Genomic DNA, 115,343 nt, shown 5'->3' with positions numbered 1-115,343 from the left:
ACTGCCATGTCCGCGATCCGGAAACGGGGGCCGCCAGCCGCCGCAACGATCTCTACAGGGAAGTCACCGAGCGCATCCGCTCGGCCGATATCGACGTTGTCCTCAATCTCACGGCCGGCATGGGCGGGGACCTGATCTTCGGGGATGTCGAAAGCCCCCTACCCCTCAATCAGAAAGGCACTGACATGGCGGGCGCCAGCGAGCGGGTCAGCCATGTCGCCGAATGCCTGCCGGAGATCTGCACGCTCGACTGCGGTACGATGAACTTCAACCTCGGCGACTATGTGATGACCAACACGCCAGCCATGCTGCGGGCGATGGCGAAGAAGATGACGGATCTCGGCGTGCGGCCTGAGATCGAGGCTTTCGACACCGGCCATCTCTGGTTCGCCAAGCAGCTTGCCGAGGAAGGCCTGATCGAAGACCCGGTGCTGATCCAGCTCTGCATGGGCATTCCATGGGGCGCGCCCGACGATCTCAACACCTTCATGGCGATGGTCAATAACGTGCCTCCGAGCTGGACCTTCTCGGCCTTTTCGATCGGCCGCAATGCCATGGCCTACCCGGCGGCAGCGGTTCTTGCCGGCGGCAACGTTCGCGTCGGCCTCGAAGACAATCTCTTCGTCGGCAAGGGCCAGCTCGCCACCAATGCGCAGCTCGTCGAAAAGGCGGTGCAGGTGATCGAAGGCATGGGCGCGCGGATCATCGGACCGGAAGATGTGCGCAAGAAGTTGAAGCTGACGAAGCGCTGAGGATATCATGACCAAGATCAGCAAAGCGGCCTGTATCGGCGGCGGCGTTATCGGCGGCGGCTGGATCGCCCGCTTTCTGCTCGCCGGCATCGACGTCGACGTGTTCGACCCGCATCCGGAGGCGAGCCGTATCGTTGGCGAAGTGATCGCAAATGCCGAAAAAGCCTATGCCATGCTGACTGGTGCGCCACTGCCGCCGCGCGGCAGGCTCCGCTTCTGCCAGACGCTGGTGGAAGCCGTCACTGACGCCGACTGGATCCAGGAAAGCGTGCCCGAAAGGCTTGACCTCAAGCGTGGCGTGTTGACCGAGATCGATGCGGCTGCGCGCCCGGACGCCCTGATCGGTTCTTCCACTTCGGGCCTGCTGCCGACCGATCTGCAGCGCGACATGAGGCATCCCGAACGCCTCTTTGTCGCTCACCCCTATAATCCGGTCTATCTGCTGCCGCTCGTCGAAATCGTCGGCGGCGAGAAGACCTCGGCAGCGACCATCCGGGCGACGATGGAAAGACTGCCGCCGATCGGCATGAAGGGCGTCCACATCGCCAAGGAGATCGAGGCCTTCGTCGGTGACCGGCTGCTCGAAGCGCTCTGGCGCGAGGCGCTCTGGCTTATCCACGACGATATCTGCACCGTCGAGACGCTCGACGACGTCATCCGCTATTCCTTCGGCTTGCGCTGGGCGCAGATGGGCCTGTTCCAGACCTACCGCATCGCCGGCGGCGAGGCCGGCATGCGTCACTTCCTCGCCCAGTTCGGCCCCTGCCTCGCCTGGCCCTGGACCAAGCTCACCGATGTCGTCGATCTCGACGAAGCGCTGATCGAAAAGATCGGCCGGCAATCCGACGAGCAGGCGGCGGGCCTTTCGATCCGCGAACTCGAACGCATCCGCGACGAAAATCTCGTCGGCATTCTGCAGGCGCTTAAGGGCGGCGACGGCGGCAAGGGCTGGGGCGCCGGCAAGCTGCTCAAGGACTTCGAGCGGACGCTCTGGGCAGAAGGCGGAGGCGAGGCCATGCCAGCCGATCCTTCGAGGCCGCTGCGGCTTGTCGAAACCAAGGTGAGCCCCGCCTGGGTCGACTATAACGGCCATATGACCGAGCACCGCTATCTTCAGGTCTTCGGCGATACGTCCGATGCGCTGCTGCGTCTCGTTGGCGTCGACCTTGCCTATGTCGAGGCGGGGCACAGCTATTATACGGTGGAAAGCCACATCCGCCATCTCGGCGAGGCGAAGCTCGGGCAGGCGATCCATTCGGCCTGCCAGATCCTGAGCGCCGACGAGAAACGGCTGCATGTCTTCCACACCCTGCACGACACGGCGACGGGCGAGCTCATCGCAACTGCCGAGCAGATGCTGCTGCATGTCGACAGCAAGGCGGGCAAGGCGGTAGCGGCGCCGGCCGCGGTGCTCGACAGGGTGAAGGCGATTGCCGCGTCCCATGCGGAGCTGGCGCTGCCCGAGGGCGCCGGCCGTCACGTCGGCCAGAGGCGGTAGGAGGACGATATGGATTTTGCTCTCAGCCAGGAACAGGAGATGATCGTCGAGACGGTCCGCGCCTTCGTCGAGACCGAAATCTATCCGCATGAGAACGAGATCGAGCGGACCGGGATGGTCCCGCCGGAGCTTGGCCGCGAGATCCAGCGCAAATGCATCGAGCTCGGCTTTTACGCCTGCAATTTTCCCGAGGAGGTCGGCGGTGCCGGCCTCGATCACGTCACCTTCACGCTGGTCGAGCGGGAGCTCGGGCGCGGCTCGCTGGGCCTGACGGTCTTCTTCGGACGGCCTTCCGGCATCCTGATGGCCTGCGAGGGCGAGCAGCGCGAGCGCTATTTACTACCGGCGGTGCGCGGCGAGAAGATCGATGCGCTTGCCATCACCGAGCCGGATGCCGGTTCCGATATGCGCGGCATGAAGTGCACTGCTCGCCGCGACGGCGGTGATTTCGTGCTTAACGGCACGAAACATTTCATCTCGCATGCCGATGTCGCCGATTTCGTCATCGTCTTTGCCGCCACCGGCGAGGAGGAAACGCCGAAAGGCATCAAGAAGAAAATCACCGCCTTCCTCGTCGATCGTGGCACGCCAGGGTTCGAAATCCGCAAGGGCTACGATTCCGTTTCGCATCGCGGCTACCACAACTGCACGCTCAGCTTCGAAGATTGCCGCATACCTCAGGCTCAGGTGCTCGGCGAGGCTCACCGTGGCTTCGATATCGCCAATCAGTGGCTTTACGGCACGCGACTGACGGTTGCTGCCACCTGCGTCGGCCGAGCCCGGCGCGTCTTCGAGATGGCTCTGCCCTATGCCGCCGAACGTAAGCAGTTCGGCCGTCCGATCGGGGCTAATCAAGGGGTGTCGTTCAAGCTCGCCGACATGATCACCGAGATCGACGCGGCCGACTGGCTGACGCTTGCGGCCGCCTGGCGGCTCGACGCCGGTCTTGCCGCTGACCGCCAGATCGCTTCAGCCAAGCTCTACGGCTCCGAGATGCTCGGCCGCGTGACGGACGAGGCTATCCAGATCTTTGGCGGCATGGGCCTGATGGATGACCTACCGATTGCCCGCTTCTGGCGCGATGCCCGCGTCGAGCGCATCTGGGACGGCACCTCCGAGATCCAGCGGCATATCATCAGCCGCGACCTGCTTCGGCCCCTGGGAGCGTGAGCCGATGACATCCAGCCCGCTCGACCGCCTGCTCAGACCGCAAACGATCGCCGTCTTCGGCGGCCGCGAGGCGCGCAGGGTGATCGAGCAATGCGACCGAATGGGCTTCTCAGGCGCAATCTGGCCCGTCCATCCCAACCTCGATGAGGTGCTCGGACGGCCGTGTTATCGCTCCGTCTCGGATCTGCCTTCGGCCCCGGACGCCGCCTTCGTCGGCGTCAACAGGACGCTCACCGTCGAGATCGTGCGTCGCCTTTCTGCGGCGGGCGCGGGCGGCGCGATCTGCTATGCATCCGGATTCCGCGAGGCGACGGCGGAACTTGCCAACGGCGCCGAACTGCAGCAGGCTCTTGTGGAGGCTGCCGGCGACATGCCGATCCTGGGGCCGAACTGCTACGGGCTGATCAATGGCCTCGACGGCGCCTTGTTATGGCCCGACCAGCACGGCATGCAGCGGATCGAACGGGGTGTCGCGATCCTGACGCAGTCCTCCAACATCGCCATCAATCTCACGATGCAGACCCGCGGGCTGCCGATCGCCTATATGATTACCGCAGGCAATCAGGCGCAGACGTCGCTCGCCGATGTCGCCTGCGCGCTGATGGAGGATCCGCGTGTGACGGCAGTCGGCCTTCACGTTGAGGGCTTTGGCGATCTTGCTGCACTTGAACGTCTGGCCGCCATTGCCCGCCGGTCGAGGAAGCCCGTTGTCGTTCTCAAGGTCGGCAGGTCCGAGCAGGCAAAACATGCGGCCGTCTCGCATACGGCTTCGCTCGCGGGCAGCGATGCGGTAGCCGATGCCGTGCTGGCCCGCCTCGGCCTCGGCCGCGTCCAGACCTTGCCGGCTTTGCTGGAATCCCTGAAGCTGCTGCATGTCGCAGGTCCGCTCGCCAGCCATTCGATCTCGTCCATGAGTTGCTCGGGCGGCGAGGCTTCTCTGATGGCGGACGCCGCCGTTGGCCGCAATGTTGAATTCCCTGCGCTGCAGCCACAACAGCTGCCGCGTCTGCGGCGAGTTCTCGGCGAGATGGTGACGCTTTCCAATCCGCTCGACTATCACACCTTTGTATGGGGCGATTTTGTCCGGCAGACCGAAGCCTTCACTGCCATGTTCGAAGGCGGCTTTGCCATCAATCTCGTCGTCCTCGATTTCCCTCGCGGCGACCGCTGCGATGCGTCCGAATGGGCAACGACAGCGGATGCCGTCATTGCCGCGGCCTCTGCGACCGGCGCGCTCGCCGGCCTGCTCGCGACGCTCCCCGAGAACATGCCGGAGCCGGTCGCCAACCGGCTGATGGCCAATGGCGTCGTCGCTTTCGCCGGTATCGATGAAACTATCACGGCGGCGGAAGTCGCCGCCGGCATTGGTCAAGCTTGGAATAGCCCGCCTCCCCTGCCGCTGCTCGACGTCGCCCCCATAGTCGGTGGAATCGAGACGCTGACGGAGAGCGAGGCGAAGGCCGAGCTTGCCGCCTGCGGCCTCCCTGTTCCCTGGGGGCTGCAGGCTTTTTCTTCCCGCCAAGCTGCAGAGCAGGCCGAACGGCTCGGCTTCCCAGTCGTTCTCAAGGGTCTCGGCATTGCGCACAAGACCGAGGCCGGAGCTGTCGTGCTCAATCTAAAGGATGCGAAGGCAGTATCGGATGCGGCGGCGGCAATGGCCTGCGACGCCGGTTATCTCGTCGAGAAGATGATCGGTCCTCCTGTCGCGGAACTCATCGTCGGCGCCACCCGCGATCCGGTCTTCGGCTTGTCGCTGACATTGGGAGCGGGCGGTATTTTCGTCGAACTGCTCGACGATTCCGTCATCCTGCCGCTTCCCGCGACGAAAACCGAGATCTATGCTGCGATTTCGCGTCTCAAGATTGCTAGATTAATTCACGGCTATCGCGGGCGGCCGAAAGGCGATCTCGAAGCCGTTGTCGACGCTGTCGCAGCTACGGCAGAATATGTCGTAACGAATGCGGTGCGCCTGGAGGAACTGGACCTTAATCCATTGATGGTTCTTCCCGAAGGTCGCGGTGTTGCTGCAGTTGATGCCCTCATACGGCGAAGGAGATAGCACAGGTTTGAGCGAGCATATTCGCACACGACGTGACGACGGCGTATTTGAAGTCGTCATCGACCGGCCGAAGGCGAACGCCATCGACCTTGCGACCAGCCGTGCCATGGGATTGATCTTCCGGGATTTTCGTGACGATCCTGAGTTGCGCGTCGCCATCGTGACGGGGGCCGGCGAAAAGTTCTTCTGCGCCGGATGGGATCTGAAGGCTGCTGCATCAGGCGATGCGGTCGACGGCGATTACGGCGTGGGCGGCTTCGGCGGATTGCAGGAGCTGCGCGACCTCAACAAGCCCGTCATCGCAGCCGTCAACGGCATCTGTTGCGGCGGCGGACTAGAGATCGCGCTTTCGGCGGACCTGATCATCGCTGCCGAGCATGCGAGTTTCGCCCTGCCGGAAATTCGCTCGGGAACGGTTGCCGATGCGGCGTCGATCAAGCTGCCGAAACGCATCCCCTATCACATCGCCATGGACATGCTTTTGACCGGACGCTGGCTCGACGTTCACGAGGCGCATCGCTGGGGTTTCGTCAACGAGGTCCTGCCGGCCGACAGGCTGATGGAGAGAGCCCGGGAGCTTGCCCGCCTGCTCGCAAGCGGGCCGCCGCTCGTCTATGCGGCCATCAAGGAAATCGTGCGCGAAGCGGAGGGGTCGACGTTCCAGACTGCCATGAACAAGATCACCAAGCGGCAGTTTGCGACGGTCGACAGGCTTTATTCGAGCCAAGACCAATTGGAAGGCGCCCGCGCCTTCGCCGAGAAGCGAAACCCTGTTTGGAAAGGACGATGAGGAGGCGGCAGCAACCGCAGTGTTTTCCCGCATGATGCGGGCACCGGAGGCGGAGAGGAAACCGTCTGCGATCCTGCCCGGAAGTTCTGTCAACGCACCATAAAGAAGGAACTGGGGAATGAACGACTATACGAAATATCTCGCAAGCCGCGTCACCGCGGGCGGGCTCAGCCGCCGCGAATTCATGGGGCGCGCCATGGCGGCCGGCATCACACTTGCCGTCGCCGACAAGCTCTTCACTGAAAGCGCCGAAGCCGCCGAACCGAAGCGCGGCGGCCATCTGAAGCTCGGCCTCGAAGGCGGTGCCGCCACCGATTCCAAGGATCCGGCGAAATTCCTGTCGCAGTTCATGTTCTGCGTCGGCCGCTGCTGGGGCGACATGCTGGTTGAATCCGACCCGTTGACGGGTGCCGCCGTGCCCGCACTTGCCGAATCCTGGGAGCCCTCGAAAGACGCGGTGACCTGGACCTTCAAGATCCGTAAGGGCGTCAAGTTCCACGACGGCAAGGAGCTGACGATCGACGACGTCGTTGCGACGCTGAAGCGTCACACCGACAAGAAGTCGGAATCCGGAGCGCTTGGTGTCCTCGGCTCGATCAAGGAGATCAAGGCCGACGGCGGCAACCTCCTGCTGACGCTCAGCGAAGGTAATGCCGACATGCCGCTGCTGCTCTCCGACTACCATCTGGTCATCCAGCCGAATGGCGGCGTCGACGATCCGCTGGCCTCGATCGGCACCGGTCCCTACAAGCTGACGAGCTTCGAACCTGGCGTTCGCGCCACCTTCGAGAAAAATAAAGACGACTGGCGCAGCGACCGTGGTTATGTCGATTCGATCGAGATCATCGGCATGAACGACGCCACCGCACGTATCGCCGCACTATCGTCCGGCCAGGTGCACTACATCAACCGCGTCGATCCGAAGACCGTCAACCTGTTGAAACGCGCGCCCAATGTCGAGATCCTCTCGACCGCCGGCCGCGGCCATTACGTCTTCATCATGCATTGCGACAAGGCGCCGTTCGACAATAACGACCTGCGCCTGGCGCTCAAATACGCGATGGACCGCGAAACCATGGTGCAGAAGATCCTCGGGGGTTACGGCAAAGTCGGCAACGACTTCCCGATCAACGCCACCTATGCGCTGTTTCCCGAAGGCATCGAGCAGCGCGTCTACGATCCTGATAAAGCCGCTTTCCACTACAAGAAATCCGGCCATAGCGGGTCGGTGCTGCTGCGCACTTCCGACGTCGCCTTCCCCGGCGCCGTCGACGCGGCCGTGCTCTATCAGGAAAGCTGCAAGAAGGCCGGGATCGAGATCGAGGTCAAGCGTGAGCCCGGCGATGGCTACTGGACCAATGTCTGGAACGTCCAACCCTTCTCGACTTCCTACTGGGGCGGCCGTCCAACGCAGGATCAGATGTATTCCACCGCCTATCTCTCGACGGCGGACTGGAACGACACCAAGTTCAAGCGTCCCGATTTCGACAAGCTGCTGCTGCAGGCCCGCTCCGAGCTTGATGAAGCCAAGCGCAAGGAGATGTACCGCACCATGGCGATGATGGTGCGCGACGAAGGCGGCGTGATCCTGCCGATGTTCAACGACTTCGTGAACGCCTCCACCAAGCAGGTGAAGGGGTATGTCCACGATATCGGCAACGACATGTCGAACGGTTACGTCGCAACCCGCGTCTGGCTGGACGCCTGATGGCAAGGGGCGCATCGCCCCTCCGACCTCCGACGAAGCTGGGACCGTGGGAAGAAAACCCGCGGTCCTCCCGACGTTTTAGCCAAAGGCATTTGCCATGACCAACCCTGCCCCAAGCAATATCTTGCCGGGTCTGAGGCTCCGGCAGCGTTTTCCGTTGCTTGCCCTCATCCTCGAGCGCTTCGTGCTCAGCATCGTCCTGCTTTTTGCGGTTTCCATCCTGATTTTCGGTGGGCTCGAAGCCCTGCCTGGCGATTTTGCCACCACCTATCTCGGCCAGTCGGCAACGCCGCAGGCTGTTGCCAATATCCGCCAGGACCTCGGGCTGGACCGTCCGGTGATGACACGTTACGTCGAGTGGCTCGGCAATGCCGTCCAGGGCGACTTCGGCACCTCCTGGGCCAGCAAGAATTCGGTGAGCGAACAGATCGGCAAGCGCCTCGGCAATTCGCTTTTTCTGGCAGGTTTCGCGGCGGTGATTTCAGTGCCGCTCGCTGTCGGCCTCGGCATGTTTTCGGTGCATTTCCGCAACCGCATGCCGGATAAAATCATCAACGTGATCTCGCTTGCGGCGATCTCGCTGCCGGAATTCTTCATCGGTTATCTGCTGATCCTCTTCTTCGCCGTGAAGTTCGGCGTGGCCACCTTTCCGGCGACCGTCTATGACAGCATGGGATTCCTCGAACGCCTAAAGGCGATCGCGCTGCCGACGGCGACCTTGGTGCTCGTCGTGCTGGCGCATATGATGCGCATGACCCGGGCCGCCATTCTCTCCGTCATGTCGTCGGCGTATATGGAGACCGCGGAGCTTAAAGGTCTCAGCGCCTTCCGCTCGATCGTCAAGCACGCCGCCCCAAATGCGCTGGCGCCGATCATCAATGTCGTCGCATTGAACCTCGCCTATCTCGTGGTCGGCGTCGTCGTCGTGGAGGTGGTCTTTGTCTATCCCGGCATGGGGCAATATATGGTCGACGCGGTCACCGTGCGCGATATGCCGGTCGTGCAGGCCTGCGGCCTGATCTTCGCGGCCGTCTATATCTTCCTCAACATGATTGCCGATATCCTCGCGATCGTCGCCAATCCAAGGCTGAGGCATCCGCGATGAGAGCAAGAGACATTCCCATCACCGCCTGGATCGGCATGGCGGGCATCGCCATCGCCTTTATCTTCGCGCTCTTCGCGCCCTGGATCGCGCCCTACGGGGAGACCCAGGTCGTTGGCGACGTATGGCAGCTGCCTGACGACAAATATATCTTCGGACTCGATAATCTCGGCCGCGACATCCTCTCGCGGCTGATCTATGGCGCGCGCACGACGCTCTTGGTCGCCTCCGCGGCCACCATCATCTCCTTCTCGCTCGGCGTGATCCTGAGCTTCACCGCCGCAGTCTCGCGCGGCATCGTCGACACGGTTTTTTCGCGCTTCAACGATCTGATGATGTCGATCCCGACGCTGATCTTCGCGCTCGTGGTGCTTGCCGTCCTGCCGCAAAATATGATTGTTCTGATCCTGGTCATGGCGGTCCTTGATTCCACCCGCGTCTACCGCCTCGGCCGCGCCGTGGCGCTCGATGTGGCGGTGATGGAATTCGTCGAGGCGGCCAAGCTGCGCGGCGAAGGCAAGCTCTGGATCATCTTCCGCGAGATCCTGCCGAACACGCTGTCGCCGCTGCTAGCCGAGTTCGGACTGCGCTTCGCCTTCTCGATCCTCTTCCTCTCGACGTTGTCCTTCCTCGGCCTCGGCATTCAACCGCCGGCGGCCGATTGGGGCGGCATGGTCAAGGACAACAAGGACGGCATCATCTTCGGCATCTCGGCAGCACTGGTGCCGGGCACGGCGATTGCGACGCTTGCCATCTGCGTCAACCTTGTCGTCGATTGGCTGCTGAAACGTACATCCAGCCTCAAGGGGGGGCGCGGCGATGCCTGAGCTTCTTTCCGTTCGCAATCTGAAGATCGAAGCAACCAGCTATCCGCCGGGCGAGCCGCCAAAGCGAGTAACGATCGTCGACGGCGTTTCCTTCGACCTCAAGAAGGGCAAGGTTCTCGGCCTGATCGGAGAGTCGGGCGCGGGCAAGTCGACGATCGGCCTCTCGGCGCTCGCCTACGGCCGAGGCGGCGCCGAAATCACCGGCGGGGAGGTGCAGCTCGACGGCACCGATATCCTGACGCTCGGCAAGAACGGCATCCGGAAAATCCGTGGTGCACGGGTCTGCTATGTCGCGCAATCGGCTGCCGCCGCCTTCAATCCGGCGCATAGGCTCGGCGATCAGGTGATCGAAGCATCCGTCAAGCATGGATTGATGAGCAGGGAGGAGGCGCGCAAACGGGCGCTTTATCTGTTCCGCGTGCTCGGCCTGCCCAATCCTGAGACCTTCGGCGAGCGCTTCGCCCACCAGGTCTCCGGCGGTCAGCTGCAGCGCGCGATGACGGCGATGGCGCTCTGCTCGAATCCTGAACTCATCGTCTTCGACGAGCCGACCACGGCCCTCGACGTGACTACGCAGATCGACGTGCTGGCGGCGATCAAGCATGCGATCGAGGAGACCCATACTGCCGCCCTCTACATCACCCATGACCTTGCCGTCGTCGCCCAGATCTCCGACGACATCATGGTTCTGCGCCATGGCAAGCAGGTCGAAAATGGCAGCGTTCAGCAGATCATCGAAGCGCCGCGACAGGACTATACCCGGGCGCTGGTCAATGTCAGGCAAGCCTATCGGGAGGAAGCCGCCGACCAGTCCGCGGCGCTTCTCAAGGTAGAGAATGTCAGCGCCGAATATTCCAACGGATTCAAGGTGCTGCATGATGTCTCGCTGCATGTGCCGAAGGGACAAACGCTCGCCGTCGTCGGCGAATCCGGTTCAGGCAAATCGACCTTGGCGCGCGTCATTACCGGGCTCTTGCCGCCGAGCGGCGGTCGCGTCGTCTTTGGCGGCAAGGCGCTGATGCCGGCTCTCAAGAGCCGGCTAAACGACGATCTCAGGCGCATCCAGCTGATCTATCAGATGGCCGATACGGCGATGAACCCGCGCCAGACGGTGCGTGACATCATCGGCCGGCCGCTGACCTTCTATTACGGCTTGAGGGGTGGGGCGAAAACCGCACGGGTGAAGGAACTGCTCGATCAGATTGAAATGGGTAACGGCTTCATCGATCGTTACCCGGCCGAACTCTCCGGCGGTCAGAAGCAGCGCGTGGCGATCGCCCGAGCCCTTGCCGCCAAGCCCGAGCTTATCCTCTGCGACGAGCCGACTTCTGCGCTCGATCCGCTGGTTGCGGAGGGCATCCTTAAACTGCTGCTGCGCCTGCAGGAGGAAGAGCAGCTCTCCTATGTCTTCATCACCCATGACATCGCGATCGTCCGGGCGATCGCCGACAGCGTGGCGGTGATGCATCGCGGGAAGCTGGTGCGGTTCGGGCCGAAATCGACGGCGCTATCGCCGCCCTTCGACGACTACACCGATCTGCTTCTGAAATCCGTACCGGAAATGGAAATCGGCTGGCTGGAACGCGTGCTTGCGACCAGGCGCATGGAAAGCGCCGGTCATTGAAAGGGAACAGACATGACGTCGCGCGGCTTCACCACCATCGAGAATGAATGGATCACCCTGAAGGACGGAACGCGGCTTGCGGCGCGCATCTGGATGCCCGACGCCGTCGAGCAGGATCCCGTTCCCGCAGTCTTTGAGTTCCTACCCTACCGCAAGCGCGACGGCACCAGCCCACGGGACGAGTCGACCTATCCGGTGTTCGCCGCCGCCGGCATTGCCGGCGTGCGGGTCGATATCCGCGGATCGGGGGAATCCGACGGCGTGATCGACGGCGAATATACCGAACGCGAGCTTGCCGATGCCTGCGAGCTGATCGCCTGGATCGCCGCGCAGCCCTGGTCGAACGGCTCGGTCGGCATGATGGGCATCTCCTGGGGCGGCTTCAATAGCCTGCAGGTCGCGGCATTGCGCGCGCCGGCGCTCAAAGCTGTCATCTCGATCGCCTCGACCGTCGACCGCTACAATGATGACATCCACTATAAGAACGGCTGCCATCTCTCCGCCCAGCTCTCATGGGCGGCGACGATGCTTGGCTACCAGTCGCGCCCGCCGGATCCCGCACTTGTCGGCGAGCGCTGGAAGGAGATGTGGCTCGAGCGCCTGGCAGGCGAACCCTTTCTCATGGAGGAGTGGCTGGCCCATCAGCGGCGCGATGATTTCTGGCGTCACGGCTCGATCTCAGAAGACTTTTCGAGCGTCGAGATCCCGACGCTTGTGATTGCCGGCTGGGCCGACGGCTATCGCAATACACCCCTCATGGCGGTCGAGGGTCTGGGCGAGAAGGCGAAGGCGCTGATCGGCCCCTGGGTGCACAAATATCCGCATTTCGCATGGCCGAAACCGCGCGCCGATTTCCATACCGAAGCGATCGCCTGGTGGAACAAATGGCTGCGTGGCGAAGATAACGGAATCGACAGGCTGCCGCAGGCCCGCGCTTATATTCTTGATGCCGTCCGCCCGGCGTCGCGGCGTGACAGCGATCCTGGTTTCTGGGTGGCTAAGGACAGCTGGTCGCCGCCGAAGATGCAATGCTTCTATGTGGAGCAGTTCGGCAGGCTGACGGAGGGTATGCCGATTCCGCATGCGCCGGAGCATCCCGTCTATCTGAGTTCTCCGCTCGATACCGGCACGGCATCTGGTGAATATTTCACCCTGAAGCCCGATGCCGAAATGGCGATCGATCAACGCTCGGACGACGCCGGCTCGCTGGTCTTTGATACGGTGCCGCTGGCACGGGATCACGACTATCTCGGCCGGCCGGTGCTGACGCTTGCGCTGCGATCCCGGGCAACGAGCGGAAATCTTTGCGCCCGGCTCGTCGATGTTCATCCCGACGGCACGGCGACGCGGGTCGCCTTCGGCGTCCTTAACCTCACCCATCGCGACGGCAACGCTGATCCGAAACCACTGACCGCGGGCGAGACTGTATCGCTCCGGCTTGTGCTCGATGCCTGCGGTTATCGCTTCCGCAAGGGCCATCGCATCCGCCTTTCGCTTTCCACCGCCTATTGGCCGATGATCCTGCCGCCGCCGGAAGACGGGGGGATCGATATCGATATCGCCTCACTTGGTCTTGGGCTGCCGATGCTTGGCGAACACAGGAGCATTGAAATCGAAGAGCCGGCCAATCCCGATCCTTTGCCGAAATATATCGAGCATGCCGCCGCCGCGACCGAACGACAGGTCGTCCGTGACCTCTCGTCGAACCGCACGAAATACCGCATTCATGAGGAAACCGGGCTCTATGAGCATCCTGAGACCGGCCTGTCGACCCGGCAGTTGCGGGAGGAAGTCTGGTCGATGTCGCCCGATGATCCGCTGTCGATGACGGGGATTTCGACCTGGACCTGCGACATGCGGCGCCCCGGTTGGTTCGTCCGCACCGTCGCGACTGCGCGGATTGCCTGCACGGCGACCGATTGGATCATCAGCGCCATCGTCACGGCTTTCGAGGACGACGTGCAGATCTTTGAAAAAGTCTTCGCGGAAAAGAAGATCGCCCGCGACCTGATGTGATCGTCAGGCGGCTGCATAATGCCGGACGGCCTCGCAGACCGCGCGGAAGCCGTCCTTGGCGCCATCGCTCATGTGGCGGGCGCGCAGCCAGGCATGCACCATCTGCGGCTCCTCCCGGAACGAGACCTCGATGCCCTCCGCCGCCAGCCGGGCGGCATATTGGCGGCCATCATCGCGCAGCGGATCGAAATGCGCGACGGTGATGAAGGCCGGCGGCAGCCCGGCAAGCGACGGTGCCTGCAGCGGCTCGGCGACCTCGTTGTTGTCAGGCGCCTGCAGGATCGTGCGATAATAGGTGACATCCGCCGTTGTCAGGCCAGGCGCCGCAGCCATTTCGACATAGGAACCTGCGGCAAGGTCGCCGCCGAGCGCCGGGTAGATCAGCACCTGGCCGACGACGCCTGTTAGCTCCTCATTGCGCGCGCGCAAGGCAAGGCCGGCCGCAAGATTGCCGCCGGCGCTGTCGCCGATCAGCACGACCTTGCTCCCGGCGGAAAGCAGATGTTTCAGCACGGCAAAGCCGTCATCCGCCTGCGCCGGCCAGCGATGTTCGGGCGCGAGCCGATAATCGACCGAGACGAGTTCCGCACCGGCGAAATCGGCGATCTCGGCGCAGATGGCATGATGGCTCTCAAGCGAACCGACGACGAAACCGCCGCCATGAAGATAGAGCAGAATGGTGCGGGTGACGATTTTGCGCGGACGGTAGCGCCTGATCGGGATGCGCTGAACCATGCCGTCCGCAAAGATCATATCCGGGGGGAGCGGGCGGTCGAAACGCGCGCAAAGAGCATCGTACCAATGCCGCTGCTGCTCGATCGACGCCTCAATCGCATCCGGCGGATAAAAAGCATCGCAAATTGCGAGAAATTGCAGGATGCCCTTTTCGGTGGGGACAGGCGTTGGAGCGGACATTGAGGGTCCTTTCGATTTGGAACATTCAAATCCATGTCCCTGGCCGACTCTGCCGTCATCTTGCGCCTTTGCAATGGAACCGATCTGTCCGGTAGCGACCCGAGGATGTCGCGGCGCTCGATTATTTTGAGCCGAATGCAAAATTCGCAAGATTTTTTTGGCGTCGACCCAAGGAAAGCCACGGGAGAAACGTCTCATTTCCGAAATAGCATCTTGCTTGATAGCTTGGGGGTAGGTGCGCATTGGATGCGGAGCTCATAGAACGAGCGCAGGGAGGTGACCGGGAGGCCTTCGGGCAACTGGTCTCGCGTCATTATGATTTCGTCCACGCGACGGCGTGGCGATGGTCAGGCAGTTCCACCGACGCTGACGATATCGCCCAGGAGGTCTGCGTCAAGCTCGGTGCGGCCATCCGCGGCTTTCGCGGCGCCAGCCGCTTCAGGACATGGCTCTACACGCTGACGCTCAACGCCGCCCGAGACCATAGACGCAGACTTGCGCGGGAAGAGCAGACATTCCGCGCGTACGCCGCCGAACCGCAGCAGGATGCGCCGGGCGGAAACGACGACGAGCTGTCGAGCGCATTATGGGCGGCCGTGCGCGCTTTGCCGGAACGCCAATGCGACGCCGTGCTGCTCGTCTATGGCGAAGGCCTCAGCCATTCGGCGGCCGCCGATATCATGGGCTGCTCGGAAACGACCGTGTCCTGGCAGGTCCACGAGGCGCGCAAGAGGCTGAAGGCCATGCTCGGCAAGGAAGAGGTATGATGGACAAGGAACTCGAAAAGCTCTCCCGCCTCACACCGCCGGCAGCCGATCCGGAGGCGCGTGCGCGCGCCCTTGCCGCGGCGATGCAGGCCTTCGACAGCGCAGGAAATAATGCAGCGGCAGCCCAAGGAAATGCGAAAGGCTGGCGTCCAAGCTCCATCATCAACTGGATATGGAGCCCTGCTGTGAATAAGAAATTCCTCGCCGGTTCAGCCCTTGCGACGCTGCTCGTCATTCCCGCCGCCGGCTATCTCACCCGCGAGCTGACCCGCAACCAACCGATCATCGACCAGGAAAACATCGCGGGGACCGTTTCGAAAAAGGAAGTGCCGATACCGACTGGCCGGCCGGCCGCGCCCGCGCTTTCCGAAGCGGTGACCGAAGAGAACCGGCTGCCTAAATCCGCGGCGGCCGACAGCGCTCGAATCGCTCAGGATCAGGAGCAGCAGTCCGCGGCGAAACCCGACGGGACACGGATATCTGATTTCAGCCCTGACGAAATTGCTGGCCTCCTGCCGAGGCGTAGAGAGGCCAACAGCTCTGTTGCGTCAGGTGCCGCTGCCCCCCAGCAGCAGTTGGCCGAGCCGATGGCCGTCGCCCCCTCGCCTGTGGATGGACGTGCCCAAGTCCAGCTCGACCCCAGCCGTGAGCGCTTTGCCAATGCCGCCGCAAATCCGATCAAGAGTGTCGCGACCGATCCGGTCTCGACCTTCTCCGCCGATGTCGACAGCGCCTCCTATTCATTCGTCCGCCGGTCGCTCACCGGCGGGGCAATGCCCGATCCGCAATCGGTTCGCGTCGAGGAGATGATCAATTACTTCCCCTATGATTGGCCGCGTCCCGACAAGGCTGACCAGCCCTTCAAGGCGACAGTGACCGTGATGCCGACGCCGTGGAACCACAACACGGAACTGATGCATGTCGCGATCAAGGGTTATGACATCGCGCCGGCGACCGCGCCGCACGCCAATCTGGTCTTCCTGATCGATGTCTCGGGCTCGATGGACGAACCGGACAAGCTGCCGCTGCTGAAGAGCGCCTTCCGCTTGCTGATCAACAGGCTGAAGGCCGACGATACCGTCTCAATCGTCACCTATGCCGGCAATGCCGGCACGGTACTCGAGCCCACGCGGGTGGCGGAGAAATCGAAGATCCTCTCGGCAATCGACAGGCTGGAGGCTGGAGGCTCGACCGGCGGCGCCGAGGGTATCGAGGCGGCCTACGATCTTGCCAAAAAGGCCTTCGTCAAGGACGGCGTCAATCGGGTGATGCTGGCGACGGACGGCGACTTCAATGTCGGCCCGTCGAGCAACGAGGATCTGAAACACATCATCGTGGAGAAACGCCAGGACGGCATCTTCCTCACCGTTCTCGGATTCGGCCGCGGCAATCTCAACGATTCCCTGATGCAGACGCTGGCCCAGAACGGCAATGGCAGCGCCGCCTATATCGACACGCTGGCGGAGGCGCAGAAAACGCTGGTCGAAGAAGCGGGTTCAACGCTGTTTCCGATCGCGAAGGACGTCAAGTTCCAGGTCGAGTTCAACCCGGAACGCATCGCAGAATACCGGCTGATCGGATACGAGACGCGGGCGCTCAAACGCGAGGATTTCAACAATGACCGCGTCGATGCCGGCGATATCGGCTCCGGCCATAGCGTCACGGCGATCTACGAGATCACGCCCAAGGGAAGCCCCGCGGTCATGACTGACGAGCTGCGTTACGGCGTGCCCGACAAAGTACCGGCCGAGACATCGGGCAGCGCGCATCAGGGCGAGCTTGCCTTCGTCAAGATGCGCTACAAGCGGCCGGGCGAGGACAAGAGCGCCCTCATCACCACGCTAGTCGACGACCGCAATACCGTCGCCACCGTCGACGCCGCTCCGCAGGATGTCCGCTTCTCGGTGGCCGTCGCCGCCTTCGGCCAGAAACTGAGCCGCACCAATGCCCTGGATGCCTATCCCTATCAGGCGATTGTCGATCTCGCTGCAGCATCGCGGGGGACGGATGCCTTCGGCTACAGATCCGATTTCCTCCGGCTCATCCGGTTGGCCGACGGTCTCAGTCAGCAATAGGGAAGAAGCGCCCGTGCGCTGGTAAAAGGCAGGCCGTCTGAAAGGGCGGCCTCAGGCTTGCGGGCAATCCACTGCAAAACCCGCGACGACATCCTCGGCCTTGTGCCGAGGATCTACACCGGCCCAATTAAGTCACTGAAGATAAACGTTTTCCCGTCAAGAAATTATTGTGGTCAGATGCTCGGCACAAGGCCGAGCATGACGGAGGAGAGTTTGTCAACAAACCGAGGCCGCCTGAGAAGCGGCTCAGCGATTATCCCGGTCTTGACCCGTTGGACGTGAGATACACGGCGTAGAGCGAGGTGGTTGCGGTGATGAAGAGGCGGTTCCGTTTCTCGCCGCCGAAAGCGACGTTGGAGACGATCTCGGGAATAAGGATCTTGCCGATCAGGGTGCCATCCGGATCGTAAGCGTGCACACCGTCGCCGGCACTCGTCCAGATCCTTCCCTTCCGGTCGACGCGAAAACCATCGAAAAAGCCCGCAGTGCATTCGGCGAAAATGCCGCGATCGATCAACTCTCCACCATCGGAAACAGCAAGTCTTCTAATATGACGGGGGCCGCCGGGCAGATGGGTCCCGCCGGTATCGGCGATATAAAGCACCGTTTCGTCGGGGGAGAAAGCCAGCCCGTTCGGCTTTATAAAATCGGACGCCACCCGATCGGTTGTACCTGTTGCCGGATCATGCCGGTAGACATGGCATCCGCCGATTTCCTCCTCGCCGTAATCGCCCTCATAATCGTGGAGGATGCCGTAGCTCGGGTCGGTGAACCAGATGGTTCCGTCGGATTTGACGGTGACGTCGTTGGGCGAATTGAGCCGTTTGCCGGCGATGCGATCGGCCAGCACGGTAATCCCGCCGTCGAAATCCGTTCGCGTGACACGGCGCGCCAGATGTTCGCAGGTGATTAGCCGTCCCTGAGTGTCGACCGTGTTGCCGTTGGAATTATTGCTGGGCGAGCGGAAGACTGACGTCTGCCCGCTGGTATCGTCGTAGCGCATCATGCGATCGTTGGGGATATCCGAGAAGACCAGATAACGCCCGGCGGCAAACCAGGCCGGTCCTTCCAGCCAGCGGCCGCCCGTCCAAAGCCGCTCGACGCGGGCATGGCCGACGAAACAGCTTTCAAAGCGTAGGTCCAGCACTTCGAACCCCGTACCCTCGATTTCTCCGAACATGATGTCCTCGCTTCAGATTGTTATCGATATCATCGTGCCTTTGTTTTTCGACCTTCGTACAGAGATCGGCGAACTGTGGAACGCGGCAGTCCTGCAATAATATTGATTGTGCGATGATAGCGATAACTTTATCGTGTTCTGAAGTGCCCAACTAGGAAGCTGTTTGAAAGCGGAGCCGGTGAAAGACGAGGATGAGTCAAAAGGCAGGCGTCTCAAGGGAGTAGACGCCCAAAAGCTGACGATGGCCGAAGTCGCCAAATATGTCGGCGTATCGGCCATGACCGTTTCGCGCGCCTTTCGCCAGGATGCGAGCGTTTCCGAAGAGACCCGGAAGCGCATCATGGAGGCCGTCGATGCGCTCGGCTATGTGCTCGATCTCTCCGCCGGCAGCCTTTCGTCTCGGCGCAGCGGCTTCATCGCGGCGCTGGTGCCCTCCATCAACAATTCGAATTTTTCCGACACCGCACGTGGCATCACCGATGCCTTGGAAAATACCGGCCTTCAGCTTCTTCTCGGCTATACCGATTATTCCGCCGAAAAAGAGGAAAAGCTGATCGAAGCGATGCTGCGCCGGCGCCCCGAAGGCATCATCCTGACAGGTGGTTCGCATACCGACCGGGCGCGGCGCATGCTTGATAAGGCCGGCATTCCGGTGGTCGAAACCTGGGAAATTCCGGAAGAACCGATCAATCATGTCGTCGGCTTTTCCAACAGCGAGGCGATGTCCCTACTGGTGCGGGCGCTTGCCAGCCAGGGCTATCGGCGGTTTGGCTATATCGGCGGTACGACCGCGCGCGATACCCGCGGCAGCCAGCGGCGAAGCGGTTTCCTGAAGACTGTTGAAGAACTGGGCTTGGGACCGGGGCGGGCGATTTCCTTCGGCGTGCCGCCGATCACCATGGAACAGGGCGGCCAGGCGGTGGTGAGCCTCCTGGAACGCTGGCCGGACACGGAAGTGGTTCTCTGCGTCTCCGACCTGTCCGCCTTCGGCGCGATCATGGAATGCAAGCGCAGGGGAATGCGCGTGCCTGAAGATATCGCCATTGCCGGCTTCGGCGACTACGAGATCTCGTCGATCTGTCATCCCAGCATCACCACGATCAATGTCGACTGTTACGGCATTGGCCGCCAGGCCGCGGCCAAGCTCCTGGATGCCATGCAAGCGGGCGGCGAGGCGACCGGTGACGAGATCACATTGACCGGCTACAGGGTCGTCCTGCGCGAAAGCACGGAGCGCGGCGCCCGATAATCGGCGCCTTGTCAGAAGGCGATCTGGACTTTCATCGACTTGCTGCGATCGCTTGCCAATTCAAAGGCGGCGACGGCCTCTTCGATGGCAAAAACCCCTGTTAGCAACGGTTTCAGATCGACGCGCCGCGCGTTGATCAGCTCGACGGCAAGCGCAAATTCCTCGTGAAAACGGAATGTCCCGCGCATCTCGAGTTCCTTGGCGACGATCATGTTCTGCGGGATGGAGACATCGCCGCCGAGGCCGAGCTGCACGAGAACGGCGCGGGGCTTCAGCGCCTCCAGGCCGGCGCGCACCGCGCGCTCATTGCCTGATGCTTCGAACATGACCTCGAAATATCCCTTGTCGGCGCCGTAAGCAGCGAGGTCGGCGGCATGCGTCGCAACATTGATCGTTCGATCCGCGCCGCTGGTGCGGGCGATCGCCAGAACGCTGTCGGTCACATCGGTCGCGACGATTTCGCGGGCGCCGAGAACGCGCGCGGCAATAATCGCCAGCATGCCGATCGGGCCGCAACCGGTGACGAGAACCCGTTTTCCCAGCAGCGATCCGGCGCGGCTGGCAGCATGCAGCGTTACGGCAAAGGGTTCGGCGAAGGCGGCCTCGTGAATGGAGATGCCGTCGGCGACCTTGTGGCATTGCCAGCGCTCCGCCACCAGGCGCTGGCGAAAGCCGCCCTGAATATGCGGCATCGGCATGGCGCTGCCGTAAAACCGCATGTTGAGACAGTGGTTCTGCTGCCCCCTCAGGCAATATTGGCAATGATTGCACGGCCGGCTCGGAGACACCGCAACGCGGTCTCCGATCGCCAGATCGCTCACACCGGCACCCAGCGCCTTGACCGTGCCGGCGATTTCGTGGCCGAGAATCATCGGCTCGCGCAGGCGAACGGTGCCGAAGCCACCATGATTGTAATAATGCAGGTCGGAACCGCAAATGCCGCCGGCTTCGATGGCGATTTCCACCTGCCCCTCTCCCGCAACCTCCGGCTCGCGCTCCTCGATCCTGAGATCCTTGGCGGCATGAATAACGATGGCTTTCATATCGAAACCCTCACACGACGGGAGTTGGAAGTGCTGCGCCGGCAAAATGCGCGGCGAGATTGTCTCTGACCAACTGACCCATGGCTTTGCGGGTCTCGACGGTACCGGAGCCATGATGGGGCTGCAACACCACGTTTTGAAGCGTCAGGAAACGCGCATCGATCTTCGGTTCATTGAGGAAAACGTCGAGGCCTGCGGCCTGGATGGTGCCGTTCTGCAGGGCCGCGATCAGCGCCTCTTCGTCGACCGTCGTCCCGCGCGAGACATTGATCAACATGCCCTTGGGACCGAGGGCTTTCAGCACTTCGGCATTGATGATCTTCATCGTCGCCTGCCCGCCGGGGACGATGACGATCAGGAAATCGGCCCAATCGGCAAGTGCAACCAGGTCCGGCTGGTAGGCATAGCCGACATCCTTGTGCTCATTGCGGGCGAAATAGGCGATGTCGCAGCCAAAAGCGGCTGCCCGCCTGGCGATCGCCTTGCCGATCCGCCCCATGCCGGCAAGCCCTACCTTCTTGCCCGAGACCCGCGTCACCAGCGGCATGGCGATATTGCCCCACTGGCCGGCGCGGACGAAAACGTCGGCCTGTGGAATCTGCCGCGCCGTGGCAAGCAATAGTCCGATGGCGATATCAGCGACATCCTCGGTCAGCACGTCTGGTGTATTGGTGACGCGAATGCTGTTGGTGCGGGCATAGGAGAGGTCGATGGCATCGGTGCCGACGCCGTAGCAGGACACGATCTCCAGCTTCGGCAATTGCTTCATCAGCTCGGCGGACGCGCCGAGTTCACCGCGCGTCGCGACAGCGCGAATATCCCTGCCGACCCTTGCGATCAGTTCCTGCCGGTCTGCCGCTTCCCACAGGCGGTGAACGCGATACTTCGCCTCCAGATCGGCCATATCCCATTCCGGGTAGGCTCCGGTCATCAAGATCTCTACCTCAGACATTCCGTCTCCGTCCCGCATTTGGCAGTTGATAATGTTATCGATAACATATAATCCGGAAAAGCGATGTCAAGTGAGTTTCACCTGAAGTGGCGGTATAAGCCGTCATTCGCAGCGACACCGGAGGAGTTACTTGCATGAAGAACCTGTTTGATCTGACCGGACGGCTTGCCCTCATCACCGGCTCGAGCCAGGGGATCGGTTATGCGCTGGCCGAGGGCCTGGCGCAGCATGGTGCCGAGGTCGTCATCAACGGCCGCACGCCCGAGAGCGTCAAACGGGCCGTCGAGAGCCTCAAGGCTCAAGGCCTGTCGGCCCATGCGGCCATCTTCGATGTGACCAGCAAGGACGCCGCCAAACAAGGCATTGATGCGATCGAGGCCGATATCGGCCCGCTCGACATCCTGATCAACAATGCCGGTATGCAGTTTCGCACGCCGCTGGAAGACTTTCCGGCGGACAAATGGGAACTGCTTCTGACCACCAATATTTCGAGCGTGTTTTACGTCGGCCAGGCAGCCGCCAAGGCCATGATTGCCCGCGGTCAAGGCAAGATCATCAACATCGCGTCCGTCCAGAGCGAACTGGCCCGTCCGGGCATCGCCCCCTATACGGCGACCAAGGGCGCGGTGCGTAACCTGACGCGCGGCATGTGCGCCGACTGGGCCAAGCACGGTCTGCAGATCAATGCGATCGCGCCGGGTTATTTCAAGACGCCGCTCAACCAGGCGCTCGTCGACAATCCCGAATTCTCGTCCTGGCTGGAGAAGCGGACGCCGGCCGGACGCTGGGGCAATGTCGAGGAACTGGTGGGTGCGGCCGTTTTCCTCTCGGGCCGCGGTTCGTCTTTCATCAACGGCCATACGCTGTATGTCGATGGCGGCATCACGACCTGCCTCTGACAGAGACGCGATGATGGAGATCGAGAAAGAAGCGCTGCCTCTGGCCGTCGTGGTCATGGGTGTGAGCGGTTGCGGCAAATCCTCGGTTGGGGCGGGCATCGCCGCTCGAAACGGTATGCGGTTTGTCGAGGGCGACCAACTCCACCCCGCGGCAAATGTCGAGAAGATGGCTCAGGGCATACCGCTCACCGACGCCGACCGCCTACCCTGGCTCGACCAGATCGGCGTGGAAATAAAGATCGCGCAAAGGGCGTCGCGGGGGTTGGTGATTTCGTGCTCGGCGCTGAAGCGCAGCTATCGAGATCGGCTGAAGCAGGCGGCGGGCGGGCGCCTGGCCTTTGTTTTCCTGGAGGGCTCGCGCGAGCTGCTGCTATCACGGATGCAGGCCCGTCAGGGCCACTTCATGCCGGCGTCGCTGCTCGACAGCCAGTTGCAGACGCTGGAGCCGCCGACCGGTGAAGCCGGTGTCGTGACGGTGGCGATCGATATGGCTTTGGATGATATTGTGGCGCTGGCTTGTGAGGGGCTGAAAGGCGCAGCCATCAAGGGAGGTTTTGATGCAGAATGATTATAGAGCAGATGTCGCCGTCATCGGCGCCGGCATCATGGGAACGGCGATCGTCACGCGGCTGATCGAAACCGGCCACAAAGTATCGGTCTTCGATCTCGATGCCGAGAAGGTCGCTGCATTGACGGCAAAGGGCGCTCACGCGGCGAGCTCCGTGGCGAGTGCCGTCTCGGCGTCCGAATTTTGCATTCTCAGCCTCAATCACGCCAGCATCGTGCGCGCCGTCGTCTTCGGTGAGAAGGGGGTTGCAGCGGCGGCAATCGCCGACAAGCTGTTGATCGACATGTCCTCCATCGACCCCGCCGAGACGGCCGACATGGCGAAGCGGCTGCGCGCGGAAACGGGCATGGCATGGGTGGATTGCCCGCTGTCGGGCGGCGTGCCCGGCGCGCTCGGCGGCAAATTGACGATCATGGCCGGTGGCAGCCCCGAGGATTTCGAGCGGGCGCGCGTGGTGATGCGGCATCTTGCCGCCAATTATACGCTGATGGGCGCCTCCGGCGCCGGGCAGACCACCAAGTTGATCAATCAGCTGTTCTGCGCCGTGCTGTTCCAGGCGGTCGCCGAAGCCGTCAAGCTCGCGGAAGCCGGCGGCGTCGATCCGGCCGCAATTCCGGCAGCGCTTGCCGGTGGCAGGGCAGACAGCCGGATATTGCAGGAGTTCATGGCGAAATTCGCCGCCCGTGATTTCTCGCCGACGGGCAGGATCGACAATATGCTGAAGGATCTGGATTCGCTTCAGGCCTTTGCGCTGAAGACCAAGACGCCGCTGCCGATGACGGGTACGGTGGTGGAGATTCACCGCCTGCTTTGCGCCGCCGGCCTTGGGCCGAAGGACTCTGCCGAGATGATGCATCTCCTCGACGGATTTCGCGCCGGCTGACGTCATCTCGCGGGTTGAGGATTATCACTTTCCGCTTGACTACTGCGAAATGTTATCGATAACATCTTTTTGTAAGGACAGCTGCAGCTTTGGGAGGAGCCACAGTGGAAGCCAAGAGACTGCTGGAGTTCCAATCGATCAGCAAAAGCTTCGGCGGCACGCAGGCGCTGCGTAACGTATCGATCGATCTGCGCGAAGGCGAGATCCTGGCGCTGCTGGGGGAAAACGGCGCCGGCAAATCGACGCTGATCAAGACCCTTGCCGGCATCTACAAGCCCGATAACGGCGACATCCTCTTTCGCGGCCAGAGTTACCATCATCGCCCGCCGAAACCGAACGAGCGGCAGCCGGTCGCCTTCATCCACCAGGATCTCGGTCTGATCGAGTGGATGACGGTCGGAGAGAATATGGGCCTGTCGCAGGGCTTCTCGATGCGCAGCGGCCTGATCGACTGGGGAAGAACGCAGGCGCGGGCCAAGGAAGCGCTAAAACTGGTCGGCTGCGACTTCGATCCGACGACGCGGGTCTCGGCCCTGTCGCGCACCGAAAAATCGCTCGTCGCCATTGCCCGGGCGCTTGCCGTCGAAGCCGATGTTCTCGTGCTCGACGAGCCGACGGCGAGCCTTCCCGCCGACGAAGTCGATCGGCTGTTCAATGCGATCCGCCCGCTGAAAGAGCGCGGCGTCGGCATGATCTACGTCTCCCACAGGCTGGACGAGATTTTCCGCATCGCCGATCGCGTCGCCGTGCTGCGCGACGGATGCATGGTGGGACAGAAGCCGGTCAGCGAGACCACCCCCGACGAACTGGTGACGATGATCATCGGCCGCAGCGGCGACAGCCTCTTTTCGAAGACCGAAATCAAGCCCGGCAAGGCGATCGTCAAGGTCCGCGACCTCGTCTGCGCCGGCACGAGCCCGATCTCCTTCGATATCCGTCGGGGCGAACTGCTGGGCCTGGCCGGACTGCGCGGCGCCGGCCAGGAACGGATCGGCCGGGCGCTGTTCGGTTGCGAGCCCTTCAACGGCTCGGTTCTGCTGCATGACCAGGCGCCGGATCTTTCCAGCCCACGACAGGCCATGGCGTCGGGCATCGGTCTGATCGCCCGTGACCGGACGGAGGAATCGGTTGCGCTGTCGCTGTCCATTCGGGAAAACACCTATCTCAATCCGGGCGCCGTCGGCCGCGGGCTTTTCTCCTTCCTGTCGCCGCGCGGCGAAGCCGATCTCGCCCATGCGATCGGCCATTCCGTCGGCCTCAGGCCGAACGATCCGGATCTGCCGGCGGAAGCGCTGTCGGGCGGCAACCAGCAGAAAGTCGTCGTCGGCCGCTGGCTGGCGACCGGCCGCAAGCTGCTGGTTGCCGAAGACCCGACCGCCGGCGTCGACATCGGCGCGCGCGCCGAGATCTACCGCCTGATCACCCAGGCGCTGGAGGCCGGCCTGGCGGTCGTCGTGGTCTCGACGGATTTCGAGGAAATCACCCATATCTGCCACCGCGCGCTGGTTTTCTCGCGCGGCAAAATCGTCAGCGAACTGAGTGGAAGCGCTCTGACGACGGAGGCGGTCATCACCGCCGCCTCCGCCTCGGAAGCGGCTTGAGCCATCGGGAGAACAGCCATGCAATCCATTGAATCCACCGCGCTGGAGCCGACCAAGAGCGAAATGGCCGGCCTGTCTACCGGCCAGAAGATCGGACGCCTGATCCCGGTTTACGGGCTGGTGATCCTGACTGTCGGCCTGATCGTGCTCTTCTCGATCCTCCTGCCCGATACCTTCCCGACCGTGCTGAACGTCCGCTCGATCGTCTCCGACAAGGCGATTATCGCGCTGCTGTCGCTCGCCGCGATGATCCCGATGGCATCGGGCCGCATCGACCTGACCGTCGGTTACGGCATCGTGCTCTGGCATATCCTCGCCATCAGCCTGCAGACGGTCTACGGCCTGCCCTGGCCGGTCGCGGTCGTCATCGTGCTTGCCCTCGGCGTTCTCACCGGCTTCATCAACGGCCTGCTCGTCGAAGTCGCCAAGATCGACAGTTTCATCGCCACGCTCGGCACCGGAACGGTTCTCTACGCGCTTGCTCTTTGGCATACCGGCGGGCGGCAGGTGGTCGGCGTGTTGCCGGAAGGTTTCTATGCGCTGAACGGCACCATGCTGTTCGGCTTGCCGATCACCGGTTTCTATGTGCTCCTGATCGCGATCTGTATGTGGATCGTTCTCGAATATCTGCCTTTCGGCCGCTATCTCTACGCCATCGGCGCCAATCCCAAGGCCGCGGCCCTCAATGGCATTCCGGTCCGCAAATTCGTGATGGGCGCCTTCATCACCTCGGGTCTGCTGGCGGCTCTGACCGGTGTGCTTCTCGCCTCGAAGCTGCGGATCGGCCAGGCGAGTGTCGGTCTCGAATATCTGCTGCCGGCGCTTGTCGGCGCATTCCTCGGATCGACGACGATCAAGCCGGGGCGGGTGAACGTCTGGGGCACCCTGATCGGCGTCATCATCCTGGCGGTCGGCATTTCAGGAATTCAGCAATTCGGCGGGTCGTTCTTCGTCGAACCGCTGTTCAACGGCGTAACCCTGCTGATTGCCATCGGCATAGCAGGTTACGCCCAGCGCAAGCGCGGAGCTGTGAGGAGGATCACACCCGCATCAAAATGAGGATGCCGGCTCAGCCGGTGTTACAGAACAAACAAAATGGAGGAGTGAACATGAAGCGCAGGACTTTAATGCAGGCAACGGTCGCAACCGTCGCCCTGATGCTCAGCGTGCCGGCAATGGCCGATTCGATGGCTGACGCCAAGGCCGTGGTCGAGAAGTATGCGTCCAAGGTGAGCGCATGGGATGGCCCGACGAGCGGCCCGAAAGGTGCGAGCGGCAAGAACATCGTCATTCTTGCCGCCGATATGAAGAATGGCGGCATCCTCGGCGTGGTCAACGGTGTTGAGGAGGCGGCGGGCGCCTTGGGCTGGACGGTGAAGGCGCTCGACGGCGCAGGCTCGATCGGCGGACGGACGGCGGCCTTCGGCCAGGCCATGGCGCTGAAGCCCGACGGCATCATCATCAACGGCTTCGACGCCGTCGAGCAAAAGCCGGCGATGGAGGCGGCCAAGGCGGCCGGCATTCCGATGGTTTCGTGGCACGCCGCCTCGGCCGTCGGCCCGGTTCCCGAGGTCGGCGTGTTCGCCAATGTGACCACCGATGCGATGGAAGTATCGAAGGCCGCGGCGGACTGGGCCTTCGCCGATGCCGGCGGCAAGCCGGGCGTCATCATCTTCACCGACTCCACCTATGCGATCGCGATCGCCAAGGCCGACCGCATGAAGAAGGAGATCGAGGATCTCGGCGGCACGGTCCTCGAATATGTCGACACGCCGATCGCCGAAACCTCCCAGCGCATGCCGCAGCTGACCACGTCGCTGCTGCAGAAGTACGGCGCCAAGTGGACGCATTCCCTGGCGATCAACGACCTCTATTACGATTTCATGGGACCTTCGCTCGCCTCGGCCGGTATTGCCGGTGACGGCAAGCCGGTGAATGTCGCCGCCGGCGACGGTTCGGAGAGCGCCTATCAGCGTATCCGCGCCAAGCAGTTCCAGGCCGTCACCGTCGCCGAGCCGCTCAACCTGCAGGGCTGGCAACTCGTCGACGAGCTGAACCGCGCTTTCGCCGGCGCCCCGTGGTCGGGCTATGTGTCGCCGCTGCACGTCGTGACCAGCGCGAACGTCGAATTCGACGGCGGACCGAAGAACAGCTTCGATCCCGATAACGGCTATCGCGATCAATACAAGAAGATCTGGGGCAAATAAGCCCTTCCGAGGGCGTATCGACCGATACGCCCTCCCTCCCTCAGTCACCCGACATCGGTCCAGCTCCCTCGAGTTTTGGAAAAGAGAACCTATGATCATTCGCTACGCTTTGTTTGAAGGCGAAATCCATCCCGGCCGGGAAGAGGAATTTCGCGACTTTGTGAGACAGCGCCTTGTTCCTTTGTGGACGAAATTTCCCGGAGCCGAAGAAATCCGGGTGCTGGACGGGGTCGAACGCGACGAAGGCGCCCCGGTCTATGCCATGGCTCTGGCCATTCGGTATCCTCACATGGAGGCCGTGAACGCAGCACTTCTCTCCGATGTGCGGTTTCAGAGCCGCGAGGTCACCGGCGAGCTATTGAAGCTTTTCACCGGCAAAGTGCATCATCACGTGTTCGCTGCCAACGAATATCCTCCGCGTGTCGCCTGACACAGCCGGAGCAGCCGGTGGGCACCAAGCGTTACGCCGTCGTCACGCAGCGGTTACGGCCGGCATTCCTGGCGAGGTAGAGGTTGGCGTCCGCGACATGCAGCGCGCCACCCTCCAGCTTGTCGGTCGAAGACCAATCCGCCAGAAGATACCTCGATCACATTGGCTCGCGCGTCCGCAAACATTCGGCACTCGCTTATGCAACAGTCGATACGCATCTTTCCATGTAGCAACTTCCAATATTCTTTCGCGTACGAAAATCAGACGTTTTGCGCAGAAATACCGATGAAATATACGAAAAGCGCAACAGAACGATGCCCTCTCGTCGTCGTTTACATTCTCTAAAATATATAACTTTAGTTTTAAGCTATCGGAGCGACGTTCCCAGGATCGTCGCCTACGCCATGACGGCGGGCCGGGCATCCGAATCTCGTATGAAATCGACATTGTTACCGCGACGCAGGCGGCTCGCACCTTTGATGCGCTGGCTGCGCTCAGGGGATACGTGTGGCGGTATGCGAATGGCGTCGCTTCCGCGTGCGGGGTGCCTATCGGGTGCTCGGGACAACGGGTCCCACATTTGAACGAGATGCGACGAACGATCCCGGCAGTCCAGACACCTGTAACAAAACCTCCCATACGACGGAGAGTGGTAATGAAGAGCATTCAGAATTTCGGGGTCGCGGTGCGTCTCGCCCTTGGCTTCAGCTTCCTGATCTTGCTGATGGCCGGCCTGAGCATCTATTCGACGGTTAAGGTCGCGGAGATCAACAGCAATCTCGAAACGATCAACGACGTCAACAGCGTCAAGCAGCGGTTCGCCATCAATTTTCGCGGCAGCGTGCACGACCGGGCGATTGCCATTCGCGATGTGACCCTGGTGACCTCTGCCGATGAGCGCAAGGCGGCCGAGGCGTTGATCGAAAAGCTCGCGGCTTCCTATGCCGAGAACGAAAAGCGCATGGCCGATATGGTCGCATCGCCGGCCGGCGCGACGGACCAGGAGAAGTCCATCCTGAAGGAGATCGCCGACATCCAGGCGAAAACCAATCCCCTGGTCGCCCAGATCATCGCGCTGCAGGAGAAGGGTGACGGCGAGGCTGCCCGCAAGATCCTGCTCGAACAGGCGCGGCCGGACTTCGTTGCCTGGCTCGGCGCGATCAACAAATTCATCGACCACCAGGAAGCACTGAACAGATCGATCGGCGGCGACGTCCGCAGCACGGCAAGCGGCTTCAAGCCGATCGTCCTGATGGCGCTGGGCATCGCGGCGCTTCTTTCCGTCCTGGCGGCGGTCATTACCGCACGCACGATCGTTGGCCCGCTGGCAAATCTGCAGCTTTCGTTGAAAGCGATGGCGGAGGGCAATCTCGATGGCGACCGTCGCCTCGAAGCGCGCGGCGACGAGATCGGCAAGCTTGCCCGCGCCGTGGCGGGATTGCGCGACGCCATTTCGGCAAAGGCGGAGCGGGAAGCCGATGCCGAAGCCAGGCGGGCCGTTGCGGAACGGCACCGGCTCGAACAGGATGCCAACGAACGCCGCACCCTTGCCGAGCAGACGGACCGGGCCGTCGGCCAGCTTGGCAGTGCATTGCAGGCGCTGGCCGATGGCGACCTCACCCAGCAGATCGGCACGCCGTTCATCCCGTCCCTGGAAAAACTCAGAGCCGACTTCAATTCCGCCGTCGAAAAGCTGCGTGCTGCCATGCAGAAGGTGGCCGAGAACGCCAGCGCGATTGCGGCTGGCGCACAGGAGATCCGCTCGGCTTCGGACGATCTCGCCAAGCGGACCGAGCAGCAGGCCGCCTCTGTCGAGGAGACCGCCGCTGCCTTGGAAGAGATCACGACCACCGTCGCCGACTCCAGCAATAGGGCTCAGGAAGCAGGCCAGCTCGTGCGTAAGACCAAGGACAATGCGGAACGCTCGGGCAGCGTCGTCCGCGACGCGGTCGATGCCATGGGCAAGATCGAGTCCTCCGCCACCGAAATCGGCAGCATCATCGGCGTCATCGACGAGATCGCCTTCCAGACCAACCTGCTGGCGCTGAATGCCGGCGTCGAGGCCGCCCGCGCCGGTGAAGCCGGCAAGGGTTTTGCCGTCGTCGCCCAGGAAGTGCGCGAACTGGCGCAGCGTTCCGCCAAGGCGGCAAAGGAAATCAAGGAGCTGATCAACGCTTCGAACGGCCATGTGAAAAACGGCGTCGCCCTGGTTGGCGAAACCGGAAAGGCCCTGCAGGAGATTGCGGTACAGGTGCAGCAGGTCGACGGCAATGTCGGCGCCATCGTCGGCGCCTCGCAGGAGCAGGCGACCGGGCTGAAAGAAATCAATACCGCCGTCAACAGGATGGATCAGGGCACGCAGCAGAACGCCGCGATGGTCGAAGAAGCGACAGCCGCCGCTCACAAGCTCGCCAAAGAAGCCGATGCGCTGTTCCAGCTCCTGGGCCAGTTCAACATTGGCGGGGTGGTGGCATCGAGGCGCATATCGCAGCCGGCTCCCGCGGCGCAGCAGGCTCAGCCCGTGGCTTCGCCGGCCCGCCAGATGGTTGCCAGAGTGAGCAAGTCGTTCAAGGGGAATGCGACCCAGGGGAACGCAGCATTGGCCGGCAATTGGGAAGAGTTTTAAACCGCACAGAGTTCTGCTGAAAAATTAAAGTAGCGAAGGGCAGCGTTTGCTGCCCTTCGTGTTTTTCTCTTACGCCCGGGCCGGGACCTTGGCCGGAAGCAGGGCGTTGACCACGACGGCAACGGCGATGTTTGCCGCGAGCGCCAGCAGTCCGGTATAGACGGTGAAGGGTTCACCACCGAGGCTGATCAGGTGCAGCGGCTTCCAGCCGGCGTCCCAGACCAGGTAGGTGCCGCCGCAGAAGCCGACGAACCAGCCGGCAAGCAGCCCGGGTGCACGGAACCAGTTGGTATAGAGGCCGAAGACCAGGGCCGGAAGCGTCTGCAGGATCCAGATGCCGCCGAGCAGCTGCAGGTCGAGGGCGAACTGGGTCGGCAGGAAGATGATGACGAGCAGCGCGCCGACCTTCACCACCAGCGACGTCACCTTCGCGACCTTGGCTTCGCCCGCATCGCTGACCTTGGGGTCGACATAGGCCTTCCAGAAATTGCGGGTGAAAAGATTGGCCGCACCGATGCTCATCACCGCCGCCGGCACCAGTGCGCCGATCGCGATCGCTGCAAAGGCGAAGCCGGAGAACCAGCCCGAAAACAAGGTCTTGAACAGGGTCGGAACGACGTCATTGGCACTGTCGAGCTTCAGGTTGGCGGCATGGCCCATATAGCCGAGCAGCGCCAGAAGGCCGAGCAGCAGGGTATAGGCGGGCAGCATGATCGCATTCTTGCGGATCGTCTTGCCGCTGTTGGAGGCAAAGATGCCGGTCAGCGTATGCGGATACATGAAGGCCGCGAGCGCCGAACCGAGAGCGAGCGTGGCATAGGCGACATACTGATTGCCGCCGAGCAGCAGGTTGCCGGAGCCCTTGGCCTGGAAGGCCGCATCGGCCGAGGCGAAGACATTGGCGTAGCCGCCGAGCTTCGACGGGATGAGTGCGACGGCTGCGATCACGACGATATAGATCATGATGTCCTTGACGAAGGCGATCAGCGCCGGGGCGCGCAGGCCCGCCGAATAGGTGTAGAGGGCCAGCACGATGAAGGCGATCGCCAGCGGCAGTTCGCCATGCAGCCCGAGCGCCTTCAGGACCGCCGTCATGCCGACGAGCTGGAGGGCGATGTAGGGCATGGTGGCGATGACGCCCGTCGCCGCGACGGCGAGTTCAAGACCGCGCGATCCATATTGGCCGTGGACGACGTCGGCGGCCGTCACATAGCCGAATTCCTTGGCGCGTTTCCACAGGACCGGCATGACCATGAAGACGAAGGGATAGACGACGATGGTATAGGGCAATGCGAAGAAGCCGTAGGCGCCGACGGTATAGACCAGCGCCGGGACGGCGATGACCGTATAGGCGGTGTAGAAATCGCCGCCGACGAGGAACCAGGTGATCCAGGTGCCGAAGTTGCGTCCGCCGAGGCCCCATTCATCGATGTGGGCGAGCGTCTCGGGCTTGCGCCAGCGGCTGGCGACGAAGCCCATGACGGTGACGAGGGCGAAAAAGAAGATGAAGACGGCAAGCGCCGTGCCGTTGATGTCAGTCGTCATGACGAACGCTCCGATAGGCGATCCAGGTCAGCGTCGCGGTGATCGGCACCCAGAGAAGTTGATACCAGTAGAAGAAGGGAAAGCCGAAAAGCGACGGCTCGCGGAGATTATAAAATGGCGGCCAGAGCAGACCTATATACGGGATGATCAGCAGCCAGAGCGCTGCCTTGCTACGTGGTTTTTCCATGTCGGAGTACCTTTCAGGCGCCGCAATCGCGGTCGCCATGTTCCAGTTGTCGGCGTGGAAGGCAGGTCTGTCAGCCGGCGGCGGCAGCAGGCCCGGTTCGGGTCGCTCGAGCTTTTCCGGCCAATCGGAAGCTGATGTAACGCATGTGAATTCCTCCCAACGGCTGGCACTTGGCAAGCCGCGAATGGAGTCCTAGGGCGTCCGTTTTATCCCCACAAGATGGGCGCAGAGCTGAAATACCGGGCTCTACCCAGAAGTGGGTAGGCGCGAATTCGCGTCGATTTTCGAGACGATGCCATGGTCGAGCGCATAGCGTATGAGGCCTGCGGTGGTGGCGATGCCAAGTTTCTTCTTGAGGTTCTTGCGATGGGTTTCCGCCGTGGCAGCGCTTATCCCGAGCATTTCGGCGATCTCGCGGTTGCTCCGGCCGGCAACGATCAGCCCGAGGATATCGCGTTCGCGCGGGGTCAAGGGATCGCTCCCCTCCTCCACCCGTTCCCCCATCAGCGCGTCGAAGACGCCGGAGGAGAAATAGGTGCCGCCAGCCGCGACGGTTTCGATCGCCGCGACGATCTCCTCTGTGGAAACGTCTTTCAGAACATAACCGGCGGCACCGCGCATGACCGAAGAGGAGATATACTCGCGACTGTCATGCATGGAGAGCATCGCGACCCGGGTCTGCGGAAGTTCGCTCCGGAACAGTTCGATCGCATCGATGCCGCTGAGCTTCGGCATGTTGATGTCCATCAGCACCACCTGCGGCTGGATCTGCCGGGCGATATCGAGCCCGGTCTGCGCCAGCCCGGCGATGCCGGCGACCTCGATATGATCGAATGTTTCGAGAACGGCTTTTAGCCCGTCCAGCACCAGCGGATGGTTGTCGATCAGGAGCACCCTTATTTTCGGGCGTTCCGTCATGCGGCTTCCGCCTGCTTACCGGCGGGCAGATTGGCCGATCTCGGCATCATGGCCGTCAGTGTCGTGCCGGCCTCGCTGCTGTTGATGAGCAGCAGGCCGCGGAAGTGAGCCATCCGCTCCTGCATGTTGCGCAGGCCGAGGCCCGAGCCGCCGGGCGCGTTATCCCTGGCGCCATCGAAGCCGGTGCCGTTGTCGGAGATGGTCATGCGGGCGCGGGCGCCGTCGCTCCAGAGCCTGACCGAGAGCTTCGAGGCACCCGAGTGCCGCTCGACATTGTTGAAGGCCTCCTGGGCGACGCGATAAAGGGCGGTGCTGGCTTCCGCCTTCAGCGTGCCGGCGAAGCCCGAGGCGTCGATCTTCATCTCGATCCCCGTCCGTTCGGCAAAGTGATGACACAGCGCCTCCAGCGCAGCCGTCAGGCCGAGATCGTCGAGCACGCGGGGGCGCAGATCATGCGAGAGCAGCCGGATTTCCTTGATCGCGCCGTTCAGCGCCTCGACGCCGCGCTCGATGGTCAGCGCCGCCTCGTCGACATTGGTCCTGACCTTGCGGCCGGCGAGATCCATCGCATAACGTACGCCGAGAAGGGTCTGGGAGATGCCGTCATGCAGCTCGCGCGCGAGCCGGGTGCGCTCTTCTTCCTGGGTGTCGATCACTCGCTGCGTCAGCTCCTTGAGCCGGCTGTCGGCCATGCGGCGCTCGTGGAAGGTCAGCAGCATGCAGGTGGTGAAAACAACGAGCACCGAAGGCACGGCGATCAGCGCGACGATCACGAAGGTTCGCCTGATATTGGCGCGCATCACCTTGTTGGCGGCCGCACTCTGGGCGAAGACGTCGTCCAGATAAACGCCGGTTCCCACCACCCAGTGCCATTTGTCGAGGCTGACGACGAAGGAGAGCTTGTCGGCGATCTGTCCGGTCGAAGGTTTCTGCCATTTGTACTGGTGCAGGCCGCCGCCGGCCTTTGCGGTGGCGATCAGTTCGGCAATGACCTTGTCGCCATCCGGGTCGGTCAGGTCGAGCCAATTTTGTCCATGCCGGAAACTCTGGCGCGGATGGACGATATTGTTGCCGTCGTAATCATAGACGAAGAAATAGCCGTCCCTGCCGTAGTCGAGCGAAGTCAGAATATCAGCCACCTGCTGCTTGGCGGCTTCGTCGTCGGCCCCGGCCTTGTCGTAGATCGTCTGGATGGCGGAGAGGGCAAGATTGGTCAGATTGAGGATCTCGGCTTCCTTGGTCTTCAGCATGTTCTGCTCGAACGTGTCGATGCTGTTCTTGGCGAGGTTTGCCGATTGCCAGGTGATGAAGGCGGTGATCGCAAGGATCGAGATGACGAGCGGGACGACCGCCAATGCGATGATCTGGTGTCGTAACGTCAAGGATCGTTCCTCCCGAAATTTGCGCCCGGAATTATGCCCTTTGCCGAAGGCGAGTCCAGCGGCTTGTCCGGAGCTATTCGAGCGGCACGAACAGGCCGAGCTTGACGTCGCGCAGCACGACATTGGTGTGCATGCGGCGGATCTGCGGATTGTCAGCCATGATCAGGGCGGCGATGTCGTCATAATGCTCGACGTCTCGGGCGGTGACGATGGCGATCAGGTCGACTGCGCCGGTGACGTAATAGACCTGCTGGATATGATCCTGTTTCTCCGCCCAGACGCGGAACTTCGCCAACGCGTCGTAATTGTCCCGCTCGATCTCCATGCCGACGATGAACACCATCGATGTTCCTGTCGCCTTCCGATCGACGACGGCGACCTCGGCCTTGATGATCCCCTCTTCGCGCAGCCGTTTCAATCGCCGCTGCACGGCCGAGACCGACAGTCCGATCCGTTCGGCGATCGTTTCGGCCTTCAGCTGGCAGTCGCGCTGAACGACATCGAGAATGTCACGGTCAAAACGATCCAGCTGTTCCATTGTCCAGTCCATTTCCAGTTTCATAGTTTCTGCCGCATTCGAAGCGCAAGGAAGATTATTTTGCACAAAATATGCAAAAGAGGTGATAATTGCGCGAAAAAACCGCGTTCTTTTATCATTATCCTTTGCAAACTCAGTTCAGCCGGACCCATGCATGTCGGATCAGCCCTTTCCTGCTCTTCGCGTCGAAGATCTCCATAAAAGCTTCGGCTCGCAACAGGTTCTCAAGGGTATCTCGACGGAGGCCTACAAGTCGGACGTGATTTCGATCATCGGCTCGTCGGGCTCCGGCAAGAGCACCTTCCTTCGATGCATCAATTTCCTGGAGACGCCGGATCGCGGCCGCGTTGCCGTCAACGGCGAGGAGATCGTGCTGAAAGTCGATCGCGGCGGGCGGCTAAAGCCGCAGAGCTGGCGGCAGATCGAGCGGCTGCGGACCGGGCTCGGCATGGTCTTTCAGAGTTTCAATCTCTGGGCTCATCGCACCGTGCTGGAAAATGTCATCGAGGCGCCGGTGCATGTCATGGGCATGTCAAAGCGCGAGGCGATCGAAAAGGCGGAAGCCCTGCTCCACAAGGTCGGGCTGTTCGACAAGCGCGACGCCTATCCCGCCTTTCTCTCCGGCGGTCAGCAGCAGCGGGCAGCGATTGCGCGGGCGCTCTGCGTCGATCCCGCCGTCATGCTGTTTGACGAGCCGACATCGGCGCTCGATCCGGAACTGGTCGGCGAGGTGTTGAAGGTCATCCGCGATCTCGCGGAAGAAGGCCGGACCATGCTGATCGTCACGCATGAAATGCGCTTCGCCCGGGATGTTTCGAGCCGCGTCCTCTTCCTGCATCAGGGACGGATCGAGGAAGAAGGGCCGCCGGAACAGGTTTTCGGGGCGCCGGTCAGCGCCCGCTGCCGGGAGTTCACCCGTCTCGGCGCCCATTGATCCACACCAGCCATCATCAACAACACACGAACCAGGAGAATTCTGCGAATGAAACTGCTCCCCACGCTTTTTGCCGGCGCGGCACTTGCGCTTTCCGCCGTCACCGCGCAGGCCGAAGTCCGCTTCGGCGTCATGAACGAATCCTATCCGCCCTTCTTCGCCAAGGACGCCTCGGGGGAGTGGCACGGATGGGAAATCGACCTGATGAACGCCGTCTGCGCAGAGATGAAGGAGAAATGCTCGATCGTCGACATTTCCTGGGATGGTCTCATTCCGGCTCTTGAGAGCAGGAAGTTCGACGTGATCTGGTCGTCGATGTCGAACACGGCGGAACGTTCGAAGGTGATCGACTTCACCGACAAGTACTACAACACGCCGAGCACCCTGATCGGTCCCAAGGACCAGAAGCCGGGCGCCACTGCCGACGACGTAAAGGGCAAGACGATCGGCATCCAGGTGTCGACGATCCAGTCTGAATATTACAAGAAATACTTTGCCGAGGCTGCCGACGAAAAGACCTACCAGACGCTCGACGAGGCGTTCCAGGATCTCGCCTCCGGCCGCATCGACTACGTCTTCGGCGATTCGCTGGCGCTCGACGCTTTCCTGAAAAGCGACGGCGGCAAGGATTGCTGCGCCAAGATGGGTGATGTCGCGGACGACAAGGAGATTCTCGGAGCCGGCGTTTCCGGCGGTCTGCGCAAGGAAGATACGGAGCTGAAAGCCAAGCTCAATGCGGCAATCGCTGCAGTTCGCACCAACGGCCAGTATGACGCCATCACCAAAAAATACTTCGACTTCGACATCTACGGCGCGAAGTAAGCAGCCCAAGAGATGGCGACCGCGCAACAAGGCATTCTGGACCTGCTGTCTCCCTATCCTCCGGGATGGGGCGGTGTTCTTTTGGCAGGTGCGGTTTCCACGGTCGCCATCTCAGCCTGCGCCTTCGCGGTCGGCCTGCTGCTCGGCACAGGCGGCGCGCTTGGAAAGCTTTCGGACAATCGCGCGCTCCGCCTCTTGCTGGATCTATACACCACGGTCATTCGTGCCGTTCCCGAGCTGATCCTGATCGTCGGGCTCTATTATGCCGGCACCGACGGCCTCAACCGGCTGCTGGCGGCATTGGAGCTGCCGCCGGTCAATGTGAACGGCTTCCTCGCGGCCGTCGCCGTGCTCGGCTTCGTGCAGGGCGCCTATATGACGGAGGTGCTGCGCGGCGCGATCCTCGCCATTCCCACCGGTCAGATCGAAGCGGCCAAGGCCTTCGGCATGGGGCCGATGCTGCGGTTCCGCCGCGTCCTGCTGCCGGCGCTCTTGCCGAACGCGCTGCCGGGTCTTGCCAATCTGTGGATGTCGGTCACCAAGGACAGCGCGCTGGTCGCGGTTGTTGGATACCAGGAACTGGCGCTCGCCACCCGCCTCGCTGGGGCAAGCACCAAGCATTACTTCGTGTTCTTCCTCGCCTCGGCCTTTCTCTATCTCGCGATCACGCTCGTTTCCAACCTCGCTTTCAAGCTGATCGAGGGGCGGGTGCGGCGGGGACAGCCACGCCTTGCCTGAAGAAAGCCGCGCCAAATGAGTTTCACCTGGATCTCTTCCTACTGGCCGCTTCTTCTGACCGGCGCCTGGCAGACGGTGTCGCTGCTGGTCATCTCAGTGGTCTTCGGTTTCATCATCGCCATCGGCCTCGCCTTCGCGCAGGTCAGCGGCGGCAGGCTGGCGCGGCTCGCCGCCCGCGGCTATTGCACCTTCTTCCGCGGCACGCCGCTGCTGATCCAGCTGTGGCTTCTCTATTACGGCGTCGGCTCGCTGCTGCCGATGGTTCCCGGCATCCGCCAGAGCCTGTTCTGGCCGATCCTGCGCGAGGGCTTCTTCTTCGCCGCGGTCAGCTTCACGCTGAACTATGCGGCTTACGAGGCGGAGGTTTTGCGCGGCGCGCTGCTTGCCGTTCCCAAGGGCGAGCTCGAAGCCGGCCGGGCCTTCGGCATGTCGCCCTGGAAGCTGACCCGCCGTATCTGGCTGCCGCGCGCCATCCGCATCGCGCTGCCGACGATAGCCGGAGAGATCGTCATGCAGCTCAAGGCGACGCCGCTCGCCTTTACGGTGACGGTGATGGATCTCTATGCCGTGGCCAACAAGGTTCGCCAGGACACGCTGCTGGTCTATGAGCCGCTGCTTGTCGTCACCCTTTTCTATCTCGCCCTGACCGCAGTCATCGCCCGCGTCTTTCGAGGTCTCGAAGCGCAAGCGCCGGTCCGACGTTAAGCGGACGGACGTTTCTCACTTTGTTTTTAAAGCCCGCCGCCGGTAACGGCGCGACAGCCCGAATGGAGATCTCTTCATGAGCACCACACGAATTCTCGACGGCGGCATGAGCCGCGAATTGCTGCGGCTCGGCGCCGAATTGAAGCAGCCGGAATGGTCGGCGCTGGCGCTGATCAATTCGCCGGATATCGTCCGCGACGTGCATAAGGAATTCATCGCCGCCGGCTCCGAGATCATCACGACGAACAGCTATGCGCTGGTGCCCTTCCATATCGGCGAAGACCGGTTCCAGACGGAGGGGGCGGCGCTGATCCGTCTCGCCGGCCGCTTGGCGCGCGAGGCGGCCGATGCCGTCATCGACCGCAAGGTGCTGGTTGCCGGTTCGCTGCCGCCGATCTTCGGTTCCTACGAACCGCAGAATTTTCAGCCTGAGCGGGTGCAGGATTATCTCAAGGTGCTGGTCGAAAACCTCGACCCCTTCGTCGACATATGGCTCGGCGAGACGTTGAGTCTCATCGCCGAGGGCAAGGCCGTCCGCGAGGCGGTGTCGGCATCAGGCAAACCCTTCTGGATTTCCTTCACGCTGGCCGATGATGAAGCGGACATCGAAAGCGGCGAGCCGAAGCTCCGCTCCTGTGAAAGCGTCGAGGAGGCGGCCTCCTGGGCGGTTTCTTCAGGTGCCGAAGCCTTCCTGTTCAATTGCAGCAAGCCCGAAGTCATGCGAGGCGCAGTCGAGACGGCGGCGCGCGTGTTCCGCAAGGCGAACGCCCGGATCGAAATCGGCGTCTATGCCAACGCCTTCGAAGGCGAACAGGGCGCATCGGCCGCCAATGAAGGCCTGCACGATACCCGCGACGATCTGGACGATGATGCCTATTCGCGTTTTGCCTGCTCCTGGGCCGAAGCCGGAGCGACGATCATTGGCGGCTGCTGCGGCATCGGCGCCGCCCATATCCATCGTCTCGGAAAAACACTTTCACGGTAAGCCGCGGCGTGGCTTTGTTCACTCCCCTTTCGGCGCCGTCTTCTGGAGCTCGAGCAGAAGCTCGATCAACTTCGGCGCCATCACCCTGATTTCCGAAAGGTGGACGGCGCTCAACCGCGTCAGAAGCTCGTCGGCCTTCTCGGTCAGGAAGAGCGTCTGACGACGCCTGTCGGTCGGGTCGGCATGGCGTTCAACCAGTCCGGCATCCGACAGCCGCCCGACGAGCTCGGTCGCCGTATGCGGCGCGATGATCAACCGCTCGGCCAGCATGCCGATGGTCATCGCTTCGCCGCGTTGTCCCTTGATCGCCAGCAGCGCCTGGTGCTGCTGCACGGGCAGTCCTTCCGACTGGGCGGCTGAGGCGCTGAAGTCCATGAACTGACGAAGCGCGAACCTGAGGTCGGCGAGCGCCTCGTAATCTTCCTGTCTGAGCGGCGGCGGGGGTTTCCTCACACTCATTCTCCTCTGCCGCTTTTGTGAAGCGACCCTGCTCGGCTGCCGTGCCTCGGTGTCGGGGCAACGCGCGACACCGGCTTCTGTGCGCGAATTCTTTTGCCGATCTCGAATAGATGGGCAGCCGCCGGCCGGTCAAGTGAGGCATCGTCGGAGACATTTTCGTCTTCTCGCTTTTGTCCGTTGATTTATATCGTATCACGATATATTGACCCCACTCAAGCAGACCCTTATCCGCAGCAGAGGCTTCCATGGCGCAGCATCATCCCAGCAACCGGCCGCATGATTTCACCGGCGGTCTTTCCCGGCGCGAGGCCGGCGATTTCACCACCGACAGGCGGGTCCTCCTGCTGGTCGGGATGTCCATCGTCGTCGGCAGTGCCGGCGCCTTTGCGGCCTGGTGCCTCGTCAGTCTGATCGCGCTTGTGACCAATGTCATCTGGTTCGGGCAGATCGGCATTCAGCCCGCTTCTCTCGCCGCCGTGCCGCGCTCGCTGTGGGTGGTGCTGGTGCCGCCGCTCGGCGGGCTTGTCATCGGCTTGATGGCCCGCTTTGGGTCCGAGAAGATCCGCGGCCACGGCATTCCCGAGGCGATCGAAGCCATCCTGATCGGCGGCAGCCGGATGTCGCCGAAGGTCGCGGTCCTGAAGCCGCTGTCCTCCGCGATCTCGATCGGAACGGGCGGCCCGTTCGGCGCCGAAGGGCCGATCATCATGACCGGCGGGGCGATCGGCTCGCTCTTCGCCCAGTTCTTTCACATGAGTGCCGCCGAGCGAAAGACGCTGCTCGTCGCGGGTGCGGCCGCCGGCATGACGGCGATCTTCGGCTCGCCGATCGCCGCGGTCATGCTGGCGGTCGAACTGCTGCTGTTCGAATGGAAGCCGCGCAGCTTCATTCCCGTCGCGGTCGCCGCCTGCGTGTCGATCTGCTGGCGTCCGCTGCTCTTCGGCACCGGTCCGCTATTCCCGACCCATTTCCAGATGACCTTGCCCTGGTGGGGAATTTTCGCCTGCGCGGCGATGGGGATCATGTCAGGCCTGCAATCCGGCTTGCTGACGACGCTGCTCTACAAGATCGAGGACCTGTTTGAAGCCTTGCCGATCCACTGGATGTGGTGGCCCGCGCTCGGCGGCCTCGTCATCGGTCTCGGTGGCCTGATCGAACCGAGGGCCATGGGCGTCGGCTACGACATCATTGACGGGCTGCTTAACAACCGGCTGCTTGCGCCGGCCGTGCTGTCGATCCTGCTGGTGAAGACGATTATCTGGCTGTTTGCCCTATCGTCCGGCACTTCGGGCGGCGTGCTCGCGCCGCTCCTGATTTTCGGCGGCGCTCTCGGATGGCTGGTCGGGCTGATCATGCCTGGCAACGATCCCGGCTTCTGGGCGTTGCTCGGAATGGCGGCGATGATGGGCGGAACCATGCGCGCACCGCTCACCGGCACCTTCTTTGCGATGGAGATTACCGGCGACGTCAGCACGCTGGTTCCCCTGCTCGCCGCAACGGTTGTGGCCTATGCCGTCACGGTCCTTCTCTTGCGCCGCTCGATCCTCACCGAAAAAATCGCACGCCGTGGACAGCACATCACCCGCGAATACGGCGTCGATCCGTTCGAGCTCTCCCGGGCAAGGGAGATCATGATCAGCGACGTCGACACGCTTCCCGTTACCATGACGGTCGGGGAAGCATGCGATTTCTTCGCCTCACGGCCGAAGACCCATCGGATCTATCCGGTGGTCGATGCGGCAGGCAAGTTGACTGGCATCGTATCGAGGGCCGATATTCTGCTCTGGCAGGGAAAACCGGACATTGCCACCCAAACGCTTGCAGACAATGTAACGGACGCTTCGGTTCCTGTGGGACACCCCGATGATACCGTCGCCTTTATCGCCGATCTGATGCTGTCGACGGACAATGGCCGCATACCGATCGTCGAACCGGTGTCGGGGCGGCTGTGCGGCTTGATCGCGCGCAAGGATCTGCTGCGGCTGCGCAGTTCACTGAGGTCCGCAGAACTGGACCGTCGGCCTTACCTCGCTGCAGGGCCCAGGAGCAGGTTGCAGTAGCGCGCGCCGGTTTCTCGGTATCGCTGCCGCAGCTGCCGCGCGTCGCATGATCAGGTCCCATGCGGCGCGCGTTTGCGTCTGCCGCCTTCAATGCAGCCCGAACAGGTTCAGCAGCTGTTCGCGATAGCGGACGAATTCCGGCGCGCTGCGGTCGCGCGGGCGCGGCAGATCGATGTCGATCAGGCGCGGCTCGGCGCCCTTTTCCCGCGGCAGGATCAGGATCCGGTCAGCGAGATAGATCGCCTCCTCGAGATCGTGTGTGACGAGAATGGTCGTCACATCCTCGTCGCGCCAGATCCGCGCGAGCTCCTGCTGCATGCCAATCTTGGTCATCGCGTCGAGCGCGCCGAGCGGTTCGTCGAGCAGCAGGATTTCCGGTTGAACGGCAAGCGCTCGGGCGATGCCGACGCGCTGCGCCATGCCGCCGGACAGCTGCCGGGGATAGGCCGCCTCGAATTGCTGCAGGCCGACGAGCTTGACGTAGTGACGAGCCCGCGCCCTCGCCTGCTCGCGGGTGAGACCTCTCGTTTCCAACCCGAAGGCGACGTTGCCAAGGACATCAAGCCAGGGAAGAAGGCGCGGCTCCTGGAAGATGACGGCGCGTTCGGCGCCGACGCCTCTTATTGCCTTGCCGTCGACCAGGACCTCTCCGGTATCGGAATCCTCAAGTCCGGCGAGAACCCTGAGCAGGGTCGTCTTGCCCGAACCGCTGGCGCCGACGATGGCGAGGCTTTCGCCGGAGCGGATGTGAAGGTTGATATCTTTCAGAACCTGCAGATGGCTGCCGTTCAGCTTGTAGGATTTGGAGAGGTGACGGATCGTCACCTCTCCGCGGCGAATGTCTTGGGCGAGGCTCATTGCGGTTCCTCAGTTGCTTGCCGGCTTGGCATCGGCCGTATAGATGATGTTCTTGGCAACCAGCTGGCCCTGCTTCAGCTTGCCTTCACGAACCAGGACGTCGATCCAGAACTGGATGTCGCGCTCGACCGGCAGGCCGCCGGCGCGCACGCCGTAGCCGCGGAAAAACTGCGCAATATCAGGGTTCTCGCCGCGTTCGCTGAGCGCCTTGGCCAGAATTTTCTTAGTTTCCTCGGGATGTTCGCGGGCATAGTCGAGTGCGCGGGCCGATTGCTCGACGAAGATCTTCGCAGCCTCGGGATGCTGCTGAATGAAATCGCGGCGCAGGACCACGAAGCCGCCGGCGATGTCGCCAAGCACGTCGGTATCATCGAAGACCGCACGCAGGCCCCCGTTCTTCAGCGCCGCACCCTCAAAGGTCGTCTGCCAATAGCCGAAGGCGGCGATATCGACCTGCTTGGAACGCAGCACCTGCTCGAGCTGCGGCCCGGGAACGACGACCTGGTTGGCGGAGTCGCTCGGCAGGCCGACGGAATGCAGGGCTTCGCGGATGGTGTAATCGAGATGGGCGCCGAGCGTGTTGACGGCGATGCTTTTGCCGGCAATGTCCTTGATGCTTTTGATCGGGCTGTCTTCCAGGACATAGAAGGTCGACTGCACCTCGTCATTGATGCCGTTCGACGGATAGGCGGCGACGAAATCATTGCCGCCGATGATCGAATTCAAGACGGCGGAGGTGGCGGCGCTGCCGATCTCCACGTCCCCGGATGCCAGAGCGATGAGAGAGGCCGGGCCGCCCTGGGCGTAGCCGACATTCTCAAACGTGATGCCGGTGTCCTTGAAATAACCGAGCGCTTCGGCAAGTTCATGGGCGGCAAGACCGCCCTGGCTCGCGAGATAGCGCAGTTTCACTGCGTCGGCGGCGGCGGCCGGTGTGGCAAGACCGAGAGCGATCACGGCCGGCAGGAGAAGGTTGCGGGGATGGAAGGTCATGGAAAGTCCTTTCGGAAGAAAATAGGAGGAAGCAGTCAGGCGTTCGGCTGCGACCAGCGGCAGAGGCGGCGCTGCAGGAGAACGAGCAGCCCATTCGCGGCCAGGCCAAGGAAGGCGAGCAGCAGGATCGCCGCAAACATCAGCGGGATCTGGAAATTGTACTGGGCGTTCATCACCTGGAAGCCGATGCCCTTGTTGGCGCCGATCATCTCGGCGGCGATCAGCAGCAGAAGCGCCGTCGTCGCCGAAAGGCGCAGGCCTACGAAGATCGCAGGCACCGAGGCCGGCAGGATGACGCGGCGGAAGATGGTCAGCGGCCCGGCGCCATAGGTCCGCGCCATCTCGATAAGCTTCCTGTCCACCTCCTTGACGCCGCCGATCGTGGCGAGCAGCACCGGAAACAGCGTCGCCCAGAAGATCACGAAGATCTTGGATGTTTCGCCGAGGCCGAGCAGCAGGATGAAGACTGGATAGAGCGCCAGCGCCGAGGTCTGGCGGAAGAGCTGCAGGATCGGATCGAGCGCTTGCTCGACGGCCCGAAACTGGCCCATGAACAGGCCGAGCGGAATGCCGACCACGACGGCGAAGGCGAAGGCGGTGCCGGACCGCTGCAGGCTGATGACAATATCATCGAGCAGCGCGCCATTGGCGAGGTTGGTCCAGAGAGCCGACAGGATCACGTTCAAAGGCGGGAAGATGGCGGGATTGATCCAGCCCCTGGTGCTCGACACCTGCCAGAGTGCGAGGAAGGCGATCAGCAGACCGTAGCGCGGCAGAAGGGATGCGAGCACACTGCGCACATGCGACGCGAAAGTGGGCGTATTGCTTTCGCCGCTCTTCAGGCGGCTGAAGCTTCTCGGGAGGGTCTGGTTGATTTCATAGACCATGGGTCGCTCCTCACTCTGCTGCCTGGAGAGCCGCACGTTCGGCAGCCCATCGATTGACCGGGAAAGGCAGGCCGAGATTTTCCCGCAGCGTCCTGCCCTCATAGGCCGTGCGGAACAGGCCGCGGCGCTGCAGTTCCGGGATGACCAGATCGACGAAGTCGTCGAGGGCCGTCGGCAGCCAGGGCGGCAGAATGTTGAAGCCGTCGGCAGCTTCGTTCTCGAACCATTGCTGCAGCGTGTCGGCGATCTGTTCGGCCGTGCCGACGATGGTATAGTGACCGCGGGCCGACGCGATCCACTGATAGAGCTGGCGGATGGTGAAATTGTTTTCGTCGGCGATCTGGCGGATGAGAGCCTGGCGGCTCTTCATGCCTTCGGTCGGCGGCGCCGGCGGCAGTGGCCCGTCGAGATCGTAGCCGTGCAGGTCGAGCGTGCCGCCGGTCAGGCCGTTGAGGAGACCGATCCCATCTTCTTCGACGATGAGTGACGTCAGACGGTCGTACTTCTCCCGCGCCTCCGCTTCGGTTCTGCCGACGAAGGCGGAAATGCCGGGCATGACCAGGATGTGATCGGGGTTGCGGCCGAGGCCGCGGGCGCGTGCCTTGATATCCCGGTAGAATTCCTGGGCGGTTTCGATGTGCTGGTGGGCGGTGAAGATCACCTCGGCCGTTGCTGCAGCAAGCCCGCGCCCGTCTTCGGACTGCCCGGCCTGCACGATGACCGGATGGCCCTGCGGCGAGCGCGACACGTTGAGCGGGCCGCGCACGCTGAAATGTTCGCCGCGATGGTCGGTGTCGTGCAGCTTCGCGGGGTCGAAGAACACGCCGGTCTCCTTGTCGCGGATGAAGGCGTCGTCCTCGAAGCTTTCCCAGAGTTTGCGGACGACGTCGACGTGCTCGGCGGCACGGCGATAGCGCTCTGCATGCGGAAGCTGGGTATCGCGATTGAAATTCTGCGCCGTGAGGTCGCCTGTCGTAGTGACGACGTTCCAGCCAGCGCGCCCATCCGAGATCAGGTCGAGGGAAGCGAACTTGCGGGCGGTGGTGTAAGGTTCCTCGTAGGTGGTCGACGACGTTGCGATGAAGCCGAGATGCGTGGTCAGGGGCGCGAGCGCGGAGAACAATGTGACGGGCTCGAAGCCTGCGACGCGGGCATTGCCGCCTTCACGCGCGCCGCCGAAACCGACTGCCAGGCCGTCGGCCAGGAAATAGGCATCGAAGAGGCCGCGTTCGGCTGTCAAAGCAAGCTTTTTGTGAAATTCGAAACTGGTGGCGCCATCGGCCGGCTGGTCGGGGTGGCGCCAGGATGCAACATGCTGCCCGCCACCAGGAAGAAATGCCCCAAGCCTGATTTTCCGTGTCATTTTCGTCCTCTCCGTTTGCCGCCAGCGGCTCCGCCATTCCGGGGCCGAGGTCAGTTTGGCTGTCAGGACTTAGGGTACGTTCTCCATAGATTTTATAGAGAAACTTAATTTCTAAATTTTGAGTGAGGAGTGAATAGTTTTGCGGGATCGGGGGAAATGTGGAAATCGGAGATCGGCGTCCGCTGCAAGATGGCGTCTTGCGCCCGGTCGCTAAGTAGCCATGTCAGGCGGGTGCAGCAGCGTTTAGCGGTGTCGCTGAAGGCCTGCGGAGGCACCGGCGCGCCGACAGATATGCCTGCTTATAACAAGGCGTCAGCCCCGTCTTGGCCGGGCCGGGCCATGCTCCAGGCCGGCGGCCGCCTTCTTCAGGCAGTCGAGGTAGCGGTCCCGGTTGGCAATGCCGTCGTCGCGCGGCGTGACGAGGCAGAGCGTTGCGGCAGCATGGCCTTCCTCGCCGCGCACCGGCACGGCAAAACAATGGGTGAAGCTGTCGACGATACTGTTGAAGGTAAAGAGACCTTCACGCTCGGCCTGGCGCACCTCGGCGATGAAGGTCTGGGGCTCGAGCCATTCGCCGCCCGGCAGGCGGAAATCCTGCGGCGGAATGAAATTCAGGATGTCCTGATCCGACAGATGCGCGACGAGCAGACGGCCTGACGCGGTCCACGGGATCGGCACCGACTGTCCGACATCCGTCGAGATGCGGAACGGCCGCGCGCCCTCGCGCATGCGCACGACCGTATATCTGTTGCCATCCAGCATGCAGAATTGCGCCGTCTCCCGTGTCTCGTCGGCAAGCCGTTCCAGCGTCGCCTCGCATTCGCGGGTGAAATCGAAATGGTTTTCGTAAGCGGCGCCGAGAAAATAAAGCTTGCGGCCGAGATAGACGCGCCCCTCGCCGCCGGTGAATTCGAGAATGCCATTGCTCAGCAGCAGGTTGACGAGTTCGTAGACCGATGAGCGCGGCGCACCGATCTGCGCGGCGATTTCATTCGGCTTCAAGGCCTGCCGTTTCTGGCGCAGGAAGTCGAGGATCTCGAAGGCACGGTCGAGCCCTCGGGCGCGCTTGCCGGCTGCTTCGTCCTGAACTGCATCCATCACTGTCAATCCGTTCTTCTTAGGCCCTGTTCTTGTCGGGCTCTGTTCTTGTCCGGCCAAGCTTTTCAAACCGTCTGCAGCGTCTGTCAATCGATCCCGTCATGCTTCGCAAATGAAATTTTCCCACCCCTCTTGCGGGGTAAAAAAATCGGCATAAGATCGGCTCGTCCGGTATAAAGATCATATGTACAATATAGCGGACAAAAACAAATGGCAAGCCGCCAGCGCTGCCGCAAAAGGGGATCGACATGAAGAATTTTGAAGAAAGCATTTCCGTTTCACTGCGTCGCCGTCTTCTCGCCGGCGCTGCGGCCGCAGCCACCCTGCTTGCCTTTTCGGCCGGCACGGCCTCGGCCGCCGCCAATTGCATCAAGGGAGACAGGAAGGCGCCCTATACGATCGGCTGGGCGAACATCTATTCGGTGCCGACCTGGATGAAGCAGACCGAAGGCACCATCAAGGCCGAGGTAGATGAGTTGAAGAAAGCAGGCCTGGTGAAGGACCTGATGATTACCGACGCGCAGGGCAACGCCCAGACGCAGATCCAGCATATTCAGTCGATGATCGACGCCAATGTCGACGCCATCGTTGTCATCGCCGGCTCCTCCAACGCGCTCGACCGCGTCATATCCGATGCCTGCGACAAGGGCATCGCCGTCGTCAACTTCGACAGCCTTGTGAACACCGACAAGGTGACGGCCAAGATCAACACCGATTCCAACGAATGGGGCGCCACCGCCGCGAAATGGATGGTCAGCCAGCTCGGCGGCAAGGGCAAGATCATCATCATGAACGGCCCGGCCGGCATTTCGGTCAGCGATGATCGCCGCAAGGGCGCCCAGCCGGTCCTCGACGCCAATCCGGGTCTGCAGGTGATTACCGAGACCAATACCGAATATAACGTCGCGCCCGCACAGGAAGCGATGACCAGCCTGCTGTTCGCCAATCCCGAGATCGACGGTGTGCTGTCGCTCGGCGGGGCGCTGTCGGCCGGTTCCGTCCTCGCCTTCGAGCGCCAGGGCCGCGACCAGGTGCCGACGACGGGCGAGAATGCCCGGCAGTTCCTGGAACTGTGGAAGGAGAAGGGCTTGAAGGGCTGGGCGACGATGCAGCCGAACTGGCTCGGTGCACTTTCCGTATACACCGCCGTGCAGGCGCTGCAAGGCAAGGATGTCCCCGCCTTCGTCAAGGTGCCGCTGCCCGTCATCGACGATAGCACGATCGGCAGCTACCTCGCCCGGGCCGACAAGTTCCCGGCTGACGGTTATATCTACTCGGATTACGACAAGGCGCTCTTCGACAAGCTGCTTGCCACCAAGTAATCCGGATTGAGGAATGCCGTCATGACGGAAGAAACGCCCCTGCTGGAAGCCCGGCAGGTGTTCAAGGGATTTTTCGGCAATCCCGTTCTGAAGGGCGTCGACATCGCCCTTCTGCCGGGCAGGGTGCATGCCCTGCTCGGCGAAAACGGCGCCGGCAAGTCGACGTTGATCAATCTCCTGTCCGGCGCTCTCCAGCCGGACAGCGGATCCATCGTCATCGACGGCAGGTCTGTCGGGCGTTTCAGCCCGGCGGCGGCGCGCGCCGCCGGCATCGCCGTGGTTCAACAGGAGCTGAGCCTGACGGCCAGCCTGTCGATTGCCGAAAACATCGGGACCGGCGCCTTTCCGCGCCGGTTCGGTCTCATCGACTATCGAGCGCTGCATCGCGGCGTAAGAGAGGTCTGCGACATGGTCGGACTGACCGAACAGCTCGACATGCCGGTCGCCGATCTCGCGCTGGGCCGCCGTCAGATGGTCGAGATCGCCAAGGCGCTGTTCCGCAAGCCGCGCGTGCTCATTTTGGACGAACCGACCTCGTCGCTCTCCGCCCATGAAGCCGGCATCCTTGCCCGGCTGATCGAGACTCTGAGAGAGCGCGGCACGGCGCTTCTTTATATCTCCCACCGCCTCAACGAGGTGCAGGCGCTCTGCTCGCATGTCTCCGTGTTGAAGGATGGCGTCGTCACGGCGGATCAGTCGCTGTCCGGCATCGACGGCGAGGGTCTGGTGCGCCTGATGGTCGGCCGCGAGACCGGTGACCTGTTCCCGCCGCGCCCGGCCGCGGCACCCGGTGCGATGTGCATCAGCGTCGAAGGTTTTTCGGCCGGCATGGTGCGTGACGTCGCTTTCTCCGCCCGCGCCGGCGAGATCGTCGGCATTGGCGGGCTGGTGGGACAGGGGCAGGAAGATCTGCTGCTCGGCCTCTACGGCGCGATTCCCGCGTCTGCCACCCGGGCGGAAGTATCAGGCAAACCCGGCCTGCCCGCAAATGTCGGTGCGGCGAATGCAGCGGGCATCGTCTATGTGCCTGCCGACCGCAAACATGAGGGGCTGGTGTTGCCGCATTCCATTGCCGCCAATCTCATCCTGCCCTCGCTCGGACGGCTCGCCCGCAAGGGGCTGCGCGACCTGACGGCGGAAAGTGGACTGGTGGCCGATCTCGCCCGGCGGCTGACCATCAAGGGCGATACGGCCCGCCCGGTGCAGGCGCTTTCCGGCGGCAACCAGCAGAAGGTGGCGCTTGCCAAATGGCTGCCGCTCGATCCCTCCGTTCTGCTGCTCAACGATCCGACGCGCGGCGTCGACATCGAGACCAAGCGGGAAATCTATCTGATGCTGCGCGGCTTCGCCGCCGAAGGACGGCTCGTCATTCTCGTCAGTTCCGATACGCCGGAGCTCGTGCATCTCTGCGACCGCGTCGTGGTTCTGCGCGAGGGGCGCGTCGCGGCAACACTGTCGCAGCATGCGATCAGCGAAGGCGCGATCGTCGGCGCGGCCATGGGTATTGCGGCCACGACGCAGGGAGAGGCGGCATGAGCACGATTTCGTCATCCCGGCTCTACGGTTCGATTCAGCTGCGCCGCAACCGCGGCCTCGCCGGCCTCTATCTCGTCGTCGCTGGTTTCCTCATCCTCTATGCGCTGCTCTTTCCCGGCATCCTGACCATCGGCGGCTTTTCCAAGTTCACGCAGAACTGGTTCCCGCTCGCGCTCGTCACCATGGCGCAGGCGCTGCTGATGCTGAATGGCGGCATCACCTTGGCGATCGGCCCGCTGGTCAGCCTCGGCGCGGTGATCGCGGCGACGACGATGCAAGGGGCGCTCGGCGTGCCCGCCGGCATTCTGGCGGTCGCACTCGCCGGCCTTTCGATCGGCGCCGTCATCGGCGCGATCGTCACATATCTGAGGCTTCCTGCGATCATCGTCACGCTCGCCGGCTCCTTCATCATCAGCGGCGTCGCTCTGATCCTGCTGCCGCGGCCGGGCGGGTTCATTCCCGATTGGCTGTCGACGGCGCTTGCCGGCCACACGCCCGTCGCCTTCCTGCTGCTGGTCGCGATCCTCATGCTCTGGAAGGTCTTTCTCGCAACGCCGCTCGGCCTTGGCATCTATGCGGCCGGCGACAACCCGCTCGGCGCATTCCGTTCCGGCGTCCCGGTTGAACGGGTGAAGGTCGCAGCCTTCGCGCTCTCCGGTCTGCTTGCGGCACTGACCGGCCTTTTCGTCGCGGCGCAGACCGGCTCGGGCGATCCGGTCATCGGCACGCCCTTCACGCTGAACTCGATCGCCGCCGCCGTTCTCGGCGGCGTCGGCTTCCTCGGCGGCAAAGGCACGATGCGCGGCGCGATCTGCGGCAGCCTGCTGCTCTCGGTGATGATCAACGTGATGTTCTTCCTCGGCTTCCCGCCGGTTGCGCAATATGTCGCGCAAGGATTGATCATCGTAGGGGCGGTCGCCGTTCCGGAACTTCTCGGCGTATGGAGGGCAAGGCGATGAACATCGTCAGATCCGCGTTTCGCAATCCGCCGCTGCTGACCTTCCTGCTGGTCGCGCTCGTCTGGATCGTCGCAAGCTTCACCTTGCGCGGTTTCGGCGCCTATGGCCATCTGCGCTACCTCCTCGAACTCGCCGCGGTGATCGGCATCGTCGCGGCCGGGCAGACGCTCGTCATCCTGATGGGCGGCATCGATCTTTCGGTCGGCGCTGTTATCACAGTCACGGCGATCCTGCTGCCGCTGATCTCGCCCGCCTGGGATCCGACCGGCCTTGCCGGCATCGCGGCGGCCCTTGCCATTGCCACCGGCATCGGTTTGATGAACGGTGCGGGCGCTGCCTATCTTCGCGTGCCGCCGATTATCATGACGCTTGCCATGGCGACCTTCCTGCAGGGCCTGCTCGTCATCGTCGCCGGCGGCAGCGCCGTCACCGTCAGCAATCCGGCCGTCATTCTGCTCGGCCAGGCGAGGCCGCTTGGCATTCCCTCGGGCATCATTCTGTGGCTCGCCGTCTCAATCGTCGTCTTGCTGCTCGTCCACCGCATGCCGATCGGCGCGCGTTTCCTCGCACTCGGGGCAAACCCACTCGCCGCCCGGCTTTCCGGCGTCAGCGTCAACCGCAATACGCCGATCGTCCATACTCTGTCCGGCTCCTTCGCCGGGCTTGCGGGCATTCTCGTGCTGGGGATGAACCGGCAAGGCTATGTCGGCATAGGTGACCCCTATCTGCTGACCTCGATTGCCGCCGTCGTGCTCGGCGGCACCTCCATCCTCGGCGGCCGCGGCACCTATGCCGGCACCATTCCGGGAGCGATCCTGCTCGTCACCACGACGGCGCTGATCACCGTCGTCAACGCCTCACCCGGCTGGCGCTCGATCATGTTCGGCACGCTGATCCTCGCCCTGCTGCTGGTGTCCGGCCGCGAGGCGCGCCGATGACGAAGCGCTATGACGGGCCGGTGATCGACCCGCACCACCATCTCTGGGACCTCAGCCTGCAGCGCCATCCCTGGCTTGAGAAGGCGCGGTTTTCCGGCGAGGAGATGGCCGTCGGAAACCTCGGACCGATCCTGCACGATTACGGCATCGACGATTATCGCGCCGATGCTGCCCAACAGAACGTCGTTGCGACGGTGCATGTGGAGGCCGGCTGGTCGGTTGCCTACCCGCTGGAAGAGAGCCGATGGCTGGATGGCCTCGACCGCAGCTCCGGCGTGGCGCGCCGTTATGTCGCGCGCGTTCCTCTCGACGGCCCGGACGCCGCGCGCCTGCTCGAAGCGGAGGCGCAAAACCCCAACGTCGTCGGCGTCCGCGATATTCTGAGCTGGCATCCCGATGCGGCGAAGCGTTTTGCGCCTCGTCCGGATCGCATGACCGATCCCGCCTGGCGGGCGGGGCTTGCTCATGCCACGCGGCTCGGACTGGTCTTCGACCTGATGCTCTACCCCTGGCAGATGGCCGAGGCGCTCGATCTCGTGCAGGCCTTTCCCGAAATGCTTTTCGTGCTCAACCACGGCGGCAGCCCCGTCGACCGGACGGAGGACGGCATGGCGCTCTGGCGCCGCGGCCTGCGATCACTCGGCAAAGAGCCGAACCTGCGCCTGAAGATCTCCGACCTCGTCGCCTATGACCATGCGTGGACGCTCGAAAGCCTACGGCCGGTGATCGAGCATTGCCTCGCTTGTTTCGGCCCTGAACGTGCGATGTTTGCGAGCGACTTCCCGGTCGCCGGCCTGCATGCTTCTTTCGACGAGGTTTATCAGGTGTTCCGCACGGTCGCCGCCGAGCTCTCTTACGACGAGCAGCGCGCTTTGTTCTTTGCCACCGCCAACGATACTTATCGCCTTGGTTTGGCCGATCCGGCCGAGATCGGGAGAGATTCCCATGTCTGATCTTCGTGCCGCAAACGAAAACATGCTGATCGACGAGCGGACGCGCGGCTTTCCACCAGGCCATCCGCCGCTTTCGCCTCCTGCCATGGGGCAGCAGGGGTGGAAACCCTATGACGGCAAGATGGCGCTGCCGCTGATCTCGCTCGACCGGCAGGCCTTCGCCGGGAATGTCGAACTGATGATGGCCTATGTGAAAAGCAATGGTGCCGAGATTGCCCCGCACGCCAAAACGCCGATGTCGACGGCGCTGGCGGACATGCTTCGTTCGGCCGGCGCCTGGGGAACGACCGTCGCCGATATCCGCCAAGCCGCCGTGCTGCTGAAGGCCGGACAGCGCCGGCTGATCCTCGCCAACGAGATCGGCGGGGCCGCGGCCGCCTGCCGGCTTGCGGCCCTGCTCGGCCATTATCCCGATGCGGAGCTCCATGTCTTCGTGGATTCGACGGCACTGATCGAGGCTCTTGCCTCCGCCTGGCTGGAACGCACGGATCTGCCGCCTCTCGGCCTGATGGTGGAATTCGGCGCCGGCCGCGCTGGTCTCCGCAGCGCCGATGCCGCCGCCGCGATCCTCGATACGATCCTGGCCGCGGAGACGCCGGCCTTCCGGCTGAGCGGCATCGCCGCCTATGAGGGTGCGGCCGCGACCGCCGATCCGGAAGAAACGATGCATCGTATCGACGCGCTGATGGCGATGACGGCCGATTTCCTGCCGAGGATCCGCGCCCGCATCGGCAGCGAACGGCCGCTCCTCGTCACATCAGGCGGTTCGGTGTTTTTCGACATCGTGGTGGCACGGCTTGCAGCCGCCGTCGCCGCCGACCCAGTCTGCCGGCTCGTGCTGCGCAGCGGCGCTATTTTCTTTCACGATCATGGCATCTATGAACGTGGCCTTGCCGGTCTCGATGCGCGCGGCGGCTTTCGCATCGGCGGCGAAATCGTCTCCGCGGCGGCAGGTTTCCGTCCGGCGCTCAGAGTCTGGGCGGAGGTCCTGTCGCGGCCGGAGCCAGGGCTTGCGATTGCAGGCATGGGCATGCGGGACGTGGCGATGGACCAAGGCCTGCCGCGGCCCTTGACACTCTATCGCAATGGCGCGTATCTCGCCGATCTCGAAGGCGCGAGAGTTTTCCGCCTCAATGATCAGCACGCCTTCATGGCGCTTGCCGATGACAGCGACGTTGCCGTGGGCGATGTCATCGAGTTCGGCATCTCGCATCCCTGCACCTGCCTTGACCGGCATGCGATCCTTTATGGCCTCGATCCGGATCATTCGGTGACGGCAGCCTATCTGACCAGCTTCGGCTGAATTCTCCCTGTAAAACCAAGAAAAAGGAAAACCTGCATGATCCAGCGTTATCAGAAGGGCTCGCGTATGAGCCAGGCTGTCAGCTATGGCGGTCTCGTCTATATTGCCGGCCAGGTTGCGGAAAACCGTAAGGCTGATATCGAGGAGCAGACCCGTGATGTGCTCGGCAAGATCGACGCCCTTTTGAAGGAAGCGGGGACCGATCGCTCGCGTCTCCTCGCCGTCAACGTCTTCCTGCCGGCGATTACCGATTTCGAGGCGATGAACGGCGTTTATGACAGCTGGATCGACATCGAAAACCCGCCGGCCCGCGCCTGCACCGAAGCCCGCCTTGCCGACCCGGACCTGCGCGTCGAAATGACCGCGGTCGCCGCCCTTTGATCGAAGGCAAGCGCCCGAACTGGAGACATCATGCACAGCGGTCTCGTCAATACGATCGACTTTTCGCGCGAGGGCCGCCAGGCCGGCTATCTCGCCATTCCCTATTCGATCGACCGTTCGCCTTATTATCAGATCCGCGTTCCGATCCTTCGCCTCAGAAATGGCGAGGGGCCATCCCTGCTCTTGATGGCCGGCAACCATGGCGACGAATATGAGGGCGAACTGCAGCTCGGACGGCTGATGCGCCTGCTTGACGTCGCTGACATAGGTGGCGCCGTCACCATATTGCCGATGGCGAACCTGCCGGCGGTGATGGCGGCCAAACGCTGCTCGCCCTTCGACGGCGGCAACCTCAACCGGGCCTTTCCCGGCGATCCCGCGGGAGTGCCGACGGCGCGCCTGGCGCATTTCCTCGAACACGAACTCTTCCCGCGCCACGACGTCGTCTTTGATCTGCATTCGGGCGGCACGTCGATGGCGCACTTGCCCTGCACGTTGATTGAGCGGCAGGCCGACGCCACACGCTTCGAGCGTTCCGCCGCGCTGATGCGGGCACTGGGCGCGTCGCATGCCTTCATCGCCGACAATGGGCGTGCGGCGCCGACATCGATGGGAGCTGCGGCAAGGGCCGGTGTCATCGGTCTTTCCGGCGAATTCGGCGGCGGCGGAACGGTGACGCCCGCGACGATGGCGTTCACGGCGGCGGCAATCGACCGGCTGCTCGTGACGCTCGGCATTGTCGGGCATCCGGTCCTCTCTTGCACGCCGCTCGCTGAGCCGGGCCCGCTGCAGCTCCTGTCGCTCTCCCGGCACAGCCAGGGCATCTATGCCGACCGCAGAGGCTGGTTCGAGCCGGCCGCAGTCCTTGGCGCCACCGTTTCGGCCGGCGATCTGGCCGGATGGTATCACGATCTGGAACGCCTGGAGCAGCCGGAGGAAGAGCTGCGCTTTGCCGAGGACGGCATCGTCATTTCCCACCGGCTGCATTGCGACAGCCAGGCCGGCGACTGCCTGATCCAAGTCGCCGAACCGATTGCCGCTTAGAGAAGCCCGTCGACCGCTGACTTGACCCAGTCGAGACGTTTTGCCGGGATCAGGCCGTAATTGTAGAAGTTCACGCCGTCGGCCCCGGCGTCGACGGCGGCCTTGGCGCGGGCGGCCAGGACAGCGGCTTCACCGACCTCGGGATAGAAGACACGCAAGCCGACACAGAGGAATTTTTCCGGGCCGATCGCCGCCCGGCCGGTGCGGATGACATCGCCGATCGCATTCGGTTCCATATCGTAGCAGCAGAGGATCGCCCCGTCGCAGATCTTGCCGACGGCTGCAAGATCGACGCCGCCGAGCCAGCCGTCCTTCAGGTCGATCAGTACGATCCGGCTCGCCGGATCGGCCGCCGCCTTGATCTCGCCGATGAGGCTGGTCACCGGTTCGCTGCGCCAGCCGAGATAGGCATGCAGATCGGGGTGGTCGCGGAAGGCATCGATGCCGGCTGCCGGAAATTCCGGGAACTGCCGTTCCGGAACGGCTCGTTCGCAGAGTTCGGCGATGAAACGCGCAACCGTTCGGCGCGCGCCTTCGGCCGGTACACCGGCACTCGCCGCGCGCGCCGTGCAATGGTCGCAGAAGCAGAGCGACAGCAGGAAATCGTCTTCGGCATTCAGGCCGACGCCGTCCTTCTCATGGTGGTATTCATGCGCGAAGCCCATGAAGTTCGGGCTCTCGAGTTCGACCATATCCGGCCGGTAATTCATGGTGATGTCGCGCACGAGGGTGACGGCATAGGCCCGCGCCGCCGGGCTGGAGGGGCAGAGATTGTAATAGTTGGCATTGCCGAAGGCGTTCCGCGTCACATGGTCGGGATGCAGCATGCCGAGACGGCTATTGTGGAGGCAGACTGTCCAGCAGGAGACCTTGAGACCCGTCCCGCCGCGTCCCCTGGTCAGCGCCTCCAGCATGTCGCCGCGCTCGGTCACATTCGCCGCCATCAGCGGCCGGATCAGCTTATCCTGCCACAGGCTCTCGTCCGGCCGAAAGTAGACCGTCCCGTCCTCGGGAAAATAGGCCTTCTGCCGCGGGCTGCGCGGCTGGAGGAAGCGGCCCGCATGATAGGAGGTCGACATGCTGATCGTGTTGAGGCCGGCGCGGTTGCGAAACTCGGCGGCAATCCTATCGAGCCCCTGGTCCTGGATATCCCAGGGGTAAGTCCACATGGAAAGATGCATGGCCCGCTCCGGTCAAATCTGTCCACTTTATAGAACATCTGTCCATAATAGTGTCCAGGCCGATCTTCGAGGGCCAGCCTTTTTCAATCGAACACGCGTTGATGGGCGGCATTCTCGTTGTAGCGTGCGCGCGCCCGTTCGAGCCGTTCCGGGCCGCCGACCTCAGGAACGGCAACGTCCCACCAATGGCCGCCTGCGTCGGTTCCGGGAACCGCATCGGTGTCGATCACCAGAATGCTCGGGATGTTCCGTCCCCGCGCGGCGATGATGCGGGCCTCGAGTTCGGCGATCGATCCCACCTTTTCGGCATGGGCGCCCATCGAAGCGGCATGCGCGACGAAATCGATCTCGGGCTGCACATCGACATTGCAGTCCTTGTACATATTGTTGAACTCGGCGCCGCCGCACTCGATCTGCAGACGGTTGATGCAGCCGTAGCCGCGATTGTCGGTCAGAACCACGGTGTACGGCACACGGCGCATGACGGCGGTGGCGAGTTCCGAATTGGCCATCATGTAGGAGCCGTCACCGACGAAGCAGATGACCTCCTTATCGGGGCGCGCGAGCTTGATGCCCATGGCGCCCGCCACTTCGTAACCCATGCAGGAGAAACCATATTCCATGTGATATCCGCCTTGGGCGGATTGCCACAGCACCTGCAACGCGCCGGGCATGGTGCCGGCCGCGCACATGACCACGGAGTTTTGCGCCGAGATCCGCTGCACGGCGCCGATGACCTGAGCATCGGTGGGCAGGTTTTGCGGTGCGTCCGCTGGCGGCGGCGCAGTCACGCGCGCGACCGTTTCGAGCCAAGCGGCCCTGCTTGCCGCGTCGACATCGGGGCCGCGATGCGCTCCAAGCGCCGCCGACAGGCGCATGAGCGTGACCTTGGCATCCCCGACGCAGGGCAATGCTGAATGTTTGGTCGCATCATATCCGGCAAGGTTGATCGAGGCGAGCCGACGGGCGGGATTGCGGAAAAGCGCCCAGCTGCCCGTCGTGAAATCCTGGAACCGCGTGCCGATGCCGATTACGAGGTCCGCCTCGGCGCAGAGGGCATTGGCCGACGCCGATCCGGTGACACCGGGCGACCCGAAGTTCAACGGGTGCTCCCAGCTGTTGGCGCCCTTGCCGGCCTGGGTTTCGACGAAGGGGATATGGTGCTTGTCCGCGAAGGCGGCGAGTTCGGCCTCGGCCTCGGAATAAAGGACGCCGCCGCCGGAGATGATGACTGGCTTGCGGGCCGCCCGGATGGCATCGGCAAGATCCGCCACCTCCCTCGGATCCGGTTCGGGACGGCGGATGCGCCACAGCTTCGGTTCGAAAAAAGCTTTCGGATAGTCGTAGAGTTCCGCCTGCACGTCCTGGCAGAAGGCAAGCGTGACCGGGCCGCAATTGGCCGGATCGGTCATGACGGAAAGTGCACGCGGCAGGCAGGTCAGGAGATGTTCGGGACGGGCGATCCGGTCGAAATAGGCCGAGACCGGACGGAAGCAGTCATTGGCGCTGACGGTGCCGTCACTCATATCCTCGATTTGCTGCAGCACCGGCTCGGGACGGCGGTTGGCGAAGATATCGCCGGGGATGAAAAGCACGGGCAGTCTGTTGACATGGGCAAGCGCGCAGGCCGTGACCATATTGGTGGCGCCCGGACCGATCGAGGACGTCACGGCGTGGGCACGCCGGCGCTTCAGCGCCTTGGCATAGGCGATGGCCGCATGCGCCATGGTCTGCTCGTTCTGGCCGCGCCAGGTCGGAAGCGCCTCGCCGATCCCGTGCAGCGCCTCGCCGATCCCGGCAACATTGCCGTGACCGAAGATCGCCCAGACGCCTTCGATGAAGCGTTCGCCGTTTTCGGTCATCTGCACCGAAAGCCACTTCACCATGGCCTGCGCGGCCGTGAGTTTGATTGTCGTCGTCATGCTGCCTTCTCCTGTGCTGCCACTCTCGCCGCGTCCCAGATCGAACACAGGCGCCGATAGCGCTTCGCCATCTCCTCGACCGCGGCGGCGTCTTGCATTTCATCTTTCATCCAGGCGCGTGCGACGTCGCCGAAGATGGTCCGGCCGACGGCAAACCCCTTGACCAGGTCGAAGCCGGCCGCCACCTCGAAACTCGCGGCGAGCTCGGCCTCCGGCGCATCGAGGCCGAGCACGACGATGCCCCTGGTATAGCGGTCGTTCTTCTCGATCGCCCGGATGGTGTTCGTCCAGGCGGCCGCCGTCGTCATCGGCTCGAGCTTCCACCAGTCCGGAAAGACGCCGAGATCGTAGAACTGTTGGATCAGGATCGCTGTCGTCTGATCGTCGACCGGCGCCACCTTGGACGGGATGATCTCCAGCAGGAATTCGAGGCCGTTGCGCCGCGATGCCTCGAAAAGCCGTCTGACGGTCGCTTGCTGATCCGCCCGGATTTGCGCGTCGTCGTCGGGATGGCAGAAGCAGAGCACCTTGACGACGTTTTCGCGCGCCCATTCGCCGAGGCCGCCATAGTCACTGCCCAGTTCAGGCTCCAGCGTCAGCGGCCGGGAGCCCGGCCATTCGCAGGGCCTTCCGATCCAGAGGCCGGTGCCGGAAGCTGCGTGCAGCGCCTTTCTACCGATGCGACTGTCGCACAGAATGCCGTAGCCAGGCCGGCCGGCCTGGACCTCGACGGCCGCCTGAAGGCAAAGCTCTTTGAACGCGCCGCCCTTTTCGAGGCTATAACCAGGCATCTGTTCAAGCTGGATCCGATGATCGAAGGCGAAGATGCGATAATCCATGTGATCGTCGCCGTGATTGCGATGGCGGTTGGTCGACCAGTGGATCTGTTCGAGCGCCTGGTCGTTCCGCAGGTCGGGCCGCTCGATACCGCGCTTCAGGAAGAATTCCAGCTCCTCCAGCGAGGGATAGGCCGGCGTGCATCCATGGCGGGAGACCGCGAAGGCGCCGCAGGCATTGGCGTATTTCAATGCGGTCGGCCAGCCTTCGGCGTCGAGCCAGCCTTTCAGCAGTCCCGCGAAGAAGCCGTCGCCGGCGCCGAGCACATTGAAGACCTCGATCGGGAACCCCTCCCCCGATACGCCGTCATCGAGATTGTCGGGGATCGCGGCCTCGAAGGCGACCGCACCTTTGGCGCCGCGTTTGCAGACGAGCGTCGCGGCAGAAACGCCACGCACGGCCCTCAGCGCTGTGACCGTATCCATCGATCCGCCGGCAATGTGGAATTCCTCCTCCGTGCCGACGATCAGGTCAAAGACATGAAGGGCCGATTGCAGTTTCTCCGTGACCTGCTTGCTCTCGATATAACGGCTTTCCCCGTCGCCATGGCCGGCCACGCCCCACAGGTTCGGGCGATAATCGATGTCGAGCGCTGTTTTCACACCGGCGCCGCGCGCAAGTCCGAGCGCTTTCAGCACGGCAGCCTCGGTGCGCAGATGGGAAAGATGGGTGCCGGTGACGACGATCGCCCTGGCCGAGGCGATGTAGTCCGGCCGGATATCGTCTTCGCAAAGCGCCATGTCGGCGCAGTTCTCGCGGTAGAAGATCAGCGGGAAGGTATCTTCGTCGCGGATGCCGAGCAGAACGAGCGCCGTCAGCCGCTGCGGATCGGTAACGACACCGTCGACATCGACGCCTTCGCGCTGAAGCTGCTCGCGGATGAAGCGGCCCATATGCTCATCGCCAACCCGGGTGATGAGGCCGGCTTTCAGGCCGAGACGCGCGGCGCCGCAGGCAATGTTGGTCGGAGAGCCGCCAATGTATTTGTTGAACGAGCCCATATCTTCGAGCCGCCCGCCGACCTGAAGGCCGTAGAGGTCGACCGAAGATCGGCCGATCGTGATGACATCGAGTGCTTTCATATCCAATCTCCAGGAAGTGCTTCGAAGGCCGACGCAAACGAAGCGCGTTGGGCGGCCATAGGGAAAGATGCGGTGGGCGTGAGCGTTGACTCGTCACGCTGCGCTGGCCTTCCCTCCCCTGAAGCCCATGCGGTGCAGGAAGTCTCGGCTGGCCGCCAGATCATCGAGAATGCCGCCGGTGTTGCGGGGATCGCGTTCCTGTTCGACGGTGATGTAGCCGGCGTAGCCGAGCTCGGTCAGAAGGCTGCGAACCGCGGCATAGTCGATGGATCCACGTCCGATCGGACACATCACGCCTTTTGCGCAGGCATCGAAGAAGCGGATGCGTTCGCCCATGACCTCCTGAAAGACCTTGGCATCGATGTCCTTGAAGTGGATGTAATCGACACGATCCCAGTAGCGGCGCAGGGTCTCGACCGGATCCATGCCGGAATAGGCCATGTGACCTGTGTCGAGGCAAAGACCGGCCAGCTCGGCAGGGATATCGTTGACGATCCGCTCAAGTTCATCGGCGAACTCGATATAACCGCCGGCGTGCGGATGGATGGTTGCCCGGATGCCATACTTGTCGCGGGCAAGAGCAGCGATCGCACGGATATTGTCGATCATCCCACCCCAAGCCACGTCATCGAGGCGAGGCGCGCCGTCGGAATGTCCGGCCGCGTAGTCGCGCTCGTCGTGTCCCCAGTCCATGACGGTCAAGTAGGGAGCCGCGAAGCGCTGCCCCGGATGGGTCTTGGGCTTCGGAAGCCGCACGACCAATGCGCAGATCTCATCGGTCTGGCGCAGGAGATTGTCTCTGTTGCCGGGCGAAACGAGATCGTCAAAAATCGTGCCGGCGACGATCCTGAGATCCCGCTTGTTCAGCGCATCCGCGACGACATCGAGATCGAGCGGCAGGTAGCCGTATGGCCCGAGCTCCAGTCCGCCAAAGCCTGCGGCCTGCGCTTCATCCAGCACCTTTTGCCATCCGGGAAGATGTGGGTTTTTAACGTCGTCGACGCCCCAGCAGCACGGTGCGGTGGTTATGGTGATCGGATTGGCCATTCAGGTCCCGGTGTTGATGGTCTCAAAGGTCAAAGACCGGTGAAATTGTTCATGGAAGGCGATGAAGCGCTTCGTGTGATCCTGTTCCATGTGGGAGGCGTGGGCTGCCTCGTCCTTCCAAGTCTCCACAACGACCAGTCGGTCCGGGTCGTCCGTGCACGTGAAGAAATTGTAGGAGAGGCAACCGGGCTCTGCACGCGTCGCGGCCTGCACCTCAGGGGCGCGGGCGAGAATCTCGCTCCGCGTCCCGGGGTGAAGTTCAATCGCAATGATGAACTTGTACGGGCGGCTCATCGGCTGATCGTCGCCTGTAGCGCGTCGATGGAGGACTGGATGCCGGCGTCGGTCGACATGGTGAAGTCTTCCATCTCGAGGCTGACCCAGCCGTTATAGCCGACCATCCGCACGACCGAGAAGAACTCCTTCCACCATTGCAGATCATGCCCTGCGCCGACGGCGACATAGTTCCAGGTGCGGTTGGCGACGTCGGTGACGTCCTTGAGTTCCAGCAGGCCATTGACGTCGGCGAGACCACGCTCGATGCGGGTGTCCTTGCCGTGGCAATGATGGATGGCGTTACCGAGCGCCCGGGCCGAAGCAATCGGATCGGCGCCCTTCCAGAAGAGATGGCTCGGATCGAGGTTCATGCCGACGGACGGCCCGACCTCGTTGCGCAGACGGAACAGGGTTTCCGGGTTCCAGACGAGCATCGCCGAGAAGTTTTCGAGCGCGTATTTCTCGACGCCGACTTCTCTCGCGAGCTTGACCAGATCGTGCCAGAGCGGGAAGGCGCGGTCCTCCCACTGGTAACGGTCACGTTCCGGCATCTCGTCGGGCCAGCTCTTGGTGTAGACGAGCCAGTTCGGCACGCTGTCGCCGGGGGCGGCTTCCGGAAGGCCGGACATGGTGACGATGGTCTTGACGCCGATTTCGCCGGCAAGACGGATCGTCTGTTCCATTTCCTTGCGGTGGCGCTTGCCCATGTCGCCGGGATCAAGCGGGTTTGCCGAGCAGTTCAGCGCCGCGATTTCAAGGCCACGCGCTTCGATTTCCCTAAGCTTGGTTTTCAGAAGCCCCTTGTCTTCAAGCAGTTCATCAGCGCGGAAATGCGGCGCGCGCGACCAGCCGCCGCCGGTCATTTCGATGCCCTCGACGCCGAGTTTGACGCATTTGTCGAGCATGTCGGTAAATGACAGGTTGCCCATCACGTCGGTGCAAATGGAGAGTTTCATCGTCTCGATCTTCCTTATGAAAAATGAGGGCGCGCCCTGTGAGAGGGGTGGAGGAGATCCCGGCGCGCCCCCCGGAGGGAGCTATTTGAAGTCGATCCAGGCGGCGCCCGCATCCGCCGAGCGGACGCAGTTTTCCAGCCAGCGCACGCCTTCGGTGCCGGCCTCGATGCCGGGATAATGGTGGCTCCTGAGGAAAGCTTCATCGCCGCGGCGCTTTGCGTCGATCGCCTGGGCGATCCAGAGGTAGATGTTCGCCCAGCTGTCGCCGAGACCCTCGGTGTGCAGCGCGCCCATGCGGTCGGCCGCGAGGCTTTCCTCTTCGAGGTAGGGCATGCCGTGGTGCAGGGTTCGGTTCGGCTCGCCCTGGACTTCGTAAATCAGCTGGTCAGGCTGGGCATCCGACCATTCGATGGAAGCCTTGGAGCCGACGAAACGGTAGCGCTGCGAACCCATGTTTCCGGCATTGACCGACGACACCCAGAGACGGCCGCGGGCGCCGTTGTCGTAATGCATGAGAACGGTCGCATGGTCTTCGAGCGGCGCGCGGGTCGGTATGAAGGCCTTGCGGTCGCAGAGCAGTTTTTCGATTTTCAGATGCGGCAGCACCACTTCGGAGAGATAATAGAGGTGGGTGCCGATATCGCCCAGAACGAAGGTCGGGCCAGCCGTCTTGGGATTGGTGCGCCATTTCACGGCTTCGCCGGCGCCCACATCGTCGCCCGCGTTGAAGCCGTGGGAATATTGCATGTCGACGATGCGGATATCGCCGAGCATGCCCTTCTTGACCATGGCCGCCATCTGATGAACCAGCGGATGGCCGGTGAAACCGTAGGTGACGCCGACGATCAGGCCTTTCTCTTCCGCCAGCCTGGCGACCTCGTCGCATTCGGCGACGGTGAAGAACAGCGGCTTTTCGCAGATCACGTGAAGACCGGCTTCCAGGCACGCCTTGGTGATCTCGTAATGGGTGAAATTCGGCGTGGCGATCGAGACGACCTCGACACCGTCTTCACGCCCGGCCTCCTTGGCGATCAGCTCCTTATGGTCGCCATAGCATCTGTCCGCAGCGACGCCGATCTTCGTGCCGAAGTCGCGTCCGCGCTCGGCGTCGAGATCGAAGGCTCCGCAAACGAGCCGGTAGGTGCCATCCCGCTGGGCGCCGGTTCTATGCTTGTAGCCCACCTGCCCGGTGCGGCCGCCGCCGACCATGCCCCAGCGCAGGGGGCGCTCGATGGATCTTTCTCCGTTGATCATCTTCTGTCCTTCCAGGAATGATGTCTGTGATGTTTAAGCGTTCTGGGCAGAACCCCGGTCGCGGCCGCTCGCGCCAATCGCCTGGCTGCATGGCGAACCGCTAGCGGGGCATCGCGCGTTATTTCGCGGTCCAGTACTTGTCGACGAAGCGCTGCATTTCGGCGCGCATGAACTTGCCGGAGTGGTCGGCCTTGTCCTCCCAGGCGAATACGCATGCGGTCATGATGCCGTCGAACCCGATCTCCGCCAGCGTGCTGAAGAAATCTTCCCAGGGAACCTCGCCCTGGCCGATGTTCAGGTGCTGATGCACCCTGGCCTGCGTGCCCGGAGGGTTGAGGATGTAGCGCAGCCCCGAGGAGGCCTTGTGATTGAAGGTGTCGCCGACATGCACATGGGCGAGCACGTCCTTTGCTTCCCGGAGCATCGCCTTGGTGTCATCGCCGAAGTAGAAGGTGTGCGGCGCGCAATAGAGGAACTTGACGTTCTTCGAGTTAACCGTCCTGATGATATCGAGCGCCGGCTGCAGGGTTTCGCACCAATCCTCGGGATGCGGTTCGACGTGCAGGTTGATGCCTTCCTTTTCAAAGATCGGCACCAACTCGTCCATCGAGCGCCACCAGGCGTCTTCGCAGGCCTCGATCATGGAACCGGTATGGCAGCAGTAGCACGAACCCTTGTCCGGGTGGGGGCCGCGGCCGAATTCCGAGTTCATCGTGTCGACGCCGAGTTCGACACTGATCTCGATGGCGCGCTTCCAGTGCTTGACGGCAGCTTGCCGCTCATTTTCATCGTTCGAGGCCCACCGATACATCGGCAGGATCGAGGCAATGCCGACATTGGCATCGGAAAGCGCTTTCTTGAATGCCTTGGCGCGGGCCGGAAACACGCGCGGCGCCTTGAACCACTCGAGAAAATCGGCCCGCGGGCTGAGCTCTATCCACTCGTATCCGAGTTCAGCCACTTTCGAGGGCAATTCTTCGAGTGAGAGGTGGCGATGCATATAGGGATCGATTGCAATCTTCATGGCTGTTACCCGTCCGATGATTGTGCTGGGCCATCCCGCCGGGGTAGGCGAGCTCTTTAGAGTTTCTGGTTCATCCGCGGCGGCGGTCGGTCAGACCGGCGGGGGGTGTCCGCTGTGCGCCGTCGAGTACGCCTCGATCTCGGCTTCGAGTTCGGCCATGGCCTCGCCTCCTGCCATCAGGTCGGTAATCTCTTCGCGCGTCTTTTCGCCCTTGCGGAAATCGGCCGCCTTCGCACCCTTGATGAGCACCGCGAAGTGGTCTCCCACCGTCATCGCGTGAATGACGTTGTGAGTGATGAAAATGACGGCGAGGCCGCGACGGCGCGCTTCCAGGACGATACGCAGCACGTGCGCCGCCTCCTTGACGCCGAGAGCGGCGGTCGGCTCGTCGAGGATCAGCACCCGGGCGCCGAAGTGGACGGCTCGGGCGATTGCCAGGGATTGCCGCTCCCCGCCCGACAGACCGCCGATTAGACGATCGCCATCGTCGATGCGGGTGATGCCGAACTCGCGCACGGCCTTGACCGCGATTTCATTTGCGGCTTTGCGGTCGTAGATTTTGAACGGGCCGAAGCCCTTGGTCAGTTCCCGCCCGACGAAGAACGAACGGCCGATGCTCATCAGCGGAAAGGTGCCGCCGAACTGATGGACCGTTGCGATGCCGAGATCTGCGGCTTCGCGCGGATTCTGGAAGACGATCGGCCGACCTTCGAACTTCACCGTGCCGCTCGTCGGCTTGTAGACACCGGCAAAGGTCTTGATCAGGGTGGACTTTCCCGCGCCGTTGTCACCCAGCAGGCAAAGTACTTCACCGGGATGAACGCTCAACGTGATGTCGTAGAGCACATCGATCGGGCCGAAGGACTTGTTGACGTTTTCAAGTTCAAGAATTGGGCCAGCCATGTCTCAGCTCTCACTTCTTCTTCTTGGGTGAATAGGTCAGCGCCATCTGGCGGAACGTATTGTTCATGAGGACGGCAACGAGCAGCATCACGCCGATGATCAGGCTCGACCAATTGCGGTCGAAGGTTGTGAAATAGATGCCTTGGTTGACGACGGCGAAGGTGATCGTGCCGAAGAAGATCCCGATCACCGACCCGAAGCCTCCGGTCAGCAGCACACCTCCGACGACGACCGAGATGATCGAGTTGAAGATGAATGTCATTCCGCCCGAAACCTGCGCGGAATTGAACAGGATGGCCTGACACATGCCGACGAAGGAGGCGCTCATCGCCGAGAGGACGAAGAGGACCATCGTCAGACGCGTCGTCGGAATGCCGGCATTGCGGGCACTGACCTTGTCTCCGCCCATCGCGAAAATCCAGTTCCCGTAAGGCGAGAAGTGAATGAAGAAGATGAAGATCGCGGTGATGGCCACCCACCACAGAATGATCACCTGAAACGATCCGCCCAGGAATTGCCCGAAAAGGAACTTTGCCCAGGGGTCGGCAGTCAGCGCCACGCTCGTGGTGCCGGTTACGAGAACCGAAGTGCCAAGCATCAGGCCCTGGACAGCAAAGAGGGTGCCGAGCGTTACGATCAGCGAAGGCACGGCCGTGTGCACGACGAGGTAGCCGTTGACCAGCCCGACGATGAGGCCGAAGGCAAGCGCACCGAGCATTCCGACCCATATGGGAAGACCGTAGTAGCCCGAGAGGACCGCCACCGTCATGGAGCCGGCGGGGATCATCGCGCCAATCGAAATGTCGAGATCGCCTGCGATCATCAAAAGTCCGATGGGAAGAGCGATAATGCCGAGATTGGCGGCGACGTTGAGCCAGCTTGCGGCGCCGGCGGGCTCCAGGAACTTGGTGCTGCCGAAGACGACGAAGAACAGGAGGACGCCGACAAGTCCGAGGAATGCGCCCGCCTCGGGACGGCGCAATAGGTTGCCGAATGAAAGATTGTTCATATGCCTACCCCAGTTTGGGCGTGAATCTCCAGGCGTGCGGACGTGGTGGTCCGCACGCTCGATAAACTTCGACCCGCGGATATCCCGCGGGCCGGAGCCCGTGTCGAACGATCAGCGAGCGCCTTCCTTGACGCCGGCCAGGGTGGCGTCGATGTTCGACGCATCGACGATGCCCGGGCCTGTCAGCACCGGTGCGGTCGGCAGGTTGGTGCCGTAGTCGATATGCGAGGCGAGAAGCGTAACCCCCAGCAGCGACTGCAGGTAAGGCTGCTGGTCGATCGCAAAGGTCTGCGAACCATCCTTGATACGGGCAAGCCCCGAGGCGTTCAGGTCGAAGGTGCCATGCGCGACCTTGCCGACTTTGTTCGCCTGAACGATCCCGCTTGCAGCCGCATCAGCGTCGGAAGCCCCAACATTGAGGACGCCGTCGATGGTGTCGTCCTGCAGCAGTGTCGCCTTGACGGCCTCGGCGATTGCCGTCTGATCGCCGAAGCTGGTCGCCGGCAATGGCAGCTGCTTGCCAGTGCCGCCCTTTCCGGTGATGCCGTCGATGACACCCTTGCAACGGGCCTCCTGGTTTGCCGCACCCGGGAGCGTATTGACGCAAATGACATTTTTCGCACCCTTGGACGCGAAATATTCGCCGCCTGCCTTGCCGGCCGTGTATTCATCCGAGCCGACATAGTTGATCGCGCCAAGCTCGCGAGCTTTGTCGATGTTGCCGGCATTCATGAGGATGACTTTGATGCCCGCAGCGACGGCAGCCTTGATGGCCTCGTCTTCCGCCTCGGGCACCCAGTCGGGCACCACGATGCCGGTCACGCCCTGGCTGATGGCCGTGCGGACGAGCTGGGCGGCGTCAGGTCCGAGATTGTCGTAGGTCTGCAGCTGCAGATAGCTGACGGAGCCGCCATTCTTCTCGACGACGAGCCGGGCGTCATCGACGCCCTTCTTGATACGGCTCCAGAATTCGTCATCGGTCTTGCCGCCGACGACAGCAATATTCGCGGCCATGACAGAAGAAGCGCCAAGAACGAAAACAGCGCCAGCCAGCAGCCCGCGTACGGCGCGCATTGAAAAACTCATGTGATTTCCTCCCAAAAAGGCGGTCGAGAGTAACAATTCCTCAAAGCAAGGCTCCCAACTCACTGGAATATTTGTATCAGCGGACCACCGAAAATGGAATGCCTATTGCGTTTTGATGAAATTAATATATCATTTCATTTCATCCAAAAATGGAATGAAATATATCATGAAGAGACCGACCATTGCCGATCTTGCCCAGGCGTCCGGCGTCAGCATCGCCACAGTCAACCGCATCCTCGGAGGTACCGGCGCAGTGCGGGCGGAAACGATCGAGAGGGTGCAAAATGCCGCGGAAGAGATTGGATTTTATGGCCGCGGCGTGATCGAGGACCGCAGGCAGCGGCTCCTGCCGAATTATCGTTTCGGCTTTCTTCTCCAGCAGTCGAGCCGTGAGCTCTACCGGCTGTTCGGCTCGAAGATCACGGAGGCGGCCGCGAGACGCCAGCACGAGAAAGTCGTGGCTGTGGTCGATTTCGTCGATGTCCTCGAGCCACAAAATATTGCAGATCGTCTCGAAGCGCTTGGCAAACGCTGTGATGCAGTTGCTGTCATTGCGGGCGACCACCCGTTGATCGGACAGACAATCCAATCCCTCAAGGAGAGGGGAAAGCCGGTTGTCGCCTACATAACCGATCAGTCCGCCCGGGATCGCGCCGGCTTCGTCGGCACCGACAATTGGAAACTCGGGCGGACCGCCGCATGGTTTCTCGCTCAGACCACGCCGATGCCCGGCCGGATCGCCGTCTTCATCGGCAATCATCGTTATCAATGCCAGGATGTCTCCGATGCGAGCTTTCGATCCTATATGCGAGAGCACGCGCCCCATCTTCAGGTGGATGACAGCAGACCGACACATGAGGAGCCGCAGGAAGCCTACCGGATCGTCAGCCAGCTGCTTTCCGAACTCGATGACCTCAGAGGTATCTTCATCGTCGGAGGGGGAATTTCCGGTGTGCTGCGCGCTCTTCGCGAAGCACCCGTCGAAAAGCGGGATAAGGTCAGGGTCGTCTGCCGCGACATCGGCCCGGAAACGCGCAAGGGCTTGACGGAAGGCCTGATCATGGCGGCATTGTGCCATCCGCTGGATCAGATATCAGACGAATTGATCGCGACGATGATCGCCGCGCTGGAACACCGCGACAGCACGACCATCCTTCAGCGCGTGGTGCCTTTCGAAACGATTACGCCCGAAAGCGTTTGAGCCGCCCGGTTTGCATAAGGCGGCTGGCCGAAAGGGCCAGCCGCCTTATAAAGTGGCAGGGCTGATAGCTATTGCGCTGTCGTGTCAGATGTTGACGACAAGGCCCTTGGCTTTCAGCACCGGTTCGAGATTGCTGACCTCGATGACCGATTTGCCCTGCTTATATGCCGCGATATAGCCGGCCTCGGCATCTTCGCGGGCCTGTGACAGCCTGGCGACTTCCTGCGCTTCCTGGCGACGCACGACCACCAAGCCGTCGGCATCACCGGCGATGATGTCGCCGGGATGGATGATTTCGCCGCCGACGATGATCGTGTCGTTCACCGCCGCAATGGTTTCCTTCACAGTTCCTTTGATGCAGACGCTGAGCGAGAAGACCGGGAAGCCAAGTTCCCTGAGCTGAAGCGTGTCGCGCACGCCGGTGTCGGTCACAAGACCGCCAATGCCCTTTGCCAGGCAGGCATTGGCCAGGACATCGCCGAAGGATCCGGCCTCTTCATATTCGCCCGCCGATACGACGATGATATCGCCCGGCTTTGCGTAGTTGATGGCGAGCTGCAGCATGATGTTGTCGCGCGGCGCGCATTTGACCGTAAAGGCCGGGCCGCACAGTTTCATGCGGTAATCGACGGGCTTGAGGCGGGAGGACAGCGCGCCGCGGCGGCCCTGGGCTTCGTGGATCGTCGCCGGCGAAAACTTGGAAACGGCGTCGATATCGGCTTTGGCGGGCCGTTCGGCGATATCTTTAATATGGATCATGGATGGCTCCGATCGTTGGCCGACGGCGGGCATGCCCCGCCGCCTGATTTCGTTTGGAACTCGTCAATGGATGACGTCGAGGCCGGTTGGCCTCATGGGATCGGGTCGAATTTCAGCTCGGAGAGCGCCACGACCTTATCGGTGCGGGTCATCTTGTATTCGGTATTCGGGCCGAGCCACTTGTCCCAGATCTTGTTGATCTCGCCTGATGCATCGAGCTTGTGCAGGATTTCGTTGATCTTCGCCGTCAGTTTCGGCTGATCCTTGGCCATGCCGATGCCGATCGGCTGGTAGAGCATCGGCTCCTCGATCATCCGCATTTCCTTGCCCTTGCTCTTCGATTCATTGACGAACTTGGTCGTCGTCATGGTGTTGGCCACCATGCCGCGCGCCTTGCCCTGCTGGACGGCGAGATAGGCAGAAGCGGTATCCTGGAATGTCAGCGGCTCGGATTTGTTGAGCTTGATCGACATTTCCGAGGTCGATCCCTTGGTCGAAGCGATGCGCTGGCCGGCATAATCGGCCTTTGTCTTGCCGGCATCGTCGGCCGGCACGATCAGCATTTCCTTGGCGAGATAATAGGGATCGCTGAACTGGATCTGCTCGGCGCGGCTCAGCGTATAGGCAAGGTTGGCCACGGTGATGTCGACGCGGCCAAGCTTGACTTCGGGCACGCGCGCTTCGACCGAAACCGGCTTGATCTCGGCCTTGACGCCCAATTCCTTGGCGATGGCGCCGCAGAGGTCGACGTCGAAACCGGCCATCTCACGGGTCTTCGGATCGGGCGACGCGAAGGGAGGTACGTCGGCGAACGTCGCGCAGCGCAGCGTTTTTGCCGACATGATATTGTCGAGCTGATCGGCTTTGGCGGGCATGGCGGCCGCCAGGCCGGCAAATGCGACGGTGAGGCTGAGATATTTCCAGTTCATTGCTGTTCTCCTTTGTTTTTGATCGTTGGTATCAGTGCCTGAGATCAGCGAGGAAACGCTGAGCCCGGGGATGGCGCGGATTGCTGAAGAAGTCTTCGGGGGTCGCCGTTTCGATGATCTGGCCGGCATCGATGAACCAGATCCGGTCGGCGACCTCGCGCGCGAAACCCATTTCGTGGGTGACGCAGAGCATGGTCATGCCTTCGGCGGCGAGGCTCTTCATGACGGCCAGCACTTCGCCGACCATTTCGGGATCGAGCGCGCTCGTCGGTTCGTCGAACAGCATCACTGGCGGTTCCATGGCAAGGGCGCGGGCGATCGCCACCCGCTGCTGCTGGCCGCCCGACAGCTGCCCGGGATAGGCCCGGGCCTTGTCGGCAAGGCCGACCCGATCGAGGAGCTTGAGAGCCTTTTCATGCGCGAGCCCGGGTGCCACGCCCTTCACCCGGATCGGCGACATCGAGACGTTTTCGGCGACCGAGAGATGCGGAAACAGGTTGAAGTTCTGAAACACGAAGCCGATCCGGCTGCGCATCGCGTTGAGTTCCTTTGCCCGCATGGCGGCATGAATGTTCTGCCCGTCGAGTGTGATCGATCCGCTGTTGATCTCCTCGAGCCGATTGATCGTGCGGATCAGCGTCGATTTTCCCGAACCGGACGGTCCGCAAATGACCACGACTTCGCCGCGTGCCACCCGCGCGTCGATATCCTTGAGGACCGGATAGTCGCCGTAGCTCTTGCAGACCTGGGAAAGCCTGATCGTCTGCGATTCCTGCGTTGAAACGGACATCGTCATAGCTGCTCCGATACGATTTTCGACGGCGTGACCACGGCAGCGGCGGGCACGAGAAGTCCCGCACGCCGCCGGGTGATGCGCCGCTCGAGGCGATTGGCGAAGTAGGTGAGCGTCCAGCAGATGATGAAGTAGACGATCGCCAGGATGAGGAAGACCTGGAAGGGCTGCGTCAGCAGCTGGTTGTTGACCTGGCTTGCCGCAAAGGTCAGATCAGGCACGTTGATGACATAGCCGAGTGTCGTGTCCTTGATCGTCGAGACGAAGGTGGAGATGATGCTCGGGATCATGTTGTAGAGCGCCTGCGGCAGGATGATGTAGCGCATCGCGCCCATATAGCCGTGGCCGAGCGCTCGCGCCGCATCCATCTGGCCCGGTCCCAGCGCGACGATGCCGGCACGGACAACTTCGCTGAGGAAGGCGCTCTGATAGACCACCAGCGTCGTCAGCATAGTGACGAAGCTCGGCACGTCGGCGCCGGTCAGCAGCGGAACCAGGAAATAACTCCACAGGATGAGCATCAACAGCGGCACGCCCCGGGTGGAATAGACAAGTGCCGTGACCGGCCAGCGCAGCAGCGGCGACTTGGAGAGGCGTGCGAGCGCGAAGAGGATACTGGCCGGAAAAGCGAGGGTGATGCTCAGCGCCGAAAGGATCAGCGTGTTGGCGAGCCCGCCGAGCGGTCCGTTCGGATATTGGCCGATCAGGAGCAGCAGCCAGTAGTCTCGGACGATGGCGATCATGTCCTGGATCATACGCGCGCACTCCTGGCAGGATCCGCGCGCATCGACAGATAGGCGCCGACGCTCATGATGATCAGCGAGAAGAAGAGGTAGAGAACCGTGCCGATCAGGTAGATCTCGAAGGTGCGGAAGCTGAGGTTTTCGATTTCCTTGACGGCATGCGTCAATTCCGAGGCGCCGATGACGACGGCGAGACTGCTGTTCTTGAACAGGGAAACGCTGTGATTGACGAGCGGCGGCAGCGCGTTGCGCACGCCCTGCGGCATGATGACGAAGCGCATCGCCGAGACATAACCATGGCCAAGCGCACGCGCGGCCTGCATCTGGCCGTCGCTGACCGAGCGCACGCCGGAGCGAAGATCTTCGCTGAAATAGGCTGCCTGGCAGAGCCCGAGCCCGATCACCGCGAAGATCGCCTCGGCATTATGGCTCGCCAGCCATGTCGCGACCCCGTTCGGCATCAGGGTGAAAATCCCGAAATACCACAGCATCAGCTGCACCAGGGTGGGGACGTTGCGGTGGTAGGATACGTAAGCGGCGACCAACGGATCGCCAAAGCGGAAGGGCGACAGCCGCACGCCGAGCAGCAGCAGGGCGAGTACCATCGCCAGCGACCAGGAGCCGGCATAGATGATGAAGGTCATCTGGATGCCATGCAGCAGCATGGCGGCATAGTCGGGATTTCCGAGGATTGCCGAAAGGTCGAAACCGCTCACGGCGTTGGCTCCCCGGATGGATCCGTCTTCGGCTGCGGCCTTGCGGTCTGCAGGCCGCCCATGACCTGCAGCGTCGGGGTGATCTCCATATGTCCGATGTTGACGGCGACGGGAGCTGCTATGGCGAAGGCGATCGCGTCGGCGATATCGGCCGCCTGCGGCAGCTCGAAACCATCGATGAACCGTTCACGGATGCTGGGGTCATCGCCGTGGACGTGATTGAAAATATCCGTGGCGACCCGGCCGGGGCAGATTTCGGTAACCCGCACCCGCTTGCCGAAAGCATCGATGCGCAGCTGGTTGGACAGCATGCTCACGCCCGCCTTGGTGGCATGATAGGAGGAGTTGCCGCCGAAATTATAGGCGCCGGCGATCGACGAGATGTTGATGACATGGCCGCGGTCGCGCGCCACCATGCCCGGCACGACGAGGCGGCAGATGTGCAGAACCGCCCGCAGATTGACGTCGACCAGAAGATCGATATCGCCTTCGTCGGCTTCCAGGAATTTCTTCGGCCGGTCGACGCCTGCATTGTTGACGAGAATGTCGAACTCCACCTGGCCCGCGAGCTCGGCGATCGCCGGCCGATCGGTCACATCGATGGTATGGGCAATGCAGCCCGTGCGCTCGGCGAGCTGCTGCAGCGCTTGGGCACTGCGGGCAACGGCATGGACTTCGATGTTCTCCCGGCGAAGCCGCTCAACCACGGCTGCGCCGATCCCGGAGGATGCGCCGGTCACGAGTGCGGTCTTGTAGTCGGAGAATGGCATTGTCGTTCCCTTGTGGTTGATGAAGACAGTAGCGAAGCTTTAACCCCTTGCCTAAGACCGATTATCTCTGGAGCAATAAGCAACGGTTATGGAGCGGGGGCGGCCTGCCGAAGAAGAGAAAAGCGGTGACGTGGGTATTTTTTCGCGGCCTCGCTTCAGGCCGCGTCGCGTTGCAAAAGCAATGCGCCTCTGCAAACATGCCATCCTGAGATCAGTATGGTACCCCGATCCCCATGGACATCAGACGCCTCAAATCCTTCATCGTGATCGTCGACAGCGGCAGCATCACACGAGCTGCGGATCTTTTGCACATCGCCCAGCCGGCGCTCAGCCAGCAGCTTGCAGCACTTGAGGAGCATTTCGGCCACAAGCTGCTGATCCGCAGCCAGCAGGGCGTCAGCATGACGGATGCCGGACACGCGGTATATCGCCACGCGCAGATCATCCTCCGGCAGATGGAGCAGGCGCAGGCTGATGCTTCCGCCGCCGGCAATTCGCTTGCCGGGCGCGTTTCGGTCGGCCTTGTGCCGTTCAGCAGCGCAGCGACGCTCTCCGTCGATCTGCTGGCGGAAACCCGGAAACGGCATCCCGGCATCCTGCTGCACCTGACCGAAAGTGTCGGCCAGACCTACAGTCAGATGATCATGAACGGCCGGCTGGAGATGGCGCTTCTGCATGGCACCGGGCCGATCAAGGGCGTGCGCTTCGAACCAATCCTCAGCGAAGAGTTTTTCCTGGTCGCCCATCGCGATTTTGCCATCGAAGCGGATGCGAAACCCGTTCCGGTCAACGCTCTCGACGGAATACCGCTGCTGTTGCCGCCCACCTATAATTTCGTCCGCCGCGCGGTCGACACCGCTTTCACCCGCACGCGCACCAATTTGAAGGTCGTGGCGGAAGTCGAAATCGTGCGCACCCTCGCCCGCGCGGTCGGCAGCGGTCTCGGCGCGACGATCATGCCGAAGGCGATTGCCGATCGCATCGTCTCGGAATCGAGCGAGCCGCTGATCTGCCGCCTCGTCTCGCCGCGGATCGAAGAAACCCTGTCGCTTTGCGTTTCCGACCAGAATCCCCTGTCGGAACCGGCCCTTGCCGTCCGAGACATTCTTCTCGAATTGACGGCGCGGCTGAAAGCCTGAGAGAGGGTCGCCGGTCAGCGCATGTCATTGCAGAACTGGGCGATCCGCGCGCAGCCATCGGCGAGTTTTTCCATGCTTGTCGCGTAGGAAATGCGAAAGAAGGGGCTCATTCCGTAAGCAGCACCTTGCACGGTCGCGACGTGATGCTCCTCCACCAGCGCCATGACGAAATCGACGTCGGTCTCGATCCTGCGCCCGCCCTTGCTGGTCTTGCCGATCAGCCCCGATATGTTGGGATAGATATAGAAGGCGCCCTCCGGCCGATGGCAGCGCAGCCCTTCCACCTCCGACAATTTGTCGAGAACGAAGTCGCGTCGCGTCTTATAAATAGCGGCGCGCTCCTTCAGAAGGTCCTGCGGCCCGTCCAGCGCCGCGGTCGCCGCCGCCTGGGTCAGCGTCGCAATGCCGCCGCCATTCTGGCCGTTGACGTTGCTGATCGCCGAGATCAGCTCTTTCGATCCAGCGCAGAATCCGAGCCGCCAGCCGGTCATTGCATAAGCCTTGGAGACCCCGTTCATCGTCAGGACGCGGTCGTACAGTCTCGGCTCGACCTCCGCGATCGTGCAGAACTGGAAGTCGTCGTAGACCAGGTGCTCGTAGATGTCGTCGGTCATGATCCAGACATTGGGATGGCGCAGCATGACCTCGGCGATGGCTGCCATCTCCGCCCGGGAGCAGGCTGCTCCGGTCGGGTTGTTCGGGAAATTCAGGAAGAGCCATTTGGTGCGCGGCGTCATCGCCGCCTCCAGATCCTCCGGGCGCAGCTTGAAGCCGGCCTGCTCGTGGCAGGGGACGGCAACCGGCACGCCGCCGGCGAATTTGACGATGTCGGCATAGCTGACCCAGGAGGGGGTGGGGATGACGACCTCGTCGCCGGGGTTGCAGGTCGCCAGCATGGCGTTGAAGATCACCTGCTTGCCGCCGCCCGAGACGACGATCTGGCTGGCATCGTAGTCGAGATTGTTGTCGCGCTTGAACTTCCTGATGATGGCGGATTTGAGCGCCGGGGTGCCGTCCATCGGCGGATATTTCGTATCGCCGGCAAGGGCTGCCGCATGGGCCGCTTCGATCGCATGCGCCGGGGTGGGGAAATCCGGCTCCCCGGAGGAGAGGCTGACGACCTTGATCCCTTTGGCGGCCAATTCCCGGGCGCGCTGGGTCATGGCGGCGGATGCGGATATGGAAACGTTTTTCAGACGGTCGGCGATCACGGACATCGGAATGGTCCTTCGGTGAGGGATTGGAATAAAGATCGTCGGCGGGCGATCGGGATTGCGTCAGTCGGCGAGTTCGGCGGCAGGTGCGAGGGTGGCACCGGTGGCTTCGATCTCACCGCGCACGATGCCGGCAAGCTCGAGGGCGCCCGGCGTGTCGCTGTGAACGAGGATGGAACGCGCCGGCATGGCGATCACGCCGCCGTCGATGGTCTCGATGCTGCCGTCGAGGAGGAATTTTCGCACACGGGCGCGCACAGCGGTCTCGTCCTTGATGACGGCGCCGGGCAGCCCTCGCGCAACAAGCCTGCCGCCGGCGTCATAGGCCCGGTCCGCAAGGAAAAGCGCCAGCGTTTTCAGGCGCGCGCGTTTGGCCGCCTGTTCGATCTCGCTGCCTGAGGTGACGAAGACAACGAGACTGGGATCGACGGTTACGATCGCATCCATCATCAGGTCGGCGAGGAGAGGATCGCGGTTGACCATATTGCCCATGGCGGCATGGAAGCTGATATGGGAGACCGCGACCCGCTCGGCTCTGGCGATCGCGATCAGCGCGCCGAGCTGGTAGAGCATCTGCTGGCGAAGCTCGTCCGCCTGAAAGGGTATTTCGCGCCGGCCGAAGCCCAGCCGGTCGGGCAAGCCGGGATGGGCGCCGATGCCGACGCCATTCTGTTTTGCCAGCCGCACCATCCGCCCCATCGTATCGGGGTCGCCGCCGTGGAAACCGCAGGCGATGTTGGCCGAGGAGACGATTTTCATCATCGCTTCGTCGTCGCAGAGCCGGTAGGGACCAAATCCCTCGCCCATGTCGGAATTCAGATCGATCTTCATCAGTTCCTCCTTTCGCTTCCCTTAGGCCATCGCCTTCAGGGCGCGCTTGACCATCCCGGATGTCAGCCTGACATCCTCGACATAGCGGGCGACTGCCTGTTCGACTGCGCGCGCCTCCGCATGCGTCGAGCGGATGAATTTCAGGCGGGCGCCGATGCGGGCCTGCCCGAGCCGCCAGAGGTCGCATTCGATCACGCCGGCGACCTTCGGATAGCCGCCGGCGGTATTCGCATCGCTCATCTGCACGATGGGTTCGCCGCCGGGCGGAACCTGGATGACGCCGGGCACGACGCCGTGGGAGCGCATCTCGATGGCGGCGGTCGGCGTGATCGGCTCGCCGGACAGACGGTAGCCCGTGCGGTCGCTGCGCGAGGAAATCCGCCAGGTCTGGCCCCAGAAGGCTTCGCCGGCGCCGGCGAAAAGATCGTGCTCGCCGGCAGGCAGGGCACGGATCGGCAAGGTGTCGTCGACGGGCGCCGGGAAGACGTCGCGCAGTGCCACGGCCGGCTCGACGACGGCGAGGCCCGTGGCCGGCAGCATGGCAATCTCCGCGTCCTCGCCGACCGCGATCCGATCGCCTTTCGCCAGCGGCCGGCCCGCATTGCCGCCGAAGCCGCCGCGCAGCGACGTGCTGCGCGACCCCATGACAACTGGAATATCCAGCCCGCCGCCGACCGAAATATAGGCGCGCGCCAGCCGCGGGGGCTGCTTCAGTTCGAGAACCTGTCCGGGCTCTGCCATATAGGCGCACCAGGGAATGAGTTCCGATCCGTCGAGGTGAGGATGACCGTCGGCGCCGGTCACGGCAAAGACGGCGCGCCGCTCGAAACGCAGGCTGAACGGGAAGGTCTGCACCTCGATCACAGCCGCATTCTCGTCATTGCCGACGAGACTATTGCCGATCCTGACCGCGAGCGGATCCATCGCGCCGCTCGCCGACACACCGATGTCGCGGTAGCCGGGGCGTCCGAGATCCTGCACCGTGTTGAAGGGCCTGGTTTCCAAGATCTCGATCATAGCTCGATCCTTGCCGGCAGGAACCGCACCGTATCTCCGGGCGCCATCATGGCGGGGGACGGCGCGGTGGGGTCGAACATCTCAAGCGTCGCAAAGCCGATGGAGTTCCAGCCATTGGGGCCGGTCAGCATGGCGACGCCGGTCTGCATGCCGCCGATCGTCACGCAGCCCTTCGGCATCTTCAGCGACGGCACGGTCTTTCGCGGCATGTAGATGCGCGGATCGAGGCCATGCAGATAACCGAAGCCCGGCGCGCTGCCCAAGGCGAAGACGCGGTAGATGGCTTCATGATGGATGCGGACGACCTCGCGGTCGCTTAAGCCCGAGAGATCGCAAAGGGCCGGAAGATCGCTCGCATGTTCGCCGCCGTAATGGACGGGAATCTCGATGGTCTTGCCGTTGAGATCGATGCTCTGCGCATTCTCCCATGCCTCCAGCAACCGGGCGACCACAGCATCGGGATCTTCGGGCGTCTCCTTGAAGATCACCAGCAGGTTGGTCATCCCGGGAATATTTTCGGCAAGGTCCGCCCAGCCTTTGACGGTCCGGGACAGGGCCCAGATTCGTCGCTGCGGGGCAAGATCGAAGTCGCCTGGCGCTTCGAGCAGGAAGGATCTGGCGCCGATTGCGGAAACCCGCGCCCGGCTTTGGGTGGCCGGAACGATTTCGCGTTGCGAGGCATGTCTGTTCGTCGTGGCGATCATGATGGCAGCTCGATTTCGAACAGAGGGTCACCGAAGCCGACCAGGGCGCCGGGCGCGGCGAGCAGTCTGGTCAAGACACCGGAACGGCCGGCGCGAAGGGGAAGCAGCACATGCCCGACCCTGATGAAGCCGAGGAGATCGGCGTCGGATACTGCGCGCGGCAGAGTTTGCGGCGTGACGGCGGCGGCCGGATGTTCGGCACAAAAATGCCCCGCCAGCGGCGCCTTCACGACAACAGGTGGGGAGCCCGGAGCGCGGAGTGCGGCTACCTGAGCGCCGCCCTCCCCTGAAATGACGATACGAAGCTGCCCGTTCGGGCGGGAGATTTCGAGGCCCCCCACGCCGGCGGCCGTCAGCGCGTCGGTGAGGAATGCAATGGTTGCGGGATCGCTGAAGTCGATGGCGCTCATGCCGCGGTCCTCCGCAGCTTCAGCCAGTGCTCGAGATAGTGGATATCGGTCTCACCGCGCGCGAATGCGTGGTCCTCGAACAGGGCGCGCAGGAAAGGGATATTGGTAGCGATGCCCTCGATCTCGGTGCCGGCAAGCGCCTCGCACATTCTGGCCATCGCTTTTGCCCGCGTCGGTGCGTGGACGATCAGCTTGGCGATCAGCGAGTCGTAATAGGGCGAGACCCTGTAGCCGGGATGAATATGCGTATCGACCCGGATGCCCGGCCCCTGCGGCAAAGCGAGACGGGTGATGACGCCTGCCGAGGGCAGGAAAGTATCGGGATCCTCGGCGTTGATGCGGCATTCGAAAGAGTGACCCTCGCAGGTGACATCGCCCTGGGCGAGATCCAGAACCTCGCCCTGTGCCGCCTTCATCTGCGCCTGGACAATATCGACCCCGCTCGTCACCTCGGTGACGGGATGTTCGACCTGAAGGCGCGTGTTCATTTCGATGAAATAGAAAGCGCCGTCCTCATAGAGGAATTCGAAGGTGCCGACGCCGCGATAGCCGATCTGGTGGCAAGCCTCTACGCAGGCCATGCCGACCGGCTGGATGATGTCGGGCGCGATTCCCGGCGCCGGCGCTTCCTCCACGACCTTCTGATGGCGGCGCTGCATCGAGCAGTCGCGGTGCCCCAGCCACACGGCATTGCCGTGATCGTCGCAAAGAACCTGGATCTCGATATGGCGCGGATGCTGGAGGAACTTTTCCATATAGAGCGAGGGCGAGCTGAAGGCCTTGCGCGCCTCTTCCCGGGTCAGCGCTATGGCTTCATGCAGCTGATCGGCCTTCGGCACGACGCGCATGCCGCGTCCGCCGCCGCCCCCTGACGCCTTGACGATGACGGGATAGCCGATCTCCAGCGCGATGCGCTCGATTGCGGCTGGGTCGTCGGGCAGTGCGCTATCGGGACCGGGAACGCAGGGAACGCCGGCCGCCATCATCGCCCGCTTCGCAGCGATTTTGTCGCCCATGGTTGCGATCGATGATGCCGTCGGACCGATGAAGGTCAGCCCGGCCTTTTCGACGGCGCCGGCGAATGCGGCGTTTTCCGACAGAAAACCATAACCGGGATGGATGGCGCCCGCGCCGGTCAGGCGTGCGGCGAGAAGAATGGCATCCTGATTGAGATAGCTCTTGCCCGCGGTCGAAGGGCCGATGCAGAGAAAATGGTCTGCGGTCTTGATGTAAGGCGCTTGCCGGTCCGCCTCGGAGCAGATGGCGACCGTCTTCAGGCCGAGTTCGCGGCAGGCGCGCTCTATCCGGGCGGCGATCTCGCCGCGATTGGCGATGAGGACCGTGTCGAAACGGCGTTCTGAAGCAGCGGATTGTTCAGATGTTTCCGGCATCAGGCGATCTCCGCCAGCAGGTCGCCGGTCTCGACGTCGCCATTGTCGATATCGGTCAGGTGCGTGATGCGCCCGGACCGCGGCGCGGCGATCGTATTGAAGACCTTCATCGCCTCGATGATGAACAGGGTCTGCCCTTCCTCCACCGCGTCGCCGATCGCAACGAATGGCGGCTCGCCGGGCGCCGGCGCCCGGTGCAGAACGCCAAAGACGGGCGCCTTCACCGCATAGGAGGTTTTCTCGACGCTCGAAGGCGCATCGGAGACAAGGCTAATCGTCGATTCCGGCTTCTGCGGGGGCTCGGCAATGCCTGCCTCTGCCGGCGACGTGCGGAAAATCCGAACCGTCACGTCCTTTTCCGTCACGGTCAGCTCGGTAATATTCGATCGTCCGACAAAGTCGATCAGCGTCTTGATCTTCGAGAGGTCCATGTGCGTGCTCGGAATTTCAAATTCCACCGCGCAGACCTGAATTTTCAGATCGCCCGGCGTCGTGAAATTCGTAGCACGACGCGCCGGCTGATGGGGTCAGACGAAGTTTTGATGGAGTGCATTTGGCGCCCTGTGGGCGGCCATATCACCAGACGCTTGCAAATTTACCAACCGGCCGACGGAACCTCGGAGCCCGGATCAGAACCCTGCTTCCTTCTGGTGCCGCACGGCGAGGATCGTCAAAATGTCGCCATCCACACGATAACGCGCGACGTATCCGCTCTCTCCGAAATCGATGAGCCATTCCCGGTATTGCTCGGGCAGGTCTTCGATGAGGCGTCCCATATGGGGGTGTGCGCCGAGGAGGCTCACGCCTTTGAGAATAGTTTCGCCCGCCCGCCTGGCGACTAACGGATTTTTTGGGCGCAAGAACTCTCGCAGCCGCTCGAGGTCGCGGAATGCGGCCGGGGAGAAGATTACTTGTGGCATTCGGGGGCGGACAACTCGTCGTCAGTTCCCCAGGTCGAAAGCCACTTTTCGACCTCGACTCCGGTGACGTGCAGTCCCGTCGCTTCAAATTCATTCCAGGCGTCAAGCGTCTCCTGCCGCAGCGTCTCGCGCTTCTCCTCGCGCTCCACATATTGCGCAATGGCTTCGCGCATGATCCAGTGGGACGAGCGGCGGCGAGCCTCGGCCAATTGTTGGACGCGGCCCTTCAGCTCATCATCGAGCTTGAGCGAGGTCGGCGATGCCATGAGGCAACTCCTTAGTCAGAGGTAATACCTGACGCTAATTTAGACTTCCTTGCCCTGTTTGTCCATGAATGAATTCATGAAGGAGTTCTGCCATCGTCAACGCTTCGGAGGCGCGATGCTCTCCCGCAGGATGAGCTTGCTGCGGACGACGGTGCGCACGGAGGCCGGGTTTTGCCTCTGGCCAATGGCGTCGAGCAGGAGTTCCACTGCCGCGCGCCCCATCTCTTCCACCGGCTGCTCGATCGTCGAGAGCGGCGGCGAGGAGAATTCGCAGACCGGGGAGCCGTCGAAGGAGACGACGGAAAGATCATCGGGAATGCTCAAGCCGGCGCGCCGGATGCGGCTGACGAATGAAATGGCCATGTCATCGCTGGTGGCGATGACCGCCGTTGGTTTCTCGGCCAACCCAGCGAAATCGTCTGCCGCCTGCACGCCGATATCGAAACCGTGCTGATAATCGAGACGTCCGCCCGAGCGATGCACTGCCTGCTTCGACAGGCCGGCTGCCTCAAGCGCTTCCAGCACGCCGCCATAGCGCTCGACGTCATGATAATTGCCTTCAGGTCCCGCAAGATAGAAGAACCGCCGATGGCCCAGCCGGATCAGTTCGGCGGTGACGTCGCGCACAGCCTCGCGGTCGTTGGTAATGACGCTCTGCAGGCCCGCGTCGCTCATGTCGAGCAGCATCGAAACGATCGGCAGGCCGGAATTTGCCAGCGAGCGCCCATCGACCTCCGGAAGCTTCGACGACAGGATGATGGCTCCGCGCACGCTGCCGCCGAAGGCAAGGTCGAGAATGTGCCGCTCGGAAATCTCGTCGCGATCGAGGTTGGCGATCATCAGATTGTAGCCGCCTTGGATCAGCGATTTGTTGATGCTCTGCAGGACCTGCGGGATGATCTGCGAGACGCCGTAATAGAGCGATCCGGGCAGAATGATCATGATGATGTTGGATTTGCCGACCCTGAGGCTCCGGGCCATTGCATTGGGCGTATAGCCGAGCTGCTTGGCGGCCGAGTTGATCTTGGCCCGCGTCTTTTCATTGACCCGCCCGGGGTTGGCGAGCGCCCGGCTGACCGTTGATATGGCAACGCCGGCGAGCCGCGCGACATCCGCCATCAAGGCCCCTGATGGTTCTTCTCCCATTACATCCTTGTTTTTATTCAAGTTTATTTCTTTCCATCGGATGCTTCGATCTGAAACTCTAAAATATGTGCTGTCTTATAGCAAACGTTTGCCAAAAATCGCTTGCCAAAAAAAACAGCTTGGCTATCATCTCCTAATGGCAAACGATTGCCATTTCTTAATGCGTTGAAATCCATGACTTATTGGATGCGGATCTGCCCTTCCGCACGCCGGTAGGTCGTGCCTGAAATGGGTGGACTATGGCTACTGCCGAAAGGCTGCGCTTCGGCGTCGATCTCGTGACGTTCTTTCATCAAGGCTTTTGGGGCGTTGATAGCGATGATGCGATCGTTGCCTATGCGCGCGCCGAACCGCGTGCCTTCTGGGACAAGATCCTCGACAGCGTCCAGGCCTCCGGCGTTACCGGTGTCGAGCTGACCTTCTCTCCCTTCAACTGGCAGGATGCGATCAAGACTTATGGCTCCGTCGACGCTTTCGCAGCCGAGCTGACAAGCCGCGGCCTGACGCTCTGCAGCGGCTTCTTCGCCGAGCTTGAGGCAGCGGGCGACTTTACCGACCCAGAGGCCCAGCGCGCGCTGATTGACAAGGCGGAACGTTATGCCGACTTCTTGAAAGCCTGTGGCAGCGACATCATGGTGATCGGCGCCCCGCTTCGCCAGACCCTTGGCGCCCAGCCGGTGCAGTTTCATGATTTCGACCGCGCCAAGGCGATTGCCGACTTTCTGAACCGTCTCGGCGCGACCCTCTATGCCAGGGCCGTGCGGCTGGCGCTGCATACCGAGGCGCATTCGATTTTTGCCGGCGCGCGCGACGTCGATCTGATGATGCTTCTGACCGACCCCGCCTATGTGCATATGTGCCCGGACACAGCCCATATTATCGTTGCAGGCTCCGATCCCGTCCAGCTCGTCGATCGTCATCATGAGCGGATGATCATCGCTCATTGGAAGGACGCGATCGGCCCGATGCCCGCCGACACCCTGATCGACAAGCACATTCACGATCGCCACCGCCCCTATTTCTGCGGTTTCGGCCTCGGACGGGTCGACTGGCCGGCCTGGATCCGGCTGCTGCGCGACCGCGGCTATGAAGGCTGGGCGATCCTCGAACTCGATGCCGCGCCGGATCCCGTCCGCGACATCGCCAATGGGCTGACGCTCGTCCGGCAGGCGCTCCTGCCGATCTATCGCTGACAATCATTCCGAAGACGACGAACGCCCCGCAAAGAGGGCATTTTCAAGAGGTGGAACAATGAAGATCATGATGAAACTTTTTCTTGCCGGTGCGGCAGTTGCCGGCCTCTGTGCTTCGGCACGGGCCGAGGACAAGCCGACAATCGAGATGATGTCGTCCTGGACGTCGGGCGGCGAAGCGGCGGCCTTGAACGTCATCAAAACCGAATTCGAAAAGCGCGGCGGCGTCTGGAAGGATTCCTCGATCGCCGGTTTCGGCGCGGCCGATGCCGCCTTCCAGAACCGGATCGTCGCCGGCGATGCGCCTGGCGCCAAACAGGGCGTCATCGGCCTTGCGGCTGCGGATTTCGTCGGCCAAGGCCTGTTCAACCCGATCGACGATGTGGCTGCCGCCGGCAAATGGGCCGCCGTCCTGCCGAAATCGATCACCGATCTCATTTCCTATGACGGCAAGGTCTATCTGGCGCCGACGGGTGCCCATGGCGAAAGCTGGGTCTTCTATTCCAAGGAAGCCTTCGACAAGGCCGGCATCGCCGAGGAGCCCAAGAGCTGGGACGCGTTCTTCGCCGATCTCGACAAGCTGAAGGCTGCCGGCGTCGTTCCGGTTGCCTGGGGCGGTCAGCCCTGGCAGCAGACCAAGGTCTTCAACATGATCCTGCTGTCGCAGGTCGGGATCGACGGCTTCCTGAAGATCTATGTCGACAAGGATAAAAGCGAGGCTTCGGTCGATGGCGTGAAAAAGACCCTGGAAATCCTCGGCAAGCTGCGCGCTTATGTCGACGCCGGTGCAGCCGGCCGTAACTGGAACGACGCAACGGCCATGCTGATCACCGCCAAGGCCGGCGTGCAGTTCATGGGCGACTGGGCCAAGGGCGAATTCACCGTCGCCGGCAAGGAGCCCGGCAAGGATTATGGCTGCATGATCGCGCCGGAGTCGAAGGGCATGGTCTATATCGCCGACTCGCTCTGGTTCCCGAAGACCAACAATGCCGCGACCGACAAGGCGCAGAAACTTCTCGCCGAGGTCGTCATGGATCCTGCCGTCCAGGTCGAGTTCGCGCTCAAGAAGGGCGCGGTGCCCATGCGCACCGACGTCGACAAATCGAAGCTCGATGTCTGTGCCCGGAAGGGGGCGGAGCTGATGGCTGCGGGCGCGATCGTGCCGGACCAGGCGATTGTACTCACACCCCAGCAGGTCGGCGCTCTCGACGACTACGTCGACGAATTCTGGAGCGGCGGCTCGAACGACGCAGCCGCTGCGGCCGAAAACTTCTTCGCCATCTTCGAATAGGAGAGCGCTTGTGGCGTCGGCCTGATGCCGACGCCACGGCTGCCGGCCGCCGCGATTGTGCAGCGGCGGCGCGCCCCTTTCATCTGTCGAGAGCTGGCCGATGTCCTTCAAACGCAAGCCTATCCTTTCCGCCACTATCGCTCTGCTGCCGACATGGTTCGTCGCGGTGGTGGTCTTCATCGGCACCATGGCGTGGTCGATCCGCCTGTCCTTCACCAATTCGACGCTTTTCCCATCCTCGACCTATGTCGGCCTTGCGCAGTATTCGAAGCTCTTCTCTTCCGCCAAATGGCTCGCTTCTCTGCAGAACGTGCTGGTCTTCGGCGTCCTTTACGTCGCCGGCTGTCTGCTGCTCGGCTTTCTGCTGGCCGCAGCGCTCGACCGCAAGATCCGCTTCGAAAGCGCCTTCAGGACCATATTCCTTTATCCCTACGCCATGTCCTTCGTCGTGACCGGGCTGATCTGGCAATGGATGCTCAATCCGACGCTCGGTATCCAGGCGAGTATGCGTTCGCTCGGTTGGGATAGCTTCGTGCTCGACTGGGTGGTCAATCGCGACATGGCGATCTACGCGTTGGTGCTCGCCGGCATCTGGCAGGGTGCGGGGCTGGTCATGGTCATCGCGCTTGCCGGCATGCGCGGCATCGAGGCCGAGCAATGGAAGGCGGCGCGGATCGACGGCATTCCCGTCTGGCGGATCTATGTCTCGATCATCCTGCCTCAGCTCGGGCCGGCGCTGGCGGCGGCCGGCATGCTGCTCGCCATGGGCGTGATCAAGACCTACGACATCGTCGTCGCCATGACCAATGGCGGCCCCGGCAATGCGACTGAGGTGCCGGCGAAATTCATCATGGACAATCTGTTCGGGCGCCAGAATCTCGGACTTGCCACAGCTGGCGCGACGGTGCTCGTCCTCGGCGTGATCATCGCGGTCGCCCCTTTCCGCTATGCGATGCATATGCGCGCCAGAGCGAAGGGAGCTGCCTGATGGCGGGTCCTTATCCGAACGGCCCGAAGCCGGCACGGCTCACCGCCGGGCGCATCGGCCTATACACCTTCCTGGTCGTCGCAGCACTTTTCTTCCTTCTGCCGCTCTACACCATGGTCGTCACCTCTCTGAAATCGATGGACGAAATCCGGCTCGGACAGATCTTCGCGCTGCCGGCCAAGCTCGATTTCTCCGCCTGGGCGACCGCCTGGTCAGGCGCCTGCATGGGAACCGTCTGCGTCGGCATTCGGAGCGGCTTCTGGAATTCGGTGGCAATAACCCTTCCCGCGGTCGCGCTCTCGGTCTTCATCGGCGCCGTCAACGGGTATGCGCTGTCGCTCTGGCGGCCGCGCGGGGCCAACCTGCTCTTCGGCCTGCTGATGGCCGGTGGCCTCATCCCCTACCAGATCTTCCTCTATCCGATGGTCCGGGCGATGGCGAATATCGAGCTCTACAATTCGCTTGCCGGCATCATTCTCGTGCATGTCATCTTCGGCCTGCCGCTGGTGACGCTACTCTTCCGCAACTATTTCGTCAGCGTGCCGGAAGAGCTCTGCAAGGCGGCGCGCGTCGACGGCGCCGGCTTCTGGCGCATCTTTTTCGAGATCATGCTGCCGATCGCCGTGCCGATGGTGGTCGTCGTTTCGATGCTGCAATTTACCGGCATCTGGAATGACTTCCTGCTCGGCCTCGTCTTCGCCGGGCGCGATAATCTGCCGATGACCGTCCAGCTCAACAATATCGTCAACACCACGATGGGCGAGCGCACTTACAATGTGAACATGGCGGCGACGATCCTGACCGCCATCGTCCCGCTTGCCATCTATTTCCTGTCCGGCCGCTGGTTCGTGCGTGGCATCGCAGCCGGCGCAGTCAAGGGGTAACGCTTCCATGCAATCCGCCGTCTCCGTCAAGGATCTGAAGATCGCCTATGGCCACCATACGGTGATCGAAAAAATGTCGATCGATATTGCCCCGCAGGAGTTCCTGGTGCTGCTCGGCCCTTCGGGCTGCGGCAAGTCCACTCTGCTGAACGCCATTGCTGGCCTGCAGGAGATCGTTGCCGGTGAGATCTGGATCTCGGGCAAGAACGTCAGCTGGGAGGAACCGAAAGACCGCGGCATCGGCATGGTCTTCCAGTCCTACGCGCTCTACCCGCGCATGTCGGTCCGCAAGAACCTTTCCTTCGGCCTTCGCGTCGCCGGTCTGCCGAAGGCCGAGATCGAGGCCCGTGTCGCCCGTACCGCCGCTCTCCTTCACCTCGACACGCTGCTCGACCGGCGCCCGGCCGAATTGTCCGGCGGGCAGCGCCAGCGTGTCGCCATTGGCCGGGCGCTTGTGCGCGAAGTGGATGTTTTTCTCTTCGACGAACCTTTGTCGAACCTTGACGCTAAGCTGCGCAATGAATTGCGCGTCGAGATCAAGAAGCTGCATCAGCGCCTCGGCAACACCATGATCTACGTGACCCATGATCAGGTCGAGGCCCTGACCCTTGCCGATCGCATCGCTATCATGCGCGACGGCGTCATCCAGCAGCTTGCCTCGCCGGCCGAGATCTATCGCCGTCCGACCAATCTCTTCGTTGCCGGTTTCATCGGCGCGCCGGCGATGAACTTCGTCGAGGGCCGGATCGAACGGGGCCACGGCGCGCTAATCTTTCGAAGCAAGGGGCTTGCTGTCGATCTCTCCGGTTATTCCTTTCAAGCAGCAGCGGCGGAAGGACCCGCAACGCTCGGCTTTCGCCCCGAGCATCTCGTGCTCGACGGAGCGGCAAGTAGCCTGCCCACCATTTCCGGCCGCGTTTCCGTTGTCGAGCCGATGGGGTCTGATGCGGTCGTCTGGTTCGACTGGGCCGATCAAAGCCTCTCGCTCAGGCTGATGGGCGATGTGGCCCTGCAGCCGGCCGACGCCGTGGCTCCCGGGCTCGATATCGCCAAGGCGTCGCTCTTCGGCGCCGACGGGTCGCGGCTCTGATGCGCCGCCCCTTGGTTTTCTCGCAATCGCCGGCGCGCTGCCCTCCGCTTTGAGCAATTGCTCCAGAACAGGATTTGGAAAGACATGTCTGAGATCATCTATGATGCGCTGGTGATCGGCTCCGGCGCGGCGGGTTCCTTCGCGGTCAAAGAACTGACGGCGCAAGGGCTGTCGGTGTTGCTTCTGGAGGCCGGTCCGGCCGTTGGGCCTGGGGATTTCGACCCGGCGCGCAAGAAGGCGCCCGCCAGCAGCATCAATATCTGGGAGCGTGCGCGCGCCACGATCAAGGGGCAGCCGATCCAGGCGCGCGCGGCCTTCTTTACAGAGCGCTTCAGCCACTTCTTCGTCAACGACCGCAAGAACCCCTATACGACGCCGAAGGGCGAGCCTTTCCTGTGGATCCGCGGCCGCCAGGGCGGCGGGCGTCTGCACAGTTTCGGCCGCGTGCTGCTGCGCTGGACCGACGACGATTTCAAGATCCGGTCGCGCTCTGGAAAGGGCGTCGACTGGCCGCTCTCCTATGACGAGCTCACGCCGTTCTACGACGAAGTGGAGACCTATCTCGGGCTCTACGGCAACAAGGACGATGTGCCGACGCTGCCGGACGGGATCTATGCCAATCCGGCGGGTCTGACGCCCGCCGAACAGATCTTCAAGCAAGCGGTTGAAAGCCGTTGGCCGCAGAGGCGCGTCGTTTCCTGGCGCTACATCGCGCCGGACGCCGAACGCATGCCGCGGCCGCTTAAGGATGCCAAGGCCACCGGCCGGCTGACGGTCCGCTACGACGCCGTCGTTCGCCGCATCACGACGGATGAGAAAACCGGCCGCGCAACCGGCGCGGAATTCATCGACCGCAATACGGGTGAGATATCGATGGCCCGTGCCGCGACGGTGGTGCTGTCGGCCTCGCCGATCGAGAGCGTGCGGCTGCTCCTCAATTCGGCCTCGGCCCAACATCCCGACGGCCTCGGAAATAGCTCAGGCGTTCTCGGCCGCTATTTCATGGATCAGCTTCCCTGCCTCGCCTTCGGATCTTTTTCGAAGGCGAAAGGTTGGGCGCCCGACGAATCCGCTCCGACCGACCCGTTCTACAATCCCTCGGGTGGGATCTTCATCCCCCGTTTCGGCGAGGGTGACGCGGCCCGCGGCGATTTTGACTACCAGGGCAGCGTCGGCCGGGCGCCTGTTTCCGGGGACACCGATGCGCGTCTCGCCTTCTTCGGCTTCGGCCGCATGCTGCCCTATGCCGACAACCGCATCACCCTCGATGCCAGGCGCAGAGACGCCTGGAACATTCCCGTGCCGCATATCCGCTGCGTCATGCAGGCGGAGGAGCAGGCGTTGCTTCGCCAGCAGGAGGAAACGCTAATCACCATGGTGAGCGAAGTCGGCGGTGAGCTCGAATTCATCGGCTCGCCCACCGGCCTCAAGGAGATGGGTAAGGGCGCCTTTCCCGACACGGACGCCTTCAGCCGCTTCATGTTCCGCGTATGGTTCCGCAAGACCATGTGCATGGGCGCGGCCATCCATGAAACCGGCGGTGCGCGCATGGGTGAAAGCCCAGAAGCGTCGGTGCTCAACCCCTACAACCAGGTCTGGGATGCCCCAAACCTCATCGTCACCGACGCCAGCGCCTTCCCCGGCAGCGGCATCGCGGGCACGACGCTCACCGTCATGGCCCTGACGATCCGCGCCTGCCGAAACCTTGCCGATCGATATCGGGCGGGGCAGCTCTAAGCTGCAGTTGGAACGAGAGACGGGCGTAACCGTTTCAGCTCGATTAGTGGCCGTCATATAGCCTTCGTACTGACATGCTCCTGTCAAAACAACAGGAAGGAAAAAACCATGGCTCAAACACCGCAGGACCAACTCGACCGCATAAAGGCCGAAATCGCAGACAGCTTCGATGAGGAGCTGGAAATGCAGATGGAGGAAGACCGCCTGGACGATCTGGTCGCCGAGGGAATGTCGGAACCTGCCGAGCAGACGCTCGAGCGAAAGATCTACTTCCGCGAACTCTTCCGGCTGCAGCACGAACTGGTGCGGCTGCAGGATTGGGTCCAGCACAAGAAGCTGAAGGTGGTGGTGCTTTTCGAGGGCCGGGATTCGGCTGGCAAGGGCGGCGCGATCAAGCGCGTCACCCAGAGGCTCAATCCGCGCGTCTGCCGCACCGTCGCACTGCCCGCCCCGACCGAGCGTGAGCGCCATCAATGGTATTTCCAGCGTTACGTTCCGCACCTGCCCACAGCCGGCGAGATCGTGCTCTTTGACCGCAGCTGGTACAACCGCGCCGGCGTCGAGCGCGTGATGGGGTTCTGCACCCCCGACGAGCTCGAGGAATTCTTCCGCTCGGTGCCGGAATTCGAGCGCATGCTCGTCCGCTCCGGCATCGTGCTGATCAAGTACTGGTTCTCGATCACCGACGAGGAGCAGGAATTCCGCTTCAAAATGCGTATCCACGATCCGCTGAAGCAGTGGAAGCTTTCACCGATGGACATGGAAAGCCGTGTCCATTGGGAGGAATATACCAAAGCCAAGGAAGAAATGCTGGCGCGCACGCACACCAAGGAGGCGCCTTGGTGGGTGGTGCAGGCCGTGGACAAGAAACGGGCGCGGCTGAACTGCATCGCCCATCTTCTCGAGCAGATCCCTTACGAGGATGTGCCGAAACCGGAAATCGAGTTGCCGGATCGCATCCGCCATGATGATTACATTAGGGCGCCGGTTCCGGCTGAAATGTTGGTACCAGAGCGCTATTGAAGCATAGCCGCGCCGGATCGGCTCCCGGAGCATGAAGCCAGGGGTCGCATGGTCCCTGGACCCTTCTGTATAAACCACGAGGCGCACCAAGCTTGCCAACCATCAGCAGGTGCTTGCCGCGCAAAAATTGGATTTTATCTTGATACCCGTTCTGTTTGCTCTAGCCTTGCTCGGGTGAGGCGATGGACCAAGCTCATCTGGCAACAGGAGGTCGATCATGACACGTCGTTCGAAGCTGATTATCCAAGAGGTCGCATTGTCGGCCGTCTTGGCGGCCGGCGCCGTGATCGGCATTCCCAAGTTAACCGATCCGAATACGGCGGCCAATTATCCCCTGGCAATCGGGGTTTTTCTGACGATGTCGGCGGCCTTCCTGCCCTATGAACTTATCACCGGAAAGTCGTCCTGATGATCAAGCGACTTGCCGAGGCAGAAGCGTCTTGAAGTTTTGACCTGGCCGCACATCGGATCACGATCAGTCGGCTTGCCGAAACATCGATAATCCGCAGTCCGCCGGCTACGCCGCGCGAGGCGTGGCGTAACGGTAGACCGTCTGCGGCCATCACATGCCGTCAGGCAGCGATATCGGCCATCCGGTTCATTTCCTCGATGGCTTCATCGGGCAGCACGAGGCCGGCGGCGGCGAGGTTTTCCCTGAGATGGCCAACGGAGGAGGTGCCGGGGATCAGCAGGATGTTGGGCGCGCGACGCAGCAGCCAGGCGAGTGCCACCTGCATGGGTGTCGCGTCGAGGCGTGCGGCAACATTGGAGAGCGTCGAGGACTGCAGCGGAGTAAAGCCCCCGAGCGGGAAGAACGGCACATAGGCAGTACCCTCGCGGGAGAGTTCGTCGATCAGGCGATCGTCTGCCCGATGTGCCAGATTGTACTGGTTCTGCACGCAGACAATGTCGGTGATTCCGCGCCCCTCGGCGATCTGTCTCGATGTGGCATTGCTTAAGCCCACGTGGCGGACCAAGCCTTGTCGTTGGAGATCTGCAAGCACCGTCAGCGGCGCTTCTATCGACCCTTCGGCCGGGCCATGCACGTCGACCATGATCCTGAGGTTGACGACGTCAAGCACGTCAAGGCCAAGATTACGGAGGTTGTCTTGTACCGCCTGCGTCAGCTCATCGCGCGAGAAAGCCGGAATCCAGGATCCGTCGGTGCCGCGCCTGGCGCCGACCTTGGTGACGATGACGAGATCATCGCGATAGGGGTGGAGGGCCTCGCGGATGATCTGGTTGGTGACGTGCGGACCGTAGAAGTCGCTGGTGTCGATGTGATCGACACCGCTTGCGACCGCCTCGCGCAGCACCGCAAGCGCGGCGCCATGATCCCTGGGCGGGCCGAACACGCCAGGCCCCGCGAGCTGCATGGCGCCATAGCCAAGTCGCTTCACGTTGCGGTCGCCGAGATTGAAGCTGCCGGCCTCATCGATAATGGACATGATCTCACTCCTTTCAAGAGGTGAGGCCGAGACTACGCCTTGGCGGAGCGTGTGATAATCGGGTACAATCCGTACAGGCCGTGCGGAGTAGCGTACAGTGAAAGCAGATTTGAGCGATCTCAATGCCTTTGTCGCCGTGGCGCGGGCCGGCGGTTTTCGCGAGGCGGCGCGGGCCAGTGGCAGCAGCGCCTCTTTTCTCAGTGAAGCGGTGCGTCGCCTCGAGGCTGAGCTCGGGGTCAGACTGCTCAACCGCACGACGCGCAGCGTCGTTCCAACCGAAGCGGGCAAAGGCCTGCTGGAACGGCTTGGCCCTGCTTTGACGGAGGTGGAGGCCGCGCTCGACGTGGTCAACCGATTTCGCGACAGGCCGGCTGGTTCTCTGCGGCTCAACGTGCCGGTCAGCGCGGCGCGCCTGGTGCTACCGGCCATCGTTCCGCCGTTCCTCGCCGCCTATCCCGATATCCGCCTCGAGATCGTCGCCGAGGAGAGCTTCGTCGACGTGCTTGCTGCCGGATGCGACGCCGGCATTCGTTACGACGAGCGGCTGGAGCAGGATATGATCGCAATAGCGATCGGGCCGCGCCAGCAGCGCTTTGCCACTGCCGCGTCCCCCGACTATCTCGACCGCCATGGCCGGCCGCAACATCCGAGCGAACTCCTCGGCCATGCCTGCCTGCTGGGCCGGTTTGACAGCGGTGCGCTGACGACGCCTTGGGAATATGAACGGGACGGCGAAGTGGTACGGGTCGAACCATCAGGGCCATTGATCGTCAAGGTCGGCGGGGCGACCGATCTGTCTGTCGACGCCGCCATAGCGGGCACGGGGGTGATCAGCATTTTCGAAGACTGGTTACGCCCGCATTTTGACAGTGGGCTTCTCGAGCCCATTCTCGAACCGTGGTGGCAGCGCTTTTCCGGGCCGTTTCTCTATTATCCGGGACGGCGCCTGGTGCCGGCACCGCTCCGCGCCTTCATCGATTTCGTCAAGGCGTCAGCTAACCCGGCTTGAACGAAGTTGCCCGGCGTCGGTCACGAGAACATGCCCGCGAAACCTACGGCGACCTCACGGATAGGCGGCAGCAATAACGATATCGCCTCTGTTTTTTCCTGATGCTCTGTGGAGTCGTATTTTCAGCCGAAGGAAACCGTCCTTCGGTTGCCTTCGAACCCATGGAAGTCGAAGGCTCTAAACGACAGGCCGGTATCGCTTCGAGAACGGAACGCTGCAGATCCGGGGTTCGATATCCGAAGAATATCGAAACCCCTTCGGAAGGCGGTCCTCGGCCACACCAAAGACATCCTTTTGCGCCGTAACCGTCACCATTCGTTCCTCAATGCACGCTTGGAGTTTCCATGACCATTGCGAAGTCTTCTGCGACCAGTTCGCTGACGGCTATGAGGATTTCCTCCCTTGAAAAACCCGATGTCAGCGCACGCTGGATCAGGTCTTGCAGCTCCGGCTCGACCACATCACGGCAATCCTCGAGGCGTTCTTCTGAAATGACAAGGCTATTCAATTCGTCCATTGTCTATCCTTTCGGGAAAGCTGTTAACGCACTGCCACCTGCTTCCGCCCGGCCGGGAGTCCTTCGCGCTGCATCTTCTTGCGTGCGGCGTTGCGCTGCCGGCTGATCGCCTGGGCTTTTTCTCTGACGCGGCGTTCCGAGGGCTTCTCATAGGAGCGCCGCTCCTTCATTTCGCGGAACAGCCCTTCGCGCTGCATTTTCTTTTTCAACGCCCTCAGGGCTTGATCGACGTTGTTGTCTCTGACGAGTACCTGCATGCGCATTCTCCTTGTTTGGATGGTGGGCCGATCTCCGTCAGCCGCGTTATCAGGTAATCAAGCCTGCATTCATGGCGGCTTAGAAGGCTAATGCCCTTCACGCTCCAGCAATGGGACAGCATCGCGACCCTTGCGCCGGCCGATCAACGACCGCAGCCGTATATTTTTTGGGTTCAAGAAAAGAAATCCTCCGACGGCCGTAGCCGGAATCATCTTGCTGCTGGGATTGCCCATGGGCCGTCCGGATGGCGCATTCCGCCGATCCATTTGCGTTCATTCCCGTATCGGCACTGCTTGTGTCCGGTGAGATCGATTGCGCTCTAAGGTAGGTGCCGGTGTCAAGGATTGCAACGGTGTGCAGCCGGGATAGAAGCTGCGTCAGAAGAGCACGGCCGCCACATAGTCACGGAGCAGTTCCTTCAAGTTTACCGGGTGTAAATTGGTCGAAATTGGTTCAAATTTGATTGGATTTAATAACGTATTGGTCGCTTCCTAAACGTTCATGCACGTTATGGATGAATGTTAAACTTGCGTTAAATACCCCATTGACTTGCATGATTAATAAGTTGTTAAAAGAAGTCGCTCGCGAAGGTCAAAATGACCCACAGAAATACAATTTTAGGAGAAACTAATGGCTTCCCCGGTTCACGCAACTGACGATAGTGCGACTTTTCAAGAAACCGACGTAATTTCCGGAAATCTTCTGTCCAACGATTCCTCAGACAACGGCCACCTGTTCTTGCGCGCCTTCGACCAGCAGTCGGTCGGCGCCAAGCAGGCCGGTCAGGTCACCGAAATCCATGGCGACTACGGCACGTTCTTCGTCAAGGCCGACGGCAGCTACACCTATGTTCTGAGCGACGCCGCCAAGATCGGTTTCACCCATGGTGAGACGCTGGTCGAAAAAGTTTCCTACAAGATCTCCGACGGCGCCGGTCACACCGACATGGGCCTGTTCACCATGAACATCCAGGGCGTGACTCAGATCAAGCCGGTTGCGGTCGATGACACCTACCACTTCACCGAAGGCCAGGCCATCGGCGGCAACGTTTTGGACAACGACATTGCCGGCGACAACGGCAAGATGTTCCTGCGCGAGTTCCTGAGCACCAAGGTAGGCGCCGCTGCCGACGCCGTAACCGACGTTGCCGGCACGTATGGCATGTTCCATGTCAAGTCGGACGGCACGTTCACCTACGACCTGACGGCCGATCTGGATGCAGGCGTGACCTACACGGAAGTTCTCCGCTACTACAAGATCTCCGACGGCGAAGGCCATACGGACACTGCCAAGGTAACGCTCAATATCCTCGGCACGGACGCTCATCCCGACGGCGTCGGTGTTTGATCTGAAGCAATAGATCAATGAGACAAGACGCCCGCCGCACGATCGGCGGGCGTATTCGCATCCGCGTTCCTCATATATCCTTCTTGGAGAGGGCGTTGTCACGTTGTTTGACTGAGGGGCGCATGAAGCGCTTCTCTTGAACTCAGACAGATGCTGCGGTCACTGCTTTCCGCTGCGCCAGAACGCAGCCGTCTTGATCAACCGCGCGCCAAAGCCAATGTTTCCGGCCGCCGATGGACACCACCACCTCGTCCAAATGCCAGATATACTTTTGTGACGGCTTCTTTCTACGCAACTGATTGGCATAAGCCGCCCCGCCGGCCCCATCGCCGGATCGTTTCGTAAGATCCGACAATGCCCCGCTCCAACAGCATTTCCTTCGACCAGCCGCAGGCTCAATGGAAACCGGAAGTACAGCCACACCGCATGGGCGATGATTTGCGGTGGAAAGCGGGGGTTCTTGTAGCTGATCGTCGGCGAGCTCATCCTCGCCCATTATCCCTCAACCGTTAAGCTGCAGACAACGTGACATCGGTTCCACGTGCTATGAACAGGCGACCGCATGCTTATTCCGGTGCTTCGCATCATCATTCTACCTTGGAGATACGGACAGACTACCGAGTTTCGGCCAAAGGGTTAAGGCACTCGACGCTGCCGATAATGTTCCTATGTTCCACTGCGTGTGGTGGCAGGAAGCCCACGCGCTTGTACCCAAGTCGGAGGGATTATGTCGGTCATCGCAAGGAACAATGTCACCGTGCGGGGTGAAGGACGGCGTGCCATGGTCTTTGCTCACGGCTTCGGCTGCGACCAGAACATGTGGCGGCATGTCACGCCGGCCTTTGAACAGGACTACAAGGTCGTCCTCTTCGACCATGTCGGGTGCGGCAAGTCCGACCTCGGCGCCTATGAGAATGCCAAGTATTCCAGCCTTGCAGGCTACGCGGCTGATATCGTCCAGATAGGTCAGGCACTGGATATCACAGGTGGCGTATTCGTTGCACATTCCGTCAGCGCGATGATCGGCATTCTCGCCTCAATCGACGCACCTGATCTGTTCAGCGAGCTTGTGCTGATTGGACCATCGCCCCGCTATATCAACGAAGAAGGATATGAGGGTGGCTTCACGCGGGAACAGATTGAGGAGCTGCTTGAGTTCCTGGACGATAATCACATGGGATGGTCTGCCGCCATGGGCCCCGTAATCATGGGCAACCCTGATCGCCCCGAGCTCAGCGAAGAGCTTGTGAACAGTTTTTGCCGTACCGACCCGGATATTGCCAAGGCGTTTGCGCGCGTCACCTTTCTGTCCGACAATAGAGCGGACCTTCCACGCTGCCAGGCACGGGCGCTTGTGATCCAAAGCAAGCAGGATGTCATCGCCCAGCAGGGGGTGGGGGAGTATGTGCGGGACCATCTGCCGAACGGGGAAATGATCGTGATCAACGCAACAGGGCATTGTCCGAACTTGAGCGCGCCTGCTCAGGTTATTTCCGCGATCAAAGCCTTTGTGTAAGGCTGGGCCTCAAGGAGGGCTGGAGGGCACCATGGAGGATCTGGACGACCTCTACGAGAATGCCCCGTGTGGCTACGTCTCCCTCGCAGCTGACGGCGTGATCGTAAAAGTCAATCGAACGCTTGCAGGATGGTTGGGTACGCAGAGTTTTGAGCTCCTCGGCAAGCGGTTTTACGATCTGCTGAACGTGCCAGGCAAGATTTTCTACGAGACACACTTTGCTCCTTTGTTGCGAATGCAGGGGTACTTCAATGAAGTCGCACTGGACCTCGTCGGTCCGGACGGGCGGAAGCTGCCTGTTCTGGCCAATGCGGCCGAACGCCGATCGAGCGACGGAGGTGTTCAGTTTACGCGCATAACCCTGTTTCAGGCGGCGGATCGACGGCGATACGAGCGCGACCTGGTGGACGCGAAGAACGCCGCCGACCGAGCCCGCCGAGAGCTCGCGGACCTGAACAGAACTCTGGAAGAGCGTATCGATGCAGGTATTGCCGAGCGGCTCCAGCTTGAGCAAGGGCTGCTTGCGGAAAAGGAGGTGGCTCGCTTAAGGGAGCAGTTTGTCGCAATCCTGGGCCATGATCTGCGCAATCCGCTCGCGTCGATTTCAGGAGGGCTCAACATTCTGTCGCGGGAACCTCAGACCGACAAGGCACGGCGCGTTCTGACGATGATGAGCCAAAGTACCGAGCGCATGTCCAGCCTGATCCGGGACATGCTCGACCTTGCGCGCTGCAGAGCTGGGCAAGGCATCGCTATCAATCCGAACCCGACCGACTTGCGGGCCGTGCTTGAGCAGGTTGTCCACGAATTACAGACCGCACATCCCGGCCGAGACATCCAGAGCTCGCTTGATATCGGGATCGAGGTACGTTGTGACGGCGGCCGGGTCGCTCAGCTGGTATCCAACTGCTGGGTAACGCATTGGCGCATGGGGCCCCCGACCGGCCGGTGAAGGTCGTCGCGGCATCGGCCCTGAATGAAATCCTGATAACGGTTGCAAATGAGGGCAAACCGATCCCCAAGCACGTAAAGGACCACCTGTTCGAGCCCTTCTTCCGGGTCACAAGCTCTGCGGAGAAGCAGGGGCTTGGCCTTGGTCTGTTCATCTCATACGAGATTGCTCGAAGCCATGGCGGTAGGCTTGAGGTCCACTCCGACGACAACCATACCGCATTCCTGTTCCGGATGCCGGTTTAACAGCGGCAGCAGAAAATTTGCGCGACAAAGGCGGGAACGACTCGAGGGTGGCACGGAAAGACGTGGCGCCGGCCATCGCCAGGGCTTCCATGCGAATACTTCGCGCGAATGGCAGTCGAACGGCCTTTGCGTTCGGGTTACCGTGCCCCGCATTGCGCTAGCGCCGTTAAAATAGCTGGCATTGTTCGCCAAGCCGCGGGCACAGCTTACACATCAGTTCTCGGCCTCCCACTCCGTATTCGCGGGCTTAAACGTTGTTGAGGTGCGCGGCGTCTCCGCGCCCCTCAATCTGTCGATCATGCAGATCGTGAGGTCGCCTTGCCGAGTTTCACGGAAGGCTCGCGACCCCAGACGCGCAGCTTGCCAAGCTCCGCCACGAAAGTGGAAAGGCCTTCCTCGCCTGGCAGGGCAAGGACACCCTCATCGAGCGCATTGGCGACGCCGGCCTTTTCCAGGAGAGGCAGTGCCGACTGGTCGTAGCCGATGAACTTGCAATGCTGGAAGGCGTCGGCGACAAAGTCACGCGCGGCAGCTTCGTTGACAAGGTCACCCATTGCTGCCGGAGAGGTCAACAACGCAACCGCATCAAAGAGGACCGATGGACCACCGTCGATCATATGGTGGGCCTCGATCCAGGTACCATCGGAGGCCGTCACGCCACCGACCTTTGGTGCTATCAGCTCGCATACGGCCTTTTCTTTAGCGATCGCGGTGGTCAGACCGTTCAAAAGCGATGCGTCCACACCGTCGGTGATCAAAATGCCCAGCTTGCGCCCTTCGAATCGCTTGGGGCCGCGCTCAACGATGCTGAGGGCCGGCGAAGCCTCGAGATCCTGACGGGTCGGCATCGCCGCATCTGCAGGCTTCGGCATGGATTGGAAGCCGAGCTTCTGGGCAACGGTTGTTGCCAACGTCTCGTCGATGTTGAGGAGATGAGCCACCATGCGTTCACGGATGACCGGCATTTCAACCTTGCTGAGTTCGAATGTCAGGGCCATGGCGATGTGCCGCTGTTCCGGCGGCGTCTGGCTGATATAGAATTGCCGTGCCTGGCTATAGTGATCGGCAAAGCTTTCGGGACGGAGCCGGACCTTCGGACCCCGTTCCTCAGACGCGAAGTGCCGATAGCCTTGGACCGGCGACTCCCGCGGCCCCCCGTTGCGCGAATTCGGTTGGTAATTGGTTCGACCGACCGGGTTGCGCATTGCCATGTGGCCGTCCTGCTGGAAGTTGTGGAACGGACACTTCGGGGCGTTGATCGGCAGATGGGTGAAGTTCGGACCACCGAGGCGCTTCAGCTGCGTGTCGAGATAAGAGAAGTTGCGGCCCTGCAGCAGCGGATCGTTGCTGAAGTCGATCCCCGGCGGCACGTTCTGGGTCATGAACGCCACCTGCTCGGTTTCCGCGAAGAAGTTGTCGGGCATTCTGTTGAGAACAAGGCGGCCGATCGGCTGGACCGGCAAAATTTCCTCGGGAATGATCTTGGTCGGATCGAGCACGTCGAAATCGAAGCTGTCGGCGAACTCCTGGTCGAAGAGTTGGACGCACAGTTCCCATTCCGGAAAGTTGCCTGACTGGATCGACTGCCAGAGGTCACGGCGATGGAAATCCGGATCGGCGCCGTTGATCTTGACCGCCTCGTTCCAGGCCACCGACTGAAGACCCAGCTTCGGTTTCCAGTGAAACTTGACGAAAGTTGATTCGTCCTTGGCATTCACGAACCGGAAGGTATGCACGCCGAAGCCTTCCATGAAGCGGAAGGAGCGGGGGATCGTGCGGTCCGACATGATCCACATGACCATGTGCATGCTTTCCGGTGTCAGGCTGATAAAGTCCCAGAAATTGTCATGGGCGGTCTGCGCTTGGGGGAAAGCCCGGTCCGGCTCCTGCTTGGCGGCATGAATAATGTCGGGAAACTTGACGGCGTCCTGGATGAAGAATACCGGAATGTTGTTGCCGACGAGATCCCAGTTGCCCTCCTGCGTATAAAGCTTGACGGCGAAGCCGCGAACGTCGCGCGCGAGATCGGCGGAGCCCTTGTTGCCGGCGACGGTGGAAAAGCGGACGAAGGCCGGTGTCTTCTCGCCGTGCCGCTGGAAGAGGTCGGCTCGCGTATAGCTCGCTAGGGATTCATATGTTTCGAAGAACCCGTGGGCTCCATAGCCGCGGGCATGGACGACGCGCTCGGGAATCCGTTCGTGGTCGAAGTGGAAGATCTTCTCTCGGAAGTGAAAATCGTCGATGAGGGCAGGACCACGGGCGCCGATACGCAGCGTGTTCTGATCGTCGGCGACAGGTCCGCCCTGAGCGGTCGTCAGGAGGGGTTGACCGCCCTCCGCGAACTGATGGAGTTCGCCGCCTTGACCTCGATGGAGCTTCTGGTCGTGGATTGTGGCGGTCGCCAGTTTAGGGCTTGCTTTGGAAGCCGTCGTCTTCTTGGCCATGGGGAGTCCTCCGTAACGTCTGTTGGGGGAAGGCATGCTCAAATGAAAAGGCCGCCTTCAAAAGGCGGCCTGATTAGGAGGACCAAGGCTTAGCTGGCCTTCTTCTGCGAGCCCTTGGGATTTGCCGAGGCTTCACCGAGCGCTGTCAGCTTCTGGTCGGTGGCAATCTCTTCCTGAAGGTTTGCATCCAGCAGCGGGATCGCGTCGTTGAGGCCCAGCTGCCTTGCCCAGGATTTCAGGGTGCCGTAGCGGGCGATCTCGTAGTGCTCGACGGACTGCGCCGAGGAGATGAGACCGGCGTCGAGCGCTGCGGTTCCCTTGTATTCTTCCATGATCTCTTCGCCTTCAGCGATAATCCCCTGGATGGCTTCGCAGGTCTTGCCGCGGGCAGGCTTTCCGAGAAGCTCGAACACCTGTTCTAGGCGTTGGATCTGGCCTTGAGTTTCATCGCGGTGCTGCAGGAAACCGGCCTTGCCTTCTTCCGCTTGCGCCGCGCGCGCCATCTTGGGCAGAGCTTTCAGGATTTGCTTTTCGGCAAAATAGATGTCTTTGAGAGTGTCGAGGAAGAGGTCATCGAGTGTTTTTTCCATAGCCATGGGCGAATCCGATTACCGTTTCGAGTGTGGGGACCAGACTAACTCTTGAAGTTGGTCGAAGTTCCTTGAGGGCCACAGCGCTGGCGACCCCTGCGATCCCCCAGTTAGCCGCTCCTCATACCACTTGATTTGCATCCCATATAACGATCTCTCCTGACGAAGCCTCCCTCAGAGTGCGTTGCGGTAATCAGCCCACCATTGCCGGTCGACCTCATTAATCCTCACTTCGAGAACGACGATCTGGTCTTGCTCGACGACAGCGCTATTGGCGACCTCCACAGAATCAGGCAGCGACTTAATCACTGCGGAGGACAATGAGATCGTTTTCTAGAACGCGACGGCTGCGAGTCTTCCACCGGTGAATGTGCTATTCTTATGATTAGCTTGTTCTCACCGGCCGCTTGACGCTGCCAGGAGTTTCCCGCTAAATCCCGGACTGCGCGGCGGTCATGCCTGTCTTTTTCGAGGATCGCCTGGTACGAATCTTGCGCGCGGGCGTCACCAATGATGCTGGTGCATCGGCGAGTGCCTCGCAGGCAGCCGAGGTCAAGGTCGTGGCAACGAAATCCGCCTCCCGAAGCGTAGGCGGTTGCCTTTCCTCCTGGTTTTCCACCCAAAGGACCGCGCCAACGCGAATGGCCGGGTATATGCGCTTGAACCGACGAATAAGTATGCTGGCGTGCCGTGCCGAGTCCTCGTTGAGGAAGCAAACCACGATGGCGTTCGATTGTTTCGGAACCAGGCTCATGGCGCGCCGATTGGGGATGTCAGAATGCCTCGCTGCGACCACCTCGGCTCCCTGTACCTGAAGAACCTGGGCGAGCATCGCAGCCGACGCGTCGTCGAGCGGACCCCTGCCTCCGATGCAGAAGACGGTCTTGCCACGTCCGTCAGGGAGTTCGCTTTCATTTTCATTGCCTTCTTTCGGCAGGGTGCTGGGCCGACCTGCCGATGATTCCTTCTCCTTCTGTTCTTCCTCTTCCTCTTCTTCTTGTTCTTCTTCCTGCGCGATTTCCGCAAGGTTCGAGACCAGCGTGATGGCGGTCCCGAACACCTGTTCCATCTGCTCCGCGGTCAACACGCCTCGACGCCTATCCTTCTCCGCCAGTAGAAGGGCGGGAATGGCAACCTTGCCGTAGTAGTCCTCGAGATAATCCTCCTCAAGGAATTCCTCAGCGTAATCGGTCGCCTCGTCCGGATCGCCGGCAAGGAGCCGCTGGTACAGCCGCTCCTTGGGATCGAGCACCGGGTCACTACCAAAAACCACCTCAAGGAACTCGAACTGCGGGACGTACCGCCCCAGGACTGCAAGACACACCGTCAATGGCGTGGACAGGACAAGACCGACTGGGCCCCACAGCCATGCCCAAAAAATCGCCGCGACGATGATTGCCAGCGGAGAGAGTCCGGTACGAGAACCATAGAGCCAGGGCTCGATGACATTGTTGCTGGTCAATTCCAGCACGACGAAAATGGCCGCAACCCAGAGAACAAGGCTCCAGCCAGGATCGACTGCAAAGGCCAGGAACAGCGGCAGAACTGTCGCGATGACAGGGCCGATATAGGGGACAAATCGAAGGACGATGGCCAGCATCCCCCAGAGCGCTGGATTTGGTATGCCGACCGCCCACAGTCCGAGCGCCAATGGTACGCCGTAAGCGCAGTTCACCACCAACTGCATAAGAAGATACCGCGCGACGCGGCTTCCCGCCTCCTGGATGGCTTCTGTTGTGCGATGCAGATCGCCATAGCCAACGAGCCGGATAAAGCGATCGCGAAGCTCTTCCCGCTCTAACAGCATGAATATTACGACGACGATGATCAAACCCAATGAGGCGATGGGGCCAAGCAGAGGACCAATCAGGGTAGTAAGCGTTTCAATTGGTCTGCTCGGCGCGAATATTTCGACGAGCACGGGCTCTCTTGGTCTTGATGCGTTACCGGGAGCAACTGGGCGCTCCTCCGCATTGCTGAGCTCACGACCGACGCTTTCAACGACGGATGTCAGGCGCCGCACAATACCGCTGTCCGTTCCACTTTCCTGGAGAGACCGAATTTTTGCAATGATGTTGCCCTGGTAGGCCGGAAGGTTCTGGGCGACTTCGGCAATGTGTCCCGCTACGACAAGCCCGAACAGGACGAGGACAAGAAAAGCGAGCACGACAGTGATGATGACCGCCGGAATACGAGGCAGGCCAAGCTTTCGAAGACGAGAGGAAATGGGAGCCAAGGCGAACGTCAACAGGACTGCGATTGCTAGAGGAAGAAGTACTTCCTTGCCGAAATACAGAATAGCAATAACAGCGAGGACACTCGCGAAGGCGGGCATGCGTGAAGGGGAGGATGGCGAGGTCGAATAGACGCGACGGGGGCCGAGGTCATTTTCCAATTCCGCCTCCGTGATCTTTGGCGTTACTCGAAGACATCGATGTGCCGGTCGCTCTCGCCAAGTCTTTGCAATTAGGGCGCAGTGTGGCCTCGGCAATGGTTGCGACGTACCTCACTTGACTGCCTTTATGCCGTCGTGTGCGGAGGTGACCGCACGGGCAAAGAGACGTACAGCAAAAAGCCGCAACAAATGTCACGACGAGCACTGCCGGTTTTCCTTCACGATAGTTGACCCCGTCTAGGTGTTTGCTCCTTGGCCATGGGGGGAAATGTGTGCGAGCGAGCTGCCGAAAGGGCATTGTCACGTTGCTTGACTGAGGACGCATGAAGCGCTTCCCTTGAACTCAGACAGCTGCTGCGATCACAGCTTTCCACTGCGCCATTGCGCGAATTCGATGAATGGGGGGTCCAGGGCTGAGCGTTTACGGTGCGGGGCGAAAAGATTTCTGACTTCGGAAAGGACCGAGATGAAACGTTGCAAGCCTTCGACAGATCGGAAACCCTGCATCACCCGCTCTCGTTTTCGGAGCGGCAGATGGGAATTTTCCGCACGATTGTTCACGCCTTTATGTGAGCGATGTTCGACGCCCGGGCATTCGATCGCGCCTTGCTGCTCCATATGAGCGCAGTTTGTCGCTGACGATGCGCTTCGGCGACAGGCCCTTCTTCTTCAGCGGCCTGACCAGCAATCGCTTGGCAGCCTTGGCATCGCGGCGGGCCTGGACGATCTCGTCGAGAACGTAGCCGTCTTGGTCAATCGCGCGCCAAAGCCAATGGTTCCGGCCGCCGATGGACATCACCACCTGATCCAAATGCCAGATATACTTTTGCGACGGCTTCTTTCTGCGCAACTGCTTGGCATAAGCCGCCCCGCCGGCCCCATCGCCGGATCGTTTCGTAAGATCCGACAATGCCCCGCTCCAACAGCATTTCCTTCGACCAGCCGCAGGCTCAACGGAAACCGGAAGTACAGCCACACCGCATGGGCGATGATTTGCGGTGGAAAGCGGTGGTTCTTGTAGCTGATCGGCGGCGGGCTCATCCCTGCTTAATTATCCGCCAATCGTTAAGCTGCAGACAACGTGAACATCGCCTTAGATATATTTGCTCGTAATCCTTTTTAGCTAGTTCTTATAAAATCCTCGGTGGCGTAGTCTTGATGCTCGGAGGACACGCCGTTGACTGAACACATCGAACCCAGGCAAATCGAAACGGACGATCTGATGAAAGTCTGGTCCGTCACGGAATTCTGCGCTCGTCACTATATAGATGCCGAGGAACAAGCGATGCTGCTCAAACTTTTCGGGCCCTTCGCGACAGCCTGCGAGCTGCTGCACAATGCCAGACGTGCACAGCGATTCCGATAGTGTCCTTCTTAATTCCTTCGCCCTTGCTTGCGGAACACGAGCGGCGCCGACATACGCCCCGACTTAGGTCCTGACGTTGCGTTCACGGGCGGCTGCTTAATGTGGCAGCGTCCTCTGCGCGTCTGAACGGACGCGCGGCGCTTAGGGCAATTTCCTGAATTGCTCCTCGCTTTTTGCACAAAATCTGCAATCCGGCGCGCCATCTTCCTGCCATGAGCAAGAACAGCAACCCGCCCCGTCCCGCACCCCTCGCTTTACCGGATCGCCTCCGTAATGACGGCTGGTGGCTGACGGACGGGTCTCAAGACACGCCTGCCGCAGCGAGATCGGACACGAGGCTCATCGTGATCTCAACCCGGCCTTTGCAAGAGGAGCAGCAATGGATACAGCCGATATTTTGACAGAGCCGATGACGATCAAACGCGGTAGCGGCCGGACGGTGGCCCTGCTTGCGCTGGTGGCGCTTGCGGATTTTCTGATCTTTGGCCAGGCGCTGGGGATAAACCTCTTCCTTTTTGCGCTCGCCGTCTGCGTCGGCATTCTGTTTTCGGCCAGGAAGAGGCCTCAGTTTCCGATGGCGACTTTCCTGCTCGGTTTTTTGGTCCTGGCGTCGGCGCCCCTTGTGGAAATGCCCTCGCTCACGGGCCTTGCCCTTTGTTTCGGCGCACTGATGTGGGTTGCTCTCGTCAGCGCCAGGCTGATGCCTCGCCGCCTTACCGCTCTGCCTCTGGTGTTCTTCCGCTTCGCTCTCGTCATTCCCTTGCGGCTTGGCGAGAGTATCCGGAAATATCTTGCGGCGCCGGCCAAACGGTTTTCTTTTGCTGTGGTCCGACAAGGCGCTGGCCTCTGGATCATGCCGGTCATTCTCGCAGCGATCTTCGTATCTCTCTTTGCTGCGGCCAATCCGTTGATCGAGATCGCGCTGCGCAGTATCGATTTTGCCGTTTTGCTGCAGTTCCTCGATCTTTGGCGGATCGGCTTCTGGATGATGATCGCTGTTGTCGTCTGGGCGATGCTGCGGCCGCGCCTGAAGCGTCGCGCTGCAAGATCGCAAGCCGGCAGATCGTTCATGATCGTGCCCACCAGGAATGCGCCGCTTGGCCATGCTTCGCTGTTGCGATCGCTGGTCTTGTTCAACGCAATTTTTGCCGTGCAGACGCTTCTCGATCTTGTCTATCTCTGGGGCGGCGCCGATCTGCCCGAGCACATGAGCCACGCCGAATACATCGCGGCGCCTATCCGCTGATTGCCACAGCACTTCTCGCCGCCGGCTTCGTCCTCGTCGCGATGCGCCGCGGCGGCCCCGGCGATCATAGCGCGCTGATCCGCGGCCTCGTCCACGCCTGGATCGGCCAGAATGTCCTGCTTTGCCTGTCCTCGATGCTGCGGCTCGGGCTTTACGTCGAAGTCTATTCGCTGACGGAGCTGCGTGTCGCCGCCGGTCTCTGGATGGGGATCGTCGCCATCGGTCTTGTCTTGATCCTCCTGCGCATTCTGTTCAACCGATCCAACGCATGGCTGATCACCGCAAACCTCGCCTCCCTCCTTATGATTCTCTACATCAGCTCCTTCATGGATTTTCCGGCTTTCATCGCCCGCTTCAATATCGCCCACAGCCAGGAGATCAGTCAGGAAGGCCCGCCGCTCGATCTCGACTATCTCTCCTCGCTCGGCCCTTCCGTCATTCCGGCGCTCGATCGCTATCTCCAGATGCTGCCGGACCACCTGATCGACAAGAAGAGCGAAGCGGTGACGGTTCGCTACTATCTCTCCAGGAATTTTCAGATGCGTCGGCGTGACTGGCGGAACTGGACCTTCCGATCCGCGCGGCTGGAGAGCTATCTTCTGTCTCCTGCTGCCATTGCAAGATAGAACGAGAACGATGACAACAGGCACGACAAACCAACACAGGACCGGTGATGCCCCGCATTCTCGTCGTCGATGACGAACCTCACATCCGCGATGTGATCTGCTTCGCTCTTGAACGCGCCGGCTTGATATCGACGGCCGTTCGCGGCGGCATCGAGGCGATGGCGGCCTTCCGCCGCGGCAACATCGATCTGATCATTCTCGATATCGGCATGCCCGATATGGATGGTCTGGAGGTCTGCCGGCAGATCCGCAAGACATCGGGCTTGCCGATCCTGTTTCTGTCCGCCCGCGACGAAGAGATCGACAGGATCCTGGGGCTCGAAATCGGCGGCGACGATTATGTCACCAAGCCTTTCAGCCCGCGCGAACTCATCGCCAGGGTCAAGGCGATATTGAAGCGAAGCGGCAACGAGGCGGCGCCCGACAGACGCCATGCCGCCCTTGTCGCCGGCGAGATCAGCCTGGATCGCCACGGCCGGACGGTTATGTTCGGCGACAGCGCCCTCGCGATGACAGCGCTGGAATTCGCAATCCTGGAAGCATTGCTGTCGCGTCCCGGTATGGTCTTCAGCCGCGAACAATTGATGCAAGCCGCTTACGGCGCTGGCACCTACGTCGCCGACCGGACAATCGACAGCCATATCCGCAACATCAGAGCCAAATTCACCGCGGTCGGCGGCTCCGGGATCATCGCGACCGTTCACGGCATCGGCTTCAAGCTTAGCGGTGAACTCGGGAGGAAGGCTTGATGCCGGCGCTGAAAGTCAGGGTGAAATGGCGGCCGAGGCTGGCGCTGATCGTCTATGGTGTGCTGCTCGCCGTCATGGCTCTGCCGATCTTGATCGTCGTCTGGTTTCGTGCCGTCGAGGCGAATTCGAGCCGGATGGCGCCGGCGGAAATCGGGGCGCTTGCCATTGTCGCGATACTGACGCTCGGCATTGCCTATGTGCTGACGCGCACCATCACCGGGCCCATCTACGCCCTGATCGCCCGCACGGAAGAGATTGCCCGCGGCGGCAAGGCGGCGATCCGTCCGCTCGACAGCCATGGAACGCGGGAGATCGCGGTGCTGTCGCAAAGCTTCCTCGATCTTGCCGGAAAACTGGTCGACCGCACGGACTATGTCCGCTCGTTTGCCGCCCATGTTTCGCACGAGCTGAAATCGCCGCTGACGGCCATCCGGGGCGCGGCGGAACTTCTGCGCGATGACGATGCCGAGAAGCCGATGACGACAGCACAGCGCTTGCATTTTCTCGACAATATCGTCGCGGACGCTGTCCGGCTCGATGCGTTACTGCAGCGGTTGCGAGAGCTCGCGCAGGCGGAGACGCCTGTGAGCGAGGGCGGAAGCAACGTCGCCAGCATCATAGCTTCACTGCGCTCGCGTTTCCCCGCCCTTGAAGTTTCGGCTGCCGGAGATGCGGAAACCTCGATCGCGCTCCCGCACGAAGCAGCCGTCATTGTCTTTGCCAACCTCGCCGAAAACGCGCTACAGCACGGCGCCTCGCTATTGGAATTCGTCATCTCGGCCGACGACCGCAAGGCCGTCTTTCTCGTCCGTGACGACGGCAGCGGTATTTCCGAGGCTAATCGCGAACGCATCTTTCAACCGTTCTTCTCGACCCGCCGCGAACAGGGCGGCACAGGCATGGGCCTCGGCATTATCCGCGCCATGCTGAGTTCCCATGGTGGCACGATCCACCTTCGGCCGACGGTTGGCACCGGCGCCGAGTTCGAAATCACCCTGCCCGTGCCATCGTCGCGCAGTTGAGGTGAGTCTCCGGCTCTCAGCTTTTCAGATAGCTGACGACAGCGTCGGCAATCATGCCGCGATGGCGTTCGATGGTATCGCCATCCGAGAGATTGCGCCTGAAGATCGTCCCGAACGTATAGCGGTTCGACACGCGAAAGAAGCAGAAGGCGCTGATCATCATATGGATGTCGATCGGGTCGGCCTTACGCCGGAAGATGCCGTGGTCGAAGCCGCGCTCCAATATGCCGGCGATGGTTTCGATAACCGAAACGTTGAGATCGCGGATCGCCTCCGAACGAAGCATATGCGCGGCGTGATGGATGTTTTCGATACTGACCAGGCGGACGAAATCGGGATTGGCCTCGTCGTGATCGAAGGTCGTCGAGATCAGCGTCCGCAGCGCCTCTTCCGGTTCGAGATTGGACAGATGCAGATCGGATTCCAGCGAGCGGATCTTGCGATAGGACTGCTCCAGGACGGCAAGATAGAGCCCCTCCTTGCTGCCGAAATAATAATAAATCATCCGTTTCGAGGTGCGCGTCTTCTCGGCAATCGAGTCGACCCGGGCGCCGGCGAGGCCATGGGTCGAGAATTCCTGAGTTGCGACGAGGAGAATGTCTTCCTTCGTCTGCTCCGGATCATTCTTCCGGCCGTTTTCGCTCCGTTCCGCCATGGACCTCGCTACCGCACTTTCCAATCTATTGTATTATATTTCGAATTTCGGTTTTCGGCTTCGGTTAAGCATGCGTTTTCTGTTTCCGAGGCTCGTCAGTCTTATTCACGTTGACGAAATGTTTCAATAGTTGCCGCTTGACATACGAACTAGTTAGTACATTTTGGAAGGGCGACCAGTGGAGGATTTGATCGCGACGGCAATATTTCGGTCAAGACGCGCTCTGACGGGTCTGACGACGGTCGGCCGACAGGGCAAGGCCACGCTTGGGAGGAGCGAATGATTCGTATCATCGATTTATATTTCTTCGCGCTGAAGGTTACGATCGCCCTGCTGCTGGCGGGCATGGTAGTACTCGTCTTCGGCAATGTCGTGCTTCGCTACGCCTTCAACCAGGGAATTACCTCCTCCGAGGAGCTGTCGCGCATTTTTTTCATCTGGCTGACCTTCCTCGGCGCCGTCGTCGCAATGCGCGAACACGCCCATCTCGGCGTCGACTCCCTGATCACCCGCCTGCCGAAACCGATCGCCAAGCTCGCCGTGCTCCTCGGCTACGGCATGATGCTGATCGCCACGTGGCTGATGATCAGTGGAAGCTGGGCCCAGACGGTGATCAACCTTCACGTATCAGCCCCGGCGACCGGCATTTCGATGGGCGTCTTCTACGGCGCCGGGCTCGCCTTCGGCGTGCCGGCCTTTTTCATCCTGCTCTGGGATGCCTTCGCGATCGCGACCGACCGCATCGATGTGACGACTGCCGCACTCGTGCGTGACAGCGAAGAACAGGCGGCCCTCGAAGATCCCGCGCAGACCGCGTTTCCCGTTCTGACGCCGAAGCACTGAGGAGCGCGTCATGACCGTCACCATCTTCCTCGGCGCTCTTCTCGGTCCGATGGCGCTCGGCGTGCCGATCGCCTTTGCCCTCATCATCACAGGTGTGGCGCTGATGATGTATCTCGGCATGTTCGATGCGCAGATCGTAGCCCAGAATGTGCTGAACGGCGCCGACAGCTTTCCGCTGATGGCCGTGCCCTTTTTCCTGCTCGCCGGCGAGGTGATGAATACCGGCGGCCTTTCGCGTCGTATCGTCAATCTTGCCATGGCCCTGGTCGGCCATATCAGGGGCGGCCTCGGCTTCGTGGCGATCTTCGCGGCCTGCGTGCTATCCAGCCTTTCGGGCTCGGCCGTCGCCGATGCGGCCGCACTCGGCGCCCTGCTCTTTCCGATGATGCTGAAGTCTGGCCATGATCCGGCGCGGGCCGGCGGCCTGCTCGCCTCGGCCTCGATCATCGGCCCGATCATCCCGCCGTCGATCGGCTTCATTCTCTACGGCGTCATCGGCGGGGTCTCGATCACCAAGCTGTTTCTGGCCGGCATCTTCCCCGGCCTGATGATCGGCGCCGCCCTTTGCATCACCTGGTTGATCGTGGCGCGCAAGGAACAGTTCGCTCTGCCGCCGAAACAAAGCGGCGCCGAGCGGATGAAGGCCTTCGTCGAAAGCCTTTGGGCGCTGATGCTTCCCATCATCATCATCGTCGGCCTGAAATTCGGCGTGTTCACGCCGACCGAAGCCGGCGTCGTCGCGGCGGTCTATTCGCTCTTCGTGTCGATGGTCGTCTATCGTGAGCTGCCACCGTCACGGCTGTTCGAGGTTTTCGTCGCGGCCGCGAAGATCACCTCGGTGGTGATGTTCCTGGTGGCCTGCGCTGCCGTTTCCGCCTGGCTGATCACCGTCGCCGACGTGCCCGGCGAGCTCGCCGGCCTCGTCGAGCCGCTGATGGACAATCAGACGCTGCTGCTGCTTGCCATCATGGTGCTCATCGTCGTCGTCGGAACCGCCATGGACATGACGCCGACAATCCTGGTGATGACACCGGTGCTGATGCCGATCATCAAGCAGGCGGGGATCGACCCGGTCTATTTCGGCGTGCTGTTCATCATCAACAATTCGATCGGGCTGATCACGCCGCCGGTCGGCACGGTGCTCAACGTCATTTGCGGGGTTTCGAAGCTGTCGATGGAAGAACTGATGAAGGGCGTGATCCCCTTCATGATCGCCGAGCTGGTCGTTCTGTTTCTGCTCGTCCTTTTCCCGCAGCTGGTGACCGCACCGGTCGCCTGGTTCGGACACTGATGTCGCCAGTGACGGCGATGCAATTTCAACGCGGCCGGAGGGAGATGCCGGCTCTATCCTGGGAGGAAAACATGCTGAATAGATTGACGAAACTGGCGCTGGGACTGGCTCTGCCCATTGCTCTCTTGGCAAGCGGCCCCGCTGTGGCCGAGATCCGCGAACACAGCCTCAAATTCGCCGCCGCCAATAATAAGGGCCATCCCCAAGTCATGGGCATGGAGAAGTTCGCCGAGCTGGTGAAGGAAAAGAGCGGCGGCAAGATCGAGGTCAAGCTGTTTCCGGGCGGCGTGCTCGGCGGCGACGTGCAGACGGTCTCGGCCCTGCAGGGCGGTGTCATCGAGATGACCGTGCTCAACGCCGGCATTCTCGCGAGCAATGTCAAGCAATTCGGCGCCGTCGACCTGCCCTTCCTCTTCAACAGCGGCGAAGAGGCCGACAAGGTGATGGACGGCGCGTTCGGCACGAGCCTGATGAAGCTCCTGCCGGATACAGGCCTCGTCGGCCTCGCCTATTGGGAGCTCGGTTTCCGCAACCTCACCAACAATCGTCATCCCGTCACCAAGCTCGAGGATATCAAGGGCCTGAAGATCCGCACGATCCAGTCGCCGATCCCGATCGAACTCTTCAACAGTCTCGGCGCCAACGCGGTGCCCCTCCCCTACACCGAGCTCTATACCGCGCTCGAGACCGGCACCGTCGACGGCCAGGAGAACCCGGCTGCCAACATCATCAATGCGAAATTCTTCGAAGTGCAGAAGTACATGACAGTCACCCGTCACCAGTACAATCCGCAGATCGTGCTGATCAGCAAGAAGTTCTGGGACGGCCTGAATGATGAGGAGAAGACAGTCTTCCAATCGGCCGCGACGGAAGCCCGCGACTATCAGCGCCAGGTTTCCAGGGAGTTCGATGCCAAGGCGATCGAGGAAATCAAGAAGACCGGCATGGAAGTTGCCGAACTCAGCCCCGAAGAGACGCAGAAGCTGCGCGACGCCGTCAAGCCGCTGGTGGACAAGTTTGCGGCTCAGATCGGAGCAGAGACCGTGACGCAGCTCTTCAAGGAGCTCGACACGGTTCGCGGCAAGTAAGTAGATCGGGCCCGCGAGCGACGCCGCGGGCCTTTCCCATCACGAGCAAGACAGGAACTGGCGCATGGCCGAGACACTCCTGAAACCGTTGAAGGCCGGGCTGATCGGGTCCGGCATCCAGGCCTCGCTGACGCCTGCCATGCATATGGAAGAAGGTGCGGCGCAGGGGCTGGACTACGATTATGAGCTGATCGATCTCGCCAAATTGAATGTGTCGCCGGCCGATCTTCCGCATTTGATCGGCGATGCCGAAGCGCGTGGACTTGCCGGTCTCAATATCACTCATCCCTGCAAGCAGCTCGTCATACCCCTGCTCGACGAGCTGTCGCCGGAGGCCCGGGCGCTCGGCGCCGTCAACACCGTCGTCCTGAAGGACGGCCGGCGCTTTGGCCACAACACCGACTGGTGGGGCTTTGCCGAGAGTTTTCGCCGCGGGCTGCCGCAGGCAGACCTTTCTTCCGCTGTGCAGATTGGCGCCGGCGGAGCGGGTGTTGCGACCGCCTATGCCATCCTGACGCTCGGCCTTCAGAGGCTGACGGTCTTCGATCGCGAACAAAATCGCGCCACCGATCTGGCGCAAACGATGTCCGCACTCTTTCCCGGTGCGTTGGTCGCCGCCGGAGGTGACCTGGAAGCAGCAATGAAAGACGCATCGGGTCTGATCCATGCGACGCCGACGGGCATGGCCAAATATCCCGGCACACCGCTTCCGCCGGAGCTCCTGGAGAGGCGCCATTGGATCGCCGAGATCGTCTACTTCCCCCTTGAGACCGAACTCTTGCGGCAGTCGAGGCAGCGCGGCTGCCGAACGCTCGACGGCGGCGGCATGGCGGTCTTCCAGGCCGTCGGAGCCTTTCGCCTGATCACCGGCAGGGAACCTGAAGCTGGCCGCATGCTCGCGCATTTCAAGACGATGACGACTTAACGTGTATCGGAAGGGACCCTGCGATGAAGACATCGATAGCGACCGTTTCGCTGAGCGGCGACCTCAGCGACAAGCTGGAGGCGATCGCCAAGGCCGGCTTCGATGGGGTGGAGATCTTCGAGAATGATTTCCTGATCTTCGACGAGAGCCCGAAGGAGGTCGGGCGGATGGTGCGCGATCTCGGCATGGAGATCACGCTTTTTCAGCCGTTTCGCGATTTCGAAGGCATGCCGGAGCCGCTGCGCAGCCGCACCTTCGACCGGGCCGAACGCAAGTTCGACCTCATGCAGGAGATGGGCACCGACCTGGTGCTGGTCTGTTCGAACGTTTCGCCGGCTGCGCTTGGCGGCCTCGACCGGGCGGCGGCCGATTTTCACGAACTCGGCGAGCGCGCCGCCAGGCGCGGTCTGCGCGTCGGCTACGAGGCACTGGCCTGGGGCCGCCACATCCGCGATCACCGCGACGCCTGGGAGATCGTCCGGCGGGCCGATCATCCGAATATCGGCTTGATCCTCGACAGCTTTCATACGCTGTCGCGGAAGATCGACGTCAACTCCATCCGCTCGATCCCGAAGGAGAAGATCTTCATCATCCAGCTTGCCGACGCACCGCTGATCGACATGGATCTGCTCTACTGGAGCCGGCACTTCCGCAATATGCCCGGCGAAGGTGACCTGCCGGTGCTCGACTTCATGAAGGCGGTCGCTGCGACCGGTTATGACGGCTATCTCTCGCTGGAGATCTTCAACGACCAGTTCCGCGGCGGATCTGCCAACGCGATCGCGGTGGATGGCCGCCGCTCGCTGATCTATCTCGGCGATCAGGTCAAGCGCCAGCAGCCAGAGAGCGCGCTGCCGGTGCCGGTGATGCCGCCGCGCGCCAAGGTCGAAGGCATCGCCTTCATCGAGTTCACCGCCGATGAGGACGAGGCGGCGGCACTCGAGGCGCTGTTTTCAAGCCTCGGCTTCCGTAAGGCGGCCAGGCACAAGAGCAAGCAGGTAACGGTGTTTCGCCAGGGCGCGATCAATCTCGTGATCAACACGGAACAGAAAGGCTTTGCCAGCGCCTCCTATGCCGTGCACGGCACCTCGGCCTATGCCGCCGGCCTGATGGTCGACGATGCCAAGGCGGCGCTGCAGCGCGCCGTCGCCCTCGGGGCCGAGCGCTTCGAACAAGCGCCCGATGCCGGCGAGATCGAGATGCCGGCCGTGCGCGGCGTTGGCGGCGGTG

Annotated in this window: 104 protein-coding genes and 5 pseudogenes (2 of these 109 running past the window's edge); 58 read left to right on the top strand and 51 right to left on the bottom strand. The window is 61.9% G+C overall.

Annotated features, from left to right (window positions below; translation table 11 throughout):
* The 10 genes from bcoG to PYR71_RS05985 all read left to right on the top strand — a co-directional run.
* Positions 1-752: the 3' portion of a 3-dehydrocarnitine:acetyl-CoA trimethylamine transferase BcoG gene (gene bcoG, locus PYR71_RS06030; protein ID WP_275618614.1), read on the top strand. Its footprint begins 151 nt before the window's first position; the window shows 752 of its 903 coding nt (coding positions 152-903); its start codon lies beyond the left edge, outside the window; the stop codon is at positions 750-752.
* 7 nt (positions 753-759) lie between these two features.
* Positions 760-2,250 (top strand): carnitine 3-dehydrogenase, encoded by a 1,491-nt coding sequence (locus PYR71_RS06025; RefSeq protein ID WP_275618613.1) that lies wholly within the window; start codon positions 760-762, stop codon positions 2,248-2,250.
* A gap of 9 nt (positions 2,251-2,259) precedes the next feature.
* Positions 2,260-3,420, top strand: a complete 1,161-nt coding sequence (locus tag PYR71_RS06020; protein WP_275618612.1) for an acyl-CoA dehydrogenase family protein — start codon at positions 2,260-2,262, stop codon at positions 3,418-3,420.
* 4 nt (positions 3,421-3,424) lie between these two features.
* The gene (locus tag PYR71_RS06015) at positions 3,425-5,479 is read left to right on the top strand and encodes an acetate--CoA ligase family protein (RefSeq protein WP_275618611.1); all 2,055 of its coding nucleotides are present in this window, start codon (positions 3,425-3,427) and stop codon (positions 5,477-5,479) included.
* A 7-nt stretch (positions 5,480-5,486) separates the two neighbouring features.
* Complete coding sequence (locus PYR71_RS06010) at positions 5,487-6,269, top strand: carnitinyl-CoA dehydratase (protein ID WP_275618610.1); 783 nt, start codon at positions 5,487-5,489, stop codon at positions 6,267-6,269.
* A gap of 118 nt (positions 6,270-6,387) precedes the next feature.
* Positions 6,388-7,977 carry an ABC transporter substrate-binding protein gene (locus tag PYR71_RS06005; protein WP_275618609.1) on the top strand — a complete coding sequence of 530 codons (1,590 nt, stop codon included), beginning with the start codon at positions 6,388-6,390 and terminating at the stop codon, positions 7,975-7,977.
* 97 nt (positions 7,978-8,074) lie between these two features.
* A complete protein-coding gene (locus PYR71_RS06000) occupies positions 8,075-9,082 on the top strand; it encodes an ABC transporter permease (RefSeq protein WP_183918395.1) in 1,008 nt (335 codons plus the stop codon).
* Complete coding sequence (locus tag PYR71_RS05995) at positions 9,079-9,906, top strand: ABC transporter permease (RefSeq protein ID WP_275618608.1); 828 nt, start codon at positions 9,079-9,081, stop codon at positions 9,904-9,906. Before PYR71_RS06000 ends, PYR71_RS05995 begins: the two co-directional genes overlap by 4 nt.
* Positions 9,899-11,530: an ABC transporter ATP-binding protein gene (locus PYR71_RS05990; protein WP_275618607.1), complete on the top strand. Its 1,632-nt coding sequence runs from the start codon at positions 9,899-9,901 to the stop codon at positions 11,528-11,530. The genes PYR71_RS05995 and PYR71_RS05990 overlap by 8 nt, the downstream gene beginning before the upstream one ends.
* Before the next feature lie 12 nt (positions 11,531-11,542).
* Positions 11,543-13,546 (top strand): CocE/NonD family hydrolase, encoded by a 2,004-nt coding sequence (locus PYR71_RS05985; protein ID WP_275618606.1) that lies wholly within the window; start codon positions 11,543-11,545, stop codon positions 13,544-13,546.
* A gap of 3 nt (positions 13,547-13,549) precedes the next feature.
* Here the strand turns inward: PYR71_RS05985 and PYR71_RS05980 are convergent, their stop codons facing one another.
* Positions 13,550-14,461: an alpha/beta hydrolase gene (locus PYR71_RS05980; protein ID WP_275618605.1), complete on the bottom strand. Its 912-nt coding sequence runs from the start codon at positions 14,459-14,461 to the stop codon at positions 13,550-13,552.
* 242 nt (positions 14,462-14,703) lie between these two features.
* Here PYR71_RS05980 and PYR71_RS05975 point away from each other — a divergent pair, with 242 nt between their 5' ends.
* Positions 14,704-15,228, top strand: a complete 525-nt coding sequence (locus PYR71_RS05975; protein WP_183918400.1) for an RNA polymerase sigma factor — start codon at positions 14,704-14,706, stop codon at positions 15,226-15,228.
* Positions 15,225-17,303, top strand: a complete 2,079-nt coding sequence (locus PYR71_RS05970; RefSeq protein WP_275618604.1) for a vWA domain-containing protein — start codon at positions 15,225-15,227, stop codon at positions 17,301-17,303. The genes PYR71_RS05975 and PYR71_RS05970 overlap by 4 nt, the downstream gene beginning before the upstream one ends.
* 253 nt (positions 17,304-17,556) lie before the next feature.
* Here the strand turns inward: PYR71_RS05970 and PYR71_RS05965 are convergent, their stop codons facing one another.
* Positions 17,557-18,483, bottom strand: coding sequence for an SMP-30/gluconolactonase/LRE family protein (locus tag PYR71_RS05965; RefSeq protein WP_275618603.1), 927 nt, complete (start codon positions 18,481-18,483; stop codon positions 17,557-17,559).
* Between the two features lie 178 nt (positions 18,484-18,661).
* On the opposite strand from PYR71_RS05965, the gene PYR71_RS05960 reads away from it, so the two are divergent.
* Entirely contained in the window at positions 18,662-19,732 is a 1,071-nt protein-coding gene (locus PYR71_RS05960) for a LacI family DNA-binding transcriptional regulator (protein ID WP_183918562.1), read from the top strand.
* A gap of 11 nt (positions 19,733-19,743) precedes the next feature.
* Here the strand turns inward: PYR71_RS05960 and PYR71_RS05955 are convergent, their stop codons facing one another.
* Both PYR71_RS05955 and PYR71_RS05950 read right to left on the bottom strand, forming a co-directional pair.
* The gene (locus tag PYR71_RS05955; protein ID WP_275618602.1) at positions 19,744-20,775 is read right to left on the bottom strand and encodes an L-idonate 5-dehydrogenase; all 1,032 of its coding nucleotides are present in this window, start codon (positions 20,773-20,775) and stop codon (positions 19,744-19,746) included.
* Between the two features lie 10 nt (positions 20,776-20,785).
* Positions 20,786-21,727, bottom strand: coding sequence for a 2-hydroxyacid dehydrogenase (locus PYR71_RS05950; protein WP_275618601.1), 942 nt, complete (start codon positions 21,725-21,727; stop codon positions 20,786-20,788).
* A gap of 134 nt (positions 21,728-21,861) precedes the next feature.
* On the opposite strand from PYR71_RS05950, the gene PYR71_RS05945 reads away from it, so the two are divergent.
* The 8 genes from PYR71_RS05945 to PYR71_RS05910 all read left to right on the top strand — a co-directional run bounded on the left by PYR71_RS05945 (position 21,862) and on the right by PYR71_RS05910 (position 30,941).
* A complete protein-coding gene (locus PYR71_RS05945; RefSeq protein WP_011427770.1) occupies positions 21,862-22,626 on the top strand; it encodes an SDR family oxidoreductase in 765 nt (254 codons plus the stop codon).
* Between the two features lie 13 nt (positions 22,627-22,639).
* Positions 22,640-23,194 carry a gluconokinase gene (locus PYR71_RS05940; protein WP_275619052.1) on the top strand — a complete coding sequence of 185 codons (555 nt, stop codon included), beginning with the start codon at positions 22,640-22,642 and terminating at the stop codon, positions 23,192-23,194.
* On the top strand, positions 23,184-24,077 hold the full coding sequence (locus PYR71_RS05935; protein WP_275618600.1) for an NAD(P)-dependent oxidoreductase: 894 nt from the start codon (positions 23,184-23,186) through the stop codon (positions 24,075-24,077). Before PYR71_RS05940 ends, PYR71_RS05935 begins: the two co-directional genes overlap by 11 nt.
* Positions 24,078-24,181: 104 nt before the next feature.
* On the top strand, positions 24,182-25,678 hold the full coding sequence (locus PYR71_RS05930) for a sugar ABC transporter ATP-binding protein (protein WP_275618599.1): 1,497 nt from the start codon (positions 24,182-24,184) through the stop codon (positions 25,676-25,678).
* A gap of 18 nt (positions 25,679-25,696) precedes the next feature.
* Entirely contained in the window at positions 25,697-26,737 is a 1,041-nt protein-coding gene (locus tag PYR71_RS05925; protein ID WP_275618598.1) for an ABC transporter permease, read from the top strand.
* Between the two features lie 50 nt (positions 26,738-26,787).
* On the top strand, positions 26,788-27,885 hold the full coding sequence (locus PYR71_RS05920) for an ABC transporter substrate-binding protein (RefSeq protein ID WP_275618597.1): 1,098 nt from the start codon (positions 26,788-26,790) through the stop codon (positions 27,883-27,885).
* Between the two features lie 91 nt (positions 27,886-27,976).
* Positions 27,977-28,315, top strand: a complete 339-nt coding sequence (locus tag PYR71_RS05915; protein ID WP_097580874.1) for a hypothetical protein — start codon at positions 27,977-27,979, stop codon at positions 28,313-28,315.
* Between the two features lie 655 nt (positions 28,316-28,970).
* Entirely contained in the window at positions 28,971-30,941 is a 1,971-nt protein-coding gene (locus PYR71_RS05910) for a HAMP domain-containing methyl-accepting chemotaxis protein (RefSeq protein WP_275618596.1), read from the top strand.
* Between the two features lie 69 nt (positions 30,942-31,010).
* Here PYR71_RS05910 and mctP read toward each other — a convergent pair whose 3' ends face one another.
* The 5 genes from mctP to PYR71_RS05885 form a co-directional block, all read right to left on the bottom strand.
* Positions 31,011-32,486, bottom strand: coding sequence for a monocarboxylate uptake permease MctP (mctP, locus tag PYR71_RS05905; RefSeq protein WP_275618595.1), 1,476 nt, complete (start codon positions 32,484-32,486; stop codon positions 31,011-31,013).
* Positions 32,476-32,673, bottom strand: a complete 198-nt coding sequence (locus PYR71_RS05900) for a DUF3311 domain-containing protein (RefSeq protein ID WP_007539443.1) — start codon at positions 32,671-32,673, stop codon at positions 32,476-32,478. Before PYR71_RS05900 ends, mctP begins: the two co-directional genes overlap by 11 nt.
* A gap of 246 nt (positions 32,674-32,919) precedes the next feature.
* Entirely contained in the window at positions 32,920-33,591 is a 672-nt protein-coding gene (mctR, locus tag PYR71_RS05895) for a two-component system response regulator MctR (protein ID WP_275618594.1), read from the bottom strand.
* On the bottom strand, positions 33,588-34,973 hold the full coding sequence (mctS, locus tag PYR71_RS05890; protein WP_275618593.1) for a two-component system sensor histidine kinase MctS: 1,386 nt from the start codon (positions 34,971-34,973) through the stop codon (positions 33,588-33,590). Before mctS ends, mctR begins: the two co-directional genes overlap by 4 nt.
* Positions 34,974-35,046: 73 nt before the next feature.
* On the bottom strand, positions 35,047-35,511 hold the full coding sequence (locus PYR71_RS05885) for an Lrp/AsnC family transcriptional regulator (RefSeq protein ID WP_275619051.1): 465 nt from the start codon (positions 35,509-35,511) through the stop codon (positions 35,047-35,049).
* A gap of 154 nt (positions 35,512-35,665) precedes the next feature.
* Between PYR71_RS05885 and PYR71_RS05880 the strand changes: the two genes are divergently transcribed.
* The 5 genes from PYR71_RS05880 (at position 35,666) to PYR71_RS05860 (ending at position 39,695) form a co-directional block, all read left to right on the top strand.
* A complete protein-coding gene (locus PYR71_RS05880) occupies positions 35,666-36,445 on the top strand; it encodes an ABC transporter ATP-binding protein (RefSeq protein WP_275618592.1) in 780 nt (259 codons plus the stop codon).
* A gap of 48 nt (positions 36,446-36,493) precedes the next feature.
* On the top strand, positions 36,494-37,267 hold the full coding sequence (locus tag PYR71_RS05875; RefSeq protein WP_275618591.1) for a transporter substrate-binding domain-containing protein: 774 nt from the start codon (positions 36,494-36,496) through the stop codon (positions 37,265-37,267).
* 12 nt (positions 37,268-37,279) lie between these two features.
* On the top strand, positions 37,280-38,005 hold the full coding sequence (locus PYR71_RS05870) for an ABC transporter permease (RefSeq protein WP_275618590.1): 726 nt from the start codon (positions 37,280-37,282) through the stop codon (positions 38,003-38,005).
* 15 nt (positions 38,006-38,020) lie between these two features.
* The gene (locus tag PYR71_RS05865; protein ID WP_183918417.1) at positions 38,021-38,710 is read left to right on the top strand and encodes an ABC transporter permease; all 690 of its coding nucleotides are present in this window, start codon (positions 38,021-38,023) and stop codon (positions 38,708-38,710) included.
* Between the two features lie 76 nt (positions 38,711-38,786).
* Entirely contained in the window at positions 38,787-39,695 is a 909-nt protein-coding gene (locus PYR71_RS05860) for a homocysteine S-methyltransferase family protein (protein WP_275618589.1), read from the top strand.
* A gap of 18 nt (positions 39,696-39,713) precedes the next feature.
* On the opposite strand, the gene PYR71_RS05855 is transcribed toward PYR71_RS05860, so the two are convergent.
* Positions 39,714-40,148: a MarR family winged helix-turn-helix transcriptional regulator gene (locus PYR71_RS05855; RefSeq protein ID WP_183918419.1), complete on the bottom strand. Its 435-nt coding sequence runs from the start codon at positions 40,146-40,148 to the stop codon at positions 39,714-39,716.
* Between the two features lie 251 nt (positions 40,149-40,399).
* Between PYR71_RS05855 and PYR71_RS05850 the strand changes: the two genes are divergently transcribed.
* Positions 40,400-42,214, top strand: coding sequence for a chloride channel protein (locus tag PYR71_RS05850; protein WP_275618588.1), 1,815 nt, complete (start codon positions 40,400-40,402; stop codon positions 42,212-42,214).
* An 87-nt stretch (positions 42,215-42,301) separates the two neighbouring features.
* On the opposite strand, the gene PYR71_RS05845 is transcribed toward PYR71_RS05850, so the two are convergent.
* From PYR71_RS05845 to PYR71_RS05825, 5 genes are all read right to left on the bottom strand, one after another.
* On the bottom strand, positions 42,302-43,072 hold the full coding sequence (locus tag PYR71_RS05845) for an ABC transporter ATP-binding protein (RefSeq protein WP_183918421.1): 771 nt from the start codon (positions 43,070-43,072) through the stop codon (positions 42,302-42,304).
* Between the two features lie 9 nt (positions 43,073-43,081).
* A complete protein-coding gene (locus PYR71_RS05840) occupies positions 43,082-44,065 on the bottom strand; it encodes an ABC transporter substrate-binding protein (protein WP_275618587.1) in 984 nt (327 codons plus the stop codon).
* Between the two features lie 35 nt (positions 44,066-44,100).
* Positions 44,101-44,952 carry an ABC transporter permease gene (locus tag PYR71_RS05835; RefSeq protein WP_275618586.1) on the bottom strand — a complete coding sequence of 284 codons (852 nt, stop codon included), beginning with the start codon at positions 44,950-44,952 and terminating at the stop codon, positions 44,101-44,103.
* A gap of 10 nt (positions 44,953-44,962) precedes the next feature.
* Complete coding sequence (locus tag PYR71_RS05830) at positions 44,963-46,315, bottom strand: LLM class flavin-dependent oxidoreductase (RefSeq protein ID WP_275618585.1); 1,353 nt, start codon at positions 46,313-46,315, stop codon at positions 44,963-44,965.
* Between the two features lie 312 nt (positions 46,316-46,627).
* A complete protein-coding gene (locus tag PYR71_RS05825) occupies positions 46,628-47,413 on the bottom strand; it encodes an IclR family transcriptional regulator (RefSeq protein ID WP_275618584.1) in 786 nt (261 codons plus the stop codon).
* Between the two features lie 248 nt (positions 47,414-47,661).
* Between PYR71_RS05825 and PYR71_RS05820 the strand changes: the two genes are divergently transcribed.
* The 8 genes from PYR71_RS05820 to PYR71_RS05785 are packed head-to-tail and all read left to right on the top strand — an operon-like array spanning position 47,662 to position 55,849.
* A complete protein-coding gene (locus PYR71_RS05820) occupies positions 47,662-48,735 on the top strand; it encodes an ABC transporter substrate-binding protein (RefSeq protein WP_183918426.1) in 1,074 nt (357 codons plus the stop codon).
* A 21-nt stretch (positions 48,736-48,756) separates the two neighbouring features.
* A complete protein-coding gene (locus tag PYR71_RS05815; protein ID WP_275618583.1) occupies positions 48,757-50,271 on the top strand; it encodes a sugar ABC transporter ATP-binding protein in 1,515 nt (504 codons plus the stop codon).
* Entirely contained in the window at positions 50,268-51,230 is a 963-nt protein-coding gene (locus tag PYR71_RS05810; protein WP_275618582.1) for an ABC transporter permease, read from the top strand. The genes PYR71_RS05815 and PYR71_RS05810 overlap by 4 nt, the downstream gene beginning before the upstream one ends.
* Positions 51,227-52,168, top strand: coding sequence for an ABC transporter permease (locus tag PYR71_RS05805; RefSeq protein WP_275618581.1), 942 nt, complete (start codon positions 51,227-51,229; stop codon positions 52,166-52,168). The genes PYR71_RS05810 and PYR71_RS05805 overlap by 4 nt, the downstream gene beginning before the upstream one ends.
* Positions 52,165-53,121: an amidohydrolase family protein gene (locus PYR71_RS05800; protein WP_275618580.1), complete on the top strand. Its 957-nt coding sequence runs from the start codon at positions 52,165-52,167 to the stop codon at positions 53,119-53,121. Before PYR71_RS05805 ends, PYR71_RS05800 begins: the two co-directional genes overlap by 4 nt.
* Positions 53,114-54,424 carry an alanine racemase gene (locus PYR71_RS05795; RefSeq protein ID WP_275618579.1) on the top strand — a complete coding sequence of 437 codons (1,311 nt, stop codon included), beginning with the start codon at positions 53,114-53,116 and terminating at the stop codon, positions 54,422-54,424. Before PYR71_RS05800 ends, PYR71_RS05795 begins: the two co-directional genes overlap by 8 nt.
* Before the next feature lie 36 nt (positions 54,425-54,460).
* Positions 54,461-54,805, top strand: coding sequence for a RidA family protein (locus PYR71_RS05790; RefSeq protein WP_020922890.1), 345 nt, complete (start codon positions 54,461-54,463; stop codon positions 54,803-54,805).
* Positions 54,806-54,835: 30 nt separating this feature from the next.
* Positions 54,836-55,849 (top strand): succinylglutamate desuccinylase/aspartoacylase family protein, encoded by a 1,014-nt coding sequence (locus PYR71_RS05785; protein WP_275618578.1) that lies wholly within the window; start codon positions 54,836-54,838, stop codon positions 55,847-55,849.
* Here PYR71_RS05785 and PYR71_RS05780 read toward each other — a convergent pair.
* From PYR71_RS05780 to PYR71_RS05730, 11 genes are all read right to left on the bottom strand, one after another.
* Complete coding sequence (locus PYR71_RS05780) at positions 55,846-57,030, bottom strand: hypothetical protein (RefSeq protein ID WP_275618577.1); 1,185 nt, start codon at positions 57,028-57,030, stop codon at positions 55,846-55,848. The genes PYR71_RS05785 and PYR71_RS05780 overlap by 4 nt on opposite strands.
* 83 nt (positions 57,031-57,113) lie before the next feature.
* Positions 57,114-58,952 carry a 3D-(3,5/4)-trihydroxycyclohexane-1,2-dione acylhydrolase (decyclizing) gene (gene iolD, locus PYR71_RS05775; RefSeq protein ID WP_275618576.1) on the bottom strand — a complete coding sequence of 613 codons (1,839 nt, stop codon included), beginning with the start codon at positions 58,950-58,952 and terminating at the stop codon, positions 57,114-57,116.
* Positions 58,949-60,871, bottom strand: a complete 1,923-nt coding sequence (locus tag PYR71_RS05770) for a bifunctional 5-dehydro-2-deoxygluconokinase/5-dehydro-2-deoxyphosphogluconate aldolase (protein ID WP_275618575.1) — start codon at positions 60,869-60,871, stop codon at positions 58,949-58,951. Before PYR71_RS05770 ends, iolD begins: the two co-directional genes overlap by 4 nt.
* Before the next feature lie 93 nt (positions 60,872-60,964).
* Positions 60,965-61,918 (bottom strand): TIM barrel protein, encoded by a 954-nt coding sequence (locus PYR71_RS05765; protein ID WP_275618574.1) that lies wholly within the window; start codon positions 61,916-61,918, stop codon positions 60,965-60,967.
* On the bottom strand, positions 61,919-62,212 hold the full coding sequence (locus PYR71_RS05760) for a putative quinol monooxygenase (RefSeq protein WP_097580846.1): 294 nt from the start codon (positions 62,210-62,212) through the stop codon (positions 61,919-61,921).
* Entirely contained in the window at positions 62,209-63,150 is a 942-nt protein-coding gene (locus PYR71_RS05755; protein WP_097580845.1) for a sugar phosphate isomerase/epimerase family protein, read from the bottom strand. The genes PYR71_RS05760 and PYR71_RS05755 overlap by 4 nt, the downstream gene beginning before the upstream one ends.
* A gap of 81 nt (positions 63,151-63,231) precedes the next feature.
* Complete coding sequence (locus tag PYR71_RS05750) at positions 63,232-64,404, bottom strand: Gfo/Idh/MocA family protein (RefSeq protein WP_275618573.1); 1,173 nt, start codon at positions 64,402-64,404, stop codon at positions 63,232-63,234.
* A gap of 118 nt (positions 64,405-64,522) precedes the next feature.
* A complete protein-coding gene (locus tag PYR71_RS05745; protein WP_097580843.1) occupies positions 64,523-65,428 on the bottom strand; it encodes a sugar phosphate isomerase/epimerase family protein in 906 nt (301 codons plus the stop codon).
* Between the two features lie 90 nt (positions 65,429-65,518).
* The gene (locus PYR71_RS05740) at positions 65,519-66,331 is read right to left on the bottom strand and encodes an ATP-binding cassette domain-containing protein (protein WP_028755778.1); all 813 of its coding nucleotides are present in this window, start codon (positions 66,329-66,331) and stop codon (positions 65,519-65,521) included.
* Between the two features lie 10 nt (positions 66,332-66,341).
* The gene (locus PYR71_RS05735) at positions 66,342-67,340 is read right to left on the bottom strand and encodes an ABC transporter permease (protein ID WP_097580842.1); all 999 of its coding nucleotides are present in this window, start codon (positions 67,338-67,340) and stop codon (positions 66,342-66,344) included.
* Positions 67,341-67,451: 111 nt separating this feature from the next.
* The gene (locus PYR71_RS05730) at positions 67,452-68,426 is read right to left on the bottom strand and encodes a substrate-binding domain-containing protein (RefSeq protein WP_097580841.1); all 975 of its coding nucleotides are present in this window, start codon (positions 68,424-68,426) and stop codon (positions 67,452-67,454) included.
* A 163-nt stretch (positions 68,427-68,589) separates the two neighbouring features.
* Here PYR71_RS05730 and PYR71_RS05725 point away from each other — a divergent pair, with 163 nt between their 5' ends.
* Entirely contained in the window at positions 68,590-69,627 is a 1,038-nt protein-coding gene (locus PYR71_RS05725; protein WP_081250661.1) for a LacI family DNA-binding transcriptional regulator, read from the top strand.
* Between the two features lie 84 nt (positions 69,628-69,711).
* Here the strand turns inward: PYR71_RS05725 and PYR71_RS05720 are convergent, their stop codons facing one another.
* The 6 genes from PYR71_RS05720 to PYR71_RS05695 form a co-directional block, all read right to left on the bottom strand.
* The gene (locus PYR71_RS05720; RefSeq protein WP_275618572.1) at positions 69,712-70,386 is read right to left on the bottom strand and encodes a 4-carboxy-4-hydroxy-2-oxoadipate aldolase/oxaloacetate decarboxylase; all 675 of its coding nucleotides are present in this window, start codon (positions 70,384-70,386) and stop codon (positions 69,712-69,714) included.
* A 92-nt stretch (positions 70,387-70,478) separates the two neighbouring features.
* Positions 70,479-71,315 (bottom strand): ABC transporter substrate-binding protein, encoded by an 837-nt coding sequence (locus tag PYR71_RS05715; RefSeq protein ID WP_275618571.1) that lies wholly within the window; start codon positions 71,313-71,315, stop codon positions 70,479-70,481.
* Between the two features lie 31 nt (positions 71,316-71,346).
* Complete coding sequence (locus PYR71_RS05710; RefSeq protein WP_275618570.1) at positions 71,347-72,111, bottom strand: amino acid ABC transporter ATP-binding protein; 765 nt, start codon at positions 72,109-72,111, stop codon at positions 71,347-71,349.
* The gene (locus PYR71_RS05705; protein ID WP_275618569.1) at positions 72,108-72,863 is read right to left on the bottom strand and encodes an amino acid ABC transporter permease; all 756 of its coding nucleotides are present in this window, start codon (positions 72,861-72,863) and stop codon (positions 72,108-72,110) included. Before PYR71_RS05705 ends, PYR71_RS05710 begins: the two co-directional genes overlap by 4 nt.
* Positions 72,860-73,567, bottom strand: coding sequence for an amino acid ABC transporter permease (locus PYR71_RS05700; protein WP_275618568.1), 708 nt, complete (start codon positions 73,565-73,567; stop codon positions 72,860-72,862). The genes PYR71_RS05705 and PYR71_RS05700 overlap by 4 nt, the downstream gene beginning before the upstream one ends.
* Positions 73,564-74,337 carry an SDR family oxidoreductase gene (locus PYR71_RS05695; RefSeq protein WP_275618567.1) on the bottom strand — a complete coding sequence of 258 codons (774 nt, stop codon included), beginning with the start codon at positions 74,335-74,337 and terminating at the stop codon, positions 73,564-73,566. The genes PYR71_RS05700 and PYR71_RS05695 overlap by 4 nt, the downstream gene beginning before the upstream one ends.
* Before the next feature lie 233 nt (positions 74,338-74,570).
* On the opposite strand from PYR71_RS05695, the gene nac reads away from it, so the two are divergent.
* Positions 74,571-75,476 (top strand): nitrogen assimilation transcriptional regulator NAC, encoded by a 906-nt coding sequence (gene nac, locus PYR71_RS05690; protein ID WP_275618566.1) that lies wholly within the window; start codon positions 74,571-74,573, stop codon positions 75,474-75,476.
* 14 nt (positions 75,477-75,490) lie between these two features.
* Here the strand turns inward: nac and PYR71_RS05685 are convergent, their stop codons facing one another.
* From PYR71_RS05685 to PYR71_RS05640, 10 genes are all read right to left on the bottom strand, one after another.
* Entirely contained in the window at positions 75,491-76,693 is a 1,203-nt protein-coding gene (locus tag PYR71_RS05685; RefSeq protein ID WP_275618565.1) for a pyridoxal phosphate-dependent aminotransferase, read from the bottom strand.
* Positions 76,694-76,753: 60 nt separating this feature from the next.
* On the bottom strand, positions 76,754-77,521 hold the full coding sequence (locus tag PYR71_RS05680) for a 5-oxoprolinase subunit PxpA (RefSeq protein ID WP_275618564.1): 768 nt from the start codon (positions 77,519-77,521) through the stop codon (positions 76,754-76,756).
* 21 nt (positions 77,522-77,542) lie between these two features.
* Positions 77,543-78,538, bottom strand: a complete 996-nt coding sequence (locus PYR71_RS05675; protein WP_275618563.1) for a 5-oxoprolinase subunit C family protein — start codon at positions 78,536-78,538, stop codon at positions 77,543-77,545.
* Entirely contained in the window at positions 78,535-79,242 is a 708-nt protein-coding gene (gene pxpB / locus PYR71_RS05670) for a 5-oxoprolinase subunit PxpB (RefSeq protein WP_275618562.1), read from the bottom strand. Before pxpB ends, PYR71_RS05675 begins: the two co-directional genes overlap by 4 nt.
* Entirely contained in the window at positions 79,239-79,652 is a 414-nt protein-coding gene (locus PYR71_RS05665) for an acetyl-CoA carboxylase (RefSeq protein WP_275618561.1), read from the bottom strand. Before PYR71_RS05665 ends, pxpB begins: the two co-directional genes overlap by 4 nt.
* Entirely contained in the window at positions 79,649-81,043 is a 1,395-nt protein-coding gene (gene accC, locus PYR71_RS05660; RefSeq protein WP_275618560.1) for an acetyl-CoA carboxylase biotin carboxylase subunit, read from the bottom strand. Before accC ends, PYR71_RS05665 begins: the two co-directional genes overlap by 4 nt.
* Positions 81,043-81,474, bottom strand: a complete 432-nt coding sequence (locus PYR71_RS05655) for an acetyl-CoA carboxylase biotin carboxyl carrier protein (RefSeq protein WP_275618559.1) — start codon at positions 81,472-81,474, stop codon at positions 81,043-81,045. Before PYR71_RS05655 ends, accC begins: the two co-directional genes overlap by 1 nt.
* A 198-nt stretch (positions 81,475-81,672) precedes the next feature.
* The gene (locus PYR71_RS05650) at positions 81,673-81,963 is read right to left on the bottom strand and encodes a type II toxin-antitoxin system RelE/ParE family toxin (RefSeq protein WP_275618558.1); all 291 of its coding nucleotides are present in this window, start codon (positions 81,961-81,963) and stop codon (positions 81,673-81,675) included.
* A complete protein-coding gene (locus PYR71_RS05645; RefSeq protein ID WP_064685089.1) occupies positions 81,951-82,229 on the bottom strand; it encodes a CopG family ribbon-helix-helix protein in 279 nt (92 codons plus the stop codon). Before PYR71_RS05645 ends, PYR71_RS05650 begins: the two co-directional genes overlap by 13 nt.
* 96 nt (positions 82,230-82,325) lie before the next feature.
* Positions 82,326-83,396: a LacI family DNA-binding transcriptional regulator gene (locus PYR71_RS05640; protein WP_275618557.1), complete on the bottom strand. Its 1,071-nt coding sequence runs from the start codon at positions 83,394-83,396 to the stop codon at positions 82,326-82,328.
* A gap of 218 nt (positions 83,397-83,614) precedes the next feature.
* Here PYR71_RS05640 and PYR71_RS05635 point away from each other — a divergent pair, with 218 nt between their 5' ends.
* From PYR71_RS05635 to PYR71_RS05600, 8 genes are all read left to right on the top strand, one after another.
* Positions 83,615-84,568, top strand: coding sequence for a sugar phosphate isomerase/epimerase family protein (locus PYR71_RS05635; RefSeq protein ID WP_275618556.1), 954 nt, complete (start codon positions 83,615-83,617; stop codon positions 84,566-84,568).
* 58 nt (positions 84,569-84,626) lie between these two features.
* Entirely contained in the window at positions 84,627-85,859 is a 1,233-nt protein-coding gene (locus tag PYR71_RS05630; RefSeq protein WP_275618555.1) for an ABC transporter substrate-binding protein, read from the top strand.
* 100 nt (positions 85,860-85,959) lie between these two features.
* Positions 85,960-86,847 carry a carbohydrate ABC transporter permease gene (locus PYR71_RS05625; protein ID WP_275618554.1) on the top strand — a complete coding sequence of 296 codons (888 nt, stop codon included), beginning with the start codon at positions 85,960-85,962 and terminating at the stop codon, positions 86,845-86,847.
* Entirely contained in the window at positions 86,847-87,731 is an 885-nt protein-coding gene (locus PYR71_RS05620) for a carbohydrate ABC transporter permease (protein WP_275618553.1), read from the top strand. The genes PYR71_RS05625 and PYR71_RS05620 overlap by 1 nt, the downstream gene beginning before the upstream one ends.
* A gap of 7 nt (positions 87,732-87,738) precedes the next feature.
* Positions 87,739-88,821, top strand: coding sequence for an ABC transporter ATP-binding protein (locus tag PYR71_RS05615; RefSeq protein WP_275618552.1), 1,083 nt, complete (start codon positions 87,739-87,741; stop codon positions 88,819-88,821).
* Between the two features lie 84 nt (positions 88,822-88,905).
* Positions 88,906-90,558 carry a GMC oxidoreductase gene (locus tag PYR71_RS05610; RefSeq protein WP_275618551.1) on the top strand — a complete coding sequence of 551 codons (1,653 nt, stop codon included), beginning with the start codon at positions 88,906-88,908 and terminating at the stop codon, positions 90,556-90,558.
* Positions 90,559-90,666: 108 nt separating this feature from the next.
* The gene (gene ppk2, locus PYR71_RS05605; protein ID WP_183918454.1) at positions 90,667-91,581 is read left to right on the top strand and encodes a polyphosphate kinase 2; all 915 of its coding nucleotides are present in this window, start codon (positions 90,667-90,669) and stop codon (positions 91,579-91,581) included.
* Between the two features lie 217 nt (positions 91,582-91,798).
* Positions 91,799-91,990, top strand: coding sequence for a hypothetical protein (locus tag PYR71_RS05600; protein ID WP_275618550.1), 192 nt, complete (start codon positions 91,799-91,801; stop codon positions 91,988-91,990).
* Positions 91,991-92,153: 163 nt separating this feature from the next.
* Here the strand turns inward: PYR71_RS05600 and PYR71_RS05595 are convergent, their stop codons facing one another.
* Positions 92,154-93,029 (bottom strand): aldo/keto reductase family oxidoreductase, encoded by an 876-nt coding sequence (locus PYR71_RS05595; RefSeq protein WP_275618549.1) that lies wholly within the window; start codon positions 93,027-93,029, stop codon positions 92,154-92,156.
* 97 nt (positions 93,030-93,126) lie between these two features.
* Between PYR71_RS05595 and PYR71_RS05590 the strand changes: the two genes are divergently transcribed.
* Positions 93,127-94,038, top strand: coding sequence for a LysR family transcriptional regulator (locus PYR71_RS05590; protein ID WP_275618548.1), 912 nt, complete (start codon positions 93,127-93,129; stop codon positions 94,036-94,038).
* Positions 94,039-94,360: 322 nt separating this feature from the next.
* Here PYR71_RS05590 and PYR71_RS05585 read toward each other — a convergent pair whose 3' ends face one another.
* Complete coding sequence (locus PYR71_RS05585; RefSeq protein WP_275618547.1) at positions 94,361-94,555, bottom strand: hypothetical protein; 195 nt, start codon at positions 94,553-94,555, stop codon at positions 94,361-94,363.
* 23 nt (positions 94,556-94,578) lie between these two features.
* Complete coding sequence (gene rpsU, locus PYR71_RS05580; protein ID WP_275618546.1) at positions 94,579-94,812, bottom strand: 30S ribosomal protein S21; 234 nt, start codon at positions 94,810-94,812, stop codon at positions 94,579-94,581.
* A 631-nt stretch (positions 94,813-95,443) separates the two neighbouring features.
* Between rpsU and rapA2 the strand changes: the two genes are divergently transcribed.
* Positions 95,444-96,160 (top strand): calcium-binding lectin RapA2, encoded by a 717-nt coding sequence (rapA2, locus tag PYR71_RS05575; protein WP_275618545.1) that lies wholly within the window; start codon positions 95,444-95,446, stop codon positions 96,158-96,160.
* Between the two features lie 178 nt (positions 96,161-96,338).
* Here rapA2 and PYR71_RS05570 read toward each other — a convergent pair.
* A pseudogene (locus tag PYR71_RS05570) lies at positions 96,339-96,656 on the bottom strand (IS6 family transposase); the annotation flags it as partial.
* A 231-nt stretch (positions 96,657-96,887) separates the two neighbouring features.
* Between PYR71_RS05570 and PYR71_RS05565 the strand changes: the two are divergent.
* Together PYR71_RS05565 and PYR71_RS05560 are read left to right on the top strand one after the other, a co-directional pair.
* Entirely contained in the window at positions 96,888-97,676 is a 789-nt protein-coding gene (locus PYR71_RS05565; RefSeq protein WP_096763920.1) for an alpha/beta fold hydrolase, read from the top strand.
* 31 nt (positions 97,677-97,707) lie between these two features.
* Positions 97,708-98,873, top strand: a pseudogene (locus PYR71_RS05560) (PAS domain-containing sensor histidine kinase).
* Positions 98,874-99,169: 296 nt separating this feature from the next.
* On the opposite strand, the gene katE reads toward PYR71_RS05560, so the two are convergent.
* The 4 genes and pseudogenes from katE to PYR71_RS30960 all read right to left on the bottom strand — a co-directional run bounded on the left by katE (position 99,170) and on the right by PYR71_RS30960 (position 105,098).
* Positions 99,170-101,317 carry a catalase gene (gene katE / locus PYR71_RS05555; protein WP_275618544.1) on the bottom strand — a complete coding sequence of 716 codons (2,148 nt, stop codon included), beginning with the start codon at positions 101,315-101,317 and terminating at the stop codon, positions 99,170-99,172.
* Positions 101,318-101,406: 89 nt separating this feature from the next.
* Positions 101,407-101,913, bottom strand: a complete 507-nt coding sequence (locus PYR71_RS05550; protein WP_096763922.1) for a YciE/YciF ferroxidase family protein — start codon at positions 101,911-101,913, stop codon at positions 101,407-101,409.
* 424 nt (positions 101,914-102,337) lie between these two features.
* Positions 102,338-104,398 (bottom strand): annotated as a pseudogene (locus PYR71_RS05545) (AI-2E family transporter).
* Positions 104,399-104,662: 264 nt separating this feature from the next.
* Positions 104,663-105,098, bottom strand: a pseudogene (locus PYR71_RS30960) (IS6 family transposase).
* 381 nt (positions 105,099-105,479) lie between these two features.
* Between PYR71_RS30960 and PYR71_RS05535 the strand changes: the two are divergent.
* The 4 genes and pseudogenes from PYR71_RS05535 to PYR71_RS05520 all read left to right on the top strand — a co-directional run bounded on the left by PYR71_RS05535 (position 105,480) and on the right by PYR71_RS05520 (position 109,311).
* Positions 105,480-105,668 (top strand): hypothetical protein, encoded by a 189-nt coding sequence (locus PYR71_RS05535; protein ID WP_096763924.1) that lies wholly within the window; start codon positions 105,480-105,482, stop codon positions 105,666-105,668.
* 379 nt (positions 105,669-106,047) lie between these two features.
* Positions 106,048-107,540: pseudogene (locus tag PYR71_RS05530) on the top strand (DUF4153 domain-containing protein).
* A gap of 44 nt (positions 107,541-107,584) precedes the next feature.
* Positions 107,585-108,289 (top strand): response regulator, encoded by a 705-nt coding sequence (locus PYR71_RS05525; RefSeq protein WP_275618543.1) that lies wholly within the window; start codon positions 107,585-107,587, stop codon positions 108,287-108,289.
* A complete protein-coding gene (locus tag PYR71_RS05520; protein ID WP_275618542.1) occupies positions 108,289-109,311 on the top strand; it encodes a sensor histidine kinase in 1,023 nt (340 codons plus the stop codon). The genes PYR71_RS05525 and PYR71_RS05520 overlap by 1 nt, the downstream gene beginning before the upstream one ends.
* Before the next feature lie 16 nt (positions 109,312-109,327).
* On the opposite strand, the gene PYR71_RS05515 is transcribed toward PYR71_RS05520, so the two are convergent.
* Positions 109,328-109,966 carry a TetR/AcrR family transcriptional regulator gene (locus PYR71_RS05515; RefSeq protein WP_183918467.1) on the bottom strand — a complete coding sequence of 213 codons (639 nt, stop codon included), beginning with the start codon at positions 109,964-109,966 and terminating at the stop codon, positions 109,328-109,330.
* A gap of 279 nt (positions 109,967-110,245) precedes the next feature.
* On the opposite strand from PYR71_RS05515, the gene PYR71_RS05510 reads away from it, so the two are divergent.
* From PYR71_RS05510 to PYR71_RS05490, 5 genes are all read left to right on the top strand, one after another.
* Positions 110,246-110,809: a TRAP transporter small permease gene (locus PYR71_RS05510; RefSeq protein WP_275618541.1), complete on the top strand. Its 564-nt coding sequence runs from the start codon at positions 110,246-110,248 to the stop codon at positions 110,807-110,809.
* 10 nt (positions 110,810-110,819) lie between these two features.
* Entirely contained in the window at positions 110,820-112,100 is a 1,281-nt protein-coding gene (locus PYR71_RS05505) for a TRAP transporter large permease subunit (RefSeq protein ID WP_275618540.1), read from the top strand.
* Positions 112,101-112,171: 71 nt separating this feature from the next.
* Positions 112,172-113,188, top strand: coding sequence for a TRAP transporter substrate-binding protein (locus PYR71_RS05500; protein ID WP_183918470.1), 1,017 nt, complete (start codon positions 112,172-112,174; stop codon positions 113,186-113,188).
* 64 nt (positions 113,189-113,252) lie between these two features.
* The gene (locus PYR71_RS05495) at positions 113,253-114,113 is read left to right on the top strand and encodes a shikimate dehydrogenase (protein WP_275618539.1); all 861 of its coding nucleotides are present in this window, start codon (positions 113,253-113,255) and stop codon (positions 114,111-114,113) included.
* 23 nt (positions 114,114-114,136) lie between these two features.
* Positions 114,137-115,343, top strand: the 5' portion of a protein-coding gene (locus PYR71_RS05490; protein ID WP_275618538.1) for a bifunctional sugar phosphate isomerase/epimerase/4-hydroxyphenylpyruvate dioxygenase family protein. Its footprint extends 683 nt past the window's final position; the window shows 1,207 of its 1,890 coding nt (coding positions 1-1,207); it begins with the start codon at positions 114,137-114,139; its stop codon lies off the right edge, out of view.

Source organism: Rhizobium mulingense, assembly GCF_029194105.1.
GTDB lineage: Bacteria > Pseudomonadota > Alphaproteobacteria > Rhizobiales > Rhizobiaceae > Rhizobium > Rhizobium mulingense.
Note: the sequence above shows the minus strand (reverse complement) of the source record. Positions and strands in the feature narration are given on the sequence as shown.

Coding starts and splice junctions, on each gene's coding strand:
- PYR71_RS06025 (WP_275618613.1), top strand. CDS start 760: ATGACCAAGATCAGCAAAGCGGCCTGTATCGGCGGCGGCGTTATCGGC.
- PYR71_RS06020 (WP_275618612.1), top strand. CDS start 2,260: ATGGATTTTGCTCTCAGCCAGGAACAGGAGATGATCGTCGAGACGGTC.
- PYR71_RS06015 (WP_275618611.1), top strand. CDS start 3,425: ATGACATCCAGCCCGCTCGACCGCCTGCTCAGACCGCAAACGATCGCC.
- PYR71_RS06005 (WP_275618609.1), top strand. CDS start 6,388: ATGAACGACTATACGAAATATCTCGCAAGCCGCGTCACCGCGGGCGGG.
- PYR71_RS06000 (WP_183918395.1), top strand. CDS start 8,075: ATGACCAACCCTGCCCCAAGCAATATCTTGCCGGGTCTGAGGCTCCGG.
- PYR71_RS05995 (WP_275618608.1), top strand. CDS start 9,079: ATGAGAGCAAGAGACATTCCCATCACCGCCTGGATCGGCATGGCGGGC.
- PYR71_RS05990 (WP_275618607.1), top strand. CDS start 9,899: ATGCCTGAGCTTCTTTCCGTTCGCAATCTGAAGATCGAAGCAACCAGC.
- PYR71_RS05985 (WP_275618606.1), top strand. CDS start 11,543: ATGACGTCGCGCGGCTTCACCACCATCGAGAATGAATGGATCACCCTG.
- PYR71_RS05980 (WP_275618605.1), bottom strand. CDS start 14,461: ATGTCCGCTCCAACGCCTGTCCCCACCGAAAAGGGCATCCTGCAATTT.
- PYR71_RS05970 (WP_275618604.1), top strand. CDS start 15,225: ATGATGGACAAGGAACTCGAAAAGCTCTCCCGCCTCACACCGCCGGCA.
- PYR71_RS05965 (WP_275618603.1), bottom strand. CDS start 18,483: ATGTTCGGAGAAATCGAGGGTACGGGGTTCGAAGTGCTGGACCTACGC.
- PYR71_RS05955 (WP_275618602.1), bottom strand. CDS start 20,775: ATGAAAGCCATCGTTATTCATGCCGCCAAGGATCTCAGGATCGAGGAG.
- PYR71_RS05950 (WP_275618601.1), bottom strand. CDS start 21,727: ATGTCTGAGGTAGAGATCTTGATGACCGGAGCCTACCCGGAATGGGAT.
- PYR71_RS05945 (WP_011427770.1), top strand. CDS start 21,862: ATGAAGAACCTGTTTGATCTGACCGGACGGCTTGCCCTCATCACCGGC.
- PYR71_RS05940 (WP_275619052.1), top strand. CDS start 22,640: ATGGAGATCGAGAAAGAAGCGCTGCCTCTGGCCGTCGTGGTCATGGGT.
- PYR71_RS05935 (WP_275618600.1), top strand. CDS start 23,184: ATGCAGAATGATTATAGAGCAGATGTCGCCGTCATCGGCGCCGGCATC.
- PYR71_RS05925 (WP_275618598.1), top strand. CDS start 25,697: ATGCAATCCATTGAATCCACCGCGCTGGAGCCGACCAAGAGCGAAATG.
- PYR71_RS05920 (WP_275618597.1), top strand. CDS start 26,788: ATGAAGCGCAGGACTTTAATGCAGGCAACGGTCGCAACCGTCGCCCTG.
- PYR71_RS05915 (WP_097580874.1), top strand. CDS start 27,977: ATGATCATTCGCTACGCTTTGTTTGAAGGCGAAATCCATCCCGGCCGG.
- PYR71_RS05910 (WP_275618596.1), top strand. CDS start 28,971: ATGAAGAGCATTCAGAATTTCGGGGTCGCGGTGCGTCTCGCCCTTGGC.
- mctP (WP_275618595.1), bottom strand. CDS start 32,486: ATGACGACTGACATCAACGGCACGGCGCTTGCCGTCTTCATCTTCTTT.
- PYR71_RS05900 (WP_007539443.1), bottom strand. CDS start 32,673: ATGGAAAAACCACGTAGCAAGGCAGCGCTCTGGCTGCTGATCATCCCG.
- mctR (WP_275618594.1), bottom strand. CDS start 33,591: ATGACGGAACGCCCGAAAATAAGGGTGCTCCTGATCGACAACCATCCG.
- PYR71_RS05885 (WP_275619051.1), bottom strand. CDS start 35,511: ATGGAACAGCTGGATCGTTTTGACCGTGACATTCTCGATGTCGTTCAG.
- PYR71_RS05880 (WP_275618592.1), top strand. CDS start 35,666: ATGTCGGATCAGCCCTTTCCTGCTCTTCGCGTCGAAGATCTCCATAAA.
- PYR71_RS05875 (WP_275618591.1), top strand. CDS start 36,494: ATGAAACTGCTCCCCACGCTTTTTGCCGGCGCGGCACTTGCGCTTTCC.
- PYR71_RS05870 (WP_275618590.1), top strand. CDS start 37,280: ATGGCGACCGCGCAACAAGGCATTCTGGACCTGCTGTCTCCCTATCCT.
- PYR71_RS05865 (WP_183918417.1), top strand. CDS start 38,021: ATGAGTTTCACCTGGATCTCTTCCTACTGGCCGCTTCTTCTGACCGGC.
- PYR71_RS05860 (WP_275618589.1), top strand. CDS start 38,787: ATGAGCACCACACGAATTCTCGACGGCGGCATGAGCCGCGAATTGCTG.
- PYR71_RS05850 (WP_275618588.1), top strand. CDS start 40,400: ATGGCGCAGCATCATCCCAGCAACCGGCCGCATGATTTCACCGGCGGT.
- PYR71_RS05845 (WP_183918421.1), bottom strand. CDS start 43,072: ATGAGCCTCGCCCAAGACATTCGCCGCGGAGAGGTGACGATCCGTCAC.
- PYR71_RS05840 (WP_275618587.1), bottom strand. CDS start 44,065: ATGACCTTCCATCCCCGCAACCTTCTCCTGCCGGCCGTGATCGCTCTC.
- PYR71_RS05835 (WP_275618586.1), bottom strand. CDS start 44,952: ATGGTCTATGAAATCAACCAGACCCTCCCGAGAAGCTTCAGCCGCCTG.
- PYR71_RS05830 (WP_275618585.1), bottom strand. CDS start 46,315: ATGACACGGAAAATCAGGCTTGGGGCATTTCTTCCTGGTGGCGGGCAG.
- PYR71_RS05825 (WP_275618584.1), bottom strand. CDS start 47,413: ATGGATGCAGTTCAGGACGAAGCAGCCGGCAAGCGCGCCCGAGGGCTC.
- PYR71_RS05820 (WP_183918426.1), top strand. CDS start 47,662: ATGAAGAATTTTGAAGAAAGCATTTCCGTTTCACTGCGTCGCCGTCTT.
- PYR71_RS05815 (WP_275618583.1), top strand. CDS start 48,757: ATGACGGAAGAAACGCCCCTGCTGGAAGCCCGGCAGGTGTTCAAGGGA.
- PYR71_RS05810 (WP_275618582.1), top strand. CDS start 50,268: ATGAGCACGATTTCGTCATCCCGGCTCTACGGTTCGATTCAGCTGCGC.
- PYR71_RS05805 (WP_275618581.1), top strand. CDS start 51,227: ATGAACATCGTCAGATCCGCGTTTCGCAATCCGCCGCTGCTGACCTTC.
- PYR71_RS05800 (WP_275618580.1), top strand. CDS start 52,165: ATGACGAAGCGCTATGACGGGCCGGTGATCGACCCGCACCACCATCTC.
- PYR71_RS05795 (WP_275618579.1), top strand. CDS start 53,114: ATGTCTGATCTTCGTGCCGCAAACGAAAACATGCTGATCGACGAGCGG.
- PYR71_RS05790 (WP_020922890.1), top strand. CDS start 54,461: ATGATCCAGCGTTATCAGAAGGGCTCGCGTATGAGCCAGGCTGTCAGC.
- PYR71_RS05785 (WP_275618578.1), top strand. CDS start 54,836: ATGCACAGCGGTCTCGTCAATACGATCGACTTTTCGCGCGAGGGCCGC.
- PYR71_RS05780 (WP_275618577.1), bottom strand. CDS start 57,030: ATGCATCTTTCCATGTGGACTTACCCCTGGGATATCCAGGACCAGGGG.
- iolD (WP_275618576.1), bottom strand. CDS start 58,952: ATGACGACGACAATCAAACTCACGGCCGCGCAGGCCATGGTGAAGTGG.
- PYR71_RS05770 (WP_275618575.1), bottom strand. CDS start 60,871: ATGAAAGCACTCGATGTCATCACGATCGGCCGATCTTCGGTCGACCTC.
- PYR71_RS05765 (WP_275618574.1), bottom strand. CDS start 61,918: ATGGCCAATCCGATCACCATAACCACCGCACCGTGCTGCTGGGGCGTC.
- PYR71_RS05760 (WP_097580846.1), bottom strand. CDS start 62,212: ATGAGCCGCCCGTACAAGTTCATCATTGCGATTGAACTTCACCCCGGG.
- PYR71_RS05755 (WP_097580845.1), bottom strand. CDS start 63,150: ATGAAACTCTCCATTTGCACCGACGTGATGGGCAACCTGTCATTTACC.
- PYR71_RS05750 (WP_275618573.1), bottom strand. CDS start 64,404: ATGATCAACGGAGAAAGATCCATCGAGCGCCCCCTGCGCTGGGGCATG.
- PYR71_RS05745 (WP_097580843.1), bottom strand. CDS start 65,428: ATGAAGATTGCAATCGATCCCTATATGCATCGCCACCTCTCACTCGAA.
- PYR71_RS05740 (WP_028755778.1), bottom strand. CDS start 66,331: ATGGCTGGCCCAATTCTTGAACTTGAAAACGTCAACAAGTCCTTCGGC.
- PYR71_RS05735 (WP_097580842.1), bottom strand. CDS start 67,340: ATGAACAATCTTTCATTCGGCAACCTATTGCGCCGTCCCGAGGCGGGC.
- PYR71_RS05730 (WP_097580841.1), bottom strand. CDS start 68,426: ATGAGTTTTTCAATGCGCGCCGTACGCGGGCTGCTGGCTGGCGCTGTT.
- PYR71_RS05720 (WP_275618572.1), bottom strand. CDS start 70,386: ATGATCCATATTAAAGATATCGCCGAACGGCCCGCCAAAGCCGATATC.
- PYR71_RS05715 (WP_275618571.1), bottom strand. CDS start 71,315: ATGAACTGGAAATATCTCAGCCTCACCGTCGCATTTGCCGGCCTGGCG.
- PYR71_RS05710 (WP_275618570.1), bottom strand. CDS start 72,111: ATGACGATGTCCGTTTCAACGCAGGAATCGCAGACGATCAGGCTTTCC.
- PYR71_RS05705 (WP_275618569.1), bottom strand. CDS start 72,863: ATGATCCAGGACATGATCGCCATCGTCCGAGACTACTGGCTGCTGCTC.
- PYR71_RS05695 (WP_275618567.1), bottom strand. CDS start 74,337: ATGCCATTCTCCGACTACAAGACCGCACTCGTGACCGGCGCATCCTCC.
- nac (WP_275618566.1), top strand. CDS start 74,571: ATGGACATCAGACGCCTCAAATCCTTCATCGTGATCGTCGACAGCGGC.
- PYR71_RS05685 (WP_275618565.1), bottom strand. CDS start 76,693: ATGTCCGTGATCGCCGACCGTCTGAAAAACGTTTCCATATCCGCATCC.
- PYR71_RS05680 (WP_275618564.1), bottom strand. CDS start 77,521: ATGAAGATCGATCTGAATTCCGACATGGGCGAGGGATTTGGTCCCTAC.
- PYR71_RS05675 (WP_275618563.1), bottom strand. CDS start 78,538: ATGATCGAGATCTTGGAAACCAGGCCCTTCAACACGGTGCAGGATCTC.
- pxpB (WP_275618562.1), bottom strand. CDS start 79,242: ATGATCGCCACGACGAACAGACATGCCTCGCAACGCGAAATCGTTCCG.
- PYR71_RS05665 (WP_275618561.1), bottom strand. CDS start 79,652: ATGAGCGCCATCGACTTCAGCGATCCCGCAACCATTGCATTCCTCACC.
- accC (WP_275618560.1), bottom strand. CDS start 81,043: ATGCCGGAAACATCTGAACAATCCGCTGCTTCAGAACGCCGTTTCGAC.
- PYR71_RS05655 (WP_275618559.1), bottom strand. CDS start 81,474: ATGGACCTCTCGAAGATCAAGACGCTGATCGACTTTGTCGGACGATCG.
- PYR71_RS05650 (WP_275618558.1), bottom strand. CDS start 81,963: ATGCCACAAGTAATCTTCTCCCCGGCCGCATTCCGCGACCTCGAGCGG.
- PYR71_RS05645 (WP_064685089.1), bottom strand. CDS start 82,229: ATGGCATCGCCGACCTCGCTCAAGCTCGATGATGAGCTGAAGGGCCGC.
- PYR71_RS05635 (WP_275618556.1), top strand. CDS start 83,615: ATGGCTACTGCCGAAAGGCTGCGCTTCGGCGTCGATCTCGTGACGTTC.
- PYR71_RS05630 (WP_275618555.1), top strand. CDS start 84,627: ATGAAGATCATGATGAAACTTTTTCTTGCCGGTGCGGCAGTTGCCGGC.
- PYR71_RS05625 (WP_275618554.1), top strand. CDS start 85,960: ATGTCCTTCAAACGCAAGCCTATCCTTTCCGCCACTATCGCTCTGCTG.
- PYR71_RS05620 (WP_275618553.1), top strand. CDS start 86,847: ATGGCGGGTCCTTATCCGAACGGCCCGAAGCCGGCACGGCTCACCGCC.
- PYR71_RS05615 (WP_275618552.1), top strand. CDS start 87,739: ATGCAATCCGCCGTCTCCGTCAAGGATCTGAAGATCGCCTATGGCCAC.
- PYR71_RS05610 (WP_275618551.1), top strand. CDS start 88,906: ATGTCTGAGATCATCTATGATGCGCTGGTGATCGGCTCCGGCGCGGCG.
- ppk2 (WP_183918454.1), top strand. CDS start 90,667: ATGGCTCAAACACCGCAGGACCAACTCGACCGCATAAAGGCCGAAATC.
- PYR71_RS05600 (WP_275618550.1), top strand. CDS start 91,799: ATGACACGTCGTTCGAAGCTGATTATCCAAGAGGTCGCATTGTCGGCC.
- PYR71_RS05595 (WP_275618549.1), bottom strand. CDS start 93,029: ATGTCCATTATCGATGAGGCCGGCAGCTTCAATCTCGGCGACCGCAAC.
- PYR71_RS05585 (WP_275618547.1), bottom strand. CDS start 94,555: ATGGACGAATTGAATAGCCTTGTCATTTCAGAAGAACGCCTCGAGGAT.
- rpsU (WP_275618546.1), bottom strand. CDS start 94,812: ATGCAGGTACTCGTCAGAGACAACAACGTCGATCAAGCCCTGAGGGCG.
- rapA2 (WP_275618545.1), top strand. CDS start 95,444: ATGGCTTCCCCGGTTCACGCAACTGACGATAGTGCGACTTTTCAAGAA.
- PYR71_RS05565 (WP_096763920.1), top strand. CDS start 96,888: ATGTCGGTCATCGCAAGGAACAATGTCACCGTGCGGGGTGAAGGACGG.
- katE (WP_275618544.1), bottom strand. CDS start 101,317: ATGGCCAAGAAGACGACGGCTTCCAAAGCAAGCCCTAAACTGGCGACC.
- PYR71_RS05550 (WP_096763922.1), bottom strand. CDS start 101,913: ATGGCTATGGAAAAAACACTCGATGACCTCTTCCTCGACACTCTCAAA.
- PYR71_RS05520 (WP_275618542.1), top strand. CDS start 108,289: ATGCCGGCGCTGAAAGTCAGGGTGAAATGGCGGCCGAGGCTGGCGCTG.
- PYR71_RS05515 (WP_183918467.1), bottom strand. CDS start 109,966: ATGGCGGAACGGAGCGAAAACGGCCGGAAGAATGATCCGGAGCAGACG.
- PYR71_RS05510 (WP_275618541.1), top strand. CDS start 110,246: ATGATTCGTATCATCGATTTATATTTCTTCGCGCTGAAGGTTACGATC.
- PYR71_RS05505 (WP_275618540.1), top strand. CDS start 110,820: ATGACCGTCACCATCTTCCTCGGCGCTCTTCTCGGTCCGATGGCGCTC.
- PYR71_RS05500 (WP_183918470.1), top strand. CDS start 112,172: ATGCTGAATAGATTGACGAAACTGGCGCTGGGACTGGCTCTGCCCATT.
- PYR71_RS05495 (WP_275618539.1), top strand. CDS start 113,253: ATGGCCGAGACACTCCTGAAACCGTTGAAGGCCGGGCTGATCGGGTCC.